Origin of the sequence: Serratia sp. 22278 (assembly GCF_052045405.1) — a bacterium.
GTDB classification, from domain to species: Bacteria; Pseudomonadota; Gammaproteobacteria; order Enterobacterales; family Enterobacteriaceae; genus Serratia; species Serratia marcescens.
In genome coordinates, this window is sequence record NZ_JBQEOW010000002.1 from 288,213 (window position 1) to 399,224 (window position 111,012).

The 111,012-nt window shown below is 60.8% G+C and carries 109 protein-coding genes, 7 tRNA genes, 1 other RNA gene and 1 riboswitch (2 of these 118 running past the window's edge); of the genes, 55 read left to right on the forward strand and 62 right to left on the reverse strand.

Going from position 1 to position 111,012, the window contains the following annotated elements; genetic code table 11:
* Positions 1–41, reverse strand: partial view of an endonuclease/exonuclease/phosphatase family protein gene (locus ACTJJ6_RS05975; protein WP_016926861.1) — the 5' portion only. Its footprint begins 856 nt before the window's first position; 41 of the gene's 897 nt are visible here — the first part of the coding sequence; the start codon lies at positions 39–41; the stop codon falls past the left edge of the window.
* 217 nt (positions 42–258) lie between these two features.
* Here ACTJJ6_RS05975 and pepT point away from each other — a divergent pair, with 217 nt between their 5' ends.
* A complete protein-coding gene (gene pepT / locus ACTJJ6_RS05980) occupies positions 259–1,506 on the forward strand; it encodes a peptidase T (protein ID WP_239043722.1) in 1,248 nt (415 codons plus the stop codon).
* Here pepT and ACTJJ6_RS05985 read toward each other — a convergent pair.
* The gene (locus ACTJJ6_RS05985; RefSeq protein WP_079450310.1) at positions 1,503–2,615 is read right to left on the reverse strand and encodes an SLC13 family permease; all 1,113 of its coding nucleotides are present in this window, start codon (positions 2,613–2,615) and stop codon (positions 1,503–1,505) included. The two genes, pepT and ACTJJ6_RS05985, sit on opposite strands and share 4 nt — an antisense overlap.
* 152 nt (positions 2,616–2,767) lie before the next feature.
* On the opposite strand from ACTJJ6_RS05985, the gene apbE reads away from it, so the two are divergent.
* Positions 2,768–3,802: an FAD:protein FMN transferase ApbE gene (gene apbE, locus ACTJJ6_RS05990; protein ID WP_440803080.1), complete on the forward strand. Its 1,035-nt coding sequence runs from the start codon at positions 2,768–2,770 to the stop codon at positions 3,800–3,802.
* Between the two features lie 51 nt (positions 3,803–3,853).
* Here apbE and ACTJJ6_RS05995 read toward each other — a convergent pair whose 3' ends face one another.
* Entirely contained in the window at positions 3,854–4,075 is a 222-nt protein-coding gene (locus ACTJJ6_RS05995) for a hypothetical protein (RefSeq protein ID WP_004936201.1), read from the reverse strand.
* A 212-nt stretch (positions 4,076–4,287) separates the two neighbouring features.
* Entirely contained in the window at positions 4,288–5,508 is a 1,221-nt protein-coding gene (gene fabB, locus ACTJJ6_RS06000) for a beta-ketoacyl-ACP synthase I (protein ID WP_004936203.1), read from the reverse strand.
* A 170-nt stretch (positions 5,509–5,678) separates the two neighbouring features.
* Between fabB and mnmC the strand changes: the two genes are divergently transcribed.
* Positions 5,679–7,700 carry a bifunctional tRNA (5-methylaminomethyl-2-thiouridine)(34)-methyltransferase MnmD/FAD-dependent 5-carboxymethylaminomethyl-2-thiouridine(34) oxidoreductase MnmC gene (gene mnmC, locus ACTJJ6_RS06005; protein WP_440803077.1) on the forward strand — a complete coding sequence of 674 codons (2,022 nt, stop codon included), beginning with the start codon at positions 5,679–5,681 and terminating at the stop codon, positions 7,698–7,700.
* A gap of 41 nt (positions 7,701–7,741) precedes the next feature.
* On the opposite strand, the gene ACTJJ6_RS06010 is transcribed toward mnmC, so the two are convergent.
* From ACTJJ6_RS06010 to prmB, 6 genes are all read right to left on the reverse strand, one after another.
* Positions 7,742–8,023 carry a YfcL family protein gene (locus ACTJJ6_RS06010; RefSeq protein WP_016926855.1) on the reverse strand — a complete coding sequence of 94 codons (282 nt, stop codon included), beginning with the start codon at positions 8,021–8,023 and terminating at the stop codon, positions 7,742–7,744.
* A gap of 32 nt (positions 8,024–8,055) precedes the next feature.
* Complete coding sequence (locus ACTJJ6_RS06015) at positions 8,056–8,613, reverse strand: elongation factor P hydroxylase (RefSeq protein ID WP_016926854.1); 558 nt, start codon at positions 8,611–8,613, stop codon at positions 8,056–8,058.
* An 80-nt stretch (positions 8,614–8,693) separates the two neighbouring features.
* Positions 8,694–9,500: a sulfite exporter TauE/SafE family protein gene (locus tag ACTJJ6_RS06020; RefSeq protein WP_016926853.1), complete on the reverse strand. Its 807-nt coding sequence runs from the start codon at positions 9,498–9,500 to the stop codon at positions 8,694–8,696.
* A 3-nt stretch (positions 9,501–9,503) separates the two neighbouring features.
* Positions 9,504–10,331, reverse strand: a complete 828-nt coding sequence (gene mepA / locus ACTJJ6_RS06025; RefSeq protein WP_089184865.1) for a penicillin-insensitive murein endopeptidase — start codon at positions 10,329–10,331, stop codon at positions 9,504–9,506.
* Between the two features lie 5 nt (positions 10,332–10,336).
* The gene (gene aroC / locus ACTJJ6_RS06030; RefSeq protein WP_004936219.1) at positions 10,337–11,422 is read right to left on the reverse strand and encodes a chorismate synthase; all 1,086 of its coding nucleotides are present in this window, start codon (positions 11,420–11,422) and stop codon (positions 10,337–10,339) included.
* A gap of 65 nt (positions 11,423–11,487) precedes the next feature.
* The gene (prmB, locus tag ACTJJ6_RS06035; RefSeq protein WP_028127753.1) at positions 11,488–12,420 is read right to left on the reverse strand and encodes a 50S ribosomal protein L3 N(5)-glutamine methyltransferase; all 933 of its coding nucleotides are present in this window, start codon (positions 12,418–12,420) and stop codon (positions 11,488–11,490) included.
* 170 nt (positions 12,421–12,590) lie between these two features.
* Between prmB and smrB the strand changes: the two genes are divergently transcribed.
* Positions 12,591–13,121, forward strand: coding sequence for an endonuclease SmrB (gene smrB / locus ACTJJ6_RS06040; RefSeq protein ID WP_004936226.1), 531 nt, complete (start codon positions 12,591–12,593; stop codon positions 13,119–13,121).
* A gap of 68 nt (positions 13,122–13,189) precedes the next feature.
* On the opposite strand, the gene sixA is transcribed toward smrB, so the two are convergent.
* From sixA to ACTJJ6_RS06060, 4 genes are all read right to left on the reverse strand, one after another.
* Positions 13,190–13,672 carry a phosphohistidine phosphatase SixA gene (gene sixA / locus ACTJJ6_RS06045; RefSeq protein WP_004936230.1) on the reverse strand — a complete coding sequence of 161 codons (483 nt, stop codon included), beginning with the start codon at positions 13,670–13,672 and terminating at the stop codon, positions 13,190–13,192.
* A gap of 388 nt (positions 13,673–14,060) precedes the next feature.
* Positions 14,061–16,226: a fatty acid oxidation complex subunit alpha FadJ gene (gene fadJ, locus ACTJJ6_RS06050; RefSeq protein WP_016926849.1), complete on the reverse strand. Its 2,166-nt coding sequence runs from the start codon at positions 16,224–16,226 to the stop codon at positions 14,061–14,063.
* On the reverse strand, positions 16,226–17,536 hold the full coding sequence (fadI, locus tag ACTJJ6_RS06055) for an acetyl-CoA C-acyltransferase FadI (RefSeq protein ID WP_016926848.1): 1,311 nt from the start codon (positions 17,534–17,536) through the stop codon (positions 16,226–16,228). The genes fadJ and fadI overlap by 1 nt, the downstream gene beginning before the upstream one ends.
* A gap of 196 nt (positions 17,537–17,732) precedes the next feature.
* Positions 17,733–18,029 carry a YfcZ/YiiS family protein gene (locus ACTJJ6_RS06060; protein WP_072270911.1) on the reverse strand — a complete coding sequence of 99 codons (297 nt, stop codon included), beginning with the start codon at positions 18,027–18,029 and terminating at the stop codon, positions 17,733–17,735.
* Positions 18,030–18,434: 405 nt separating this feature from the next.
* Between ACTJJ6_RS06060 and fadL the strand changes: the two genes are divergently transcribed.
* Positions 18,435–19,757: a long-chain fatty acid transporter FadL gene (gene fadL / locus ACTJJ6_RS06065; RefSeq protein WP_033634181.1), complete on the forward strand. Its 1,323-nt coding sequence runs from the start codon at positions 18,435–18,437 to the stop codon at positions 19,755–19,757.
* A 118-nt stretch (positions 19,758–19,875) separates the two neighbouring features.
* On the opposite strand, the gene mlaA is transcribed toward fadL, so the two are convergent.
* From mlaA to ccmA, 10 genes are all read right to left on the reverse strand, one after another.
* Positions 19,876–20,634 (reverse strand): phospholipid-binding lipoprotein MlaA, encoded by a 759-nt coding sequence (mlaA, locus tag ACTJJ6_RS06070; RefSeq protein WP_033639746.1) that lies wholly within the window; start codon positions 20,632–20,634, stop codon positions 19,876–19,878.
* 28 nt (positions 20,635–20,662) lie between these two features.
* Positions 20,663–21,877, reverse strand: a complete 1,215-nt coding sequence (gene ccmI, locus ACTJJ6_RS06075; protein WP_240430193.1) for a c-type cytochrome biogenesis protein CcmI — start codon at positions 21,875–21,877, stop codon at positions 20,663–20,665.
* Complete coding sequence (locus ACTJJ6_RS06080; protein ID WP_193842991.1) at positions 21,877–22,344, reverse strand: cytochrome c-type biogenesis protein; 468 nt, start codon at positions 22,342–22,344, stop codon at positions 21,877–21,879. The genes ccmI and ACTJJ6_RS06080 overlap by 1 nt, the downstream gene beginning before the upstream one ends.
* On the reverse strand, positions 22,341–22,892 hold the full coding sequence (locus ACTJJ6_RS06085) for a DsbE family thiol:disulfide interchange protein (RefSeq protein WP_016926842.1): 552 nt from the start codon (positions 22,890–22,892) through the stop codon (positions 22,341–22,343). The genes ACTJJ6_RS06080 and ACTJJ6_RS06085 overlap by 4 nt, the downstream gene beginning before the upstream one ends.
* The gene (locus tag ACTJJ6_RS06090) at positions 22,889–24,859 is read right to left on the reverse strand and encodes a heme lyase CcmF/NrfE family subunit (protein WP_016926841.1); all 1,971 of its coding nucleotides are present in this window, start codon (positions 24,857–24,859) and stop codon (positions 22,889–22,891) included. The genes ACTJJ6_RS06085 and ACTJJ6_RS06090 overlap by 4 nt, the downstream gene beginning before the upstream one ends.
* A complete protein-coding gene (ccmE, locus tag ACTJJ6_RS06095) occupies positions 24,856–25,350 on the reverse strand; it encodes a cytochrome c maturation protein CcmE (RefSeq protein WP_004936264.1) in 495 nt (164 codons plus the stop codon). The genes ACTJJ6_RS06090 and ccmE overlap by 4 nt, the downstream gene beginning before the upstream one ends.
* Positions 25,347–25,583 (reverse strand): heme exporter protein CcmD, encoded by a 237-nt coding sequence (gene ccmD / locus ACTJJ6_RS06100; RefSeq protein WP_016926840.1) that lies wholly within the window; start codon positions 25,581–25,583, stop codon positions 25,347–25,349. The genes ccmE and ccmD overlap by 4 nt, the downstream gene beginning before the upstream one ends.
* The gene (locus ACTJJ6_RS06105; protein ID WP_004936270.1) at positions 25,580–26,317 is read right to left on the reverse strand and encodes a heme ABC transporter permease; all 738 of its coding nucleotides are present in this window, start codon (positions 26,315–26,317) and stop codon (positions 25,580–25,582) included. Before ACTJJ6_RS06105 ends, ccmD begins: the two co-directional genes overlap by 4 nt.
* 120 nt (positions 26,318–26,437) lie before the next feature.
* A complete protein-coding gene (gene ccmB / locus ACTJJ6_RS06110) occupies positions 26,438–27,097 on the reverse strand; it encodes a heme exporter protein CcmB (protein ID WP_016926839.1) in 660 nt (219 codons plus the stop codon).
* Positions 27,097–27,729, reverse strand: coding sequence for a cytochrome c biogenesis heme-transporting ATPase CcmA (gene ccmA, locus ACTJJ6_RS06115; RefSeq protein ID WP_048795088.1), 633 nt, complete (start codon positions 27,727–27,729; stop codon positions 27,097–27,099). The genes ccmB and ccmA overlap by 1 nt, the downstream gene beginning before the upstream one ends.
* A gap of 229 nt (positions 27,730–27,958) precedes the next feature.
* On the opposite strand from ccmA, the gene ACTJJ6_RS06120 reads away from it, so the two are divergent.
* Together ACTJJ6_RS06120 and ACTJJ6_RS06125 are read left to right on the forward strand one after the other, a co-directional pair.
* On the forward strand, positions 27,959–28,885 hold the full coding sequence (locus tag ACTJJ6_RS06120; RefSeq protein ID WP_049300086.1) for a formate/nitrite transporter family protein: 927 nt from the start codon (positions 27,959–27,961) through the stop codon (positions 28,883–28,885).
* A 129-nt stretch (positions 28,886–29,014) separates the two neighbouring features.
* Positions 29,015–29,089 (forward strand) — tRNA-Arg (locus ACTJJ6_RS06125).
* Between the two features lie 93 nt (positions 29,090–29,182).
* Here the strand turns inward: ACTJJ6_RS06125 and ACTJJ6_RS06130 are convergent.
* The 4 genes from ACTJJ6_RS06130 to ACTJJ6_RS06145 form a co-directional block, all read right to left on the reverse strand.
* Complete coding sequence (locus tag ACTJJ6_RS06130; protein WP_228009737.1) at positions 29,183–30,457, reverse strand: lactonase family protein; 1,275 nt, start codon at positions 30,455–30,457, stop codon at positions 29,183–29,185.
* A 20-nt stretch (positions 30,458–30,477) separates the two neighbouring features.
* The gene (locus ACTJJ6_RS06135) at positions 30,478–31,278 is read right to left on the reverse strand and encodes a helix-turn-helix domain-containing protein (RefSeq protein ID WP_016926835.1); all 801 of its coding nucleotides are present in this window, start codon (positions 31,276–31,278) and stop codon (positions 30,478–30,480) included.
* Between the two features lie 703 nt (positions 31,279–31,981).
* Entirely contained in the window at positions 31,982–32,203 is a 222-nt protein-coding gene (locus ACTJJ6_RS06140) for a hypothetical protein (RefSeq protein ID WP_004936288.1), read from the reverse strand.
* Between the two features lie 6 nt (positions 32,204–32,209).
* Positions 32,210–33,178 carry a DUF4013 domain-containing protein gene (locus ACTJJ6_RS06145; RefSeq protein ID WP_049300090.1) on the reverse strand — a complete coding sequence of 323 codons (969 nt, stop codon included), beginning with the start codon at positions 33,176–33,178 and terminating at the stop codon, positions 32,210–32,212.
* A gap of 228 nt (positions 33,179–33,406) precedes the next feature.
* Here ACTJJ6_RS06145 and ACTJJ6_RS06150 point away from each other — a divergent pair, with 228 nt between their 5' ends.
* From ACTJJ6_RS06150 to dsdC, 3 genes are all read left to right on the forward strand, one after another.
* The gene (locus tag ACTJJ6_RS06150; protein ID WP_440803062.1) at positions 33,407–34,903 is read left to right on the forward strand and encodes a PAS domain S-box protein; all 1,497 of its coding nucleotides are present in this window, start codon (positions 33,407–33,409) and stop codon (positions 34,901–34,903) included.
* A 134-nt stretch (positions 34,904–35,037) separates the two neighbouring features.
* Positions 35,038–35,289 carry a CsbD family protein gene (locus ACTJJ6_RS06155; protein ID WP_016926832.1) on the forward strand — a complete coding sequence of 84 codons (252 nt, stop codon included), beginning with the start codon at positions 35,038–35,040 and terminating at the stop codon, positions 35,287–35,289.
* Positions 35,290–35,754: 465 nt separating this feature from the next.
* The gene (gene dsdC / locus ACTJJ6_RS06160) at positions 35,755–36,684 is read left to right on the forward strand and encodes a DNA-binding transcriptional regulator DsdC (RefSeq protein ID WP_049300091.1); all 930 of its coding nucleotides are present in this window, start codon (positions 35,755–35,757) and stop codon (positions 36,682–36,684) included.
* 11 nt (positions 36,685–36,695) lie between these two features.
* Here the strand turns inward: dsdC and ACTJJ6_RS06165 are convergent, their stop codons facing one another.
* The 3 genes from ACTJJ6_RS06165 to ACTJJ6_RS06175 are packed head-to-tail and all read right to left on the reverse strand — an operon-like array spanning position 36,696 to position 38,262.
* The gene (locus ACTJJ6_RS06165) at positions 36,696–36,998 is read right to left on the reverse strand and encodes a hypothetical protein (protein ID WP_143778416.1); all 303 of its coding nucleotides are present in this window, start codon (positions 36,996–36,998) and stop codon (positions 36,696–36,698) included.
* Positions 36,999–37,001: 3 nt separating this feature from the next.
* Positions 37,002–37,925 (reverse strand): DMT family transporter, encoded by a 924-nt coding sequence (locus tag ACTJJ6_RS06170; RefSeq protein ID WP_337055658.1) that lies wholly within the window; start codon positions 37,923–37,925, stop codon positions 37,002–37,004.
* Between the two features lie 46 nt (positions 37,926–37,971).
* Positions 37,972–38,262, reverse strand: a complete 291-nt coding sequence (locus tag ACTJJ6_RS06175) for a hypothetical protein (RefSeq protein WP_028127760.1) — start codon at positions 38,260–38,262, stop codon at positions 37,972–37,974.
* Positions 38,263–38,659: 397 nt separating this feature from the next.
* On the opposite strand from ACTJJ6_RS06175, the gene ACTJJ6_RS06180 reads away from it, so the two are divergent.
* Positions 38,660–39,811, forward strand: coding sequence for a porin (locus tag ACTJJ6_RS06180; protein ID WP_015378636.1), 1,152 nt, complete (start codon positions 38,660–38,662; stop codon positions 39,809–39,811).
* 57 nt (positions 39,812–39,868) lie between these two features.
* On the opposite strand, the gene mltB is transcribed toward ACTJJ6_RS06180, so the two are convergent.
* The gene (gene mltB, locus ACTJJ6_RS06185; protein WP_015378637.1) at positions 39,869–40,957 is read right to left on the reverse strand and encodes a lytic murein transglycosylase B; all 1,089 of its coding nucleotides are present in this window, start codon (positions 40,955–40,957) and stop codon (positions 39,869–39,871) included.
* Positions 40,958–41,242: 285 nt separating this feature from the next.
* Between mltB and ACTJJ6_RS06190 the strand changes: the two genes are divergently transcribed.
* The 3 genes from ACTJJ6_RS06190 to ypdK all read left to right on the forward strand — a co-directional run bounded on the left by ACTJJ6_RS06190 (position 41,243) and on the right by ypdK (position 42,849).
* Positions 41,243–41,695 (forward strand): DUF805 domain-containing protein, encoded by a 453-nt coding sequence (locus ACTJJ6_RS06190; RefSeq protein WP_164053304.1) that lies wholly within the window; start codon positions 41,243–41,245, stop codon positions 41,693–41,695.
* Between the two features lie 83 nt (positions 41,696–41,778).
* Positions 41,779–42,216 carry an antitoxin HicB gene (locus ACTJJ6_RS06195; protein WP_049300094.1) on the forward strand — a complete coding sequence of 146 codons (438 nt, stop codon included), beginning with the start codon at positions 41,779–41,781 and terminating at the stop codon, positions 42,214–42,216.
* Positions 42,217–42,774: 558 nt separating this feature from the next.
* On the forward strand, positions 42,775–42,849 hold the full coding sequence (gene ypdK, locus ACTJJ6_RS06200; protein WP_099782600.1) for a membrane protein YpdK: 75 nt from the start codon (positions 42,775–42,777) through the stop codon (positions 42,847–42,849).
* A 66-nt stretch (positions 42,850–42,915) separates the two neighbouring features.
* Here the strand turns inward: ypdK and ACTJJ6_RS06205 are convergent, their stop codons facing one another.
* The 3 genes from ACTJJ6_RS06205 to ACTJJ6_RS06215 form a co-directional block, all read right to left on the reverse strand.
* On the reverse strand, positions 42,916–43,440 hold the full coding sequence (locus ACTJJ6_RS06205; protein ID WP_049189254.1) for a cytochrome b: 525 nt from the start codon (positions 43,438–43,440) through the stop codon (positions 42,916–42,918).
* 110 nt (positions 43,441–43,550) lie between these two features.
* Entirely contained in the window at positions 43,551–44,780 is a 1,230-nt protein-coding gene (alaC, locus tag ACTJJ6_RS06210) for an alanine transaminase (protein WP_004936329.1), read from the reverse strand.
* A 119-nt stretch (positions 44,781–44,899) separates the two neighbouring features.
* Positions 44,900–45,439: a GNAT family N-acetyltransferase gene (locus ACTJJ6_RS06215; protein ID WP_049300098.1), complete on the reverse strand. Its 540-nt coding sequence runs from the start codon at positions 45,437–45,439 to the stop codon at positions 44,900–44,902.
* A gap of 168 nt (positions 45,440–45,607) precedes the next feature.
* Between ACTJJ6_RS06215 and ACTJJ6_RS06220 the strand changes: the two genes are divergently transcribed.
* From ACTJJ6_RS06220 to ACTJJ6_RS06230, 3 genes are all read left to right on the forward strand, one after another.
* Positions 45,608–46,852 carry a DUF1479 domain-containing protein gene (locus ACTJJ6_RS06220; RefSeq protein WP_440803055.1) on the forward strand — a complete coding sequence of 415 codons (1,245 nt, stop codon included), beginning with the start codon at positions 45,608–45,610 and terminating at the stop codon, positions 46,850–46,852.
* Between the two features lie 91 nt (positions 46,853–46,943).
* A complete protein-coding gene (locus ACTJJ6_RS06225) occupies positions 46,944–48,635 on the forward strand; it encodes a sensor histidine kinase (RefSeq protein ID WP_049300102.1) in 1,692 nt (563 codons plus the stop codon).
* Positions 48,632–49,366, forward strand: coding sequence for a LytR/AlgR family response regulator transcription factor (locus ACTJJ6_RS06230; RefSeq protein WP_004936341.1), 735 nt, complete (start codon positions 48,632–48,634; stop codon positions 49,364–49,366). Before ACTJJ6_RS06225 ends, ACTJJ6_RS06230 begins: the two co-directional genes overlap by 4 nt.
* A gap of 4 nt (positions 49,367–49,370) precedes the next feature.
* Here the strand turns inward: ACTJJ6_RS06230 and ACTJJ6_RS06235 are convergent, their stop codons facing one another.
* Complete coding sequence (locus tag ACTJJ6_RS06235; protein ID WP_016926814.1) at positions 49,371–49,703, reverse strand: DUF2502 domain-containing protein; 333 nt, start codon at positions 49,701–49,703, stop codon at positions 49,371–49,373.
* 397 nt (positions 49,704–50,100) lie between these two features.
* Between ACTJJ6_RS06235 and ACTJJ6_RS06240 the strand changes: the two genes are divergently transcribed.
* Positions 50,101–51,330, forward strand: coding sequence for an L-lactate MFS transporter (locus tag ACTJJ6_RS06240; RefSeq protein ID WP_049300103.1), 1,230 nt, complete (start codon positions 50,101–50,103; stop codon positions 51,328–51,330).
* Positions 51,331–51,399: 69 nt separating this feature from the next.
* Here ACTJJ6_RS06240 and glk read toward each other — a convergent pair whose 3' ends face one another.
* On the reverse strand, positions 51,400–52,362 hold the full coding sequence (gene glk, locus ACTJJ6_RS06245) for a glucokinase (RefSeq protein ID WP_016926812.1): 963 nt from the start codon (positions 52,360–52,362) through the stop codon (positions 51,400–51,402).
* Between the two features lie 310 nt (positions 52,363–52,672).
* On the opposite strand from glk, the gene ACTJJ6_RS06250 reads away from it, so the two are divergent.
* On the forward strand, positions 52,673–53,920 hold the full coding sequence (locus tag ACTJJ6_RS06250; RefSeq protein ID WP_164053313.1) for an ion channel protein: 1,248 nt from the start codon (positions 52,673–52,675) through the stop codon (positions 53,918–53,920).
* Here the strand turns inward: ACTJJ6_RS06250 and ACTJJ6_RS06255 are convergent.
* Positions 53,917–54,609: an aspartate/glutamate racemase family protein gene (locus tag ACTJJ6_RS06255; RefSeq protein ID WP_016926810.1), complete on the reverse strand. Its 693-nt coding sequence runs from the start codon at positions 54,607–54,609 to the stop codon at positions 53,917–53,919. The genes ACTJJ6_RS06250 and ACTJJ6_RS06255 overlap by 4 nt on opposite strands.
* A 66-nt stretch (positions 54,610–54,675) precedes the next feature.
* Positions 54,676–55,128: a multidrug/biocide efflux PACE transporter gene (locus ACTJJ6_RS06260; RefSeq protein WP_049300106.1), complete on the reverse strand. Its 453-nt coding sequence runs from the start codon at positions 55,126–55,128 to the stop codon at positions 54,676–54,678.
* A gap of 98 nt (positions 55,129–55,226) precedes the next feature.
* Here ACTJJ6_RS06260 and ACTJJ6_RS06265 point away from each other — a divergent pair, with 98 nt between their 5' ends.
* A complete protein-coding gene (locus ACTJJ6_RS06265; RefSeq protein ID WP_049300107.1) occupies positions 55,227–56,096 on the forward strand; it encodes a LysR family transcriptional regulator in 870 nt (289 codons plus the stop codon).
* On the opposite strand, the gene ACTJJ6_RS06270 is transcribed toward ACTJJ6_RS06265, so the two are convergent.
* Positions 56,093–57,754 (reverse strand): alpha-keto acid decarboxylase family protein, encoded by a 1,662-nt coding sequence (locus ACTJJ6_RS06270; protein WP_028127763.1) that lies wholly within the window; start codon positions 57,752–57,754, stop codon positions 56,093–56,095. The two genes, ACTJJ6_RS06265 and ACTJJ6_RS06270, sit on opposite strands and share 4 nt — an antisense overlap.
* Positions 57,755–57,942: 188 nt before the next feature.
* Between ACTJJ6_RS06270 and mgrA the strand changes: the two genes are divergently transcribed.
* Positions 57,943–58,932, forward strand: a complete 990-nt coding sequence (mgrA, locus tag ACTJJ6_RS06275) for an L-glyceraldehyde 3-phosphate reductase (protein WP_016926806.1) — start codon at positions 57,943–57,945, stop codon at positions 58,930–58,932.
* A gap of 222 nt (positions 58,933–59,154) precedes the next feature.
* Positions 59,155–59,565 carry a DUF2502 domain-containing protein gene (locus ACTJJ6_RS06280; protein ID WP_004936369.1) on the forward strand — a complete coding sequence of 137 codons (411 nt, stop codon included), beginning with the start codon at positions 59,155–59,157 and terminating at the stop codon, positions 59,563–59,565.
* Positions 59,566–59,606: 41 nt separating this feature from the next.
* On the opposite strand, the gene ACTJJ6_RS06285 is transcribed toward ACTJJ6_RS06280, so the two are convergent.
* Entirely contained in the window at positions 59,607–60,842 is a 1,236-nt protein-coding gene (locus ACTJJ6_RS06285) for an Nramp family divalent metal transporter (protein WP_004936371.1), read from the reverse strand.
* A gap of 377 nt (positions 60,843–61,219) precedes the next feature.
* Here ACTJJ6_RS06285 and ACTJJ6_RS06290 point away from each other — a divergent pair, with 377 nt between their 5' ends.
* Positions 61,220–62,407: a NupC/NupG family nucleoside CNT transporter gene (locus ACTJJ6_RS06290; protein WP_004936373.1), complete on the forward strand. Its 1,188-nt coding sequence runs from the start codon at positions 61,220–61,222 to the stop codon at positions 62,405–62,407.
* 118 nt (positions 62,408–62,525) lie between these two features.
* Here the strand turns inward: ACTJJ6_RS06290 and ACTJJ6_RS06295 are convergent.
* Positions 62,526–62,601 (reverse strand) — tRNA-Ala (locus ACTJJ6_RS06295).
* 59 nt (positions 62,602–62,660) lie between these two features.
* A tRNA-Ala gene (locus ACTJJ6_RS06300) sits at positions 62,661–62,736 on the reverse strand.
* A gap of 308 nt (positions 62,737–63,044) precedes the next feature.
* Here ACTJJ6_RS06300 and ACTJJ6_RS06305 point away from each other — a divergent pair.
* Complete coding sequence (locus ACTJJ6_RS06305) at positions 63,045–63,830, forward strand: formate/nitrite transporter family protein (RefSeq protein WP_016926804.1); 786 nt, start codon at positions 63,045–63,047, stop codon at positions 63,828–63,830.
* 68 nt (positions 63,831–63,898) lie between these two features.
* On the opposite strand, the gene gltX is transcribed toward ACTJJ6_RS06305, so the two are convergent.
* Positions 63,899–65,314 carry a glutamate--tRNA ligase gene (gltX, locus tag ACTJJ6_RS06310; RefSeq protein ID WP_440803047.1) on the reverse strand — a complete coding sequence of 472 codons (1,416 nt, stop codon included), beginning with the start codon at positions 65,312–65,314 and terminating at the stop codon, positions 63,899–63,901.
* A gap of 294 nt (positions 65,315–65,608) precedes the next feature.
* On the opposite strand from gltX, the gene ACTJJ6_RS06315 reads away from it, so the two are divergent.
* From ACTJJ6_RS06315 to pnuC, 7 genes are all read left to right on the forward strand, one after another.
* Positions 65,609–65,684, forward strand: a tRNA-Val gene (locus tag ACTJJ6_RS06315).
* Between the two features lie 29 nt (positions 65,685–65,713).
* Positions 65,714–65,789, forward strand: a tRNA-Val gene (locus ACTJJ6_RS06320).
* A 38-nt stretch (positions 65,790–65,827) separates the two neighbouring features.
* Positions 65,828–65,903 (forward strand) — tRNA-Val (locus ACTJJ6_RS06325).
* A gap of 7 nt (positions 65,904–65,910) precedes the next feature.
* Positions 65,911–65,986, forward strand: a tRNA-Lys gene (locus tag ACTJJ6_RS06330).
* A 74-nt stretch (positions 65,987–66,060) separates the two neighbouring features.
* Positions 66,061–66,174, forward strand: a non-coding RNA gene (locus ACTJJ6_RS06335) — RtT sRNA.
* Between the two features lie 313 nt (positions 66,175–66,487).
* Positions 66,488–67,549: a quinolinate synthase NadA gene (gene nadA, locus ACTJJ6_RS06340; RefSeq protein ID WP_015376982.1), complete on the forward strand. Its 1,062-nt coding sequence runs from the start codon at positions 66,488–66,490 to the stop codon at positions 67,547–67,549.
* 20 nt (positions 67,550–67,569) lie between these two features.
* Positions 67,570–68,295 carry a nicotinamide riboside transporter PnuC gene (gene pnuC, locus ACTJJ6_RS06345; RefSeq protein WP_016928721.1) on the forward strand — a complete coding sequence of 242 codons (726 nt, stop codon included), beginning with the start codon at positions 67,570–67,572 and terminating at the stop codon, positions 68,293–68,295.
* 35 nt (positions 68,296–68,330) lie between these two features.
* On the opposite strand, the gene zitB is transcribed toward pnuC, so the two are convergent.
* From zitB to ACTJJ6_RS06360, 3 genes are read right to left on the reverse strand one after another with little or no spacing between them, the layout of a single operon-like run.
* A complete protein-coding gene (gene zitB / locus ACTJJ6_RS06350) occupies positions 68,331–69,293 on the reverse strand; it encodes a CDF family zinc transporter ZitB (RefSeq protein ID WP_028127667.1) in 963 nt (320 codons plus the stop codon).
* Positions 69,293–72,493 carry an ATP-binding protein gene (locus tag ACTJJ6_RS06355; protein WP_337060352.1) on the reverse strand — a complete coding sequence of 1,067 codons (3,201 nt, stop codon included), beginning with the start codon at positions 72,491–72,493 and terminating at the stop codon, positions 69,293–69,295. The genes zitB and ACTJJ6_RS06355 overlap by 1 nt, the downstream gene beginning before the upstream one ends.
* The gene (locus tag ACTJJ6_RS06360; protein WP_028127666.1) at positions 72,490–73,095 is read right to left on the reverse strand and encodes a response regulator; all 606 of its coding nucleotides are present in this window, start codon (positions 73,093–73,095) and stop codon (positions 72,490–72,492) included. The genes ACTJJ6_RS06355 and ACTJJ6_RS06360 overlap by 4 nt, the downstream gene beginning before the upstream one ends.
* Positions 73,096–73,307: 212 nt before the next feature.
* On the opposite strand from ACTJJ6_RS06360, the gene aroG reads away from it, so the two are divergent.
* The 3 genes from aroG (at position 73,308) to ACTJJ6_RS06375 (ending at position 76,863) form a co-directional block, all read left to right on the forward strand.
* Positions 73,308–74,360, forward strand: coding sequence for a 3-deoxy-7-phosphoheptulonate synthase AroG (gene aroG / locus ACTJJ6_RS06365; protein ID WP_016928717.1), 1,053 nt, complete (start codon positions 73,308–73,310; stop codon positions 74,358–74,360).
* 267 nt (positions 74,361–74,627) lie between these two features.
* A complete protein-coding gene (locus ACTJJ6_RS06370) occupies positions 74,628–75,818 on the forward strand; it encodes a YjgN family protein (protein ID WP_049299438.1) in 1,191 nt (396 codons plus the stop codon).
* Positions 75,819–75,825: 7 nt separating this feature from the next.
* Positions 75,826–76,863 carry a M48 family metallopeptidase gene (locus ACTJJ6_RS06375; protein ID WP_116403656.1) on the forward strand — a complete coding sequence of 346 codons (1,038 nt, stop codon included), beginning with the start codon at positions 75,826–75,828 and terminating at the stop codon, positions 76,861–76,863.
* A 46-nt stretch (positions 76,864–76,909) separates the two neighbouring features.
* Here ACTJJ6_RS06375 and gpmA read toward each other — a convergent pair whose 3' ends face one another.
* The 9 genes from gpmA to modE all read right to left on the reverse strand — a co-directional run bounded on the left by gpmA (position 76,910) and on the right by modE (position 85,968).
* Positions 76,910–77,662 (reverse strand): 2,3-diphosphoglycerate-dependent phosphoglycerate mutase, encoded by a 753-nt coding sequence (gene gpmA, locus ACTJJ6_RS06380; RefSeq protein WP_004939834.1) that lies wholly within the window; start codon positions 77,660–77,662, stop codon positions 76,910–76,912.
* A gap of 216 nt (positions 77,663–77,878) precedes the next feature.
* A complete protein-coding gene (locus ACTJJ6_RS06385) occupies positions 77,879–78,226 on the reverse strand; it encodes a PsiF family protein (RefSeq protein WP_033633898.1) in 348 nt (115 codons plus the stop codon).
* Positions 78,227–78,423: 197 nt separating this feature from the next.
* A complete protein-coding gene (gene galM / locus ACTJJ6_RS06390) occupies positions 78,424–79,467 on the reverse strand; it encodes a galactose-1-epimerase (protein WP_440801484.1) in 1,044 nt (347 codons plus the stop codon).
* Entirely contained in the window at positions 79,461–80,612 is a 1,152-nt protein-coding gene (galK, locus tag ACTJJ6_RS06395; RefSeq protein ID WP_021504595.1) for a galactokinase, read from the reverse strand. The genes galM and galK overlap by 7 nt, the downstream gene beginning before the upstream one ends.
* A complete protein-coding gene (gene galT / locus ACTJJ6_RS06400; protein ID WP_143778698.1) occupies positions 80,609–81,661 on the reverse strand; it encodes a galactose-1-phosphate uridylyltransferase in 1,053 nt (350 codons plus the stop codon). The genes galK and galT overlap by 4 nt, the downstream gene beginning before the upstream one ends.
* A gap of 285 nt (positions 81,662–81,946) precedes the next feature.
* Positions 81,947–82,765: a CPBP family intramembrane glutamic endopeptidase gene (locus ACTJJ6_RS06405; protein ID WP_049299443.1), complete on the reverse strand. Its 819-nt coding sequence runs from the start codon at positions 82,763–82,765 to the stop codon at positions 81,947–81,949.
* Positions 82,766–82,931: 166 nt separating this feature from the next.
* A complete protein-coding gene (locus tag ACTJJ6_RS06410; protein WP_016928708.1) occupies positions 82,932–83,504 on the reverse strand; it encodes a cysteine hydrolase family protein in 573 nt (190 codons plus the stop codon).
* Between the two features lie 94 nt (positions 83,505–83,598).
* Positions 83,599–85,086, reverse strand: a complete 1,488-nt coding sequence (modF, locus tag ACTJJ6_RS06415) for a molybdate ABC transporter ATP-binding protein ModF (protein WP_033641473.1) — start codon at positions 85,084–85,086, stop codon at positions 83,599–83,601.
* Positions 85,087–85,176: 90 nt separating this feature from the next.
* Complete coding sequence (modE, locus tag ACTJJ6_RS06420; protein ID WP_033641058.1) at positions 85,177–85,968, reverse strand: molybdenum-dependent transcriptional regulator; 792 nt, start codon at positions 85,966–85,968, stop codon at positions 85,177–85,179.
* 188 nt (positions 85,969–86,156) lie between these two features.
* Here modE and ACTJJ6_RS06425 point away from each other — a divergent pair, with 188 nt between their 5' ends.
* From ACTJJ6_RS06425 to modC, 9 genes are all read left to right on the forward strand, one after another.
* The gene (locus ACTJJ6_RS06425) at positions 86,157–88,316 is read left to right on the forward strand and encodes a TonB-dependent receptor (protein ID WP_440801488.1); all 2,160 of its coding nucleotides are present in this window, start codon (positions 86,157–86,159) and stop codon (positions 88,314–88,316) included.
* A 4-nt stretch (positions 88,317–88,320) separates the two neighbouring features.
* On the forward strand, positions 88,321–89,316 hold the full coding sequence (locus tag ACTJJ6_RS06430) for an ABC transporter substrate-binding protein (protein WP_421085755.1): 996 nt from the start codon (positions 88,321–88,323) through the stop codon (positions 89,314–89,316).
* A 1-nt stretch (position 89,317) separates the two neighbouring features.
* Entirely contained in the window at positions 89,318–90,073 is a 756-nt protein-coding gene (locus ACTJJ6_RS06435; RefSeq protein WP_197758176.1) for a class I SAM-dependent methyltransferase, read from the forward strand.
* Position 90,074: 1 nt separating this feature from the next.
* Positions 90,075–91,100 (forward strand): FecCD family ABC transporter permease, encoded by a 1,026-nt coding sequence (locus ACTJJ6_RS06440; protein ID WP_115436360.1) that lies wholly within the window; start codon positions 90,075–90,077, stop codon positions 91,098–91,100.
* A complete protein-coding gene (locus tag ACTJJ6_RS06445) occupies positions 91,097–91,885 on the forward strand; it encodes an ABC transporter ATP-binding protein (RefSeq protein ID WP_016928700.1) in 789 nt (262 codons plus the stop codon). The genes ACTJJ6_RS06440 and ACTJJ6_RS06445 overlap by 4 nt, the downstream gene beginning before the upstream one ends.
* A gap of 146 nt (positions 91,886–92,031) precedes the next feature.
* Positions 92,032–92,181, forward strand: coding sequence for an AcrZ family multidrug efflux pump-associated protein (locus ACTJJ6_RS06450; RefSeq protein WP_004939813.1), 150 nt, complete (start codon positions 92,032–92,034; stop codon positions 92,179–92,181).
* Between the two features lie 158 nt (positions 92,182–92,339).
* A complete protein-coding gene (gene modA, locus ACTJJ6_RS06455; RefSeq protein ID WP_097102587.1) occupies positions 92,340–93,113 on the forward strand; it encodes a molybdate ABC transporter substrate-binding protein in 774 nt (257 codons plus the stop codon).
* The gene (gene modB, locus ACTJJ6_RS06460; protein WP_115436362.1) at positions 93,110–93,799 is read left to right on the forward strand and encodes a molybdate ABC transporter permease subunit; all 690 of its coding nucleotides are present in this window, start codon (positions 93,110–93,112) and stop codon (positions 93,797–93,799) included. The genes modA and modB overlap by 4 nt, the downstream gene beginning before the upstream one ends.
* Complete coding sequence (gene modC, locus ACTJJ6_RS06465) at positions 93,800–94,867, forward strand: molybdenum ABC transporter ATP-binding protein ModC (protein WP_016928697.1); 1,068 nt, start codon at positions 93,800–93,802, stop codon at positions 94,865–94,867.
* 31 nt (positions 94,868–94,898) lie between these two features.
* On the opposite strand, the gene ACTJJ6_RS06470 is transcribed toward modC, so the two are convergent.
* Positions 94,899–95,717, reverse strand: a complete 819-nt coding sequence (locus ACTJJ6_RS06470; protein WP_049299447.1) for a pyridoxal phosphatase — start codon at positions 95,715–95,717, stop codon at positions 94,899–94,901.
* A gap of 178 nt (positions 95,718–95,895) precedes the next feature.
* Between ACTJJ6_RS06470 and pgl the strand changes: the two genes are divergently transcribed.
* The gene (gene pgl / locus ACTJJ6_RS06475) at positions 95,896–96,891 is read left to right on the forward strand and encodes a 6-phosphogluconolactonase (protein ID WP_016928695.1); all 996 of its coding nucleotides are present in this window, start codon (positions 95,896–95,898) and stop codon (positions 96,889–96,891) included.
* 67 nt (positions 96,892–96,958) lie between these two features.
* On the opposite strand, the gene ACTJJ6_RS06480 is transcribed toward pgl, so the two are convergent.
* The gene (locus ACTJJ6_RS06480) at positions 96,959–97,441 is read right to left on the reverse strand and encodes a kinase inhibitor (RefSeq protein ID WP_016928694.1); all 483 of its coding nucleotides are present in this window, start codon (positions 97,439–97,441) and stop codon (positions 96,959–96,961) included.
* Positions 97,442–97,473: 32 nt separating this feature from the next.
* On the reverse strand, positions 97,474–98,442 hold the full coding sequence (gene dmeF / locus ACTJJ6_RS06485; protein ID WP_440801495.1) for a CDF family Co(II)/Ni(II) efflux transporter DmeF: 969 nt from the start codon (positions 98,440–98,442) through the stop codon (positions 97,474–97,476).
* Positions 98,443–98,520: 78 nt separating this feature from the next.
* Between dmeF and ACTJJ6_RS06490 the strand changes: the two genes are divergently transcribed.
* Positions 98,521–98,796: a metal/formaldehyde-sensitive transcriptional repressor gene (locus ACTJJ6_RS06490; protein ID WP_143778703.1), complete on the forward strand. Its 276-nt coding sequence runs from the start codon at positions 98,521–98,523 to the stop codon at positions 98,794–98,796.
* Between the two features lie 2 nt (positions 98,797–98,798).
* On the forward strand, positions 98,799–99,200 hold the full coding sequence (locus ACTJJ6_RS06495; RefSeq protein ID WP_025301916.1) for a YkvA family protein: 402 nt from the start codon (positions 98,799–98,801) through the stop codon (positions 99,198–99,200).
* 4 nt (positions 99,201–99,204) lie between these two features.
* On the opposite strand, the gene bioA is transcribed toward ACTJJ6_RS06495, so the two are convergent.
* Positions 99,205–100,479 carry an adenosylmethionine--8-amino-7-oxononanoate transaminase gene (gene bioA, locus ACTJJ6_RS06500; RefSeq protein ID WP_049299448.1) on the reverse strand — a complete coding sequence of 425 codons (1,275 nt, stop codon included), beginning with the start codon at positions 100,477–100,479 and terminating at the stop codon, positions 99,205–99,207.
* 88 nt (positions 100,480–100,567) lie between these two features.
* On the opposite strand from bioA, the gene bioB reads away from it, so the two are divergent.
* The 4 genes from bioB to bioD are packed head-to-tail and all read left to right on the forward strand — an operon-like array spanning position 100,568 to position 104,174.
* Positions 100,568–101,605, forward strand: a complete 1,038-nt coding sequence (gene bioB, locus ACTJJ6_RS06505) for a biotin synthase BioB (RefSeq protein WP_028127661.1) — start codon at positions 100,568–100,570, stop codon at positions 101,603–101,605.
* A complete protein-coding gene (gene bioF / locus ACTJJ6_RS06510; RefSeq protein WP_176063555.1) occupies positions 101,605–102,756 on the forward strand; it encodes an 8-amino-7-oxononanoate synthase in 1,152 nt (383 codons plus the stop codon). Before bioB ends, bioF begins: the two co-directional genes overlap by 1 nt.
* Positions 102,740–103,507, forward strand: coding sequence for a malonyl-ACP O-methyltransferase BioC (bioC, locus tag ACTJJ6_RS06515; protein ID WP_440801496.1), 768 nt, complete (start codon positions 102,740–102,742; stop codon positions 103,505–103,507). Before bioF ends, bioC begins: the two co-directional genes overlap by 17 nt.
* Positions 103,500–104,174 (forward strand): dethiobiotin synthase, encoded by a 675-nt coding sequence (bioD, locus tag ACTJJ6_RS06520; protein ID WP_164053451.1) that lies wholly within the window; start codon positions 103,500–103,502, stop codon positions 104,172–104,174. The genes bioC and bioD overlap by 8 nt, the downstream gene beginning before the upstream one ends.
* Before the next feature lie 28 nt (positions 104,175–104,202).
* Here bioD and ACTJJ6_RS06525 read toward each other — a convergent pair whose 3' ends face one another.
* Positions 104,203–104,925: an ATP-binding cassette domain-containing protein gene (locus ACTJJ6_RS06525; RefSeq protein WP_016928685.1), complete on the reverse strand. Its 723-nt coding sequence runs from the start codon at positions 104,923–104,925 to the stop codon at positions 104,203–104,205.
* A 453-nt stretch (positions 104,926–105,378) separates the two neighbouring features.
* Between ACTJJ6_RS06525 and ACTJJ6_RS06530 the strand changes: the two genes are divergently transcribed.
* The 3 genes from ACTJJ6_RS06530 to ACTJJ6_RS06540 all read left to right on the forward strand — a co-directional run bounded on the left by ACTJJ6_RS06530 (position 105,379) and on the right by ACTJJ6_RS06540 (position 108,412).
* A complete protein-coding gene (locus tag ACTJJ6_RS06530; protein ID WP_254925154.1) occupies positions 105,379–105,501 on the forward strand; it encodes a hypothetical protein in 123 nt (40 codons plus the stop codon).
* Between the two features lie 531 nt (positions 105,502–106,032).
* The gene (gene uvrB, locus ACTJJ6_RS06535; protein ID WP_016928683.1) at positions 106,033–108,045 is read left to right on the forward strand and encodes an excinuclease ABC subunit UvrB; all 2,013 of its coding nucleotides are present in this window, start codon (positions 106,033–106,035) and stop codon (positions 108,043–108,045) included.
* Positions 108,046–108,145: 100 nt separating this feature from the next.
* Positions 108,146–108,412: a VF530 family DNA-binding protein gene (locus ACTJJ6_RS06540; RefSeq protein ID WP_004939783.1), complete on the forward strand. Its 267-nt coding sequence runs from the start codon at positions 108,146–108,148 to the stop codon at positions 108,410–108,412.
* A 6-nt stretch (positions 108,413–108,418) separates the two neighbouring features.
* Here ACTJJ6_RS06540 and ACTJJ6_RS06545 read toward each other — a convergent pair whose 3' ends face one another.
* Positions 108,419–109,336 (reverse strand): gluconeogenesis factor YvcK family protein, encoded by a 918-nt coding sequence (locus ACTJJ6_RS06545; RefSeq protein ID WP_049203797.1) that lies wholly within the window; start codon positions 109,334–109,336, stop codon positions 108,419–108,421.
* Between the two features lie 260 nt (positions 109,337–109,596).
* Positions 109,597–109,741: riboswitch (molybdenum cofactor riboswitch) on the forward strand.
* On the opposite strand from ACTJJ6_RS06545, the gene moaA reads away from it, so the two are divergent.
* Together moaA and moaB are read left to right on the forward strand one after the other, a co-directional pair.
* Positions 109,728–110,714: a GTP 3',8-cyclase MoaA gene (gene moaA, locus ACTJJ6_RS06550; RefSeq protein WP_033641045.1), complete on the forward strand. Its 987-nt coding sequence runs from the start codon at positions 109,728–109,730 to the stop codon at positions 110,712–110,714. (Overlaps the previous riboswitch by 14 nt.)
* Positions 110,715–110,738: 24 nt before the next feature.
* Positions 110,739–111,012, forward strand: partial view of a molybdenum cofactor biosynthesis protein B gene (gene moaB / locus ACTJJ6_RS06555; protein WP_021503999.1) — the 5' portion only. The gene runs 242 nt beyond the window's last position; only the first 274 of its 516 coding nucleotides appear in the window; its start codon is at positions 110,739–110,741; its stop codon lies off the right edge, out of view.

Genomic DNA, 111,012 nt, shown 5'->3' on the forward strand with positions numbered 1-111,012 from the left:
AGGGACAGTAAGGTGATAAGCAGAGCGTGACCGGTGTGCATGAATTCTCCTTGAGGGACAGATAAGTGTTATGTGGGCGCATCCCGGCCCACAGCTAACACCGATTTTGCCGCAGAAACCTGCGACTATTTCCTAGTTGCACCGCTATTTTTCGTTTCTGCGCGATACTTCGCATTCTGGCGGTTTACGCATTGCGCCGTTGGACAAACGGCTGATTTCGTTTTAAAACCGGTAGATTGCCAACCGCGAGGAGTTCCGATGACCAGCCCGATTGCCGAACAGCTTACCGAACGTTTCTTCCGCTATCTGGCGGTGACCAGCCAGAGTAACGCCGCCGCAGCCACCCTGCCCAGCACGCCGGGGCAGTATGAGATGGCGCAACTGTTGGCGGACGAGCTGCGCCGGCTCGGCCTGGCCGACGTGCAAATCGACGAGCACGCCACCGTGACCGCGCGCAAGCCCGGCACCCAACCCGGCGCGCCGCGCATCGGCTTCATCACGCATATCGACACCGTGGACGTTGGCCTCTCGCCCGAGATTCGCCCGCAGCGCCTGCGCTTCACCGGCGAAGATTTATGTCTGAACGCCGAGCAAGACATCTGGCTGCGGGTCGCCGAGCATCCGGAGATCCTGCCCTACCGGAACGAAGAAATTCTGTTCAGCGACGGCACCAGCGTGCTGGGCGCCGACAATAAGGCGGCGGTCACCGTGGTGATGACGCTGCTGGCCAACCTGACCGCGGCCGATCGCCACGGCGATATCGTGGTGGCGTTCGTGCCGGACGAAGAAATCGGCCTGCGCGGCGCCAAGGCGCTGGATCTGCAGCGCTTCCCCGTCGATTTCGCCTACACCATCGACTGCTGCGAACTGGGTGAAGTGGTATACGAGAATTTCAACGCGGCGGCGGCAGAGATCCGCATCGAGGGAGTGACCGCCCACCCGATGTCGGCGAAAAACGTGTTAATCAACCCAATACGCATCGCCAACGACATCATAAACCGATTCGACGTGCAGGATACCCCGGAGCACACCGAGGGGCGCGAGGGTTATTTCTGGTTCACCGATCTGGCCGCCAACGCCAATCAGGCGACGCTGAAGGTGTCGATTCGCGACTTCGATCGCGCGGCGTTCGAGACGCGCAAGGCCCGCCTTGAGGAGACGGTGTGCCAGGTGGCGGCCAACTATCCGCGCGCCAACGTCAGCTGCAGCGTCAGCGACATCTACAGCAACATCAGCAACGCCATCGGCGAGGACCGGCGCGCTATCGATCTGATCTTCGGCGCCCTCGCCGCCCACGGTATCCCGCCGAAGGTGATCCCGATGCGCGGCGGCACCGACGGCGCGGCGCTCTCCAGCCGCGGCATCCTGACGCCCAATTACTTCACCGGCGCGCATAACTTCCACTCGCGCTTCGAGTTTTTACCCGTCAGCGCCTTCGTGAAATCCTATCAGGTGACCCGCAGCATTTGCCTGCTGGCCGCGCGGCAAAGCGGTAATCAGAGTTAGCTCAACAGCCAGCCGAGCAACGCGGCCCATACCAACAGCGGCAGCGAATAATAGTGGAAGCGCAACCAGATCATGCGCTCCCCCGCCATGCGCAGCGCAATCAGGTTGGCGAGCGATCCGATCGCCAACCCGAAGCCGCCGGCGTTGACCGCATAGGCCAGCTGAGCGCTGGAAGGCACATAGTTGAGCAACAGTATGGTGGCCGGCACGTTGCTGACGATCTGCGACAGCCCAACGCCCAACGCATACACGCCGCCCTCGCTCAGCCCGGCGATGGCGGCGAACGCCGGCTGAAGCGGCGGCAAACGGGTAAACAGGCCGACATCGATGAACATGGCGGCGAACACGAAAATCAGGCTCCAGTCGATCTGCAACAGCACCCGGCGCGCCAGCAGCAAGAAACCGGCGAACACCGCCAACAGCCCATACAACGGCAGATCGAAATCGAGACTCAGCAGGAAAACCGCATACAGCCCTACGCAGCTCAGCAACAGCGGCCGCTGGTAGGGATACCCCTCGGTATTCGGCGCTTTCACAATGTCGCGCGCCGGGAAGCTTAACCAGGTCAGCGCCAGCAAGCTCAACATCATTGCGGCGCCAAACGGCGCCATCTGGCCGATGAAACCGAGGAAAGAGAGGCCGGAGCGGCTCCACAGCAGGATATTTTGCGGGTTACCGATCGGCGTCAGCAACGAACCGGCGTTCACCGCCAGCGCCTGGAAGATGATCAAGCGGCCAACCGGCAGCGCCGACAGCTTTTTCAGCGTGATGGTGAGCGGAATGACGATAAACAGCGCCACATCGTTGGTAAGAAACGACGACAGCAGCGCGGCGGAAAACACCAGGAACAGCGCCAGCCGCCGTTCGCTGAGCAAGCGGTTGATAATCTTGCGGCCGACAAAATCGAAGTAACCGCTGACCTCCACGCCTTTGGTCAGCAGCATCAGCCCCAACAGGGTGATGAGGGTACGGCCGTCGATAAAACCACCCAGCGCTGTCAGCGGTTGCGGATGAAAAGCGAACATCGCCACGCCGGCCAGCAGCAATGCATGCAAGAAGCGATCTTTGATAAAGGGGTGGATAAGCCGAGAAATGGCGGTTGAACTCATGGTGGCTGTGTGAACCTCACCGAAAAGAATGGGCAGACGTTAGCTCAGACGCGGCTTCAGCGCCAGCAAAATGCTATTTTACCTTTATCCGCTTTTCATTTGCCGCGCTTTACTTTATTTGTAGCGGCTTTCTCGTTTTCAAAGGACATGTTATGGCTTCCCTGTTCGCCAAAGGGGCGTTGCTGAGCGCCTTATGCGCCCTGCTCGCCGCCTGCGACAATGCCTCCTCCTCCCGCCCGCAAATCGATATCGACGGCAAGACCATGGGCACCTTCTACAGCGTTAAGGTCAGCGGTGACATCGCGATCGGCAAACAAGAGCTGCAGCGGCAGATCGACACGGTGCTCGAACGGGCCAACGACGATATCTCTACCTACCGCGCCGATTCGGTGCTGTCGCGGTTTAACCGCAGCGCCAGCCTCGGGGCGCAGCCGATCCCACGCGGCATGGCGGACATCGTGTTAATGGCTCAACGCATCGGCCGCGATACCGGCGGCGCCATGGATATCACCGTCGGCCCGCTGGTGAACCTGTGGGGATTCGGCCCAGACAAACATCCGGTCAAGGTGCCGGAACAGGCGCAGATCGACGCGGCGAAGCAGCGCACCGGCCTGCAGCACCTGAAGCTGATCAGCGACAACCGCGGGGAGTGGCTGCAAAAAGATCTGCCGGACATGTATGTCGATCTCTCGACGCTGGGCGAAGGCTATGGCGCGGATGAGTTGGTGCGCCTGATGAACCGCAACGGCATTACCAACTACCTGGTATCGGTCGGTGGCGCGGTCTCTTCGCGCGGCGTCAACGGCCAGGGCAAACCCTGGCGGGTGGCGATCCAAAAGCCGACCGATCGTGAAAATGCGGTGCAGGCGCTGGTTGATCTGCACGGTTACGGCATCAGCACCGCCGGCAGCTACCGCAACTACTTTGAACAAAACGGCCAGCGCTACTCCCATGTCATCGATCCGACCACCGGCAGGCCGATCAACCACCGGCTGGTTTCCGCCACGGTGATCGCCCCGACCGCGCTCGAGGCCGACGGCTGGGATACCGGTCTGATGGTGCTGGGCACGGAGAAAGCGTTGCAGCTCGCGGAAGAGAAAGGGCTGGCGGTCTACCTGATCAGTAAAACCGACGACGGTTTCAGCGCCGTGATGACGCCGCAGTTCAAAGCGTTTTTGGTGCAGTGAGATAAAAAAGCCCGGCACGCCATGGCCGGGCTTAGTCCTGTTCCGCGCCGATCACTTGGTCAGCGCGATGATGCCGAGGGTCAGACCGGCAACCGCCGCCGCGCCGCCGGCGATCGCGCCCGCGGTTTCCCAGTTATCCTGAGTGGTGCCCTTCATACAGGTGTTGGTATGCACCAGACGCCCCTGGTCATCGTAGACCGGCACGCAGGGAGAATCGGTGGCGCATCCGGCCAACACGGCCGACAGTAACCCAACCGCAATTAACTTTTTCATACTTCTTGCCTCAATGTTCGATCACTTTATAAAGCTACGCCGAGCGATAATCACGCTACCAGGCTATTGTATGCCCAACGCGTGTAATGGCGAGGTAATGATGTGTCAGGGGATGTGATTTGGGAAAACTCCGAGCGCCCGGCAAGTGGGCTTTGAGCAATAAAAAGCCCGCGAAAACGCGGGCTTGATGGCGAGGTGAGGCTCAGGCGGGATTATTTCGCCAGTTTGCGCATCACCAGGGTGGCGTTGGTGCCGCCGAAGCCGAAGCTGTTGGACATCACGGTGGTCAGCTCGCGCTGAGTCGGCTGAGTCACGATGTTCATGCCGACCGCCTGCTCATCCAGCGTTTCGATGTTGATGCTCGGTGCGATAAAGCCGTGCTCCAGCATCAACAGGCTGTAGATCGCTTCCTGCACGCCCGCGGCGCCCAGCGAGTGACCGGTCATCGCCTTGGTGGAGGAGATAGCCGGGGTATTGTCGCCGAACACTTCGCGAATGGCGCCCAGTTCTTTCACGTCGCCCACCGGTGTGGAGGTGCCGTGCACGTTGATGTAGTCGATCGGCGCGTCCAGATCCTGCATCGCCATCTTCATGCAGCGCACTGCGCCTTCGCCCGAAGGTGCAACCATGTCGGCGCCGTCGGAAGTCGCGCCGTAGCCGACGATTTCTGCGTAGATGTGCGCGCCGCGCGCCAGCGCGTGCTCCAGTTCTTCAACCACCACCATGCCGCCGCCGCCGGCGATGACGAAACCGTCACGATCGGCGTCGTAGGTGCGGGAGGCTTTTTCCGGCGTGTCGTTGTACTTGGTGGACAGCGCGCCCATCGCATCGAACTCGCAGGCCATTTCCCAGCACAGCTCTTCGCCGCCGCCGGCGAACACGATGTCCTGTTTGCCCAGCTGGATTTGCTCAACCGCGTTGCCGATGCAGTGTGCGGAGGTCGCGCAAGCGGAGCTGATGGAGTAGTTCACGCCGTGGATTTTGAATGGCGTCGCCAGGCAGGCGGAAACGCCGGAAGCCATGGCTTTGGTGACCACGTACGGGCCAACCGCTTTCAAGCCGCGCGGGCTGCGCATCGCATCGGCGCCGAACACCTGGAAACGCGGAGAACCGCCGCCGGAACCGGCGATCAGGCCTACGCGCGGGTTGTTTTGATACTCTTCTTCCTTCAAACCGGAAGACGCGATCGCTTCTTGCATCGCCAGGAAGGCATAAATGGAAGCATCGCTCATGAAACGCACCGCCTTGCGGTCGATCAGGCCGGTCGTGTCGAGCTTAACTTGCCCCCATACGTGACTACGCATGCCGGAATCTTTCAGTTCCTGGGAGAAAGTGATCCCAGAACGTCCTTCCTGCAGGCTCGCCAGGACCTCCTGCTGGTTATTACCAATGCTGGAGACAACTCCCAGGCCAGTAATCACTGCACGTTTCATTCAATACCTCTTCCACTATTTACCTACGGGATTTTGCATCGCACTTTAGCGTACAGATGTAAGCCGAACAAGTCCGATCAGCGTTTTTCAGCTTTATTGTTGTCCAGTTTGCGCCAAGGCGCCAGCGCCGTTAGAATTCGCGGCATCCCTTGAATTTCGAGCCATTGACCGTGAACCATGCCCCCATCCAAACCGCAACGCTAACCTGGAACGAACAGGGTACACCTGTTTCGAAACAGTTTGATGACGTCTATTTTTCCAATCAGGATGGGCTGGAAGAAACCCGTTATGTCTTCCTGCACGGCAATCGGCTGCCGCAGCGTTTCGCCGTCCACCCGCGCTCGCTGTTTGTCGTGGCGGAAACCGGGTTTGGCACCGGGCTCAATTTCCTCACGCTATGGCAGGCCTTCGCCGGCTTTCGCCAGGCCGAGCCGGACGCAACGCTGCAGCGCCTGCACTTTATCAGCTTCGAAAAATTTCCCCTGCAGCAGGCTGACCTAGCGGCGGCGCATGCGCGCTGGCCGGAGCTGGCGCCTTACGCCGACGAACTACGCGCCCAATGGCCGCTGCCGTTGCCGGGTTGCCATCGCCTGCTGTTAGCCGAAGGCCGCATTACGCTCGATCTGTGGTTCGGCGACGTCAACGATTTGCTGCCGCAGTTTGACGCCAGCATGAATAACCAGGTGGATGCCTGGTTCCTCGACGGCTTCGCGCCGGCAAAAAATCCCGACATGTGGACCGATCAACTGTTCGCCGCCATGGCGCGTTTCGCCCGGCCGGGAGGCAGCTTCGCCACCTTTACCGCCGCCGGCTTCGTGCGCCGCGGCTTGCAGCAGGCCGGTTTTCAGGTCAACCGCTGCAAAGGCTTCGGCCAAAAACGTGAAATGCTCGCCGGCGAGCTCCCGGCCGATGCGCAGCCCGCCGCACACCCAGCGCCCTGGTATCGACGCCCGGCGGCGGACAACACCGCCGACATCGCCCTGATCGGCGGCGGCGTCGCCAGCGCGCTCACTGCGCTGGCCTTGCTGCGGCGCGGCGCCACCGTCACGCTGTACTGCGCCGATGAACAGGCGGCCGAAGGCGCATCCGGCAACCGCCAGGGCGCGATTTATCCTTTGCTGAACGGCAGCGGCGACGCGCTGGAGAGTTTCTTCAGCGCCGCGTTTCCCTTCGCCCGCCGCCAATACGACGCCCTGTTGCAACAAGGCGTCGCCTTCGATCACCAGTGGTGCGGCGTCAGCCAGTTGGCCTATGACGAAAAGAGCAGCGCCAAGATCGCCAATATGCTGAAAACCGACTGGCCGCAGCCCTTGGCGATGGCGGCCGACCGCGAGACGCTCAGCGAACGCTGCGGCGTCGATACCGGCTTTGGCGGCATCACCTACCCGCTAGGCGGCTGGCTGTGCCCGGCCGAGCTGACGCGCGGCGCTATCGCGCTGGCGCAGCGCCAGGGCTTGGTCTGCCGCTACCGGCACGATGCAAAGATGCTGACGCAGGAAGAAAACGGCTGGCGCATCGATTTCGCCAACGGCGACAGCCGGCGCCATGCGACGGTGATCCTGGCCAACGGCCATCGGTTGGCCGAGCTGGCGCCGACGGAAGCCCTGCCGCTGTATTCGGTACGCGGGCAGGTGTCGCATATCCCGACCTCGCCGGCCCTCGGTCAACTGAAGCAAGTCTTGTGCTACGACGGCTACCTGACGCCGATTAATGCCAACAACGGCCAGCACTGCATTGGCGCCAGCTATCAGCGCGGCGACATTGCCACCGACTACCGCGAGCAGGAGCAACAGGAAAACCGCGAGCGCCTGCTGCGCTGCCTGCCGGAGCAGGCCTGGCCGCAGCAGGTGGACGTCAGCGCACGCCAGGCGCGCTGCGGCGTGCGCAGCGCCACCCGCGATCATCTGCCGATGGTCGGCGCGCTGCCGGACTATCAGGCCACGCTGACGCAGTATCAGGATTTGCAGCGGCAAAATCAGCGCGGCGAAACCGTCGCCGATGCGCCGGTCTATCCCGGCCTGTTCGCTATCGGCGGATTAGGCTCGCGCGGGCTGAGCTCGGCGCCGCTGGCGGCGGAAATTTTGGCGGCGCAGCTGTTCGGCGAGCCGTTGCCGGGCGATGCGCGCCTGCTGGCGGCGTTGAATCCGAATCGGATGTGGGTGCGGAAATTACTGAAGGGATGTGCGGTTTAATCAACCCGGAGGGGCGCGGCGATCGCGCCCCGGCATAGCGGTCAGGCGGCAGGGGTGGCAGCCTGATAGAGGTTTTCCCACATGCCGCGCACCAGGATCTGATCCGGCGGCGAAAGTTCACCGGCGGCGATCGCCTTGTGCAGGCTCTCCTCCACCCGCGCTTTCAGCGCTTCAGCGGTGTGTTCGCCCTGCTCTTCCGCTTCGGCCACCGCCAGCGTCAGATGACCGCGCAGGTAGCCACCGGCAAACAGTTCATCATCGCTGGCGTGCTCTACCATGTCATCAATCAGCGCCAAAATGCGCGCTTCAAATTCTGCGATCATCAAATTTCCTCATTAAATAACGGACTGTGGCGTCAGTTGAGATCTTCCGGGTACGGAAAATGCTCGGCCGCCAACGGTGGCGTATTGTAGAACGATTGCAGCGCCTGAATAAAGCGCGCAGGCCTTGTGGGTATTCCCTGCTCCAGCAGCGTCAATACCCGGTCGCGCACCTTGCGTTGGAACGCAATGCGATCCGGCTCGCAGTCGCCATTCAGGTTGTCGCAGCTGACGTTAAACGGGAAACCGGCCGCCACACAGAACATCCATTCCAGCGCCTGTGGTTTTATCTCCACGGCTTCGAATTCGCTCTGGGTCTGCGCGTCGCGCCCGTCCGGGCAATACCAATAACCGAAGTCCACCAATTGACGGCGCGCTTCACCGGCGATGCACCAGTGCGAGATTTCGTGCAGGCCGCTGGCGTAAAAACCGTGGGCGAACACGATGCGGTGATACGGCAGTTCATCGTCGGCCGGCAGGTAAATGGGTTCGTCGTCGCCCTTCACCAGGCGAGTGTTGTAGTCATCGCTGAAGCAGCGATTGAAGATCTCGATCAGCTGTTCATAGCGATGACGGGTCTGCGTGTCTGACATAAAAACTCTATAACCACAAAAACAAAGAGGCCATTATACCCGATAAGACAGGGCGCGTAAGCAACGCCCCCTTTTCATCTTTAACCGTGCATCAAGGCGGTCAACCACTGCTGAATTTCCGCGCCGTGATTGTCGTACAGCAGCTTGAGGCTCATCACCAGCGAAACGATCACGATCATCGGCCGAATCAATTTCTGGCCGCGGGTCAGCACCATGTGCGCGCCCAGACGCGCCCCCAGCACCTGCCCCACCAACATCACCAGACCGATGCTCCACACCACCTTGCCGCCGATGATGAACAGCGCCAACCCGCCGACGTTGGAGGTAAAGTTCAGCACTTTGGCGTGCGCCGTGGACTTGGCGAGGTTGAAACCGCACAGCGTCACGTAGGCCAACGCGTAGAATGAACCGGCGCCGGGGCCGAAAAAGCCGTCGTAAAACCCGACGCAACCACCGGCCACCAGCCCGAACGGCAAGGCGCCAAGGCGGCGTTGACGATCTTCCTCCCCCAGTCGCGGCATCAACAAGAAATAGAGACCGATGCCGATCACCAGCAGCGGCAACATCTGCCGCAGCAAATCGGCGCGCATATGCTGCACCAAAATGGCGCCGGCGATCGAGCCGATCAGCGTCAGAAAAATCGTCAGCTTCTGGTCGTTGAGATTCACCGCTCGCCGACGAATGAAGTACAGACTGGCGGAGAAGGAGCCGCCGACCGACTGCAACTTATTGGTCGCCAGCGCCTGCGCCGGAGGAACCCCCACCGCCAGCAGGGCCGGCACCGTCAGCAACCCGCCGCCGCCGGCAATGGAGTCGATAAACCCCGCCAGCAGCGCTACCGCAAACAACACCCCGAGCATCTCGGGGCCAATGACGAACCAGTCCATGTGTTATTCCGCTGAGAAATGGTGATCCAGCAATGCCTGACAGGTCGGCGGTAACGGCGGCGGCACGGGTTTGCCCGGCTTCGCGTTCGGCTGATGCGGTACGAACCAGCTCGCCAGTTCGGCGCCGCAGCCGTCGCCCGGCGGCGGCGTATCCTGCTCCTGGCACTCCAGGCTGCCGGCCGGACAACGCAGACGCACGTGCATGTGCGCACGGTGGCCGAACCACGGCCGCACCTTGTGCAACCAGGCCCGATCGGCGCCGGCATCCAGGCACAGGCGCTGCTTGATCGCCGGATTGACGAAGATGCGCGTCACCTCCGCATCCTGTGCCGCCAGCTTAATCAGCGACTCAATTTGCGGTTGCCATTGGCGCGCCACCACCTGCTTGCCGTCGCCCGACACCAGGTCGATCGGCTGCGGCTTCAGCAATTGCTGCGCGCTCCAGCGTTGGCGCGGCAACTGCAGCCAGATGTCGACATCGAGCCCCGACTGGTGGCTGGCGTGGCCGCTGCTGAAGCGCCCGCCGGCCGGCATCGCCATGTCGCCGATCAGCACCGTGCCCAGCGCTTTCTGATTCGCCTGGCTGCTGAGACGCTGAATGAACGCCAGCAGATCCGGGTGGCCAAAATAGCGGCGCTGGTCGGTACGCATCACCTGGTAGTTCGGTGAGTTCAGCGGCAGCGGCTGCGCGCCGATGACGCAACCGTTGGCGAAACCGCCCACCGCCTGCGGCGCGCCGGCCACCGGATGGTCGATTTTCTGCCACGGCGTCAGCGCCATGGCGGAAGCGGAGGCCGTCAGGGCCACCAGGCCCAACATCCAGTTTTTCATGGCGATTACCAGCGCGGTACGTCGGAAACCACATCACCGTTTTGCGCGCGCTGGCGCAGCAGGTGATCCATCAACACGATCGCCATCATCGCTTCGGCGATCGGCACGGCGCGGATGCCCACGCACGGATCGTGGCGACCGCGGGTGACCATTTCCACCGCTTCGCCCTGGCGATTGATGGTGCGGCCCGGCACCATGATGCTGGAGGTCGGCTTCAGCGCCAGATGCGCAATCACCGGTTGGCCGCTGCTGATGCCGCCGAGAATGCCGCCGGCATGGTTGCTTTGGAAGCCTTCCGGGGTGATTTCATCGCGGTTTTCGCTGCCGCGTTTGGTCACCACGGCGAACCCGTCGCCGATCTCCACGCCTTTCACCGCGTTGATGCTCATCAGCGCGTGCGCCAGATCGGCATCGAGGCGGTCAAACACCGGCTCACCCAGGCCAACCGGCACGTTTTCAGCGATCACGCTGACCTTGGCGCCGATGGAGTCACCCTCTTTTTTCAGCGCGCGCATCAGTTCGTCCAGCGCTTCCAGCTTGTCCGGATCCGGGCAGAAGAACGGGTTCTGTTCGACCTGATCCCAGTCTTTCAGCTCGCAGGTCACGTCGCCGATCTGCGCCAGATAGCCGCGCACCTGCACGCCGAACTTCTGCTGCAGGTATTTCTTGGCGATAGCGCCCGCCGCGACGCGCATGGCGGTTTCACGCGCCGAAGAGCGGCCGCCGCCACGATAGTCGCGCAGACCGTATTTCTGTTCGTAGGTGTAGTCGGCATGCCCCGGACGGAACACGTCTTTGATGGCGCTGTAGTCTTGCGAGCGCTGATCGGTGTTTTCAATGATCAGACCGATGCTGGTACCGGTGGTCACGCCTTCGAATACGCCGGAGAGAATACGCACCTGATCCGGTTCGCGACGCTGGGTGGTGTAACGCGAGGTGCCCGGACGACGGCGGTCCAGATCGTGTTGCAAATCGGCTTCGGTAAGCGGGATGCCTGGCGGCACGCCGTCGACGATACAACCCAGCGCCACCCCGTGAGATTCACCGAAGGTGGTGACGCGGAAAATCTGCCCAATACTGTTTCCTGCCATCACGGCTCCTTACCGTTAGTCTTTTATCGTTATGAGGCCCGCCATACGGGCCTTGGAAATGCGGCTTAGCTGCGATAGAGGCTGAAGTGTTCCTTGCAATCCACCAACTGCTGTTTGGTCAGCATGAACACGCCGTCGCCGCCGTTTTCGAACTCCAGCCAGGTGAACGGAATGTCCGGATATTGTTCCATCAGATGTACCATGCTGTTGCCCACTTCACAAATCAGCACGCCGTCGTCGGTCAGGTAGTCCGGCGCGCAGGCCAGGATGCGGCGCACCAGCTTCAGGCCATCGCTGCCCGCCGCCAGGCCCAGTTCCGGCTCAAAGCGGAACTCCTGCGGCAGATCCGACATGTCTTCCGCATCGACGTACGGCGGGTTGGTGACGATCAGATCGTACTGGATCGCGGGAACATCGCGGAACAGATCGGAACGGATCGGGATCACCTGATGTTCGACGCCGTGCGCCTGAATATTGCGCTCGGTTACCGCCAGCACTTCGCTGGAGATGTCCACCGCGTCCACTTCCGCTTCCGGGAAAGCGTAGCCGCAGGCGATGGCGATGCAGCCGCTGCCGGTGCACATGTCGAGGATATGGCGCGGCGGGTGCGGGATCAGCGCGCTGAAACGATCGTTGATCAGCTCGCCGATCGGCGAACGCGGCACCAGCACGCGCTCGTCGACGTAGAATTCCATGCCGCAGAACCAGGCCTTGTTGGTCAGGTAAGCGACCGGGATGCGTTCGTTGACGCGGCGGATCACGCGCTCAACGATGCGATGGCGCTCGCTGGAAGTCAGACGGGCGGTGTGCATATCCTCCGGAATGTCCAACGGCAGGAACAGGCTTGGCAGCACCAATTGCACCGCTTCGTCCCACGGATTATCGGTTCCGTGACCATAATAGATATTGGCGGCGTTGAAGCGGCTTACCGTCCAGCGCAGCATATCTTGAATGGTGTGCAGTTCGTTCACTGCTTCGTCGACGAAAATTTTGTCCAATTTGCCCTCCGGCAGGCGCTGTGTTTCATGATTTAGCCGCATAGTTTGCCATGAAGCCCGCGACAAATCACGCTTGCCCCTCGCGCTTTTCACTCTGGCCCGAGTTTTGCGTCGACAGCGCTCATTCACAAGGTAAACTAGCGAAATAAACGATTTCCGGTGAATGAAGCATGAAGAACAAGCCCCCTCTGAGCAAAGACGAACAACAGCTCTTCAGAGAGTCGGTGGCGGGCGCGAAAAAGCTGCGCCAGGACACCATCGTCCACCGCCCGCCGAAGCCCAAGGTCAAACAGATTGCGCCGCAGCGATTGCTGCAGGAGCAGGTCGATGCCAGCTATTATTTTTCAGATGAATACCAGCCGCAGTTGGAAGAGGAAGGCCCGACGCGCTACGTGCGCCCCGGCAGCAGCCCGTATGAGCTGAAGAAGCTGCGACGCGGCGATTATTCGCCGGAACTGTTTCTTGATTTGCACGGCCTGACCCAGCTGCAGGCCAAGCAGGAGCTGGGGGCGCTGATCGCCGCCTGCAAACGCGAGCACGTGCACTGCGCCTGCGTGATGCACGGGCACGGCAAGCACATCCTCAAACAGCAAACGCCGCTGTGGCTGGCGCAACATCCCGACGTGCTGGCGTTCCACCAGGCGCCGAAGGAATGGGGCGGCAACGCCGCCATCCTGCTGTTGGTGGAACTGGCCGAGTAGTTCCTGCAAAAACGACTCAGGGCGATGTCAGACATCGCCCTGAGTTTATTCCGCACCGCATCCGCGGTTCACACTTTGGCCATCACCTGCGACGGGCTGACCTGCCATTCAAACTTGCCGTAGCTGCCGTCGGCCGGCAGATCGACGTTGGCAATCGCCGAGGTCGCGAACATCGGCGGGCACTCGCCCGGGCACAGTTCAGCCACCAGATACCCCACCAGCGGCAGGTGCGACACGATCAGCACCGAGCTCACCCCTTGCATCGCAAGCGCCTGAAGATAGCTGCCAACCTGTTCGGCGTTGCCGCCCGGCGTCAGCTCGGGCAGCACTTCTTCGCCCTCCGGCAGCGTCAAGGCTTCACGCACCGTCGCCAGCGTCTGTTCGGCCCGCAGATAGGGGCTGACCAGCACGCGTTCAATATCCACAGACTTGGTGTTCAACCAGGCCGCCATCTGACGGGACTCGTCGCGGCCACACAGGGTAAGGGGCCTTACCGCATCGCTGGCTGCCTCGAGCGCCGCCTCTCCGTGACGCATAATCAAAACTTGCATATTGCACCGCTGTTGTTGACAAAGTAACGCTATACAGAAACGCCGTGCGTGCTGTACCGCCGAGTTTTCCAACCCAAAGCCAAAGCTTTAAAACGATAACGCGCCGTCTCTTTATGGCGGCCGGGCATTTTGCCTGAAAGTTTGCCTAAAGAAAATGCTGTTTTTTACAGCAACCCTCCCCTGGCAAACCTCGATTGCTCACAGAACAATCAATTCAACGGGTTAAATTTTAACCTTGCCGCCATGAAATTTATTGATGACGGTCAAGCTAACTTACCGCTGCCTGCGCCTTGCTGTACAGCCTCACCGGCTGACGCTGTTGCAAGGAGTGATGGCGATCACAACGCGACCCTGTTGCAACTATAGTGCAAATCGGGCCGTCCTGCGTTCAGCTCCCCTGCGGGTAAAAACGCTCGCCCTGCTGCGCCATGCGCTGCAAGCGTTCGCACGGCGCAAAGTGCTCGCCGTGCTGCTGGCGCAGGTATTCCAACGTTTTCACCACTTTTTCGGCGCCGAGCTCGTCCATATAGCGGAACGGGCCGCCGAGGAACGGCGGGAAGCCGATGCCGAACACCGCACCGATATCGCCGTCGCGCGCGCTGCGGATCACGCCTTCATCCAGGCAGCGCGCCGCTTCGTTCAGCATCATCATCACGCAGCGCTGGGCGACGGTCGCCGGCAGCATGTGCGACTTCGGCGTGACGCCGAGCAACGTATACAATGAGGTATCCGCACGTTTACGCCGCTGCCGCTGCTGCCCTTCGCTCGGGTAGAGATAGAAGCCGCGGCCGTTCTTGCGCCCTTTACGCCCGTCCTTCAGCACCGCATCGAACGCAGCCGGCGCGGCGAAACGCGGCCCCAGCGCCTCGACCAGCACGGGAATGATTTTGGTGCCAACGTCGATGCCCACTTCATCCAGCAGGGTAATCGGGCCGACCGGGAAACCGAAGTCCACCAGCGCCTTGTCCAGCGACTCCATCGGCTCGCCTTCCAGCAGGCAGCGCGCCGCTTCGTTGATGTACGGCGCCAGGATGCGGTTGACGTAAAAACCGGCGCTGTCGCCCACCACGATGGCGGTCTTGCCCTGCTTGTGCGCCAGCGCCACGGTGGTGGCGATGGTCTCTTCGCTGGTGCCGGCGTGCGGGATCACTTCCACCAGCGGCATTTTATCCACCGGGCTGAAGTAGTGCAGACCAATCACCTGCTGCGGCCGCTGCGCCTTTTCGGCGATGTGGCCGATAGGCAGCGAAGAGGTGTTGGAGGCGAACACGGTATGCGGCGCGCAGTTTGCTTCGACCTCGGCCACCATCTGCTGTTTCAGCGCCAGATCCTCAAACACCGCCTCGACCACGATATCCGCCTGCTCAAAGCCGGTGTAATCGGTAGAGCCGGAGATCAGCATCATCTGTTTTTGCCGCTCCGCCGGGCGCATGCGCTTGCTGCGTACCCGTTTGCCGAGCACATCCCAGCTGTATTTCAGCGCGTGATTGATGCCGGTTTCATTGATGTCTTTGATGCGAACCGGCAAACCGCCGCGCGTGGCGGTGACACAGGCGATGCCGCCGCCCATCAGGCCGCCGCCGAGAATGCCGACGCGATGCAGGGCATGCGGCTTGGCATTGCCGCCCCGCTCTTTTTTCAGCGCGGTGGAGGCGAAGAACAGGCTGCGCAACGCCGCCGACTGAGGCGTCATCGCCAGCTCGCCAAAGGCGCGCGCTTCGGCCTCATAACCGCTGGCGCTGCCGTGATCCAGCCCGGTGCGCACCACCTGAATAATGCGCTCCGCCGCCGGGTAGTTGCCGTGGGTTTTCGCCAGCGTTTTTTTGCGCACGATGCTGAACAACAGATTTCTGCCCAGCGGGCCATTGAGCAGGCGATCCTGCCACGGCAGCTCGCGCTGATGCTTCCAGCCCTGTTTCACCCGCTCGATGGCGGTCTGCAACAGGATCGACTGCGGCACGGCGTCGTCCACCAGCCCCATGCGCAGCGCCTGGCGGGCGCGAATGTGCTTGCCGGTCAGGATCATGTCCAGCGCCTTGGCGGCGCCGATCAGGCGCGGCAGGCGCTGAGTGCCGCCAGAGCCCGGCAGCAGGCCCAGCTGCACTTCCGGCAGACCGAGCGCGGTTTTGTCATCCAGCGAACAGACGCGGCCGTGGCAGGCCAGCGCCAACTCCAGGCCGCCGCCAAGGCAGGCGCCGTGGATAGCGGCCACCACCGGCACCGGGAACGCGGCGATCTGCGCCAGCGTGCTCTGCCCTTTCTTGGCCAGCGTTTCCGCCTCTTTGGCGCTGGTGCAGGCGGCGATCATGGTGATGTCGGCGCCGGCGATAAACGAGTCCGGCTTGCCGGAAACGATCACCAGCCCTTCCAGCGCGGTATGCTGCTGCGCCCGGATCAGCACGTCATTCACCTGTTCGACGAACTCGGCCTTGAGTGTATTGACCTTGTCGCCCGGCACGTCGATGGTGATCACGCCGATATTGTCGGGGCGAATCGTCAGCTGAAAGGCCGACGGTTTGGCCCGCTGTTCGTGCAATGCGTTTTCGGCACTCATTATTCCACCTCCACGATCATCGCGGCGCCTAACCCGCCGGCGGCGCAGGCGGTGGTCAGGCCCAACCCGCCGCCGCGGCGTTTCAGCTCGCGCAGCGTCTGGGTGATCATGCGCGCGCCGGTGGCGGCGAACGGGTGGCCATAGGCGATGGAACCGCCCAAGACGTTGAATTTGTCCATGTCCACCTCGCCGATCGCCTGGCTGCGGCCAAGCTTCTCGCGGGCGAACGCTTCGCTGGCGAACATCTTCAGGTTAGCCAGCGTTTGCGCGGCGAAAGCTTCATGCATGTCGATGAGCGTCAGATCGGCCAGACCGATGCCGGCGCGATCCAGCGCCAGCGGCGTGGCGTAAGAAGGCCCCAGCAGCATGTCTTCCCACACGTCGATGGCGGCGAAGGCGAAACTGCGCAGATAGCCGAGCGGCTGCAGCCCCAGCGCTTTGGCGCGCGATTCGCTCATCATCAATACCGCCGCCGCGCCGTCGGTCAACGGCGTGCTGTTGGCCGCGGTGACGCTGCCATGCTTGCGATCGAACGCCGGTTTCAGCTTGGCGTAGGAAGCCAGGCTGGAGTCTTTGCGGATATTGTTGTCTTCGGAAAGCTGCGCGCGGTAAGGCGGCACGTAGGCCGTCATCACCTCATCGCGCAGCCACCCCTCACGCCAGGCTCTGGCCGCCAGTTCGTGGGAACGGTGCGCCAGCGCATCCTGCGCTTCGCGGGTGATGCCGTGGCTTTTCGCCATCTGCTCAGCGGTATCGCCCATGCGTAGACCGGTGGAATACTCCGCTACCGCCGGCGGCACCGGCATCAGATCGCGGAATTTCAGCCGGCTGAACAGTTTGAGACGCTGCGACAGCGTGCGCGCCTTGTTGACGTCCACCAGCGTGCGCGCCAACGCCTTGCTGACCCCGATCGGCAAGACGGAAGAAGAGTCTGCCCCACCGGCGATGCCGACGCTGATGCTGCCGGCCATGATGCTCTCCGCCACGTTGGCGATCGCCTGGAAGCTGGTGGCGCAGGCGCGCGACACGCTGTAAGCGTCGGTATGAACGCTCATACCGGTGCCAAGCACGATTTCACGCGCGATGTTCGGCGCCTCGGGCATTTGCACCACCTGGCCGAACACCAGCTGTTCGATCAGTTTTGGATCGATGCCGCTGCGCGCCAATAGCTCGCTCACCGCCGTTTTCCCTAAATCCACCGCCGGAATGCCGTGATAGGCAGTCGCCTGTTTGGCAAAGGGGGTACGCAGTCCATTCACAATCGCAATGCGGTCACCATGACGGGTCACCAACGGCAGTGCCTTACTCATAAATGCTCCTGAAGAAAATAACGTCAGCGCAATGGGCAGAAAGAGGTCTGACCTGATGAGGTCATTGTTAACCAAACGGTTACATTTGGCAAACCGGCAGAGATCAAAACTGCGAGCAGGCGCACTTTCTATGGGGAACGAGGCGGAGAAGGAAATCCCCGGCGCGCAGCAGGCGGCGCCGGGGGTAAAGCGGGGATTAACGCAGGCCGAGCTGGAAGATCAGGGTTTCCGCCTGGCAGGCGAAGGTGAAATCGGCCTCCAACTGCACGCCGCCGTCAACCGGTTTAATGCTACTGCTGATGTCACAAGGATCGGACTCGACCGCGCGCGCCTTTTCGCTCAGGGCCGCCAGCATCGCCTCCGCATCTTGTTGATTACCGAACACCTGGCTGTAGGACGCGGTGCAATCGGTGTTATCCATCACGGTGCCGACATCCACGCAGCAACACGCGGCGGTTTCCTGGGCGCTGCATTTATTAATTGCATCTGACATGATTGGTTCTCCTCAAGGGCCTCTGTTATCAGCCCAAATTGCCGTTTCACTCACCGGCACAAAGCCACAAAATTCTGCGGGTATTTTACGCTTCCACGCCGGCAATCACTAGCACTTACTTTTACTGGGTGTTTTAAGTGATGGAAATCACAAATAAAAATGAGCGTCTGCTAAGGAACGGTAAGAATTTTGTTATTTACCGCTGTCTTTTTGTTAAGCAGATCTCTTTTTTGATATCAGGTTGGAAATATTTCAAAAACAAACTTGCAACAATTTCACAGGTCAGACCTATACTTCAGCCACTGGTCTGATTTGTCTGAACGATAACGGACCCTACAATCCCGCGCTCCTTGTTACTTCGTGTAACAATAGTTTAAATAATAAACACATAATGAGGTTTTGGTCATGAGCCAGAAAAACCTATTGACTAAATCAGCTCTCGCAGCTGCAGTGGCAATTATTTCTTCAAACGTGTCTGCCGCAGGATTCCAGCTGAATGAGTTCTCATCAGCTGGTTTAGGACGTTCGTATTCTGGCGAAGGCGCCATGGCGGATACGGCGGCTTCCGCAAGCCGCAACCCGGCGTTGTTGATGATGTATACCCGTCCCGAGCTGTCCATCGGTGCAGTCTTCATCGACCCGGACGTTGACATCACCGGCAAATCGCCTTCCGGCGCCAGCCTGGACTCCAAAAATATCGCCCCTGTCGCCTGGGTGCCGAACCTGCATTATGTTCACCCGATTAACGATCAGTTCGCCGTAGGCGGCTCGGTCACCAGCAACTTCGGTTTGGCGACCGAATTCAACGACGGTTATACCGCCGGCGCTTACGGCGGTAAGACCGATCTGACTACCGTTAACCTCAACCTGAGCGGCGCCTACCGTCTGAATCAACACTTCAGCTTCGGTCTGGGCTTCGATGCGGTGTACGCCAAAGCCAAACTGGAACGCTACGCCGGTGAATTGCCGAAACTGATCGCAGGTTCCGGCCAATTACCGCCGCAGCTGGCCGGTCCGGTATCACAGATCCCGGCTGATACCCAGATTTCGCATCTGAAAGGCGATAAATGGGGTTACGGCTGGAACGCCGGCATTCTGTACGAAGTGGACGAAAACAACCGTTACGGCTTCACCTATCGCTCCGAAGTGAAAATCAAGTTTGACGGCGATTACAAGAGCAGCCTGCCATCGGCCTATAACCCAATTCTGGGTTCCCTCGGCCTGCCTTTGGGCACCAACGGCAGCACCATTCCGGGCTCTCTGGATCTGAACCTGCCGGAAATGTGGGAGCTGTCCGGTTACAACAAAGTGGCGCCGCAGTGGGCTATCCACTACAGCCTGGCTTACACCAGCTGGAGCCAGTTCCAGGAGCTGAGAGCCACCGGCAACAACGGCCAGACCCTGTTCGAGAAGCATGAAGGCTTCCGCGATGCCTACCGTATCGCGCTGGGCACCACCTACTTCTACGACGACAACTGGACCTTCCGGACCGGTATCGCCTTCGATGACAGCCCGGTGCCCGCCCAAAACCGTTCGATCTCCATTCCCGATCAGGACCGTTTCTGGCTGAGTGCCGGTACTACCTATGCGTTCAACAAAGACGCCTCGGTTGATGTCGGCGTGTCCTACATGCACGGCCAGAAAGTCACCATCAACGAAGGCCCTTACACCTTCAACTCGGTGGGTAAAGCCTGGCTGTACGGCGCCAACTTCAACTACCGCTTCTAATCTCGCCTGAGATGGATGCCAAAGCGCCCCCTGGGGCGCTTTTTCTTTGCCTGCCGCTTGCCGCCGGCATAAAAAAAACCCGCCTGACGGCGGGTTTTCATTGGCATAATGCCCGGGATTACTGCGAGTCGATCTCGTCCAGTTCGCCCTGAATCGCCTTGGCGTTCGGGTTCTCTTCCGGCTTGAGCGAGCCGCCGTTGGCGATGAAATCGTGGCGCTGGAAGTAAGCCTCGCGCACCATGACATAAGGATCGGAAGAGTTGCGCAGCAGGCCGTCGGAATCCAGCAGTTGAGCGCGGGTTTCGATACCCTCGACCACCCATTTGCCCGCCGACATCCAGAAGGTCAGGTAGCTCAGCATCGGATACAGCGTATCCGCAAAGTCGCCGCCTTCGTCACGCAGCGTGAAGCTGCCGTAGCCCGGCAACATCACGTACGGGCCGTAACCCACATCGTAATGGCCCAGCGTACTGCCGAAGCGGTTCGGTTCTTCGCGCGCCAGTTTCGGGTTGGCCATGCCGGCCACGTCGATCAGACCGCCCATCCCAAGCAGGGTGTTCAGGAAGAAACGGTTGAAGTGGATCATCCCGCGGTAGGGATCGCCCTTGAGGAAGGCGTTGACCATGCTGGCCGGCTCTTCCAGGTTGGAGGTGAAGTTGCTGATGCCGTTACGCGCCGGCATCGGCACGTAGTCGCGCCAGGCCACCGCTACCGGACGCAGAATATAAGGATCCAGGACGTTGTAGTTGAAGTCGAACATCGTCCGGTTAAATCCTTCCAGAGGATCGGAACGCCCTTGCGGCTCATTGTCTGGCGCGCTGGCACAGCCCACCAGTAATGCCGCTGCGAATGCCACCCCAGTCAGGCGAAAGTTCATATTTTTCTCCATAAAAACACGTTCGGTCTTATTTTTCAGGGACCTGCTTGTTTATCTGAACGCTAACCTGCTCTTTACCGCTGAATGTCTGCAGCGAGCTTTCGCCGAACCAGTCCCCCGGCTGCGGCGTGGCCAATCCGTCCTGTGAGAGGCGCACACGCACCTGCACCTGATGCTGTGCCGAGAGTAGACGCTCGGGCATCATGGCGTTGCTGTCGTCCAGAGAGAAAGACAGCGGAAAACGGCTCAACGGCAATTGTTTTACCGCGACCGGCACCGGGCTGACGCCGTCGGTCACCGAGATAACCAGCGTCCCCTGCGGCGGCATGGCTTTCGCCGCCTGCGGTGACAGTGAAACAGTCACATTCAGTTTAACAGTTTCTCCGCCGGCCTGGGCTTTTGCTTGTGCAATACTGCGCTTTATCACTTCCGCGCGCGGATCGTTAGCCGGCAGCAGCTGCAGCATCACTTGCCAGGCGCCGATCGCCTGTTTGAAATCGCCCTGTTCGAAGGCATTGAACGCCAGCAGGCTCAGCACCCGCGGATCGCTGTGGTTTTCCGCGATCATGCGCCGCAACAGCTGCGTCGCCTGCTTGTTATCCTCCGGATCGTTGGATCGCGTCAAGACCTCGGCATAGCCGAGCCGCACTTCCAGACTATTCGGATCCAATTGATAAGCATGAGCAAAGGCCTGCGTGGCGGTAGTGGCATTGTTCAACGCCATGCCGACGCGCCCCAGCATCATCCAGTCGTTGATATTGCGATCGTCCTGCTGCAGCGCGGTGCGCAGCCCCAGCCCGAGACGGGCAATCTCTTCCATGCTCAGCGGTTTGGCGCGCTCATTGGCGACGCGCTCGCGCAATTCCGGCATTTGCGCCTGCACCATGCGCCAGTCCAGCACCTGCGCCAGCCCGCCGGTTTTCAGATAAAAGCCAACGGTCACCGCCAGCAATAACAGCACGCCCGGCACCAGCGCCCAGCGGTTGATCGGTTTCGCCTGCGCCATCTGCTCGGCCGGGATGTCGTTCAACAGGTTCTGTTGCAACTCTTTGACCAGTTCCGGACGCTCGGCTACCACGCCCTGCAGCTCATCCTGCTCCAACTCGCTGAGGCGATCCTGATAAAACGCCTTGTTCAACGCATCGCGCGTGGCGGCGCTCTGCTTGCCGTGGCGCATCGCCGGCACCACCAGCAACGCGGCGGCGCCGGCCAGCAACACGCAAATAATCAGCCAAAAAGCCATTAGGGTTTCTTCCTGTCAGTCTCTTGCAACAGCGCCGCCAGGCGCTGCCGTTCCCGTTCGGAGAATGTATCGTCCACCGCCGCCTCGGGCTTGCGACGGGTGCGCAGGATCACCACCGCCCCGCCGATCAATACGAACAGCAGCGGGCCGATCCACAAGATCAGCGTCGCCGGCGTTACCGGCGGCTCGTAGGTGACGAAGTTGCCATAACGCGCCACCATGTAATCGATGATCTGCTGCTTGCTTTGCCCCTGCATCATCAGCTCGTACACTTTGGTGCGCATGTCGGCGGCGATAATGGCGTTGGAATCGGCAATGCTGTTGTTCTGGCATTTCGGGCAGCGCAGCTGTTCGGTCAACTCGCGATACTGCTGCTCCTGCTCGACGGAGTTGAAGCGATAGGTATCGATCGCCGCGGCGGCGCTCCAGCTCAGCAGCGCGGCGCACAGCAGAACAATCAACCTCATGCCTCACCCCCGTACTTTTTATACAGCGGCAGCACTTCCTGCTGCCAGACGCGCTCATTCATGTCGCCGGCGTGGCGATAGCGAATGATCCCCTGGCCGTCGATAAGAAAGGTCTCAGGCGCGCCGTACACCCCGAGATCCAACCCCAGCATGCCGTCGCCGTCGTACAGGCTGAGCGCATAGGGATTGCCCAGGGAATTCAGCCAGGCCACCGCCTTGGCGCGATCGTCTTTATAGTTCAGGCCGACCACCCGTACGCCGCGCGCCGCCAGCGTATTGAGATACTGATGTTCCGCGCGGCAGGTCGGGCACCAGGTGGCCCAGACGTTGAGCAAGATCGGCTTACCGTCGCGCAGCACCGCCTGATCGTAGGTTTTGCCGGGCTGGTCCAGCGATTCCAGCTTGAAGGTCGGCACCGGTTTGCCGATCAGCGCCGACTCCAGCATGGTCGGATCTTCGCCGCCCGCGTTGCGCGTCAGCTGCACCATCAGGGCCGCCACCAACAGCAGGAAAAGTATCAATGGGATAAACAGCAGCTTACGCTTCATGATTGCGCCTCCAGCTTGCCTTCGCGCTTGAGCTTTTTGCTCATGCGATAACGCGGGTCGAGAATGCACAGCAGGCCGCCGATCGCCATAAAGACGCCGCCGAACCAGATCCAGCGCACGAAGGGTTTGTAATACAGACGCACCGCCCAAGATCCGTCTTCCAGCTCCTCGCCCAGCGCCGCGTACAGATCGCGGCTGAACCCGCCGTCGATCGCCGCCTCGGTCATCATACTACGCGCCACGCTGTAGTAGCGTTTCTCCGCATGCAGCGTCGCCTCCGGCTTGCCGTTGCGCGTCACGTCGATAATGCCGACGCCGCCGCTGTAGTTCGGGCCGCGAATGTCGTGCACGTCGCGGAACACGAAGTGATAATTGTGGATATCCACGCTGTCGCCGGCCTTCATCCGCACGTCGCGCTCCACGCTGTAGTTCTGGCTGAAGGCGATGCCGATCACCGTCACCGCCACGCCGAGGTGGCCGAGCACCATGCCCCAATGGCTGCGAGACAGCTGCCGCAGACCGCGCCAGAAACCGTGGCGGTGGGTGGCGCGCTCATGCAGCTCCATCAGCGTCAGGATGATCACCCACAGCGCCATGATCAGGCCCACCACCGTCATGCCGGCGATGCTGTCCTGCAGCAGCCACGGCAGCAGAATCGACAGCACCAGCGTCACCAGCAGCGCCACGCCGAGGCGGCGCCACAGCTTGCGCGGCTCATCGCGGCGCCAGCGCACCAGCGGCCCGATGCCCAACAGCAGCGCCAACGGCGCCATCAGCCAGGTGAACATGGTGTTGAAGAACGGCTCGCCGATCGAAATGCTGCCCAGCCCCAACTGTTTGTGCACCAGCGGCAGCAGCGTGCCCAATAGCACCACCAGCATGGCGGCGATCAGCAACACGTTATTGCCCAGCAGGAAGGTCTCGCGCGAGAAAGTCTCGTGCTGCACCCGGCTGCGCACCTGGCCGCCCTTGACCGCGTACAGCAGCAGCGAACCGCCGATGACGATCACCAGATAGGCGAGAATAAACATGCCGCGCGCCGGATCGGAGGCGAAGGAGTGCACCGAGACCAGCACGCCGGAGCGCACCAGGAAGGTGCCCAGCAGGCACAGCGAGAAAGCGGTTATCGCCAGCAATACCGTCCAGGCTTTGAACGTGCCGCGTTTCTCGGTCACCGCCAGCGAATGCATCAGCGCGGTGCCGGCCAGCCACGGCATAAAGGAAGCGTTCTCCACCGGATCCCAGAACCACCAGCCGCCCCAGCCCAGCTCATAGTAGGCCCAGGCCGATCCGAGCACGATGCCCAGCGTGAGGAACACCCAGGCGGCGGTGGTCCACGGGCGCGACCAGCGCGCCCAGGCGGTGTCGAGCCGGCCGGCCATCAGCGAGGCGATGGCGAACGCGAAGGCGACCGAGAAGCCGACATAGCCCATGTACAGCAGCGGCGGGTGGAAGATCAGGCCGATATCCTGCAGCAGCGGGTTGAGATCGCTGCCGTCGATCGGGAAGTTAGGCAACGTGCGGGTGAACGGGTTGGAGGTCATGATGATGAACAGCAGGAAGCCGGCGGTGATCATGCCCATCACCGACAGCACCCGCGCCACCGCGTCCTGCGGCATCGCCCGGCTGCACAACGCCACCGCCAGCGACCAGCAGCTCAGCAGCAGCACCCACAGCAGCAGCGAACCTTCGTGCGCCCCCCAGGTGGCGGCGATGCGGTAATACACCGGCAGTTGGGTATTGGAGTTGGTGGCCACGTAGGCGACGGTAAAGTCATTGACCACGAAGGCATGCACCAGGCACAGGAACGCCAGCGCAATCGCCGCGAACATGCCGTAGGTCAGCGGGCGGGCCACCGCCATCATGCGGCTGTCCTGCCGCGCCGCGCCCCACTGCGGGTAAATGCTCAGCAGCAGCGCGATCGCCAGCGCCAGGCACAGCAGAAAACTGCCCAGTTCCGGCATCATGACTTGGCGCCCTCCGCCTGCGGCGCGTTATACGCTTCCGCCGGCCCTTTGTGATTCTCTTTCATCGCGTCGGCCACTTCCGGCGGCGTATATTTCTCGTCGTGCTTGGCCAGCACTTCGCGCGCGTTGACCACGTTGCCCTCGCCCAGCACGCCCTGCGCCACCACGCCCTGCCCTTCGCGGAACAGATCCGGCAGAATGCCGGTGTAGGTCACGCCGATCGCGCCGCGCGCGTCGTAAATCTTGAAGCTGACCTGCAGCGTATTGGGATCGCGTTTCACCGAGCCCGGCATCACCATGCCGCCGATGCGCAGCCGTTGGCCGACCTCGGGCTTCTCATGATTTTCGCCCTTGCCCTGCAGGATCTCACCCGGGGTATAGAACAGATCGATGTTGGAGCGCAACGCGTACAGCATCAGGGTCGCGGTCAGCGCAATACCGATCAGCACAACGATCGCCAGATAAAGGCGGCTTTTACGACGTGGATTCACAATGATTTCTCCCGCGGTGCGGCGGATTTTTGTTTTGATTGTTGCGCATGGCGAATGCGCCGCTCGCGCGCCTGACGGCGGCCGATCTCGGCGAGCAACTGCCGCCGCTGCCAGACGGTGTGCGCCACCAGCCCCAACAGCGAAATCAGCGTGGCGGCGACCGCCAGCCAGACGTAGAAGGCATAACCGCCCATGGCGAAAAACGCCGGCCAGGAATCGAATGCGGCATTCATGACTGACGCTCCTTGTTCACCAGCCCGGCGACCCACGGGCGCTGGCGCTCCTGGAACAGAATCAGATTGCGCAGGCGCATCAGCGTCAGCGTGACGAACAACAGCAGGTAGCCGAGGATCGCCCAGCGCAGCGGGGTGCGCATGCTGGGCGCGATGGATTGCTGCATGTTGGTCGAGCCCTGATGCAGCGTGTTCCACCATTCGACGGAGAAATGGATGATCGGAATGTTCACCACGCCCACCAGCACCAGAATGCCGGCGGCCCGGCCCGCCAGGCGGCGGTCTTCGAAAGCGTTATACAGCGCGATGACGCCCATATAAAGGAACAGCAGCACCAGCTCGGAGGTCAGCCGCGCATCCCATACCCACCAGGTGCCCCACATCGGCTTGCCCCAGGCGGAGCCGGTCACCAGCGCGATAAAGGTGAACACCGCGCCGATCGGCGCCATCGCCGCCACCACGGTATCGGACATTTTCATCTGCCACACCAGGCCGATAAACGCCGCCACCGCCATCGAGGCATAGATGCCCATCGACCACATGGCCGCCGGCACGTGAATATAAATGATGCGGAAGCTGTCGCCCTGCTGATAATCCTTCGGCGCGAAGCCAAAGCCCCATGCCCAGCCAAGCAGCAGGCAGGCCGCCGCCGCCAGCCCCAGCCAGGGGATAAAGCGGCCGCAGACATGATACAGCCGTTCAGGCCGCGCCAGTTGATGTAACCATTTCCACATTGTCGTCAGTGCTCACGGTAATTTTTATGCGTCGGCCGCCTCGAGCGTTCGAAACGGCGAAAATCTTCTGCGGGGTACGCTCTTGCCGGCCTTGCCCCGTCTGTTCATTCAATTTGTTAGCTAGTGCACGCTCACTCGCAGCGCCGCTGCGGCAGCAAACGGCGCCAATGTCACGCTGCCCGCCAGCATCGCGCCGAGTATCGCCAGGTAACCGTCGATCGGCATGCCCATCGCGGCGGCGTCGATCGCGCCGGTGGCGAAGATCAGCACCGGGATATACAGCGGCAGCACCAGCAGGCTGAGCAGCACGCCCCCTTTGCGCAGGCCGACGGTCAGCCCCACGCCGATAGCGCCGATCAGGCTCAGCGTCGGCGTGCCGAGCAGCAGCGTACCCGCCACCGCCAGCCAGGTTTGCATATCAAGCGACAACAGCAGCGCCACCAGCGGCGACAGGATCAGCAGCGGCAATCCCGTCACGACCCAGTGAGCACACACTTTGCCCAGCACCGTCATCGGCAGCGGCGTCGGCAGCAGCAACAGTTGCTCCAGCGAGCCATCGAGAAAATCGTCGCGAAACAGCCGCTCCAGCGACAGCAGCGAGGCCAACAGCGCCGCCACCCATACGATGCCCGGCGCAATGCGCGCCAGCAACTGCGGCTCCGGGCCAATCCCCAACGGGAACAGCGTGATCACAATCAGGAAAAACCACAGCGGGTTGACGATCTCCGAACCTTTACGGCAGGCGATTTTCAGTTCGCGACGCACCAGGGTCAAAAACATCACAAACTCCCCGCGTCGTGTTCCGCCAAACGAATTTTGCCCACCGTTTGGCTGACGCCGGCCAAATCCTGATGGGTGGTCAACAATACCATGCCGCCCCGCTGCGCATGTTGCTCAAAAAGGCTAATCAACTCGGCCACGCCCTGTTTATCGATCGCCGTTAGCGGCTCATCGAGGATCCACAGCGGCGCCGCGCTGAGCCACAGGCGCGCCAACGCCACGCGCCGCTGCTGCCCGGCGGAAAGCTGCGCCACCGGCAGATCTTCGTAGCCCACCAACCCCACCTGCTCCAGCGCGCGCCAGATAGCCTGATGCTCGACCGCGCCGCGCACCGCCTGATAAAACTGCAGGTTTTCGAAGGGTGTCAATACGGCTTTTATGCCCGGTTGATGGCCGATAAACAGCAAATCTTGCTGGTAATCCGCGCGAGCGCGCAGCGTGTCACGCCCGCGCCAGCACACCTCACCGCCGTCCGGCCGCGCCAGACCGGCGAGGATGCGCAGCAAACTGGTCTTGCCCGCGCCGTTCGGCCCCTCTACCTGAATGATATCGCCCGGCTGAACTGAAAAGCTTAGCTCGCTAAACAGGATGCGTTCATCACGCACGCAACTCAGACTTTTGGCTTCCAGCATCGGGGAACTCATATTTTTCTTTGGGATAGCGAATCATAGCATAAGCCTTTCCCCACACGCAGCCCGCGGGGGGCGCGCCGAGGGGCCAATATGGCGAGCAGGATCAAGAATGCGCGGAAAAAAGCGGCGGATTTTAACTCTTGTTACCTTTTTCTGTATTTCGCCGCATTTAGGCCGGGCAACTACGCTTAATGACGTGACCTCACCCTTATTGAGCAGGAGCGACAGCATGAACGAACAGCAACGCCAGGAGCACGAGCAGGATGAGACGATGCGGGTAGAGAGCGAAGAACAGGAACAGGGCAAGCGCGAAATCGAAGTCAGGGAAGAGAATCTGCCGTCGCGCGCGGCGGCGGTGCATGAACAGATCCGGATGGAAGGCGAAAAGGAGCTGGAGCGCGACGGGCTGGCATTGCTGTGGTCGGCGATCGCCGCCGGGCTGTCGATGGGCGCCTCGCTGGCGGCGAAAGGCATTTTCCACGCCCGCTTGCCGGACGATCCCAGCCGCTTTTTCATCGAGAACCTCGGCTACACCTTCGGTTTTATCATTGTCATTATGGCGCGCCAGCAGCTGTTTACCGAAAACACCGTCACGGCGGTATTGCCCATCATGCACAAACCCACGCCGCGCAACCTGCTGATCCTGCTGCGCCTGTGGGGCGTGGTGCTGCTCGGCAACCTGATCGGCACCGGGCTGGCGGCGCTGGCGTTTACCCATATGCCGCTGTTCGACGCCGAAACGCGCGGCGCCTTCATCAGCCTGGGCGAAGAGGTGATGCGCCATACGCCGGGAGAAATGTTCGCCAACGGCATCCTGGCCGGCTGGATCATCGCCACCATGGTATGGATGATCCCGGCCGCCGGCGGAGCGAAAATCTGGGTGATCGTGCTGATGACCTACCTGGTGGCGATTTGCGATCTGACCCATATCGTGGTCGGTTCGGTAGAGATCCTCTATCTGGTGTTCAACGGCGCGATTGGGTGGCAGGAATTCGTCTATCCGTTCGCCCTGCCGACGCTGGCGGGCAACATCATCGGCGGCACCTTTATCTTTGCGTTGATAAGCCATGCGCAGATCCGCAACGATTTGAGCGCCCAAAAACGGGCGGCGCGTCAGCAACAGGAAAAACGGCGCCACGGCGGGGAAAAACCGTGATCGCCGTCGGTTAGGCGAGGAAATTTCGGCGCTAACTGGCGAGGTATTGAGCAAACGCGCCGCTAAGCGCTTATTCTGCGGGTAAAAAAAGGTATAATGCCTCGGCAGCTTCGGTTGCCAGCCCGCAGCGTCCCCGTAGTTAAACGGATATAACAAGCCCCTCCTAAGGGCTAGTTACTGGTTCGATTCCAGTCGGGGACACCATTATTTATTATCAAGCCATTCCCCATCATCAGCACCCGCAATCCCCCTTCTCCACGCCTCAGACCCGATTTCCTCCGCGCGTTATAATTGGCATCAATTAAAAAACTTGATATCCGTCGGCGTAGAAATCGTCGCCGCCTCACCTTTGGCCTTCAACTCGCCCGTCTCATCATCGAAATCGAACAGCGTAACGGTATTGGTGAACACGTTCGTGACATAAAGATGGTTGCCGGTGGCATCGAAAGCGAGCGCACGCGGCTCAATGCCGCCGGCCTCATAGCGCGTCGTCTCCCCTGGCAGCCCATCCCCACCAATTTTTAATACCAGCAAATGGTTATCGGCACCGCGATTGGTGGCAATAAGATATCTCCCGCTCGGGCTGAGGATAATGGCTCCGCCGCTTTTCGCCTCCGCGGAATCCTGCCCGCCGTTCAGTTTCACTTTTCCTTGTAGCGTCAATCGATGGTCACTGACGGTAAACGCCTCGATTTCACCCGCCATTTCGGTGATGACATAGGCATACTCGCCTTTCGGCGAGAACACCATGTGCCTTGGGCCGGCGCCTGGCGCAAAGCTGACATCGCGCGATGCATCCGCCTGTAACGGCTGTGCGCTATCCGAGCGATAGCGATAGGCGTGCAGCTTGTCCCCGCCGAGATCCGCCACATACAGATATTTACCATCGCGGCTGAAGGTGGTTGAGTGCGCATGGCCCCCTTCCTGGCGCCCCTGCACGACGCCAGAACCTGATATAAACGGATAATGCTGCACCCGTTCACCCAGTTTGCCGTCACTGCCAATTGGCAATACCGTCATCCCCGCGCCGCCTTTGGCGACGGAGTAGTTGGCGACAAACAGAAACTTGCCATCCGGACTGAGGGTGGCGTGCGTCGGCTGCTGGCCCGCACTGTTCACCGTATTCAGCACCCGCACGCTGCCAGCGTCGTCTATTGCCAAGGCGGTCACCGTTCCCGCGTTCTCCTCATTGGTGGCATAGGCGAAACGGCCATCGCGAGATTTTACGATCCACGATGGGCTGTTCATTTTAACCACGTCGAGCAGCGTTAACGTGCCGTCGCCATTAACCGTCAGGCGATAGAGCCCTTCGCTGGGTCTTGCCGGTTTCTGCACCGCAGGCGCATCCGGAATATGGGTCCAGGTACCGACTAACGCTATTTGCTGATGTTCCCGATTATTGGCCATCGCATTTCCTGAAAACATGAGAAAAATTAACACCGCAGTTAATTGAATGCCCGGCCGGCCTAAGCCGGCAACGATTGTTCGGCCAGGTGCAGACAATATAGAAGATAGCATAAAGCGAGCTTGAGGCCGCTTATTAATCGAGTCGAGAGGTTTTTCTCTATTCATGATGTTTTCTTGCCTCATCACTATGTCACAGGAATAAGTATATCGACATTGACAACCTTCCCATTTAGATCCTCTTGCCTGTATAACTCTATAAAAAAGCTCTCCCGCATTTTGACATTGATAGCTGGCAGATAAGCGTCATACATTACATCGAAAAAGTCAATATATTCTGACAACTCCCCCGTAAAGGGAATGACAATATATTTACCCATAGGGATATAGAAGTTAAAAATGGAATGGAAAACCTCTTGCCCCTTGCTGTTGGAATGCCATTTATTACTCCTTTTCTTTTCCACATTACATGCCCCCCGCTGCTTGCTTAACCATTTTTCATTGGTCTGGGCAATGTCGCCGGCATCTCTGAATTTTCTTATAGAATGAAAAATCAGCGATTTGTAATGCTTTAACATCTCAATGTCATCCGGCATGACCGTGTGGTAGAAATAGGGTTTCTTATCGTTGCCATACGGGGGGATCTGCGTGGAAAAATCCCACCCCCGGCTGTTTCTAAAGCTGTTGGGCGTTTCGCCAAAGAAACGTTTGAATGCCCGCGTGTAACATTGTTGTGAGGCAAACCCGGATGCCAGGGCGACATCCAATATGTTCCCTTGGTGCTGTTTGAGCAGAATAGCAGAGCGACTCAGTTTTCTATTTCTTATATAAGTCCCTAGCGTTATACCAAAATAATGCTTAAACAGCCGTTGCAAATGCCATTTAGAGTAACCTGAGATAATGGAAACCTTTTCAACTGACAGCCCCTCGACAATATTCTTTTCCATATATTCCAATACCTGCAAAAGAATATCTTTTCTGTAATCCATATGTGCTCCTTGCTTTTATAAGATTCGCGTCCTTTTTATTAAAATCGTTAACCAACCAAACCAAGTCATTAAGATTAATCCTAAAAAAAACCAGCCTGTCAATTCATTTTTTTCGGCATAGGAAAAACTATCGCATAAATAACTGAAAATGATCATGTTATATAAATCTCTCCGCAAGAAACCCATAAAACAAAATCAACTCGCGTAAAGTGCACTCATCAAAGATGCACTTGCCACACCAGGTAGAATCACACTTTTTGCTAATTGTTTTACCTTAAAGTGTTTTTTACAGCCAGATTTCATGGCCGAATAGGAATTTCATCATCACAAATGAAAACGCATTTTATATGCTTGGCCCGCCGATAAAACGTACTGCGGAAGAGATATAAAAGTATGGCCGGCAGTCAAAGAAGACGGGAGGGATAAGCTCAAGGCTGAACATCGGTCTCTATAATCTCGCGTCGCAATAGCGCGTTTCTTTTTTATCGTTCCTGCGCAGAGAAAACGGATATCTTAACAAACCTTGCTCGATGCCCTATTTTACAAACCGCGCCCATTGGGAACCCTGTCTACGCCCATGAATCGCCCATATCTCCCCCGGCAAAATACCGAGCCGACTCGCCCGCGCCTTGTTGTCAGAACGGCCGGCGGCCGCAAACAAAAAGCCCGGCTCGCGAGGCAGGGCTTTTCATTAACGGCCTGATTAATCAGCCAGGTTGTCGATCTCTGCGGACCTGTGCTTGCGCAACAGGTACAGCAGCAAAGACACCCGCCGCTCGGTGCGCTCCGGAGTATCCGGCGGCAGGTTGTAGCGCAGGGTATAACGCTCGTTGTTCTCGTTGCAGAAATCGATGACGAGCACGGGAGCTGAGGCCCCCGCTACTTTTCGATAATTCAGCGAGATGCACGACAGATTTTTTTTCATCTCAACTTACCGCGCGACAGTGCGGCGGGTTGATTCGGCAATCCGCCCCACGCCGGCGCTCAACGCAGCGCCCAACAGCAGCACCAACAACGACCCCCACGCGGCGCGAGACAGCTGTTTGGCTGCTTCATCGGCCGCTTCACGCGCTTTCTGTTCGGCCTCGGCCTTGAGTTTTTCCACTTTCTGCACCGCCTGCTGGTAAGCCTGAGCGTAGTTATCGACGATTTGGCTCGCTTCATCGCGGCTCTTGCCGGTGCGCGCCGCAACGATATTCACCAACGCATCCTTGTCGGCCGCGCTCAACGTCGGCTCACCGGACTGCTTGACGCGGTCGAACCACTGCTTAAGCTCAGAGGCGGCCTGCGCCGGATCGGCAGCCGCGTCCATGGCCGATTGTTTGCCATCAGCGGTCGCTCTATCGGCCTTCTGTTCTAACCGAGACGGATCCAGTTCCGGTTTGCCGGTCTGCTTGAGCGTGGTGTTCAACTGATTTTCCAGGCTTCCCCAGTCAAGGCTGATGCCCTTTTTATCCAGCTGCTGCTTGAGGCCTTCGCCCACGTTTGGCGCCGCCGCCGCCAGGCCGCTGCCCGCCAGCGAAAGCCCTTTGCCCACCGCGCTGCCCGCCAGCCCCACCACGCCGCTCGCCAATGAAACCATCAGCCAGGTGGTCAGCAAGGTGGTGATCGCCCAGCTCAGCAAACCATGCAAGCCGCCGCGATTCGGTGCGGCGCGGCCGGCGACGAACGCGCCTGCGGCCAGCGATGCCAACGTTGAAACCAGCAGCCAGATCCCGGTGCCGGTGCCAAAGCCGCTCAGCGGATTGCCCTGTTGCATCATATCCACGGCCTGAGCGCCAATAGCCGTGCCCAGCACGCTGAAGGTCAGATAAGTCACCAGCGCCACGGCACTCCCGGCCAATATCGAGCCCCATGACACCTGAAACGCTAAGCGATTTGATTCATAGACAGTGGTCATCGTTGTTCCTTATATTTTCTGGACAAGTGATTGCACGCACGGCGGATAACCGCGCAGACAAATTCAGTCTGCCGCGCGGCGTTGTCGGCCGTCCCGGTTCATTTGCATCAGAATGCCTAGTGCATTCACACCCTGCGAATACGCACGTTATGCACTAAGCTGCTCAGCGAGTAGCGTAACCCGCGGCCCCCTTAAGCGGCCGTCCCCCTTCTGTCTAGCGGAGAACACATGAGCCAATCCGTTTTGGCCAGCGAAACCCACCGCGGCCACCTGCAGCAAATCATCTCCGGCTTGTCCGACGGCGTGATCCTGACGGATACCGATCAAACCTTGCTATGGGCCAACGAGGCCGCGTTGGCCATGCATGGCGTGAGTCATCAGAAAGCTCTGGGGGCCGATGCCGGCGAGTACGCGGCGCGTTTTGCCCTGCGCTATCGCAACAATCATCCGCTGGTTTTGGAACAGTACCCGCTGAACCGGGTTGCCGAAGGCGAAACCTTCACCGATGTGGTGGTGGAGGTTCGGCAGGTCGACGATCCGGACAGCTTCTGGGTGCACCGCCTGCGGAGCCTGATTATCACCGATGCGCAGGGGCAGCCGGAGCTGCTGGCGCTGATCCTGAGCGACGCGACGGAGTGGGCCAGCGCCGAACAGCGTTTTGAAAAAACCTTCAACGCCAATCCGGCGCCGGCGGTCATTTGTCGGCTCAGCGACCTGCGCTACGTCAAGGTCAACCAGGGGTTCCTTGATATGACGGGTTATCAGCGTGAACAGGTCATGGGGCGTTCGGTTTATGAACTCGACGTTTTGGAACAGGCGGAGCACAAAGAGCTGGCGGTGCAGCGCCTGGGGGAAGGCGCCACCATCCCGCAGATGGAGGCCGAGCTGAAACTGCCCGGCGGAGGAAGCAAGCTGGTGGTGGTTGCCGGCCAACCGCTGGATATCAATGAAGACGACTGCATGCTGTTCACGTTCACCGATCTCGAACCCCGACGCCAGGCGGAATCGGCGCTGCGAGAAAGTGAAGAGCGGTTCGCCAAGGCATTTCGCCTGAGCCCGGTGCCGACGTTGTTATGTACCGCGCACGAACGGCGCGTGCTGGATGTCAACGAAGCCTTCACCCGCGCCACCGAGTACGCCGCCGAAGACTTGATCGGCAAGACGGTCGGAGAGATCCCGTTTATTGACGATCCGGAGGCGAACCGCCGTTTGTTTGCCGCCCTGGAAAAAAGCGGCAACGTCGAAGGGCTGGACATCCGGGTGCGCAAGAAGGGGAGCGAGTCGATTGACTGTGTGGCCTCGGCGGATGCCGTCAGCATCCACAATGCGCCCTGTTATCTGCTGGTGCTCATGGACATTACCGAACGCAAACGCTCGGAGCTGGAGCTGGTAAGCGCCATCGAAGAAGTGATGCAGGACGCCTCCTGGTTCAGCCAAACCCTGCTCGAAAAACTGGCCAACGTGAAAAGCATCAACCGGCCCGACCAGGCTGGATTCACCGCCAGCGATCTCACGCCACGCGAGCGCGATGTGCTGGAATTGATTTGCGAGGGGCTGCCGGACAAGAAAATCGCGGCGCGCCTCAATCTGGCGCTCAACACCATCCGCAATCATGTCGCGACGGTCTATTCCAAACTCGGCGTGCACAGCCGCAGCGAAGCCATCGTCTGGGCCAGAGAGCGCGGGCTGTTTACCGGCGGAGCGGCCTCCAGGAACGGCAAGTAGCCTGCAAATGCACTACCCAAACAGATGCAAACGCCCCTTATAGGCCAAAAGTGAAGTGCATAACATGGCGGTGCAAATGCAGGCTTTCGCTCTGTGCGAACGCCAAACGGATCGAACCTTAGGAGCACATCATAATGAACAGCGAAAAAGCCAATGGCATGATGGACAAAGTGGCGGGCAAAGCGCAGGAAATCGCAGGTGACGTCAGCGGTAACGAACGTTGGCAGGCCGAAGGCGTCACGCGCCAGGCAGTGGGCGCGCTGCAAGAAAAATACGGCGACGCCCTGAGCTGCGCCGGCGGTATGATGAAGAAAAACCCCCTCGCCGCGTTGGCACTCGTTGCCGGCGCAGGTTTGTTGGCCGGCCTGCTGCTGCGCCGCCGTTGATACGCGCCGGCGAGCAAACCGCTTTTCCCTGAATGTCGCGCCCGGAGGGTAACCACCGGGCGCAGTTCTATCGACCTGAGGGGGCGTAGTATTATCGATTGATGCCTCCGCTCGTTTGCCGCTGGGATTAACGCGTATTCTGTGTCGCCATGCGACAAATTATTGCGGCGAAAACGTTATATCCCGCAGGGAACATGAGCCTTTATCGTTCAGGCTGCGCACACCGTCTTTACTCGCTGCTTAACGGCACGTCTTTTTATTATATTCGTCCTATTGCTGATTATCATAACCCTCTCACTCAGTGCGCCCACTGCCTGTTATTTCCGGTTGTTATGCAAGCAAGTGAATTTCCCTGCAACATAACGATATCTCTCAGCGTAAAAACTGAATATATCAATCAGTCTGGGTTTATCCTCCGCGCCATTAAATGTTAATATTGCCGTATTATGCGCATGGAGAAATAGCATGTTCCCCAGTAAAAAACATTCGCAGCGGGCAACCCCGCTGACCAGCTATCAATTTTCCCGGCTGCATACTTTCGAATGCGTCGCCCGTCATTTATCTTTTGCGCTGGCGGCGCAAGAATTGTCGATTACCCCCAGCGCCGTGAGCCACCGCATTAATTTGCTCGAAAAGGAATTGGGTTTTCTGCTATTCCAACGCTTTCATCGCCGAATTACGCTGACGCCGGAGGGCGAGCGCATGCAATGGGCGCTGGACAGTTCCTTCAACACCTTGAATCAGGAAATCCTGGACATTAAAAATCGCGAGTTGACGGGGACCTTGACCCTCTACTCGCACCCGTCCCTGGTGCAATGTCTGCTGCTGCCGCGCATCGGCGACTTTATCGCCCAACACCCCACCATTCACCTCAACATTCTGACCGGGCAGGAAATCATCAACCTGGCCAACCGCGGCGTGGATCTGGCGATGTACTTCGGCAAACTGCGCTCGGGGCGGCATCTGGAAGAGGCCTTTATGCAGGAATCGATGGTGCCGATCTGCACGCCGCAGTACGCCGCCGCACACAATCTGTATGGTGCGCCGGAAAACCTGGCTCACTGTACGCTGCTGCACGATCGCTACAACTCCGGCGAAGATGAGTGGCAAACCTGGTCACAACACTTTGCGCTGGGACTGGATACCGACAGTAAAAGCATGGAGTTCGACCGTTCCGATCTCGCGGTGCTGGCCGCTACGCGGCACCTTGGCGTCGCCATGGGGCGGCTTAATCTGGTGCAGGACTGGATCAAAAGCGGCGAGCTGATCATTCCATTCGCCGATATGACCGTGCCCTGCGAACACTGCTATTTTACCTCGACCATCTCCGAGCGGCAGTGGCCGAAGATCCTCGCGTTTAAGCAGTGGATCATGAAAATCTCCCCTCTGGTCTGATGGCCGGAGGGTTAGCGCTCTATTTTGGGAGAATAAGAAAAATGCAGCGCGCAGGCGTAGAGCCGGCCGGCCTTTGAATAAGAGATATATTTGCGGTTTTTATCCCAGGCCAGCAGGGTATTATTGGCAAAATAATAAATCTCCAATTGCATCCCATTAGCCAACCTCGCCCAACTCCGGCTTCTTATTACGGTAAAATCACCGTTATCGCTGAGCGTAATCAGCGGCACGCCCCAGGCATAGCGGGATATTTGCAGCTGAATAATGAATTGGCTTTCGCAGCTTATTTGGTAGTTCTGTACATCAACATCCATAATTTATATTTTTGGTGCCACCCTTCGGTCAACATAAATAAGATATGAACAACTCACTACGATTAACCCCAGTACGATCAGCACGGCACCCAATACAAATTCAATTTGCAATGGTTCGCCGAGAATGACGGCCCCCGCCAGGATGCCGAATACCGGCGTCATAAAGGTGAGAATGCCCAGCGAGGAAGCCTGATAACGGCGCAACAATGAAAACCAGATCAGGTAGCTGAAAAACGACACGATCACCGTTTGGAACAACAGGCTGCTCCACGCCACGGGGCTCAGGACAACGTGCAAATTGTCCGTAGCCAGCGCCAGCAGCGACAGCAGCACACAGGCGCCCGTCAACTGGAACAGCAGCGTCTGTTTGGCCGGGCACTCCGCCAGGCGCGTGGTACGGATCACCAGGGTAGAACCGCCCCAGGCGATCCCCGCCAGCAGGCCATAGAAATCGCCTTTCAGCCGATCGGCCCCGCCGCTGCCCTCGGCCATGCCCGATATGGCCAGCACCACACCGCCAAAGGCGATGAGCATGCCCAGCCACTGCACCGGCGACAGACGCTCCTGACGATTCAGGAAATGCAGGCCAAGGGCAGAAAACAGCGGCGCGGTGTACAAAAACACCGCCATATGCGAGGCGCTGGTATAGCGCAGCCCTTCGGAGACAAAAAAGAACTCCAGCGCGAACAATGCCCCTACGCTCAGACCGGCGCTCAGCGTGGCGCGATCCCAGGTGAAACACTCGCCGCGGCAACGCGCCAACAGGTATACCCCCAGCGCGGCGAGACCCGAACGAATGGCAATTTGCAGCACCGCCGACACATCCGCTTCGGCAGCCTTGATCGCCACCTGCTGCATTCCCCAGATGGCGCAAAGCACCACCATGGCGGCCGCAGCCCTGCCGTCAATACCGATTCTTGCATTCATAATAGGATTCTCGCCGCCGTTGAAATAATCACAGGCTGCCGTCGCGTTATTCTTTATACACCACGATTTCCTGATAAATTTTAATAACCTCACCATCGCTGTCGACGGAGTCGGTATATTCGGTTTGCTGCGCCAAATGAATCACCTTCCATCCTTTGCGCGCCAGTTCCGGGATCGTCAGGCGCCCTATGCCGCGGCAGGAAAACTGGGTATCGTCAGACAGCCTGACCTTACTAACCTCTGCATAATCATAAGCTTGAGAATGACAAACGTGCGATTCCGCCGCCATCGCCGGTAATGAAAACACCCCCACCAACAACATGAACAGATTTCTCATGGCGACCTCCCAATCGCTTATTCCTGCCGACCGATTACGCAGAAAAAGGCTAACGTTAATACGGCGGTGACAGGCTAAAATTAATTATCTCTTGCACGGATAAAATTACAGGCTGACGCCGATGACTGACAAATGAAAAATATAAACCTTGGCGTTAGATGAATTCATCCGAATCGAAAGGCATGAAAAACGGCCCTTTTCACCGCACGAAATGGTCAAAAACCGGCCAACAATTAGCAAGAAAAGTAATTATTTATGTCACCGTTTATGTTACAAATGCCGCCCGCCGCTAAAACACCAAAAAAACCGTCAAAATGCGTGAAAACGCAGCGTTCTGCGCAAAACATCGGCATGGCGGCGCTGATGGGGGCGGTCATACATAAAACAGGGATAACACATGGCAATGAAATTGCGCGTATTGACTCAAGCGGTGGCGCTGGGTCTGGCGATCGGCAGCGCGTCGTTCGCCGCTCAGGCAGAAATCACCCTGCTGAAGCAGGATCCGCAGGCTGGCGATCCGCTCAGCCGCCTGAACTTCACCGTTGGCGGCAGTATCCGTCCGCAGTTCAACAACATGACGGGTGACGGTGACAAGGGCTCCTACAAGCGTAACGGCTTCGACGGCGGCACCCGCTTCCGTTTCGCGGCGGACTATTACCTGTTCGACGATATCAGCTGGATCAGCTACTACGAGCTGGGCGTGAACATTCCGGCGCTGTTCGACTGGGATCACCACTATGCCGACGGCGCGAGAAACACCAGCCGCCGCATGCTGTACACCGGCCTGAAAAGCAACACCTGGGGCCAGATGACCTTCGGTCAGCAGAACAGCGTTTACTACGATGTGGTTGGCGCCAAAACCGATATCTGGGACTACGACATGCTGGCCCAGGCACCGGGCAACGGCATCAACGGCGACTACGACGGCTCTTATCGCTCACGCAAAATGCTGAAGTACAAGAACCGCTTCGGCGATGCGGACGTTTACGCTTCGTACCTATTCAGCGACAGCGACTATCTGCCGGGCAACGGCCTGCGCTACAAGCGCAAAGGCGGCGGCTCACTGGGCGTGGATTACCACATTACGCCGGATCTGACCTGGGGCACCGCCTGGAACTACACCCGCGCCGAAATGCGCAATCCGTCCACCAGCGGCAGCAAGAGCTATGACCAGAACATTTTCGGTACCGCCATCAGTTGGAAACCGGACAACTGGACCCTCACCTTCGGCGGCGGTTACTACAACGACTTCCTGACCACCAAGAAAGCCGACATCAATAATTACTTCGCCGGCGACGCATGGGGTATCGAATACCTGGCCGGTTATACCGTGCCGGTTGGCCAGTACGCGGTGAAATCGGTGATGCCGTACTTCATGGGCGACCGCCTGGAATACATCACCGGCCGCAACTACCAGCGCATCGACAACGGCCTCGGGGTTACCGTGCAGTTTGACTACGGTTTCCGCGTTGACGTGGAGCACGTGCTGACATCGAGCACCGACAACCTCGGCGATATGACCGTGGTGCGCCTGCGCTACGATTTCTGATTGCTCAGAACGCAAAAAAGGCCGCTCAAGCGGCCTTTTTCGTTTATTGACGCAGCGTCAGAAGCCGCCGCGCGCCGAGCGCCCGACCGCTTCGCCCAGTTGCCATACCGCCATGGCGTAATGGGTGCTGTGGTTATAGCGGGTGATGACGTAGAAGTTCGGCAGGCCGTACCAATACTGGTAGCCGGTGCCGATGTCCAGCCGCAGCAGGCTGGCTTCCTGATTATCGCCGAGCGAGCCCTGCGGGCTTAGGCCGGCTTCCGCCAGCGCGGCGACCGAGTAGCGCGTCTTGAAGCCGTTTTCCAGCCCCGGCGCCTGGCCGTTGGCCTGAATGGCGACCGGCTCGCCTTTGGACCAGCCGTGCGCCTTGAAGTAATTGGCCACGCTGCCGATGGCATCGACCGGATCCCACAGGTTGATATGCCCATCGCCGTTGAAGTCGACCGCGTAGCTTTTGAAGGAAGAAGGCATGAACTGCCCATAGCCCATCGCGCCGGCAAAGGAGCCGCGCAGTTCGAGCGGATCGTCGCCTTCAGTGCGCGACATCAGCAGGAAGGTTTCCAGCTCACCGGCGAAGTAATCGGCGCGGCGCGGGTAGTTGAAGGCCAGCGTCGCCAGCGCGTCGATAATGCGGGTTTTACCCATTACGCGGCCCCAGCGGGTCTCCACGCCGATAATTCCCACGATGATCTCCGGCGGCACGCCGTATACCTGCCAGGCGCGCTGCAGCGCATCCTGATATTGATTCCAGAACACTACGCCGTTTTGCACGTTATCCGGAGTGATGAACTTGTTGCGGTAGCGCAGCCAGGAACCGTTCGGCCCGGTTGGGCCCTGGGTAGACGGCGTCGGCGCCTGCCTGTCCATCAGCCGCAGCACCGAGTCCAATCGCCGAGCCTGCGCCAGCACGTCGTGCAGCTGCTGCCGGTCAAACCCGTGTTCCTGCACCATCTTATCGATGAAGCGCGCGGTATTCGGGTTATTGGCGAAATCCCCTCCCAGCGGCGCGCCGCTGTGCGCCGGGCTCAGCAAAAAGCCGCCCTTTACCGGGGTGCTCTGCGGCGTAGCGGTGGTACTGGGTTTCGGCGTGCTGCTACAGGCAGCAAGCAAGGTAATCAGCGGTAAAAGCGCAACCAGGTGACGCATCGGATATCCATATAGCCATGCAAGAGATAAGTGGGAGTTATGTTAATGCATTGTTCAACGCGAACAAACAGGATTATGCCGCCAATTACCGCGCCAGGTAGCCAAACGTGCCAAATTGTGACGTTTTGCACGGTGAAAGGACGCCCGGTGCGACCGCGTGGAATCTCAACCGCGACTAAATGAGAAAAGTTATCACCTTGACGCCCCCGTTTGCCCCGTTAAAATGCCCGGCTGCTTGCCATCCGGCCTCCGCCGGGCGGTCAATGATTACGACAACGGACTGTGATGGAATCTCTCGGACAACTCGCCAAAGACCTTTACCGCGGGCGCATCTCGCGCAAACCCTTTGTTTTCTCGCTGGCGATCTTCGCCGTTGGCATCGTGCTACTGTCGTTTCTGTCGACCTATCTGGATAAAAACCATTTTCGCGCCCATGCGCACGGCGATACCGAGGAATTCGTCTCGGTGCTGCTGTATCTGCTGTGCATCATGGTGTGGGCGCTGTTCTGTTTTGGCCTGGTGGCGTGGTTTATGGCCAAAACCGCGTTTCGGCTCAACGATATCGGCCTGCCCGGTTGGGCGCTGGCCGTGGCGTGCTATGTGTGTTCGGTGCTGAACAATTACTCTCCCGGCCCGGTGGCGCGCTGGCTGCCGCTGTTCAGTCTGGCCGTCATGATCTGCGCCCTGCTGTTGCCGCCCGATGTGCGGCGTCGCAAGCCGCGTGAACATGCCGATTGAGCGCCATTCTGCTCAAGGCTATGGCTATCCGCCGGCCGCGCCGTCACAATAGCGCCTCATTCTGGTTTCAATCAGGGATTGCCATGTACAGCCACTACCCCGCCCATTACACCTTCGATAGCGACAGCGACGCCTGGCAGATCGGTTTCCACGACTTCCCCGAGTGGCAATCTGCCTGCTATAAACGCGAAGACATCGAGCTGGAAGCGCAGGAAAGCCTGCTGGCCGCCATCGCCGCCGCGATGGATGAAGGGCTGCCCCTGCCCGCCCCTTCTCCTCTGCAAACCGATGACTTGAGGGTACATCTGCCGGCGCTGGTGACGCTGAAGATCGAACTGCACAACGCGATGCTGCGCAAAAACACCGGCAAAGCGGCGCTGGCGCGCAAGCTGGGATTCAACGGCGGGCAAATGGAGCGGTTGCTGGATATCGGCTACGCCTCAAAAGTGGAAGCGCTGGAGCAGGCGTTGTATCTGCTGGGCTACGAAGTGCGCGTGACGATAAGTGAAGTTTGCCAATAAGTTAGCGGCAGGTAAGCGAAATATTATCCAAGGGGGCTAAATTTCCCCCGTTTTGCGCCGATATGATGGCTACCTAATCACTTGTCGCAACAACGAAGGCTAAAAATGGAGTGGAGTCGCCGTCATATTTGGGCCGTTATTCTGCTGTCTTGTCTCGTTTTTTGGGTCATTTTGGCGACCGGCATCAACGCCGTCGCCTGAGCGCCTGCCACCGTATTGCAATACCCGATTTTAAAGCCCGCCACACGGCGGGCTACTTCCTGTCGCTTGCTTATAAAAAGCGTTATAAAACAGCGCACCCTGTTCAAAAAACAGCCTAAAATTGTGATCAAAAACACAGTATTGAAATCAGACCAGTATTGAGAGTACATTAGCGCCGATCCTGTCGCGGTTCGGATTTTACCTCACGGAGCATGAGGCGCGACAACCGGACAACCCGCGCTCGAGGACGTTGTTCTTTCGCTTGGAAGAATCCGCCCGACAAGCAGGTTGCCCATAAAACACTCAGCACAACAATCGGGATCATTGCTGGCGAGGACTCCAGACAGGAGTTGTTCAGTGAAATATTTTTTGATGGGCGTGTCATTCATGCTGGTTGCCTGGGTTGGCACCTTCATGTTGATGGTTGCCTGACAGCAGCCACACCAGGAACACAGACAAAGGGACGCGCAAGCGTCCCTTTGTCGTTTCGGCGAGCGCTCATTTGCCCGGCATCATGCGGCGCAGGGTGTCGTCCTTGCGCAGGTAGTGGTGATACAGCGCCGCCAGCGCATGCGCGCCAATGATAAAGTAGCCAACGTTTGCCAGCGTCTCATGCACCGTTTTGACCAGCTTGCGCATCACCGGATCCGGCGTCACCCACTGCGGCATCGGCCAGCCCAGCAAAGACCACGATTTCCCACCGTAGGCCAGGGTTAACATGCCCAGCAGCGGCAACATCAGGAAGACCATGTACAGCAGCCAATGGAAAATCTTCGCGCCTACCTCCTGCCACTCCTCCAGCGGAGGCGTGGTTGGCGGCGCAGCGTGGAAAGAGCGCACCGCCAACCGAATCAGCATCAGGGCAAAGACCGATACCCCAAAGTTGAAATGCAGATTTTTGACCATCGGCGCCCACGCCTCCGGCACCGAATCTTTCAGCAACATCGCCGCATAGGTGAGGATCACCATCAGCAACGTCAGCCAATGTAAAACGATTTGCGATCGCGCGTAGCGGTTGCTCATATACTCTGTCCAAAAAATAAAATTCAGCGTAGTTGAGCATAATGGGGAAATAATGAAGAAAACCTTGGGACGGAAAAAATAAGGCCGGGCGAACGCCCGGCCTGACAGGGTTATTTGGCGCTGCCGGCTTTGCCCGGCTTCAGCAGCCCGTCCGCGCGGAACATCGCCTTGATGCCGCGCACCGCCTGGCGGATACGATCCTGATTCTCGATCAGCGCGAAGCGCACGTGGGTATCGCCATAGTCGCCGAAGCCGATGCCCGGCGAGACGCAGACCTTGGCTTCCGCCAGCAGGCGCTTGGCGAACTCCAGCGAACCGAGGTGGGCATAAGGCTCGGGAATTTTCGCCCACACGTACATCGACGCCTTCGGGTTTTCCACCATCCAACCGGCCTCGTGCAGCCCCTTCACCAGCACGTTGCGGCGCTGCCGATACTGTTCGGCGATATCGCGCACGCACTGCTGATCGCCTTCCAGCGCGGCGATGGCCGCCACCTGCAGTGGCGTGAAGGTGCCGTAGTCGTGATAACTTTTGATGCGCGCCAGCGCGCTGACCAGCTCAGGGTTGCCGACCATGAAACCGATGCGCCAGCCGGCCATGTTGTAGCTTTTCGACAGGGTGAAGAACTCCACCGCAATGTCTTTCGCCCCCGGCACCTGCATGATCGACGGCGCTTTCCAGCCGTCATAGACGATATCGGCATAGGCCAGATCGTGGATCACCAGCACGTTGTACTGTTTGGCCAGCGCCACCACCCGCTCGAAGAAATCCAGCTCCACGCACTGCGCGGTCGGGTTGGACGGGAAGCCGAGGATCATCATTTTCGGGCGCGGAATGGTTTCCCGAATGGCGCGCTCCAGTTCACTGAAGAAATCCACGCCGTCCACCAGCGGCACCGAACGCACCTGGGCGCCGGCGATCACCGCGCCGTATATGTGGATCGGGTAACTGGGGTTCGGCACCAGCACGGTATCGCCGTGATCGAGGGTCGCCAGCATCAGATGCGCCAGCCCCTCTTTCGAACCGATGGTGACGATGGCTTCGCTTTCCGGATCGATATCCACCTGATAACGATCGGCATACCAGCGCGAAATGGCGCGGCGCAGGCGCGGAATGCCGCGCGAGGTGGAATAACCGTGGGTGTCGTCGCGCTGGGCGACGGCGCACAGTTTTTCCACGATGTGCGGCGGCGTCGGGCCGTCGGGGTTCCCCATGCTGAAATCGATAATATCCTCACCGCGACGGCGTGCGGCCATTTTCAGTTCGGCGGTGATGTTGAATACGTAAGGGGGAAGACGTTCAATGCGCGTAAAACGGCGCTGTGGACTGTTATCAGCCATAGGGGATTCCTCGATAAACGTTAGCGCCCGGACCGTCCGAGCGACGCTGGCCAGCGAACTGACCGAATATCGAACATAGCGCAGCGCCGGCGAGCTTGTCGATACCCGGCGCGATATTTTTATTTGCCGCCCTGAAACTCCGCCGCCAACAGCCCGAACAGCCAGTCGTCGCGCCACTCTCCCGCCAGGCGGAAATTATCGCGCAGCGTGCCTTCCAGCTGAAAACCGCACGACTCCAGCAGGCCGCGCGAGGCGAGGTTGCCGGCGGTCACGGTAGCGGTCAGCTTGTGAAAACCGCAGGCGTTCACCGCAAAATCCAGCACCGCCCGCAGCGACTCCTTGCCATAGCCCTTGCCCTGGCCGGAGGGCAAACTGCCATATCCCACCTCCGCCTGCCGATACGGCAGCCACTGCGGGCGAAAGCCGGTAATGCCCACCGCCTCCCCGCTGTGCTTCTCACGCATCACCAGGCACAGCCACTGATCGCCGTGTTTGTCCCAGGCCGGCAGCCGCGCGTCGAAACGCTCGCGGATCGCCGCTTCGCTGAGCGGATCGGCGATATAGCGGATCACCTCAGGGTCCTGGTAAAGGCGCAGAAACAGCGGCCAGTCCTCGGCGGTTATCGACTGTAAGTACAAGCGTTCAGTGACCAGCTTCATAAAATCTCCGAAAAACGAAAAAGAGGAACTTACGAATGAAAGATATCTCTTTATTTTCCCCGATTGGTTGCCGATAATCATTCACGTTAAAACCACAAAACCATAACGTCTTGCCCGATTCCCTACAACCGTCCGCCGCAGTGACTCACGCGGCACCAGGAGAACACCATGGCCTCTTTAGTCATCGATGATATTCCGCAGACGATCGTTAACGTCAAGCGCCAGCTGCGCCAGGCCTTGCCGAACTACCGCGAAGTTTTTCTGGCGCTGGAGGAGAACATCCGCGGCCAGGTCGACCAGATCCGCCGCGAGCTGGCCGCCGGCCATAATCCGGTGCCGCAGATCGACGCGGAAGATATCCTGCAGCAGCGCGTCAGCGATCAACAGATAGCGCTGATCAAACAGCGCGGCGCCTGCGCCATTCGCGGCGTGTTTCCCCGCGCCAAGGCCGAAGGCTGGAACCGGGAAATCGGCGACTATCTCGAGCGCAACAACTTCGTCGAGCGGTTGAAAAACGCTGCCGAAGACAACTATTTCGGCAAGCTGGCCGCCAGCAAACCACAGATTTATGGCATCTATTGGTCAAAGCCGCAGGTCGAAGCGCGGCAGGATGCGCGCATGCATGCGGTGCAGGTGTTCCTCAACAGCCTGTGGGCCACCGAAAGCAACGGCAAGCAGCATTTCGATCCGACCCGCGTCGCCACCTACGCCGATCGCACCCGCCGCCGCCCGCCGAACTCCTCGTCGCTGGGCCTGTCGCCGCACGTCGACAGCGGCACCATCGAGCGCTGGCTGGACGAGAATTTCCGCTATGTGTATCGCCACGTGTTCTCCGGCGACTGGCAGCAATACGATCCCTTTGCCGCCGACGGCCGCACCGAAGTGCGCGAAATTGCCTCCCCGGCAGTCTGCTCGATGTTCCGCACCTTCCAGGGCTGGACGGCGCTGACACCGCAGCGCACTAACGCCGGCACGCTGAACCTGGTGCCGATCGCCAACGCCATGGCCTATGTGTTGCTGCGCGCGCTGCAGGACGACGTCGCCGACGACGATCTGTGCGATGCGGCGCCGGGCCGCGCGCTGTCGATCTCGGAAAAATGGCATCCCCTTTTATTAAGTGGGATTTCCCCTATTCCCGATCTGGAGCCGGGCGACACGGTATTTTGGCATTGCGACGTGATCCACGCGGTGGAGAACGAACATAACGGCGAGTTCGACAGCAACGTGATGTACATCGCCGCCGCGCCGGGCTGCGAGAAAAACGACGCCTATCTGCAGCGCCAACTGCCGAGCTTTATCGACGGCAGAACGCCGCCGGACTTCGCCCCCGACGATTTCGAGGTCGATTTCGAGGGCCGCGCCACCGTCGAGCTGCTGACGCCGCTGGGCAAAGCGCAGCTCGGCATGCGCTGACCGCCGCCCCAGCCACGGGCCTCTCTCGCTGTGGTATACTGCCGTCATCCGTAGGCCGCAGCGAGAACCCGTCGTGCACCCTTTTTTTGAAATGCTGTTGGCGGTGTTTGATCGCGCCGCGCTGATGTTGATCTGTCTGTTTTTCCTGACCCGCACCCGGCTGTTCCGCCAACTGCTGCAAAAAGAAGACCATACGCCGCTTGAGCTCGGCATCGTCACGGCGATCTTCTCGCTGTTCGCGCTGTTCAGCACCTACTCCGGCATCAACGTTGAGGGATCGCTGGTCAACGTGCGCGTCATCGCCATCATGGCCGGCGGCATCCTGTTCGGCCCCTGGGTGGGGATCGTCACCGGCATCATCGCCGGGGTGCACCGTTATCTGATCGACATCGGCGGCATCACCTCAGTGCCCTGCCTTATCACCAGCATCATCGCCGGCATCAGCGCCGGTTACATCAACCTCAAGGTCAAAAAAGAGCAGCGCTGGCGCGCCGGCATCGTCGGCGGCATGCTGTGCGAATCCCTCACCATGCTGCTGATCGTGCTGTGGGCCAAGCCGACCGAACTCGGGCTGGACATCGTGTCGCAGATCGCCCTGCCGATGATCCTCGGCACGGTATGCATCGGCCTGATCGTGCTGTTGGTGCAGAGCGTCGAGGATGAGAAAGAAGTGATCGCCGCGCGCCAGGCCAAGCTGGCGCTGGATATCGCCCACAAGACGCTGCCCTATTTCCGCAACATCAACAGCGAATCGCTGGCCACCATCTGCGATATCATCCGCCAGGATATCCGCGCCGACGCGGTGGCGATCACCGATACCCATCAGGTGCTGGCTTACGTCGGCGTAGGGCGCGAAGCCTACCCGATCGGCCGCGAAGGGCTGAGCCGCGTCACCCGCGAAAGCATTCGCCACGGCAAAATCATCATCAAAAACAACCTGGAAAACCCGGCCGCGCCGCAGATCCATTCGCAGCTGGTGGTGCCGCTGTGGGAAAAAGGAGAAGTGACCGGTGCGTTGAAAATTTACTACTGCCACGCGCACCAGATCACCAACACGCTGAAGGTGATGGCGGTCGGGCTGTCGCAGATCATCTCCACGCAGATGGAGGTTTCGCGCATCGAGCACCTGCGCCAGATGGCGGATAAAGCTGAAATGCGCGCGCTGCAGAGCAAGATTAACCCGCACTTCCTGTTCAACGCGCTGAACGCCATCTCTTCCTCCATCCGCCTGAATCCGGACACCGCTCGCCAGCTGATCATCAATCTGTCGCGCTACCTGCGCTACAACCTGGAGCTGAACGACGAACTGATCGATATCCGTAAGGAACTGCATCAGATCCAGGATTACATCGCCATCGAACAGGCGCGCTTCGGCGCCAAGCTGACGGTGATTTACGACATCGACGACGACGTCTCGGTGCGCATTCCGAGCCTGCTGATCCAGCCGCTGGTGGAGAACGCCATCGTGCACGGCATCCAGCCCTGCAAGGGCAAAGGGGTAGTCGTGATCGCGGTGAAAGATCAGGGCGACCGGGTGAAAATATCGGTGAAGGATACCGGCCACGGCATCAATCAGGAAACCATCGATCGGGTGGCGCGCAACGAGATGCCGGGCCACAATATCGGCCTGCTCAACGTACACCACCGCGTGTCGCTGCTGTACGGTGAAGGGCTGCATATCCGCCGCCTGGAGCCGGGCACCGAAATCGCGTTCTACATCAGCAAAAACGGCGGCAAGCTGCATCAGGAATCGAGCGCGCCGCCGATCGGGGAGGCCTCATGAAAGCCATCATCGTGGAAGACGAATTCCTCGCGCAGGAAGAACTCAGCTACCTGATCAAGAAACACAGCAATATCGATATCGTCGCCACCTTCGAGGATGGCCTCGACGTCCTCAAATACCTGCAGACCCACCAGGTCGACGCCATTTTCCTCGACATCAACATCCCGTCGCTGGACGGCGTGTTGCTGGCGCAAAACATCAGCAAATTCGCGCATCGCCCGTCTATCGTGTTCATCACCGCCTATAAAGAGCACGCGGTGGAAGCGTTCGAGATCGAAGCGTTCGACTATATCCTCAAGCCCTATCACGAGGCGCGCATCGTCACCATGCTGCAAAAGCTGGAGGCGCTGCATCATCGCCCCGCCGGCGCGGCGGAACCGACCAGCGCGCCGAGCCGCGGCAGCCACAGCATCAACCTGATCAAAGACGAGCGGATCATCGTTACCGACATCAACGACATCTATTACGCCGCCGCCGATGAAAAGGTGACGCGGGTCTACACTCGCCGGGAAGAGTTCGTGATGCCGATGAACCTCACCGAGTTTTACGGCCGGCTGCCGGAAGAACATTTCTTCCGCTGCCACCGCTCTTACTGCGTTAACCTGGCCAAGATCCGCGAGATCGTGCCCTGGTTCAACAATACCTACATTCTGCGGCTGAGCGATCTTGAGTTTGAAGTGCCGGTCAGCCGCAGCAAGGTGAAAGAGTTTCGCAAGCTGATGCGCCTGTAAGCGCTTACCAGCGCGGGCCCGGACGGTAGTAATAGCCGGGCGGCGGCGGTGGCGGCATGCGGTAATGCGGCCGATCTCGCCAGTCGCGCCGCGGCGGCCCGTAGTAAATCACCCGTGGCGGCGGGCCGTAATAGTACCCGCGCGGGCGTTCATACCGGTGATGATCGGCCCACCAACGCGGATCGCGCCAGCGATAGCCGTCCCAGTAGTGGCCGCGATGATCGCGATCGCCGATATGCAACGACAGGCCCGGCACGTTCACGCCGATGGACACGTCGGCCTGGCTCGCCAGCGGCAGCGCCAGCAGCGCGGCCAGTAACAACAGCGTTTTTTTCATTTCATGGACTCCTGCAGAGCGGACCTCGTCCGATCGCAGATAACATAGTCCCGCGCTCGCCGCCGCTCTATAGGCGCAATGCCGATTTACGCCTTGCAGACGCATCCTTCACAATTTCACCACAATCGTTCACCGGTGATTAACAATAAATCGTTGATATCTTTGATGTAGATCACGTGTCACCCCCGGCATTTCACGCGCTTTTCGGCGCAAAAACGGCAACTCACGCCGTATAAAATGCATTTCATTCCTTCCATCGTGCAACTCATTCCCTATCCGCCGCCCGCCGGGGGCGCCGGCCATATAATAAGCCCATACCGCGGGAACACAGATTCACCCCGCAAATTTCAGCCAACGGCTCACGCCCGGCAACGCACACACAGGAAGGAGACCGGCCATGAACACCAAACCGGCAAATCGCAGCTTAATCGTTCTCGGCACCATCATCTGTCAGATGGGTCTGGGCACCATCTACACCTGGAGCCTGTTCAACCAGCCGCTGGTCGACAAGTTCCACTGGGGGCTGGCGGACGTCGCCACCACCTTCTCCATCACCAGCTTCTTCCTGGCCTTCGCCACGCTGTTCGCCGGCAAGCTGCAAGAACGCTTCGGCATCCGCAATCTGACGCTGTGTTCCGGCATTCTGGTCGGCCTGGGTCTCATCGCCAGCGCCCACGTCAGCTCGCTCGACATGATTTACCTGCTGGCTGGCGTGGTGGTGGGCTTTGCGGTCGGTATCGCCTACATCTCCACCCTGTCCAACCTGATTAAGTGGTTCCCCGCCAACAAAGGCCTGATTTCCGGCATCTCCGTCGGCGCCTTCGGCAGCGGCAGCCTGCTGTTCAAATACGTCAACGCCGCCCTGATCGCTGACGTCGGCGTTTCCGGCGCCTTCTTCTACTGGGGTGCCATCGTGATGGGCCTGATCGTCGTCGGTTCCCTGTTGCTGAAAGAGCCGGTGCTGGCGACCAACGCCGCACAGCAAGGCGCCAATGGTCTGGGCAACGACTTCAGCGTGCGCCAGATGCTGGCCACCAAAGAAGCCTACCTGCTGTTCACCATCTTCTTTGCCGCCTGCATGAGCGGTCTGTATCTGATTGGCATCGTGAAAGACATGGGCGTTCAACTGGCCGGGATGGACTTGGCCACCGCCGCCAACACCGTGTCCGCCGTCGCCATCTTCAACACCGCCGGCCGCATCATCCTGGGGACGCTGTCCGATAAAGTGGGCCGTATGCGCGTCATCAGCTTCACCATGCTGGTTACCGTGCTGGCGATTGTCGCCCTGAGTTTCATGACCCTGAACCACACGCTGTTCTTCATCTGCGTCGGCGCGGTGGCCTTCTGCTTCGGCGGCAACATCACCGTGTTCCCGGCGATTGTCGGCGACTTCTTCGGCCTGAAAAACCACAGCAAAAACTACGGCATCATCTACCAGGGCTTCGGCCTGGGCGCGCTGGCCGGTTCGTTCGTCGCCAAATACTTCGGCGGCTTCCACGCCACCTTCATGGTGATTGGCATCCTGTCCGCCGCTTCTTTGCTGATTACGCTGTTCATCAAAGCGCCGAAGGCGGTGGAAATGGAAAGCGAAGAAACCGCACAGGCGGCGGAGCTGGCCAAAGCCTGATACCCCGCGAAAACGACAAGGGGCGCAACCTGCGGGTTGCGCCCCTTTTTTATTGCCCTGCCGCGCGGCTTACAGCCGCATGCCCAGCGTCTGGCGCAGATGCGCGCCGGCCCCCAACAGGCCCGGTTGACCATGGGTTATCATGAACACCGGAATGTCGCGCACATAGTCGCGGAAACGCCCTTTGTCTTCGAAGGCGGCGCGGAAGCCCGAGGCCTTGAAGAATTCCATAAAGCGCGGCACGATGCCGCCGGCGATGTACACGCCGCCAAAGGTGCCCAGATTCAGCGCCAGGTTGCCGCCGAAGCGCCCCATGATCACGCAAAACAGCGACAGCGCACGGCGGCAGTCGATGCAGCTGTCGGCCAGCGCCCGCTCGGTAATGTCCTTCGGCGCCAGTTTCTCCGGCAGGCGGTTGTCCGCCTTGACGATGGCGCGATACAGGTTGACCAGGCCCGGCCCGGACAGCACGCGCTCGGCGGAAACGTGCCCCACTTCACCGCGCAGCACCTCCAGAATAATGTCTTCTTCTTCGCTGTTCGGCGCGAAATCGACATGGCCGCCCTCGCCCGGCAGGCTGACCCAGCGGCGATCGACCTGCACCAGGTGGGCAACACCCAGCCCGGTGCCGGCGCCGTACACCGCGATCGGTTTGCCCGGCTGCGCATCGCCGCCGCCAAACTGCAGCACGTCGTCCGGCGAGAGCATCGGGATCGCCATCGAGACGGCGGTGAAATCGTTGATCACTTCCAGATGACTCAACCCCAGGTTGGCCTTCATTTCTTTGATCGAGAACGCCCAGCTATGGTTGGTCATCGCGACCCAGTCTTCCGTCACCGGGCAGGCGATCGCGATGCAGGCATCCTGCACCTCGATATCGCACGCTTTCAGATAGTGGCGGATCACCGCCTCCAGGCTGTCGAACTCCAGGCCGGAATAGGTTTTCGCCTGGGTAATCTCACCCGTCGCAACAGTGCACAACGCCAGGCGGGCATTGGTGCCGCCAACATCACCCACGAGGGCATAGGTCATTGATTTCGTCTCCGCAAAATGAAAAATAACACGCTGCTCACACTGTAAAATCCTGCTGCGAAAACAACAATCACCCGCCTCGGATCTGCACCTCAATAGCGATCCGGATCACAAAAAACGTTTCAGCTTGCCCGCTATGCCGCGATTTGAAACAAATTGCGGCAAAAAATGCCCCCCGGCGACTGTTAACCGCCATCGCCGCCGGGCAATATCAATGCGTGCCTGCGCGCCGATAGTCTGGCAAGCTGTGGCCACTGCCCAACCACCCGCTCTCCCTGCCCCGCAGGGAGGCATCGACAAGGGATTATTCATGCTGCATCCGCGCGCCAATGCCATGTTGGCCTTTGCTTTGCCTGCGCTGATTATCGGTTCCGCTTCCAGTCTGGTGCTGCTGTTGGTGATGAAAATTGCCGCCGCATTGCAGCAATTACTGTGGGTGACGCTGCCCGATGCGCTGAGCCTGGACGCCCAGTCGCCCTGGTGGCCGGTTGCGATGCTGACGCTGACCGGCGTGGCGGTCGGCCTGATCGTGCGTTATATGCCGGGTCACGCCGGGCCGGATCCGGCGACGGAATCGCTGATCGGCATGCCGCTGCCGCTCTCCGCCCTGCCGGGGTTGGGGTTGGCGCTGATCGTCGGCCTGGCCGGCGGCGTCAGTCTGGGGCCGGAGAACCCGATCACCGCCATCAACATCGCACTGGCGGCGGCGGCCGGCGCGCGCCTGCTGCCGAAAGTGCCGCGCATGGACTGGATCATCCTGGCCGCGGCAGGCACCATCGGCGCAATGTTCGGCACACCGGTCGCCGCCGCGCTGATCTTTTCGCAAACCCTGGCCGGCAATAACGAAACGCCGCTGTGGGATCGGCTGTTCGCCCCGCTGGTGGCCGCCGCCGCCGGCGCGGTCACCACCCAGATGTTCTTCGTGCCCAATTTCGCCCTGCAGCTCGACGCCTACGACGTGACGCGGCTGCCAGACATCTTCAGCGGCGCCATCGTGGCGCTGATCGCCATCGCGCTCGGCATGGTGGCGCTGTGGTGTTTCCCGCACATTCACCGCCTGTTCCATTCAATGAAGAATCCGGTGTTGATGTTAGGGCTGGGCGGCTTTGTGCTGGGGCTGCTGGCGCTGTTGGGCGGAGAGATTACCCTGTTCAAGGGGCTGGATGAGATGAAACGCCTGGCGGTGGACGACAGCTATTCGGTGCCGGCGCTGTTGACCATTACCCTGACCAAGCTGGCGGCGCTGGTGATCGCCGCCGCCTGCGGTTTTCGCGGCGGGCGCATCTTCCCGGCGGTGTTCGTCGGCGCGGCGCTGGGCCTGATGCTGCATCAGCACGTTCCGGCGGTGCCGGCGGCGATCACCGTCTCCTGCGCCATCATGGGGCTGGTGCTGGTGGTAACGCGCGACGGCTGGCTCAGCCTGTTTATGGCGGTGGCGGTAGTGCCGGATCTGCACCTGCTGCCGGTCTTGTGCATCGTGATGCTGCCCGCCTGGCTGGCGCTGGCGGGCAAACCGCTGATGCTGGTAAACCGCCGGCAACCGCCGCACGACGATTAGGCCAGCGCGAACGCCGCGGCGGCGCGGGCGTGGATCGCGGTGGTGTCGAACACCGGCACCGACGCATCCCGCTCGCTCACCAGCAAGCCTATTTCGGTGCAGCCGAAAATAATCCCCTGCGCCCCCTGCTGTTCCAGATCGCTGATGATCCGGCGATACTCGTCGCGCGAGGCGTCGCGAATTTTGCCGAGGCAGAGTTCGTCATAGATGATGCGGTGCACGATGTCACGATCGGCGCTGACCGGCGTCACCACGTCGATGCCGTGCAATTCCTGCAGGCGGCCGCGGTAGAAGGTCTGCTCCATGGTAAAACGCGTGCCCAGCAGCCCGACGCGGCGAATGTTTTTCTCCCGCACCTGCAGCGCCGTGGCGTCGGCGATGTGAATCAGCGGCAGGCCGCTGGCCTGCTCGACCGCCTCCGCCACCTTGTGCATGGTGTTGGTGCAGATCACGATGGCTTCGGCGCCGGCGGCGCGCAACGCCACCGCGGCCTCGGCCAACAGCCGGCCGGCGCCGTCCCAATCGCCCTGGTGCTGCAAGCGCTCAATCTCCTGGAAATCGACGCTGTAGAGCACGATTTTGGCCGAATGCAGCCCGCCGAGGCGCGCCTTTACCTGCTCGTTGATGGTGCGGTAATACGGAATGGTGGATTCCCAGCTCATGCCGCCCAGCAGACCCAACACTTTCATCCTTCGTTCCTCAGCATTTCCGACGATCCTCTGACCTTACCTGAGAATCGTCAGTCTGACGACGCCTTATTTGGCGCCGGAATTGATCGGCTGGCGCGCCTCGAACCAGCGCTGGCGCAGCGTGTCGTACAGCCAGTTATAGGCCATGGTGTACGGCAGGAAGAACAGGAAGAAACCGATTTCCAGCATAAACGCCTGCGCCCAGGAGATACTCAGCATCCAGGCGGCGATCGGCACGCCGATCAGGATAAAACCGGCTTCAAAGCCGACGGCGTGCAGCGCACGCACCTTCAGGTTACGCACCACCCGGCTGGCCGGCCACAGGCGGTCGAACACCGTGTTGTAAACCATGTTCCACAGCATAGCGACGGTGGACAGCATCACCGCCAACGCACCGACCTGCACCATTGAGCGGTTCAGCAGCCACGCGCCCAGCGGGGCGCAAACCATCACGGCGATGGCCTCGAAACCGACGGCGTGGACGATACGTTCAATGAGAGACTTGTTTTGCAGTTGCATACATCACCTTTTTTCAACAGTTGTTGCGAAAGCCAGGTGATTATCATCGCTTTTTTGGGTAGATTAAAAATAGGTTCCATCGATAAAGTAGATATATCATGCACTATTCCCCGGAAGCGTTGCAGGCGTTCGTGGAAGCCGCCGCCCTCGGCTCATTTTCCGCCGCCGCGCGCAAGCTGCGCAAAAGCCAATCCACCGTCAGCACCGCCATCGCCAATCTGGAAGCCGACCTGGCATTGACGCTGTTCGATCGCAGCGCGCGCCAACCGGTGCTCACCGCCGCCGGCCGCAAGGTACTGGGGCACGTGCAGGAGATCCTCGCCGCCAGCGAACGGCTCGACGCCCTGAGCATTCAGCTGGCGGGCGAGGTTGAACCGCGCCTGAGCATGGTGTTTTCCGATACCTACCAGCCCAAGCATCACGATCGGTTGATGCAGCTGTTCGAACAGCGCTACCCGGAAATTGAGCTGGAATGGATGATCGCCGAGGAAGGCGACGTCATCGATCTGCTGCAAAGCGGCCGCGCGCACTTGGGCATGGTGGAAGTGCAAAAAAGTTATCCGCCGGATATCGCCTTCTCCCGGCTGCCTGAGCAGACCGAAATGGGGCTGTTCGTCGCCCATCAGCATCCGCTGGCCCAGGTCGCCGCGCCGACGCCGGAGCAGTTGTCCAGCACCCGCCAGCTGATCCTGAATACCTACACCGGCGCCGAGGCGGCCAGACAGGGTGGCCTGGTCTGGTCGGCGCCCAGCTATCTGCTGTTGCTGGAGATGGCGGAACAAGGATTCGGTTGGGCGGTGTTGCCGCACTGGCTGGTGCAGCAATACGGCCACGGCAGACTCACCCAGCTGCGGCCGCGCGGCTGGCCAAAGCTGATTTCGGTGGATGCGGTATGGTCCAAACTGACCCCGCCGGGCCCGGCGGGGTTCTGGATGCTGGAGCGCCTGCTGGGCGACACCCTGCCCTAAGCGGCGGCGTTGCGCGCCTGAATAGCGCGAGAGACGGTATCGAGGAGTTCCGGAATGTCCATCTTCGGCAGCATCACTTCGATGAAGGCCAGCCGCTCGTCGTCCGCTACCTCGCGCAACGCCTGACGCAATCCGTCCGGATCGCTGACCCGCAACGCCTTCACCGGCCGCTCACCGGCCAGCGCCGTCGGCAACTGCGTCCAGTTCCAGCGCGCGATGTCGTTATAACTTTGCTCCGGCCCGTGGATCGCGCGCTCAACGGTATACCCCTGATTGTTCAACACGAAGATCACCGGTTTAAGCCCGTCGCGCAGCATCGATCCCAGTTCCTGCACGGTTAACTGCGCGGCGCCGTCACCGATCAGCAATACTGCCCGGCGCTGCGGTTCGGCGGTCTGCACGCCGAACGTCGCCGGCAGGGTATAGCCGATCGATCCCCAGAGCGACTGCACGATCAGGCGGCAGCCACGCGGCAACCTCAGCGCCGCCGCGCCGAAACAGGCGGTGCCCTGATCGGCCAGCACGATATCCCCCGGCCGCAGGAAATCCTGTATCTGCCGCCAGAAGGCGTGCTGATCCAGCCGTTCCCCATCGCCTTCCGGCAGCGCCGGGCGGACGATCGGCGGCAACGGCCAACGCGACGCCAGCGACAGGCTCAGGCGGTGCAATGCCTGCACCGCCTCGCGCATCGGAATGCGGCTAAAGCGCCGCCGCCCGACCCAGGCTTCGAACGGTTGAATATCGATGCATTTTTCCACCGGCAGATGATGCGTGAAACCGGCGGTAATGGTGTCGGTCAAGCGTACGCCGACGTTGATCACCACATCGGCGTTTTCGATCAATTGTTTCACCGCCGGATCGCTGGCGCCGCCGCAGTAGGTACCAACGAAACCGGCGCGGTTCTCGTCCAGCACACCCTTGCCGAGCAGCAGCGTCGCGTGCGGCATATCGACCTCCTGCAGCCACTCGTCCAACGCCGCTTCAGCGCCGAAGCGATCGGCGAGGAAGTCCGCCAGCAGCGACACCCGCCGCGCCGACAGCAGCTTTTCGCGCGCTGCGGCGATAAACGCCTGCAATGCGCTCTGCGACAGTTTGGCCTGACGCAGCATCAGCGGCGCCGGTTTATTCGGCAGCGGCGCCTGCGCGACGTCGCTGGGCAACATCAGGTAAACCGGGCGATGCTCCAGCAAGGCGGCGCCGATCAGGCGGTCTATCTCCAGCGCGGCGTTGTCGGCGGTCAGGTCGGCCTGCGCGACGGTCACCTCTTTGGCTATCCGGGCGAAGTGGGTGAAGTCGCCATCCCCCAGCGAATGGTGCAGCAAATCACCGGCGCGCTGGGCGCGCTGCGCCGGTGTGCCGACCACGTGGATCACCGGCAGGTATTCGGCGTAGCTGCCGGCCACGCCGTTCAGCGCGCTCAGCTCGCCGACGCCAAAGGTGGTGAGCAGCGCGGCCGCCGGTTTGCAGCGCGCATAGCCATCGGCTGCGTAGGCGGCGTTCAGTTCGTTGGCGCAGCCTACCCAGGTGATTTGCGGATGAGCGAGGACGTGATCGAGAAATTGCAGGTTGTAATCCCCCGGCACGCCGAAGAAATGACGGATGCCGATTTGGGCCAGACGATCGAGCAGATAATCGGCCACCGTATAGGTCTGAGTCATGATCATCACCTGTCTGCAACTGGAGCGATTATCTTAAGTATCGAAGATGCCGTTCGAATTTCGAACAATCCCCCCTGCGTCGAACGGCAACCTGGCGTTACATGCCGGCGCCGTGATCCCTCCCGCGGCAGCGCGAGGTGAAAACGTATACACTCAAAGCACTTCACCTCTCGCCGACAAGGATAACTATGTCTTACCCAGCCTCCCCCTCGCGTTATCAAGATATGGAATACCGGCGCTGCGGCCGCAGCGGGCTGAAGCTGCCCGCCGTCTCACTCGGGCTGTGGCACAACTTCGGCGACGCCACGCTGTACGACAACGCCCGCGGCCTGATCCGCTGCGCCTTCGATCGCGGCATTACCCATTTCGATCTGGCCAATAACTACGGCCCGCCGCCCGGCGCCGCCGAGGAGAACTTTGGCCGCATTCTCAACGCCGATCTACGGGCCTGGCGCGATGAGCTGATCGTCTCATCCAAAGCCGGTTACACCATGTGGCCCGGCCCCTACGGCGATTGGGGCTCGAAAAAGTACCTGGTCGCCAGCCTCGATCAGAGCCTGAAGCGCATGGGGTTGGAGTATGTGGATATCTTTTATCATCATCGGCCGGATCCGGACACGCCGCTGGAAGAAACCATGGCGGCGCTGGATCTGCTGGTGCGCCAGGGCAAAGCGCTGTATGTCGGTTTGTCCAACTACCCAGCCGAGCGCGCGCGACAGGCGTTCGACATTCTGCAGCGGCTCGGCACGCCGTGCGTGATCCACCAGCCAAAGTATTCGATGTTGGAACGCGGGCCGGAGACGGCGTTGCTGGATACGCTGGAGGAACATGGCGTCGGATCTATCGCCTTCTCGCCGCTGGCGGGCGGACTGCTGACCGATCGCTACCTGCACGGCATACCGCAAGATTCTCGCGCCGCCAGCGGCAGCCGCTTCCTGCAGCCGGAGCAGCTGACCGCCGAGCGACTGGACAAGGTGCGCCGCCTCGATGCGCTGGCGCGGCAACGCGGGCAGAAGCTGTCGCAGATGGCGCTGGCCTGGGTGCTGCGCGGCGATCGCGTTACCTCAGTGCTGATCGGCGCCAGCAAGAATGCGCAGATAGAAGACGCGGTGGGCATGCTGGCCAATCGTCACTTTAGTGAAGAAGAGCTCGCGCAGATCGAGACAATCTTATTGTAATCGTTTACAAATTCCGCCGTTCAATCGAGCGGCGCTACCCCAGAAAAATCTCAAATCTTAACCTCCTGTATCATTTTCAGAGTGGCTCTCAGATTCAACCCTATGCGCCGGCGCTATGATGGCGATATTGCAGCAAAAATAACGATAAGGCCGCTTTTAAACTGATGAACGCGCTTCATAAAGTGACAAACGGCCAGGCCGCGCAAGCGGGAAGGAGAAGCCATGTTTAAACCTCTGCTCTTGGCCGCCATTTTGGCGGCGACGGTACTGCCCGCCGCACAGCAGGCGCATGCCGAAGGGATCAGCATCGATCTGATGCCGGGCGTTTCATTGCGCATCGGCGATCAGGATAACCGCGGCCGCTATTGGGATGGTTACGATTGGCGGGATCGCGACTGGTGGCAAGGCCATCAGGGGCGTTATCTCGGCGACCGCAGCCGTCGCGGTTACTACTGGGACGGCTATCGCTGGCGCGATGGCGACTACTGGCGTAAACACTATTACTACCATGAAGGACGCTATCGTAAATACGACAAACACTACGATAAGCACCACTGGAAGAAAGAGAAAAAGCACCACCACGATCATGACCGCGATCGCTGGCGCCGCCACGGCGATGACGACCGCGATTAACGACGACGGGCCGGCGCAACGCCGGCCCGCACTGTTTTTGCTTACAGCACGCTGCCGATCAGCAGGTAGCCGTTCAATCCCACCACCACCAGCACGATCAGCTTGCCCAGGTTTTGCACCAGCGGGCCGTTGACCATTTCCCCCATCAGCGCCCGATTGCCGGTGAAAGCCAGCAGCGGCACCAACGCCAGCGCAATGCCGAAGCTGAGCAGCACCTGACTCAGCACCAGAATGCGCGTCGCATCCATCCCCAACATGATGACGATAAACGACGGCAGCATGGTCACCGCGCGCCGCAGCCACAGCGGAATATGGAAACGCACGAACCCCTGCATCACCACCTGCCCCGCCAACGTGCCGACCACGGTAGAAGAGAGGCCGGCCGCCACCAGGCTCAGGCCGAACACGGTGGCGGCGGCGTGCCCGAGCAGCGGTTGCAGCGTCAGGTAAGCCACGTCGAGATCGGCGATGCCGCTGTGGCCGCTGAAATGAAACGCGGCGGCGGCGGTGGCCATCATCGCCAGATTGACGAAACCGGCGATGGTCATGGCCACGGCGACGTCGACTTTGGTAGCGGCATAGCGTTCCGCCTTGTCGTGCTCGCCGCCGATTTGGGTGAGCGACGAATGCAGATAGATCACGTGCGGCATGATGGTGGCGCCCAATACCCCGGCAGCCAGGAATACCGCATCGCCGTTAGGCAAATCGGGCAGCGCCATGCCCTTCAGCAACGGCGCCAACTGCGGCTGGGAGAACGCCAGCTCGACGATGTAGGCGGCGGCGACGAACAACAACAGGCCGCCGATCACCAGCTCCAGCGGCTTTTGCCCGCGTTTTTGCAGCATCAGAATTAAAAAGGTGGCGATGCCGGTCAGCACTGCGCCCTGCAACAGAGAGACGCCGAGCAGCAGCTTGAAGCCGATCGCCGCGCCGATAAACTCGGCCAGATCGGTCGCCATGGCGATGATCTCCGCCTGTACCCAATAGGCCCACACCGCCGGCCGCGGAAAGCGATCGCGAATATGCTCGGCCAGATTTTTCCCGGTGGCGATGCCCAGCTTGGCAGACAACAGCTGGATCAGCATCGCCATCACGTTGGCCCAAACCACCACCCACAGCAGGCTGTAGCCGAATGAGGCGCCGGCCTGGATGTTGGTGGCGAAGTTGCCGGGATCGATATAGCCGATAGCGGCGATGAAGGCGGGCCCCATGAGCGAGAGTTTGATTTTTCTGGCGGAGCGACCGGAGGTGGTTTCAACCACGCGACTGTTCAGCATATGTTGAACCCTTACTGAAATTACGTTTATCTCCACTCTATATAAATGATAATAATTATCAAGCGCATTTAGAGCGGTAAAACTTATCTCTGTAATAGCCAACATTAACGGTTTTATCGAAGGGTTCAGCGGGGAGCTTGCCGATTTCCGTGCTTTTCTGATGGGATTTTGGCTGCAATACCCCTGAAAGACAGGTTAGCACAAGAATACGAATTTCCTATTGCTGCTTTAACATCTTGATTTTTTATGCTTTTGCGCAACACTTTAGGAGAACTCCCACTATGATTTTCCATATTTGCAATAGAAGTCTCGTTTTTAAACGTAGCGTTACATAAAATGACAGCCGAAATTCAGCCTGCCTCAAATTTGGAGCAAACATGTCCCATATTGCGCACTTTGCGTTGGCGATAGTGGTGGTAGCGATCCTGGCCCTGTTGGTGTGCCGCGATCGTAAAAGCATCCGCATTCGCTATGTTATTCAACTACTGGTTATCGAAGTACTGCTGGCCTACTTTTTCCTGCATTCGGAAGCGGGTTTGGGCTTCGTAAAAGGATTCGCCGCGCTGTTTGACAAACTGCTCGGGTTTGCGGGACAAGGGACTGATTTCGTGTTCGGCGGCATGGGCGACAAAGGCCTGGCGTTCTTCTTCCTGAAGGTGCTGTGCCCGATCGTCTTCATTTCGGCGCTGATCGGTATTCTGCAGTACATCAAGGTGCTGCCGTTCATCATCCGCATTATCGGCACCGTGCTGTCGAAAGTGAACGGCATGGGCAAGCTGGAGTCGTTTAACGCCGTCAGCTCGCTGATCCTGGGGCAATCCGAAAACTTCATCGCCTACAAGGATATCCTGGGCAAGATGTCGGAAAAGCGCATGTACACCATGGCGGCGACCGCGATGTCTACGGTTTCCATGTCCATCGTCGGCGCCTATATGACCATGCTGGACGCCAAATTCGTGGTGGCGGCGCTGGTATTGAACATGTTCAGCACCTTTATCGTGCTGTCGCTGGTCAACCCGTACGACACCAATAAAGAAGAAGAGCTGCACCTCGGCAACCTGCACGAAGGCCAGAGCTTCTTTGAAATGCTGGGTGAATACATCCTGGCGGGCTTCAAAGTAGCGATTATCGTCGCCGCGATGCTGATTGGCTTCATCGCCCTGATCGCCGCGCTCAACGGTGTGTTCAGCGCCATTTTCGGCCTGAGCTTCCAGGAAATCCTCGGTTACTTCTTCTATCCGTTCGCCTGGATCATGGGCATTCCTAAGCACGAAGCCCTGCAGGTTGGCAGCATCATGGCCACCAAGCTGGTTTCCAACGAATTCGTGGCCATGATGGAACTGCAGAAAGTCTCTGCCGAGCTGTCGCCGCGCAGCCTGGGGATCCTGTCGGTGTTCCTGGTGTCCTTCGCCAACTTCTCTTCCATCGGCATCGTGGCCGGTGCGATTAAGGGCCTGAACGAACACCAGGGCAACGTGGTGTCACGCTTTGGCCTGAAGCTGGTGTACGGCTCTACGCTGGTCAGCATCCTGTCCGCTTCCATCGCGGGTCTGGTGCTGGGCTAAGCCTCGAACCGGCCAGGATAACAAGGCGCCTGCGGGCGCCTTTTTTATTGGCCGGCATTCGGCGAAGGTTAAATGACACAAAGCAAAAAGCCGACCCTAAGGTCGGCTTTTTAAATGGTGGTGGAGCTAGACGGGATCGAACCGTCGACCTCTTGCATGCCATGCAAGCGCTCTCCCAGCTGAGCTATAGCCCCACAAAAGTGGTACGCTTTGACCGGCGTTACGGTATCCTCAACCTTTCTGAGAAGAAGGTTGGTGGAGCTAGACGGGATCGAACCGTCGACCTCTTGCATGCCATGCAAGCGCTCTCCCAGCTGAGCTATAGCCCCGTTCCACAATCACTTTGTGCTGTGAACGGGGCGCATAATATGAAACCCGCTCAAAGCTGTCAACGGCTAAATTGAATTACTGAATCAAGCGTTGAAAAAGCCGCCAAATCAGCATCTTTGGCGCCAAAAAATCATCACTTTGCGCAGAGTTCATCCATTTTGCGCGCTACATCTCAAAATGGCGAAAGACCCTGCATATCACGTTGATTTTTAATTAACGGAATGTTAGCGAAATGCGCTTGAGTCGGACTCCCGAGCGGCATAGACTGCCCGCGCCATAAACTTCATTACTATAAACCGAGTCCGTCATGTCTTTGCATTCACCAAAAGAAATCGCCGCCCTCGCCGTTCAGGCCGGGGTAAACAAAAGCCGCGCCCCGCTCGCTAATCTGCTGATTCTGGGCTTTCTCGCCGGCGCCTTTATCGCCACCGGCTTCCTGCTGGATATTCACGTCATCGGCACCCTGCCGGCCGAATGGGGCTCTTTCGGCGCGCTGTTGGGCGCAGCGGTGTTCCCGATCGGCCTGATCCTGACCATTCTGGCCGGCGGCGAACTGTTGACCGGCAACATGATGACCTTGCCGATGGCCTGGTTCGCTCGTGAGATCCCCGCTATCGCCGTGCTGCGCAACTGGTTTTGGGTCACCCTGGCCAACCTGGCCGGCAGCGTGGCCGTCGCCTACTTTTTCGGCCATCTGCTGGGCCTGACCGAAGGCGCGTTTTTGCATAAGACGCTGGCGATCGCGCAGGCCAAAGTGGATGCGGACTTCCTGCACGCCTTCATCTCCGGCGTCGGCTGCAACTGGCTGGTGTGCCTGGCGGTGTGGTTAGCCTTCGCCAGCAAGGATGTGCCGGGCAAAGTGATCGGCATGTGGTTCCCGGTCATGGCTTTTGTCGCCATCGGCTTCCAGCACGTGGTGGCGAACATGTTCATCATCCCGGCGGCCATCTTTGCCGGCGGCATGGGCTGGGAGCAGTACCTGCCTAATTTCGTCGCGGTATTTCTCGGCAATGCGCTGGGCGGCGCCGGCTTTGTCGGGCTGATGTATTTCCTCGCCTACCGCCCGGGTTTACCGGCCGGCGAGCAAGCCTGACAGCAAGCAATAAAAAAAGCCCCGGGATTGCTCCACGGGGCTTTTTCATTTATGGCGTATCAACCTAATCAGGCTTGCGCTTCGCGCTCGGCGATGTAAGCCAGCGCCATGTCGATGCGCTGCAGCGAACGCTTCTGGCCGATCGCATGCACGGTCACGTCCATGCCCGGCGACTGGCCGGCGCCGGTCACCGCGACGCGCAGCGGCATGCCGACTTTGCCCATGCCGACACCCAGCTCATCCGCCGTGCCCTGAATGGCGTCATGCACGTTTTCCGGCGTCCAGACGGTGATGGCGGCCAGCTTGGCGCGCACCGTTTCCAGCGGCTGACGCGCAACCGGACGCAGGTGTTTCTTGGCGGCGTCGGCGTCAAACTCGCTGAAATCTGCGTAGAAGTAACGGCAAGACTCCGCCATCTCTTTCAGCGTTTTGCAACGCTCGCCCAGCAGCTTGACGATGTCTTTCAGTTCCGGGCCGTTGCGGGTTTCAATGCCCAGTTGCTCAACGTGCCATGCCAGATGCACCGCCACTTCTTCCGCCGGCATATGGTTGATGTAATGGTGGTTCAGCCACTGCAGCTTCTCCGTGTTGAACGCGCTGGCGGATTTGTTGATCGCTTCCAGCGTGAAGAACTCTTTCATCTCATCGATGGAGAAGATCTCCTGATCGCCGTGGGACCAGCCCAGACGCACCAGGTAGTTCAGCAGCGCCTGCGGCAGATAGCCGTCGTCGCGATACTGCATGACGCCCACCGCGCCGTGGCGCTTGGACAGTTTTTTACCGTCGTCGCCGAGGATCATCGACACGTGCGCGTATTCCGGCACCGGCGCGCCCAGCGCTTTGAGAATGTTGATCTGGCGCGGGGTGTTGTTGATGTGGTCTTCACCGCGGATCACATGGGTGATTTCCATGTCCCAGTCATCGACGACGACGCAGAAGTTATAGGTTGGCGAACCGTCGGTGCGGCGGATGATCAGATCGTCCAGCTCCTGGTTGCTGAATTCGATCGGGCCGCGAATTTTGTCGTCGAAGATCACCGAGCCTTCCTGCGGGTTACGGAAGCGCACCACGTGCGGCTCGTCGTCGGTGTGGCTGCACTGGCTGTCGCGGCAGTGGCCGTCGTAACGCGGCTTCTCGCCGTTTTCCATCTGCTTCTCGCGCAGCGCTTCCAGACGTTCCTTGGAGCAATAGCATTTATACGCCGTGCCCTGCTCCAGCATCTCGTCGATGACCGCGTTGTAGCGATCGAAACGCTTGGTCTGGAAATACGGGCCTTCATCCCAATCCAGGTTCAACCAGTTCATGCCATCCATAATTGCGTCGATCGCGTCCTGGGTAGAACGTTCCAGATCGGTATCTTCGATACGCAGAACGAACTCACCGCCCGCATGGCGGCTGAACAACCAGGAATAAAGTGCGGTACGCGCGCCGCCGACGTGAAGATAGCCGGTCGGGCTCGGTGCAAAACGGGTTTTGATTTTCATTGGGTTCACTGCCTTATTACGCAACGCGTGTCGGCGGTTGCCGACGATTGCTCGGAATTGAAAAAAGAGTGGACGACATTGTATCACCACGCGCTAATTCCTCAACGCCGACACGATATTGCGCCAGTCGATTTAGCGCGTTTTGCGGCGAGTTTCGCATAGCATCGCGCAAAGAATCGGCGCTGCTGGCGATAATTATCGCGCCCTGCCTAAATTTGCGGCGAACGATTGAAATCATTTTAAAAAGCGTTGACTCACTTTGAACTATCCCTATAATGCGACTCCAACAAGACGGGGCGATTAGCTCAGTTGGTAGAGCATCTCCTTTACACGGAGGGGGTCGGCGGTTCGAGCCCGTCATCGCCCACCATCTTGTTGAGAAAAAATGAGAACGAATGAGGGTGATTAGCTCAGTTGGTAGAGCATCTCCTTTACACGGAGGGGGTCGGCGGTTCGAGCCCGTCATCACCCACCATCATTCTCTCGTTTAGCAGTGCCTGGAAGTCCTGAAGTGGGTGATTAGCTCAGTTGGTAGAGCATCTCCTTTACACGGAGGGGGTCGGCGGTTCGAGCCCGTCATCACCCACCACTTCTGCGGGTCGTTAGCTCAGTTGGTAGAGCAGTTGACTTTTAATCAATTGGTCGCAGGTTCGAATCCTGCACGACCCACCAATTCAGAAAAAAGCGCCTTTGGGCGCTTTTTTCGTTTCTGTAACATCCAAACTTGACCTCATCTTCTCGCCAACATGGTCACCGAGTCGTGCGGGTGAGATCCTGCGCTCAGGTTCAGCGATACGACAACGCGCAGCGTTGCCCGCAGGGTGAGGCCACAGGCCGAATCAATCCTGCACGACCCACCCATTCAGAAAAAGCGCCTTTTATCGCATCCGCATCACCGCAATCTGAATCCGCTGCTTTCTCGTTTCAACAACACACCGATCGTCATCCCGCGCTTTTCTGAACGGCTATACGTTCTCGCCAAGCGGTTATCCGCTGTGAACTGCGCGGGCAATGCCTGTGTTTTTAATCTATTAAACAATAGGTGCGCAAAATTGAAAATATCAGCGGACTTTTCGCGCTGATTTAGGTATTTTGTTTAGTATATAAAACGAAGGGCGTTGCGGCAGGCAATATTCAAGCGGCAGGCGCCCAGCCTAGCATGAGATTGCAGCGATGAGTGAAATGTTTGATGTCAATGCGGCGGTGTATCCCTTCCCGCCTAAACCGGTACCGCTGGACGTAGCCGAAAAAGCCTTTTATCGCGAAAAGATCAAAACCCTGCTCAAGCAGCGCAACGCGGTGATGGTCGCCCACTATTATACCGATCCGGAAATCCAGGCGCTGGCGGAAGAAACCGGCGGCTGCGTGGCGGATTCGCTGGAAATGGCACGCTTCGGCAGCGCGCATCCGGCTTCCACGCTGTTGGTGGCCGGCGTGCGTTTCATGGGGGAAACCGCCAAGATCCTCAGCCCGGAAAAGCAGGTGCTGATGCCGACGCTGTTTGCCGAATGTTCGCTGGATCTGGGCTGCCCGGAAGAGGAGTTTCATGCGTTTTGCGACAGCCATCCCGATCGCACTGTGGTGGTCTATGCGAATACCTCGGCGGCGGTCAAAGCGCGCGCTGACTGGGTGGTGACCTCCAGCATCGCCGTCGAACTGATCGAGCATCTGGATAGCCTGGGCGAGAAAATTATCTGGGCGCCGGATCGTCATCTCGGCAGCTACGTGCAGAAGCAGACCGGCGCTGACGTGTTGTGTTGGCAAGGCGCCTGCATTGTCCATGACGAGTTTAAGACCCAGGCGCTGCGGCGCATGAAGGCGCTCTATCCGCAGGCGGCCATCCTGGTGCATCCCGAATCGCCTCAGGCGGTGGTCGAGCTGGCGGATGCGGTGGGATCGACCAGCCAGCTGATTCAGGCGGCGAAAACATTGCCGCATCAACAGCTGATCGTCGCCACCGATCGCGGTATCTTTTACAAGATGCAGCAGGCTTGTCCGGACAAGGAGCTGTTCGAAGCGCCGACCGCCGGTGAAGGCGCGACCTGCCGCAGCTGCGCGCATTGCCCGTGGATGGCGATGAATGGCCTGAAGGCGATTGCCGAAGGGCTGGAGCAGGGGGGCGCGCAGCATGAGATCCACGTGGACGCCGCGCTGCGTGAAAAGGCGCTGGTGCCGCTGAACCGCATGCTGGATTTCGCCGCTCAGCTTAAGATGCAGGTTAAAGGCAACGCTTAACCGTTTAAAAGGATGACCTCATGAGCTTCTTCAGTACCAGCAATATTCTGGTGCATATTCCGCTTGGCGCGGGCGGTTACGATCTGTCGTGGATCGAAGCCATCGGCACACTGTTCGGGTTGCTGTGCATCTGGTACGCCAGCAAGGAAAAAATCATCAACTACCTGTTCGGCCTGATCAACGTCACGCTGTTCGCGGTGATTTTCTTCCAGATCCAGCTGTACGCCAGCCTGCTGCTGCAGCTGTTTTTCTTCGGCGCCAATATTTACGGTTGGTATGCCTGGAGCCGCCAAACCCAGGATAATCAGGCCGAGCTGCAGATCCGCTGGCTGCCGCTGCCGAAAGCGTTGGCCTGGGCGGCGGTTTGCGTCATCGGCATCGGCCTGATGACCTTCAACATCGACCGCGTGTTCGCCTGGCTGACGCAGATTGCGGTGGCGGTGATGCAAGGGCTGGGGCTGAACGTGCAGATGCCGACGCTGCAGCCGGACGCGTTCCCGTTCTGGGATTCGGCGATGATGGTGCTCTCCATCGTGGCGATGATCCTGATGACGCGCAAGTACGTGGAAAACTGGCTGCTGTGGGTGGTTATCGATGTCATCAGCGTGGCGATCTTCGCCTACCAGGGCGTGTACGCGATGGCGCTGGAGTATGTCATTCTGACGCTGATCGCCCTGAACGGCTCCTGGCTGTGGATCAAGAGCGCCGGGCGCAACCGTTCCAATCCGCTCTCTTCCGCACCGTAACAACGCAGAGGGCGCCGTGATGGCGCCCTCGTGGCTTAGTGGTGATGCCCCAGATGGGAATGCGCTTCGGCATGTGAGTGTTCACTCGGCTCCGGTGCCCGGTTGATACCGCAGTCCGGCGTCTCGCAGTGCCGGTACTCCATCTGGATGGTCACGTGGCCGATCTTGTAGTGTTCCAACAGATAAGCCTGGATACGTTGCAACAGCCCATCGTGGTCATGCGGCGGGATCACCTGCGCATGCAGCGTCATCAGCTTCTGTTCGCCGATCTGCCAGACGTGTACGTGGTGGATATTGCGCACTTCCGGGATGTTCAGGCACAGGTCTTTTTGCAGCTTGGCGATGTCGACCTCCTGCGGCGTGCCTTCCAGCAGCTCGTGGAAGCTCTCCTTCAGCAGCCGCCAGGCGCTGCGCAGCACCAGACAGGAGACCAGCACCGACAGGATCGGGTCAATCGGCGTCCAGCCGGTGGCGAGAATGACGATGGCGGCGACGATGGCGCCCACCGAGCCGAGCAGGTCGCCCAACACATGCAGCGCGGCCGCCCTCACGTTGATATTTTTCTCTTCGCTGCCGCGATGCAGCAGCCAGAAGGCGAACAGGTTCGCCAGCAGCCCCGCTATGGCGATGATCAGCATCGGAGTACCCATCACCGGCTGTGGTTCGAAGAAACGCCGTATCGCCTCCCACAGGATGAATACCACGATCACCAGTAGCGCCGCGGCGTTGAGGAAGGCCGCCAGGGTGGTCAGGCGCAGATAGCCGAAGGTGTGGCGCGCGTTGGGCTTGCGCTGGGAAAAGTGCACCGCCATCAGCGCCACCAACAGCGCGGCGGCATCGGTCAGCATGTGCCCGGCGTCGGCCAACAGCGCCAGCGAGCCGGACAATAGGCCACCGGCCACTTCGGCCACCATAAAGACGGCGGTGACTAAAAAAGCGGTCAGTAGGCGTTTACTATTACTGTCTTTCGGCAGGTGTACGTGTGGAGTGTCCGACATTATTCATCCTTATGCATAGCGAAAGTGGGGGCGGCGGCGAGCAGAGCGTCCAGCTCCGGTTCTATCTGCGCCACTGACGCCTTTAATTTAGTATAAGCGGCGGCGGCAAGTTCGCCCCGACGTGCGGTTTCCACCAGTTGCTGGCACAGCCGCGCGGCTTCCGGCAACTGCAGCATCAGTAGGCTGCCCTTGATGCGGTGCGCCGCCTGTTCCAGGCGTGGCCAGTCGCTCGCGGCGACGGCATCCGCGAGCCGCTGCCGGTCTTGCCGCAGCGTGTCGTTGAGCGTCTGCGCCAGCCGCTGCATCATGGCGCGATCGCCGCCCGCCATCTCAGCCAGCGTTTGCCGTAGGTCAGTAAGGACTGACTTTTCTTCCTGAGCCTGCGGTTGCTGAGCCAATACCTGGCCGATTGCCGCCAGTGAAATCGGCTTGGTCAGGAAGTGGTCGATCGCCACCAGGCCCGGCGGGATGCGGGTAAACTCCTGCACGTCTGCCGAGCAGAGCACGATGCGGCAAGGCGGGCGCTGCAGCCGCTGTTCGTCGCGCCGGATCAGCCTGGCCAGCGTCAGTCCGTCCGGGCGCGGCATGTTATAGTCGATAAACAGCAGATCGAACGGCTGCCGGCGCTGGGCCTGCAGCAGCGCATAGCCTTGTTCAAAGCGGGCCGGCTGCAGCCCGAAGTGGCGCAGCTGGCGTTCCAGCAGCAACAGATTGGTGGGATGATCGTCGATCAGCGCGGTACGCATGGCGGAAGACGGCAGATCAAAGCTACGCTCTGCCGGGGCGACAGCCGGCGGCGCGCCGCTCAGCTCGACCGGTATCGCGACCTCGACGCGTGTACCGACGCCCGGCTGCGAGTGCAACGCGATGCGGCCGCCCATCTGTTCGACGATTTCTTTGCAGATCGACAGGCCCAAACCGGTTCCTTGCACCGAGATGCGTTGCGCGCCGCGCGCGCGGTAAAACGGTTGAAACAGCTTGCCTACCTCATCGGCGGCGATGCCGCAGCCGCTGTCGTTCACCGTCAGATGCAATTCCCCCTGCCGCTCATCCTGCGCGCGCCAGCCGACTTCGACCTGAATGGCGCCGCGCGGCGTGAACTTTATCGCGTTGTTTATCAGATTGTTAGCCACCTGAAGTAAACGCTCACCATCAATGACCACCGCCTCCGGCAGCGCCAGATCCGCCACCACGCTCAGCGTCAACGGCCGATCGCCGATCAGCGGTCGGTAAAGGGCGTCGATGCGCGCGACCCAGGGGCGCAGCGCCATCGGTTTTGGCGCCAACGTCAACGACCCGGTTTCCAACCGCGCGTGATCCTGCAGGTCGTTGAGCAGGTTGAGCAGCGATGAGGCCGAACTGTAAATCACCGGCAGGCCTTCCGGCGCAGGTTGGCGTTTGAGCTCCAGTTCCAGCAGGCCGAGGATGGCGTGCATCGGCGTGCGCAGTTCATGGCTGACGGTGGCGAGGAATTTGCTCTTCATGCGATTTTCCGCTTCGGCGCGGCGGCGCGCCTGTTCGAGCTCTTCGCGTTCGCGTTTTTCACGGCGCTGCAGCATGAAACGGCGCAGAGTCAGCGCCAACAGCAGCACGGTAGCGGCGGCCAACAGCGCCAGCAGCCAGGTGGTCTGCGGCGGCATGCGGTTGTCGTTCACCGCGTCGATCAGGTTGCTGCGATCGACGATCCACTCGTCGCGCAGCGATTGCAGGGTGTCCGCTGGGATCTGCATCAGGTTCTTATCGAGGATCGCCAGCAGCAGCGGCTGATCGCGGCGCACGCCGAAAGCCACCGGATAGGGGATATTGTTGGCGGCGAAGGCCAGCTTGATGGCGCCGGAATAGCGCGACAGCGCCAAAAAGTTGGCGGAGATGACGTTATCCACCAGCGCATCCAGCTGGCCGTTGGCCAGCGCGTCGTACATCGACTTGCTGTCGGCGAAGCTGACGGTCTGTTCCTGCTCCGGCACCAGCCCCTGCGCCAAATCGCCCTGCAGCACGCCGATGCGCTTGCCGGCCAGATCACCCCAGGTCGAGACGCCGTTGGCATACTGGCCGACGTAAACGCCCCACAGCGAACGGTGGATCGGCATGCTGGCGCTGTAGCGCGCCTTGACGCCGCGCGCCAGCGGCAGGGCGGCGCGGAAGCTGGCCTGGCCGGATTGCACCAGCTGATCGGCCTGCTCGGCGTTGCGCGCCCACAGCGGCGCGAAACGCAGCCCGGTGTTTTGCGCGATGATGTTGAGAATATCGATGGCGTAGCCGCGCGGCTGGCCGTCGGAGCCGCGGTAGGCGAACGGGAAATTGTTCTCGATGGCGGCGTAGTAAACCACGCGGTGGCTCGCCACCCAATTCTTCTCCATCGTCGTCAGATCGGCATTGCCGGTATCGAGGTAGCTGGGGATCTTTTTGCTCCAGCGGCTCTGCAGGGCATTCATCAGCTCCATCGGCGCGTCGGCGATGGCGGTGTCCAGCGTATCTATCAGCCGCGGGTCGGCGGCGGCGAACACGAAGGACAGGTTGCCCAGGTTCTCGTTGCTTTCAATCTGATAGAGCTGGCCGAGCTGCAACTGGTCGATGATAAAGCTGGCGCTGGCCTCGTCGGCGATAAAGTAGTCGCTGCTGCCGTTGAGCAGCGAATAGACCGCCTGCAGGTTGTTGTCGTAGCGCTGGATCTGCGACGCCACCGCCTGCAGGGCGCCGCCAGACTGCATGTCGGTCAGCGCGCCGATCGCGACGCGGGCATTGGCGGAGTTGAGCATCACCGGCCGATCGTTGCTGCGGTCGCGCAATACGCGCAGGTTGCTGACGTAATAGGGCTGAGAGATCGCCAATCCGTGCAGCGCTTCACTTTGCGGGATGCCATACAGCAGATCGATTTTGCCGTCGTGCAGCGCCTGCTCCAGCTGCGTCAGATCGGCGAAGCCGTAAATGGCGAAGCGAATGCCGGTTACCTGCTGGATATAGCCGAGGTAGTCGGCGTTCAGCCCATACAGATCGTCATCCACAATGATGTTGTACGGGCTGGTGTTCTCACTGATGATGCCGACGCGCAGCGTGCGGTCGCGCCAGGGGTTTTTCTCGCCGACGATCAGCATGTTCTCGGGGGTATTCAGATTGCTGACCAGCTGATAGCGCACCGGCTCCCCCGCCTGCGCCAGGCCGCACCACAGGATCAGCAGCAGCAGGGCGCGGCGCATCATGGCGCCAGCTCTTTAAATACCGCCACCAGCTCCAGCAGATTACCGGCGCCGGTTTTGCGCTGGATGTTTTTCTTGTGCGTGCTGACGGTCTTGTTGCTGATGTGCAGCCGGTCGGCGATCTGCAGGTTGGACAGCCCCTGGCTCAGCAAACCCAGCACCTCGAGCTCCTTGGGCGTGAGCAGCCCGCCGTCCGCCGTCGGCGCTTCTTCGGCCAGCGCGGCGGCGGGGAAACTGGCTTCACCGTCCAGCACCTGCTCGATCGCCAGCACCAACTCCGCCAGCGAGCTGCCTTTATTGACGAAACCGTCGGCGCCGGCGGCATGCGCCATGCGCGCATACACATCGGCCTCTTGCGCGGTATAGATCAGGATCTTTTGTTGCGGGTAGCGGCGGCGGATTTTTTTCAACAGCTGCAGCCCATCGACCTGCGGCAGGCCGATATCCAGGATCACCAGGCCGAAAGCGGCCTCGGCCAGCAGAGCCAACGCCTGGACGTCGTCCTGCGCCGCCTGCAGGCGGTAGGGGCGGGATGATTTCATTAGCGCCGCTTCCAGTGCGACATGAACCACCGGGTGGTCATCAACTAATAACAGAGAAGGCATGTTCAACTCGGGTCGCTTTATATTCCGATCGCTAGCATAGCGAAAAAGGAGGCTCTGCGCTCCCCTGATGAAACAGCACAATCTGCTGTTAATTTGGCGGTTCCAGCGGAGGGGGGCAAAGGTGATTTACAGCGCCATTCCCACAGGCTAGATTGTTGGGATCTACACCGTTACGCACTGCGAAATACCCCTCGATACCGAATGGAAAAGCTATGAATTACCAAAACGACGATTTACGCATTAATGATATTAAGGAACTCCTGCCGCCGGTGGCTCTGCTGGAGAAATTCCCGGCTACCGAACGCGCGGCAAAGACGGTGTCCCAGGCCCGCAGCGCGATTCACAATATCCTCCGCGGCAGCGACGATCGTCTGCTGGTGGTGATTGGCCCTTGCTCCATCCACGATACCCAAGCCGCCAAAGAGTACGCGGGGCGCCTGCTGGCGCTGCGTGAAGAACTGAGCGGCGAGCTGGAAGTGGTGATGCGCGTATACTTCGAAAAACCGCGCACCACCGTGGGCTGGAAAGGCCTGATCAACGATCCGCAGATGGACAACAGCTTCAACATCAACGACGGCCTGCGCCTGGCGCGCAAACTGCTGGTGGAGATCAACGACAGCGGTCTGCCGGCCGCCGGCGAATTCCTCGACATGATCACGCCGCAGTACCTGGCGGATCTGATGAGCTGGGGCGCCATCGGCGCGCGCACCACGGAATCGCAGGTGCACCGCGAGCTGGCCTCCGGCCTCTCGTGCCCGGTCGGTTTCAAGAATGGCACCGACGGCACCATCAAGGTGGCGATCGACGCCATCAACGCCGCCGGCGCGCCGCACTGCTTCCTGTCGGTGACCAAGTGGGGTCACTCGGCGATCGTTAATACCAGCGGCAACGGCGACTGCCACATTATTCTGCGCGGCGGCAAAGAGCCGAACTACAGCGCGGCGCACGTGAAGGACGTCAAAGCCGGCCTGAGCAAAGCCGGGCTGCCTGCGCAGGTGATGATCGACTTCAGCCATGCCAACAGCAGCAAACAGTTCAAAAAGCAGATGGACGTGAGCGCTGACGTTTGCGGGCAGATTAGCGGCGGTGAAAAAGCGATCATCGGCGTGATGATCGAAAGTCACCTGGTGGAAGGCAACCAGAACCTCGAAAGCGGCGAACCGCTGGTTTACGGCAAGAGCGTGACCGACGGCTGCATCGGCTGGCAGGACACCGAAACCGTGCTGCGCGATCTGGCGGCGGCGGTGAAAGCGCGCCGCGGATAACCGCAAACAATGACAAGGGCCCGATAACGGGCCCTTGTTTTATCCTTGCCATTGCACTTCTCTATATTCCACGACTTTAAGGCTTACAGTTAATAGGCCAATTAAGTCCTTAAGCGGCCCTCTTCGCATTATTCCTATTTAAGAAAAGAATAATTGTCACTACTCGCGGCATTGTGCTTATATAAGACGCTTTTTTTATTCCATAAACCCCGCAGGCCTAATAAGTGGGGAGTGGTATGACCTTATTCCTTTCAGGATGAAAGAATTATGACAAACAATACCTCGCAGTCGCTGGGGCTGCACCGGATTAAATTCCATGGGAAAGGTGGTGAGTACTTCGCTATTTGGTTAGTCAATGCATTATTGACCGCCCTGACCCTGGGCATCTATTCCGCCTGGGCGACGGTGCGCCGTCGCCGCTATTTTTACGGCAACACGGAATTGGACGGCGATCGTTTCGACTACCATGCACAACCGCTGCAAATTCTGAAAGGGCGGCTGTTGGTGATCGGCGGCATCATCGTGTTTTATATCTTGCTGATGATAACACCCCTGCTGGGGCTGCTGGCTTTGCTGGTGTTGCTTGCCCTGCTGCCGTGGATCGTTATCCGCAGCTGGCGCTACAATGCGATTATGTCGAGCTATCGCGGCGTGCGTTTTAATTATGTCTGCCGCACCGGGCGCGCCTATTGGGCTTTACTGTTCTGCCCGTTATTGCTGATTATCGGGCTGTATGTCGGTCTGATCATCTTGCTCGGCATTGGCAGCGGTCTTGGCAGCATCAACGCCATCGCTTTTATGCTGGTGCTGACGCTGATTTTGGCCGTGCCGGCATTTGCGGCGGTAAACGGCATTATTAGCGCACTGCAGCATGATTTGTACGTTAATAACCTGTTTTTCGGAAAGACACCGTTTATTGCCGAACTGAAGAAATCGGCCTTTATCAAATTTGCCTTGATTGGCCTGCTCATATTCCTGCCGTTCATGTTGGTCGCGCTGGTGTGCATCGGTTCGTTCTTCCTTACCCTCTATCAGATGGTGTTGATGGGCATGTTAACCAATGAAGCCATTGATGTGCTGGTGCTGGATAATATCAGCAGCCTTCTGCTGATGATGGTGGTGCTGCTAATTGGCGCGCTGGTGGCCAGCAGCTACCAGGTCGTTGCCCAGCGCAACTATCTGTTTAACCAGGCAAGGCTGAACGGCGACATCAAGCTGCATTCCTCAATGAAAACGCTGCCGTATATGGGATTGTTGATCACCAATACCCTGATTACCCTGTTCTCGCTCGGTTTGGCGGCGCCGGTGGCGGAAGTGCGTCATGCCCGTTATCTGGCGGCCTGCACGGCGGTTGAAGGCGATCTGGCGCTGCTGGACATTACGGCGCATCAGGAAACCGCCAACAGCGCGGTGGCCGAAGAAGCGCTGCAGGCGCTGGATCTGGGCGGCAACTTCTGAGGCGCCGATGATCCTTGAAGGCGCTTATCAGTTGCCGGGACGGGCCGCACGTGAGGCGGCTCGTCTGCTGGTGAACGAAAGCGGCGAAGGCGTGACGTTGCAGCGGCAGGATGAACAGCGTTACATCCCGCTGACGGACATCACCGTTTCTGCCGCGCTGGGCAATATTCCGCTGACGCTCACCTTCAAGGGCGGCGGGCGCTTTGTGCCTGACGACGACGCGGCCTTTCGCCGCTGGTTCTATCAACGCCGTTCGCCGGGGTGGGTGCATCGCCTGGAACGCCATAAACGCGGCGTCGCCCTGGCGCTGCTGATGACGCTGCTGGCGGTAGTGGCTTACGTTTACGTGGTGCTGCCGTGGGCGAGCAGCGAGATCGCCATGCGCGTCCCCACCTCGGTGGAACAGACGCTGGGCGAACATACGCAGACGTTTTTGGACCAGAGCGGCTTCGCGCCCTCCGCACTGCCGGCCGAACGGCAACGGGCGCTGCAGCAGTTGTTCCGGCAGGTGATGCCGGCCGAGATGCGCCAGGAGCGCACGCCGCTCTCGCTGAAGCTGATGGCGGCGCCCGGTGCGCCGAACGCCTTTATGTTGCCGGACGGCACGCTGGTGCTCAGCGACAGCCTGGTCACCTTGTCAAAAAACGACGATGGCTTGGCGGCGGTGATGCTGCATGAGATGGGGCATCACGCCCATCGTCACCCGATGCGCATGTTGGTGCGTTCGTCACTGGTGGCGTTGACGCTGATGTGGATGACGGGTGACGTCAGCGGCATCGGCGACACGCTGCTGCAGTCCGCATCCTTCGTGAATGAGATGCAGTTTTCTCGCGGGATGGAGCGTGAGGCGGATGCGTTTGCGATAGCGGAAATGCAGCGCCAGGGGCGTTCGTTGGCGGAAATGGCGGCGATCTACCGCGCGTTGGCGCAGGCGCCTGAACGAGAAAAGGCCGATGACTGGGCGCTGCCTGCCTGGCTCAGCACCCATCCGGCGATGCAGGAACGGCTGGACGCGGTGAACGAGGCGATGGCGCAGCAGCAATAAAAAAGCCCCCGGTGAAAACCGGGGGCTTTTTCGTGAACGGGCGAAATTACTTCGCTTTACCCTGGTTCGCTACGGCCGCCGCTTTTGCTGCGATCTCGTCGGCGTTACCCAGGTAGTAACGTTTGGTTGGTTTGAAGTTCTCGTCGAACTCATACACCAACGGCACGCCGGTTGGGATGTTCAGCTCGAGGATTTCATCTTCGCTCAGGTTATCCAGGTATTTCACCAGCGCGCGCAGGGAGTTGCCGTGCGCCGCAACGATCACGCGCTCGCCGCTCTTGATGCGTGGCAGGATCTCTTCGTCCCAGTAAGGGATAACGCGATCGATGGTCAGCGCCAGGCTTTCGGTCAGCGGCAGCTCTTGCTCGGTCAGCGAAGCGTAGCGCGGATCGTGGCCAGGGTAACGTTCGTCTTCTTTGGTCAGCTCAGGTGGGGTCACCGCAAAGCCGCGACGCCATTGTTTCACCTGCTCGTCGCCGTATTTTTCCGCGGTTTCCGCTTTGTTCAGACCCTGCAGCGCGCCGTAGTGACGTTCGTTCAGCTTCCAGGATTTTTCGGTTGGCAACCAGGCCTGATCCAGCTCGTCGAGGATGTTCCACAGGGTGTGGATCGCGCGCTTCAGTACGGAGGTGTAAGCGAAGTCGAAAGTGAAACCTTCTTCTTTCAACAGCTTGCCTGCTGCTTTCGCTTCGGTGCGGCCCTTGTCGGACAGATCAACATCATACCAACCGGTGAAGCGGTTTTCTTGGTTCCACTGGCTTTCGCCGTGACGCACCAGAACCAGCTTAGTTACAGCCATAGCTTAACTCCTTAATAATCTGACATTTCAATGATAACGAAAATCATTATATTGCCGCGGGCCGGGGCTCGGCAATCGATAGTGTCTAACCATAGCCAATTTCTTGCCGCAAAGTAAGGGCTGGCGAAAGGAAAAAGCTGAATCGTTCAGGCTGAGGCGGAAGGGGGAGAAACGGCGCGTCGGAATCGCTCCGGACGCGCCGTGGCAGAGGGGAAATCAGGCCGATTTTTTCAGGCAGTTGCTCATGAAGGTTTTACGCGCGTCGCCCTTCAGATCCTTGGTCTTGGCGTCGGCATTGCAGCTTTTCATTTTCTGCTGCTGCGGCGTCAGGGTTTTGCCGGACGCAGCGGTGCCTTCGGACTTCAGGCAGGTGCTCATAAAGGTGGAGCGATCGGCGCCTTTCAGCGACTTGGTGGATGCCTGCTGGTTGCAATCGGTCATGCGTTTCTGTTGGGCCGCCTGCGCCGGCGAAGGCGTTTTCGTCGCCGTCGTCGCGTCGGCCGCCATCAGATTGGTGCTCAGCATTAAGCCCGCCAGCAATGGAAGTGCAGTAATCAGACGCATAGGTGTTCCTTCAGCTATTGATTGGCCGCCATCGGCCGAAAATTGTGACGTTGCACAAGGCGTTGTGCTTATCACGGTAGCCTGAGTGTAGTGCGCGCTTTGGAATAAGGGAAGGTGGGCGCCGGTGGGGGGATGGCGCTAAAAGGTAAGCATTTATAACAAATTGCCCCCGGCCGCACGGCGAGGGGCGTAGCGGGTCAGATAGGATAAAACTGATAATGCGTGGCGCTGCGGTAGCGGCTCCCCGGTTGCAGCCAACAGTCCGGCTGCGGCCACTCGGGATGGTGCGGGCTGTCCGGCAAAAACTCGCTCTCCAGCGCCACGCCGGCATGGTTGGCGTAGCTGCCGCCATCGCGCGCCGGCGTGCCGGCCAGATAATTGCCGCTGTAGAGCTGCAGCGCAGGCGCGTCGGTGAACACGCTCATTTGCACTTGCCCGTCGGCGGACCACAAATGCGCCGCCGGGCTCTCCAGCGCCCCGCAGGTACGATGCAGCAGAAAGGCGTGATCGTAGCCTTGCACCCGCTGCTGGTCGCGATCGCGCAGGAAATCCTGCAGCAGCGTTTTCGGCTGACGAAAATCCATGCCGCTGCCGTCCACCGGCGTCAGATCGGCGCAGGGAATGCCCTCGGCGTCGACAGGCAGGTAGCGATCGGCGAACAGCTGCAACCGTTGGGCGCGGGCGTCGGTGCCGGCGCCGTCCAGATTGAAATAGGCGTGGTTGGTCAGATTGACCGGGCAGGGGCGATCGACCTGCGCCAGATAGTTGATTTCCAGGCGATTATCCGAGGTCAGGCGGTAACAAACCTGCACGTCGAGATTGCCGGGGAAACCCTGATCGCCCTCCGCCGAATGCAGCGCATAGCAGACCTGCTGCGCATCATGCTGCACCCGGCGCCAGCGGCGGGCATGAAAACCGTCGGGGCCACCGTGCAGCTGATGGGCGCCCTGATTGGCGGCCAGCGCATGGGTTTTCCCGCCGATGGGCAGACTGGCGTTGGCGATGCGGTTGGCGTAACGGCCGACGGTGGCGCCCAGATAGGCGCCCTGACGTGGGTAGTCCGCCGGGCTGCGGCAGCCGAGCAGCAGTTCGCGCTTTTCACCGGATTTGAGCGGCAAGACGGCGGACAGCCAGGTGGCGCCCCAGTCCATCAGCGTCACCGTCATGCCGTCGGCGTTTTGCAGCAGTGTCAGCTGGTAAGGTTGCCCATCGGGCGCCGCTTCCGTGCTCACCGTCAGCATGGGCCGGCCCCCTGCGAAGCCTGGCAGACATAGAAGGTTTCCTGCAATCCGCCGGTTTGCCGCGGATACTCGTGCGCCACGGCGGCACGCACTGTCTCCACGAGATCCTGCGGCATCAGCGCGACGATGCAGCCGCCAAAGCCGCCGCCGGTCATGCGCACGCCACCGCGCGGGCCGATCGTCGCTTTGACGATCTCGACCAACCGATCGATCGGCGGCACGGTGATTTCAAAGTCATCGCGCATCGAGGCGTGGGATTCCGCCATCAGCCGGCCCATGCGCTGCAGGTCGCCGGCCGCCAGCGCGTCGGCCGCCGCCAGCGTGCGGGCGTTCTCGCTGATGACGTGCCGCGCGCGTTTGGCCACCAACGGATCCAACTGATGTTGACGCGCTGCAAATTGTTCGGGGCTGACGTCGCGCAGCGCCTTGACGCCGAAGAATCGCGCCGCTTCTTCGCACTGTGTGCGGCGGGTGTTGTACTCGCTGTCCACCAGCCCGCGCTGCACATTGGAGTTGACGATCACCACCGCGACGTTGTCCGGCATCGGCACCGCACGGGTTTCCAGCGAGCGGCAGTCGATCAGCAGAGCGCTGTCGCGCCGGCCGAGCGCGGAGATCAACTGGTCCATGATGCCGCAGTTGCAGCCGACGAACTGGTTCTCCGCCTCCTGGCCGTTCAGCGCCAGCGCCACGCCGTCCAGCGGCAGCTGATAGAGCGCCTGCAGCGCCTGGCCCACCGCCACCTCCAGCGCGGCGGAGGAGCTGAGCCCCGCCCCTTGCGGCACATTGCCGGCGATCACCAGATCCGCGCCGCCGAAGTCGGCGTTGCGGCGCTGAAGATGTTTCACCACGCCGCGCACATAGTCGGACCAGCGCTGATCGGGGTGGCTGACGATCGGCTCGTCGAGCGAGAATTGATCCTGCTGATTCTGATAATCGGCGGCCAGCACGCGGATCTGGCGGTCGTCGCGCTTGGCGCAGGCGATGACGGTTTGGTAATCGATGGCGCAGGGCAGCACGAAGCCGTCGTTGTAATCGGTATGCTCGCCGATCAGGTTCACCCGCCCCGGCGCCTGGATGGTCAACGCCGGCGCGTAGCCGAAGTGCTCGGTAAACAGGGAATGGGTAAGCGGTTTCAGGCTCATGCTTGGGCTCCGGCTTCACGGTAATGAATATCGCTGACGGCGCGCAGACGCTCTGCGGCCTGTTCGGCTGTCAGGTCGCGCTGGGTTTCCGCCAGCATCTCGTAACCGACCATAAATTTGCGCACGCTGGCTGAACGCAGCAGCGGCGGATAGAAATGGGCGTGCAGCTGCCAGTGCCGGTTGTCGGCGCCGTTGAACGGCGCGCCGTGCCATCCCATCGAATAGGGGAAGGAACACTGGAACAGGTTGTCGTAGCGGCTGGTCAGCTTCTTCAGCGCCAGCGCCAGATCGCTGCTCTGCGCCGCGCCGAGTTCGGTGATGCGCTGCACCGCCGTTTTCGGCAGCAGCAGCGTTTCAAACGGCCAGGCGGCCCAGTAGGGCACCACCGCCAGCCAGTGTTCGGTGTTCACCACGATGCGTTCGCCTGCGGCCAGCTCGCGCTGTGCATAATCCAGCAGCAGCGGGGAGGCATATTCCCGGAAATAGTCGTGCTGCAGGCGATCTTCGCGTTCGGCCTCGTTCGGCAGAAAACTGTTGGCCCAGACCTGCCCGTGCGGGTGCGGGTTGGAGCAGCCCATCGCCGCGCCTTTGTTTTCGAACAGCTGTACCCAGGGGTAGTGCTTGCCCAGCTCATCGGTTTGCGCCTGCCAGGCGGCGACCACCTGCTCCAGCGCCGGCAGCGTCAGTTCGGGCAGGGTCTTGCTGTGATCGGGAGAGAAGCAGATCACCCGGCTGACGCCGCGCGCGCTCTGGCTGCGCATCAGCGGATCCTGGCTGTTGGGCGCCGGCGGCGTATCGCTCATCAGCGCGGCGAAATCGTTGGTGAAAACATAGGTACCGCGATAATCCGGATTGCGATCGCCGGTGACGCGCGCGTTGCCCGGGCACAGGAAACAGTCGGGATCGTGCGCCGGCAGCGTTTCTGTGGGGACGGCCTCCTGCTGGCCCTGCCAGGGGCGCTTGGCGCGGTGCGGTGAGACCAGCACCCACTGGCCGCTCAGCGGATTGTAGCGGCGGTGCGGATGATCGATAGGGTTAAATTCCGTCATACGGTTCCTTTCTTGGCGCCGACGAAAGTGTAATCGCTTCCAATTACCGTCTTGAGACGCCCGTTGCTGAACAGGGAGAGGCTGTTGCGCAGAAAGATAGCACGCCCGCGGCGGTAAAAAGGTGATCTAACGCGAAAAATGGAATCGTTTACACTTCATTGCAAAGCGCAGGAGGGGCGAAGAAAAGCAGGCGGCAACGTGATTGAGGGCATTGCGGTGAAGTGCCGGTGATAGCGTTTTCACCCGACCAGCCGGCAGAGAGGGGCTCTCTGCCGGCTTCAGCCGTTAAGAATGCTGGTACAGCGGATAGGTGAAGAACAGCAGATGGGTCAGATTAAGCCCGAAATGGAACAGAATCGGCACCCACAGACGGCCGCTCCACATCCACGCCATGCCGTAGATCACCCCGGCGAGGGTCGCGAAGATCACCATCAGCGTACCGCCCGCCAGATGCGCGGCGCCGAACACCAGGGAGGCGACGATCAGCGCCGGCCAGGCGCCCAGCCACTGGCTGAGGCGCTGTTGCAGGTAGCCGCGAAACAGCGCTTCCTCGGCCATGCAGACAAAGAACAGGTTCGCCATCACGAAAGGCAGGATCCAGGCGGGCGCATGCCACTCAATTTTTAAGCCGCCCAGCGCGACGGCCAGCAGCAACAGCGCCGGCACGGCCAGCAGCAGCGCAATCCAGCCCGCTCTGCTGGCGTTGCCGCCGCGTTCGGCGGAAAACAGCGTGGGCAAGCAGGCGAACAGCAGGAAGGGCACCATCGCCTTATCGAAGTTGTAATACATGGTGAACGGCGCGCTGAGCGGACCGGCTTTTTCGCCGTCGATCATCAGTTGATTGTGGATGCCGGGCACCAGGTGCAAGAACAGCGCCACGCAGCCGGCGACCACCAGCCCTTCGAGCGCAATCGCCAGATTACGCTGCGCGCGAAAATGGTGGCGCAACCCCGCCAGCGCTACGATCGCCAGCAGATAACTCAGGCTGAGCGGCGTCAGTACCCCATGATAAAGCCCCATGCCCGCCGAGGCGGCCAGGATCACCCAGGCTATCAGCCGATTAAACGGCAAGAAAAATAACGAAGCAGCCAGTACGCCCCACATGATATGTCCCTTTAAATATGTACACGGCGCTCAGCGCCTTTGCGGCGTGCGATGATGGCAAAATTGAGCGCTAGAGCGGATAGTAGCACACCAGGATGACGCTAAAGGTCGGGGCAGTGATGCATTTATGCATGATGCCGGCCCACACGACCGGCGGCGAGGAGGGTTAGCCTTTCATCCATGCCTGCGAACGGGTGATTTCGGCCAGGTTTTGCAGGGTATCCAGGCTCTGCTGGTGGATCTCCTGCGTGGGGGCCGCGCACAGATCGTGCAGCACGGTCACCTGAAAGCCGGCGTCGTGCGCCTGCCGCGCGGTGCTCTCGATGGCGAGCGGCGTGCTGATGCCCGCCAGCAGCAGATGGTGGCACCGATGTTGCCGCAGCCAGGCTAACAAATTGTTACCGGAGAAAGCGCTGACTGCCGTTTTTTCAAACTGCAGATCGGTCTCTTCCTGATGCAGTTCGGGCATCCAGCGGCAGCCCGGGCCATTTAGCCGCAGCGCGCCGATCTGCTTGAGATGGTTGAACAGCGGCGAATGGGGCGGGATGTCATGATAATCGTCGGCGAATCCCACCCGCACCCAAATCACCGGGATTTTTCGCACCCGGGCATAGGCCGCGGCGGCATTGACGTTGGCAAGCAGGTGGGTCGTCATCACCTGTTCGCGGCAGTGGTTGGCGCGCCCTTTGGGCCCGATCAGATCTTCGATCAGGTCGATGATAATCAACGCAGCGGACATGGCGTCTCCAAAAATGGCCTTCTTCCTTTCTATGATAAAAGGCCAAATGTGATGTGCTGCGGTGAAGTGTTGCCGGATATGTTTACGCCGCGTTTCAGGCGGAGGCCGCCTCCAGCCGTTGCTGTTGGTAACCATAGCCGCCTTCGCCGTCGGGCACGAAGCTGAGGCGGTGAGTGATGCACTGCGGCGCATCTTCGGCATGGTGCGAGACGAACAGCAACTGGGTGGCGCCCTGGCCGATCAGCACGTCGATAAAGCGGCGCACCAGCTGGCGATTGAGCGGATCCAGCCCCTGCAGCGGCTCGTCGAGGATCAGCAGCGCCGGGTGTTTCACCAGCGCGCGGGCGATCAGCGCCAGCCGCTGTTGGCCCCAGGAAAGGCTGTGGAACGGGGCGTCACCGCGCGCGCCGTTGAGCCCGAGCAGCGCCAGCCATTGCTCTGTCAGCTGCCGCTGACGATCCGAGACCGCCTGATAAATGCCGATCGAATCGAAGAACCCTGACAGCACCACGTTGCGCACGCTGGTGTTGACGCGATAATCCAGATGCAGGCTGCTGCTGACGTAGCCGATATGGCGTTTGATTTCCCAGATGGTTTCCCCGCTGCCGCGGCGGCGGCCGAACAGCGTCAGATCGTTGCTGTAGCCCTGTGGATGATCGCCGGTGATCAAGCTGAGCAGCGTGGATTTGCCGGCGCCGTTCGGGCCGACGATCTGCCAGTGCTCGCCGGGGTTAACCTGCCAGTCGAGATGATTGAGGATCGGCCGATCGTTATAGCTGACCACGCCGTCGCGCAGGACGATCAGCGGCCGATCCGCCGGCAGGGCCACTTTTTGCGTCGGATCCTCGGTTTCCGGCAGCGCCAGCCCGCTGAGGTTTTCGCTGTGCGCCAACTGCGCCACCAGCGCGTCCGCCATTACCTGGCTGCGCGGCCCGCGGCTGGTCAGGGTGCAGTCCGCCAGCACGCCCACCTGGCGGACAAAATCCGGTATTTCGTCGAACCGGTTGAGCACCAGCACCACGGTTTGGCCCTGGGCGGAAAGCTCGCTCAGCAACGCGGCGAGCTGCGCGCGCGAGTGCACGTCCAGCCCGTCGAAGGGTTCGTCGAGGATCAGCAGGTCGGGCTCGGGCATCAGCGCCCGGCACAGCAGGGTCTTGCGCGTTTCGCCGGTGGAGAGGTATTTGAAGCGGCGCGTCAGCAGGGCGGTGATGCCGAACTGCGCGGCCAGCCGCTCACAGCGCGCGGCGTCTTTCACCTCTTCCTGAATGATCTCCGCCGCGGTGCGGCCGGTGTCGTCTTCGTCCGCGCTGAGCAGATCGGTGTTGTTGCGTTGCCACTCGTCGCTGACCATTTTTTGCAGCTGTTCGAAGGAGATGCGCACCGCGTGCTGAAAGTCGCTGCGGCGCTCGCCGCTCAACAGAACCAGTTCGTCGGCCAGCGCGCGCGCCAGGGCGGATTTGCCGCTGCCGTTGGCGCCGACGAAGGCCCAGCTGTCGCCGGCCTGGATCGCCAGTGCATCCAACGTCAGGGTGCGGGTATCGCTTAAGCGGAATGAACCTTGCGAAATATGCAACGACGACATCACCTGTTCCTTTTTTTGCAATTATTTGCCTTAGAAATAGGCGTATTGCAGGGGGATGTCAATCAACAAAAATGCAACGTTACGTTGCGCTTAACACAACGTGGCGACAATCACGTGGTCGGCGTTGAACAGGGCGTGTACGGCGGCGCCGACGCTCAGCTGCAGGCGCTGCAACTCCGCCGTCGTCAGCGTGGCGCACAGGGTTTCGCCCCCCGCCAGCGTCACCAGCACCTCGCTGTGTTCGGCGCCCGGCTGAATGCCGGCCACCACGCCCGCCAGCGCGTTATCCGCGTCGGCATGTTCCGCCGTCTCGACGCTTAACCGCACCCAGGGCGCCTTGATCAGCGCCAGCACCTCTTTGCCCGGCGTCAGTTGCAGCCGGTCGGCGCTTTGCTGGGTGATGGCCGCCGTCAGGCGAGTGCTGCCGTCGTTCAACAAGATCGCCAGATGCTGCTGCACCTGCTGATGATCGCGCTCGATGACGGTGCCGAAAAATTGATTGCGCGCGCTGGTTTGCAGCGAGAAGCGCGAGATGGCCGCCAGCAGACTGTCGAGCGGCAGATCGTCCTGCTGCAACACGTCGAAGGCCTTTTGCTGCACCTGGCCCAGCAGGTCATACAGCTGGATCAGCCGTTGGCCGTAGTGCGTCAGCTGCGCGCCGCCGCCGCCTTTTCCGCCGGTGGCGCGGTCCACCACCGTGTGTTCCGCCAGTTGGTTCATCTCATTGATGGCGTCCCAGGCGCTTTTGTAGCTGATGCCCGCCAGTTTGGCGCCCTGGCTGATGGAGCCGGTGTGCTGTACCTGTTTCAGCAGCGCGATGCGGCGCGGATCGGCGAACAGCTTTTGCTGGAGTTTGAGAGTCAGAAGAATTTCGGCCTGCATAGCGCATCCTGTCGGCGGCAAAAATCTTATTGTCGCCGATTTGGCGACAAAGCGCCAAACGCAGTGCGCTGGAGAGCGGGGTAATAAAGACTGGCATTGCTTTATTGTTATAATATAACATAACAGAAAAACAATAAGGCTTTACGCCGGCTGCGGCCGGTTTTTATTTCACCACAGGGATGCACCACATGAGTACGACACGCCGGCGTCTTGGCACGCCCAGAAAATCTTTATGCCTTGCCGCCTGGGTCGGCGGCGCACTGACGGCGCCGCTGGCTTTCGCCGCCGACTGCGATAAAGCCCGCAATGCCACGGGATGTGAAGAACATCTCACCGTGGAGGCGGCGGCCTCCGCCGGGCGTTACGATGCGTTGAACGCCCTGAGCCGCAGCGCGTCACAGCTCGGGCTGAGCGCTCGGGAGACGCCGCGCAGCGTCGATATCATCCGCGCGCGGGCGATCCAACAGCGGGGCGATCGCTCGCTGGCCGCCGCCGTCGAACGCGCCACCGGTCTGTCCGGCGTCGCTTCGCCAACGTTGTCCAACAACTTTTCCGCGCGCGGTTTTCGGCCGATCGCCTGGCTGTATAACGGCGTAGAGATGCCCGGCAGCACGCTGCAGCTGGGCGATCCGGCGCATTACGACAGCATCGAGGTGCTGCGCGGGCCGGGGTCGGCATTGAACGGACTGAGCGCCGCAGGCGGCAGCGTCAACCTGATCTCGCGGCGGCCGACCTTCAGCCGCCAGCCGGTTGAACTCGACTATGGCTTCGGCAGCTACCGCAGCCAGCGTCTGCATCTGGGGGCCGGCGGCGCGCTGGTGGACGATGCGGTGGCGTACCGGTTAGACGTCAGTGGCAACGACAGCGGCAGCAACGTGCAGTATGAACGCGATCGGCAGAAGCGGGTTTCCGGCTCGCTGCTGTTTAAATTGACGGACGATGCGTTGCTGACGCTGAGCCTGGACCGCATGCTCAACCGCACCAACAACCCTTACTACGGCACGCCGCTGCTGCATGGGCGCATTGCCGGCGAGCTGCGCGACATCAATTACAACAACCTGACCGACAGCCGCATCCAGAGCAACGCCACCGCGTTTCAGACCAGTCTGGACTGGTTTATGACGCCCGAAGTGGAGTGGCATAACCAATTCTATTACTACAGCGGCTTTCGCGAATGGCGCAACGTCGAACGTTTCCGCGTCGCGGCGGCGGCTCGGCCCGGCGACGTCAACCGCGACTCTTTCGGCGCTCTGGCGCACGACGACGATCTGATCGGCAACCGCAGTTCGCTGGTGTTCGATCGCGTTATCGCCGGTTTCGATAACCGGTTGCTGGTCGGCTTCGATCTGAGCAAGCGGCATTTTCAGTACTACTCCAACGGTTTCCCCGGCTCCGAGGACGTGCCGCTCGGCGCGCCGCCCAGAGAACCGTTCGCTCAGGGCACCGCCAGTCAACGCGCGCCGGTGCGCCACGTTACTCAGAATCAGTACGCCGCTTTTCTTGAAGATCGCTTCAGCCTGACCGAGCGTTTAGCGTTGCTGGGCCAACTGCGCTACAACCATATGGACATGGACTGGCGCTTCCAGGGGCCGCAGGAAGACAGCCGCGCGCGCACCTATGTTTTCAGCACCTGGAGCCTGGGCCCCAGCTATGCGCTGACCGATAACCTCACGCTTTACGCCAACTACACCACCGGCCAGGAGCCGGGCAACGATCTGTTCTTCCTCAGCCCGACGCAGACCGATCTGCCGCTGACGCGAGCGCGCCAGTGGGAGGCCGGCGCCAAAGGGCAATTTTGGGATCACAAGGGCGAGGCGACGCTGGCGCTGTATGAACTGCGCAAGGACAACCTGTTTGTGCCCGATGCGCAGCGGCCGGATGCATTGAACGCGGTAGGCAGGCAGACGTCGCGCGGCATCGAGCTTGGCGTGGTGCTGCGTCCCGACGATCGTTGGGAGCTGGCCGGCAACGCCGCCTATACGCACGCCCGCTACGACGACTATCGCGGCGGCAGCCCGCTGCGCAGCTACAACGGCAATCGCCCGGCCTATATCCCGGACTGGACCGCCAACCTCAGCGTGCATTATCAGGCGACGGAACGTTTGGGGCTGGCTTCTTCGCTGCGCTATGTCGGCAGCAGTTACAACGACGACGCCAACCAGCGCAAGATGCGCGCGTACACCACGCTTGATCTGGCGGCGGATTATCAGCTGACGCCGATCGTCGATGTCGGTTTCCGCATTCGCAACGCCACCAACCAGCTGTACGCCTATCAGCGCACCTACCCGGATCAGGCGCTGATCGCGCCGCCGCGCAGTTATGAAACCTTCGTGTCGGTCAGGTTCTGACGTCGTGAAACGTTCGCTTTACCTGTTGTTGTGCGCCCTGGGATTGGGCTGGGGCGTGCCGCTGCACGCCTATGCCGTCAGCCTGCACAATTGCGGGGCAATGCGCGATTACCCGCAGCCGCCGCAGCGGGTGCTGGTCTACGCCAATCCGGCGCTGGAAAACCTGCTGGCGCTGGGGCTGGCTGGCCGTGCGATCGGCGTGGTCGGGTATGACCGCACGCGGGATCCCGCGCCGACGGCGTCGGCCGATACGCTGCGGGCGCCCGCCGGCCCGGCGCCGCCCACGGCGGAAGCGTTGCTGCTGATGCGGCCGGATTTTGTCTATTCGGCCAGCTATTACTGGCTGCACAGCCCGGAAACGCCCGATCGGGCGCGGTTGGCGGAATGGGGCATCGACACTTATCTCTCCCCCGGCGCCTGCAGCGGCCAGCAAAGCGCGATCGCCGCCGCGCTGACGTTCGAAGACATTTTCACCGAGCTGCGGGAGCTGGCGCGCATTTTTAACGCTGGCCGCGCCGGTGAAGCGCTGATCGCGCGGCTGCGCGAGCAGCTGAAGGCGCTCGAACCGCAGCGCGCGCCATTGCCGCATCGGCGTCTGCTGTGGTGGTATGCCGGCACGCAGACGCCCTACGTGGCGGGTTGCTGCGGCGCGCCAGGTTTGCTGAGCCGCAGCGTCGGCAGCGAGAACCTGTTCGGCGATCTGCCCGAGCTGTGGCCGACGGTATCCTGGGAGATTATCGCCGCCCGCGATCCGGATGCGATCGTGCTTGGCGATCTGCCGCGCGGCGGCTTCGGGGACAGCGCGGCCGACAAGATCGCCTTTCTGGAGCATCACCCGCTGACCGCTACGCTGCGCGCCGTACGTCAGCGGCACTACGTGATCCTCCCCGGTTACGACATGGACCCTTCCGCCCGCACCGTGGCGGCGCTGGGCCGTTTGATTCGGGGCCTGGCGGCCTTGCCGCCGCAGACTCCGACGCTTTCCAACAAGGAACCTTGATATGACTGCCGTTTCATTCTCTTCGCTGCTGGACTCCTGGGATCGCCAGCAGGCGGCTTACATCGCCGAACGCGAAGCGCGTTTTAACGCCCAGCTGGACGTGCTGGCGCTGGCCGTCGGCCAGGATTTTCACGTGCTGGATCTGGCCTGTGGCCCGGGATCGCTGAGCCTGCGTATTTTGCAGCGCTTTCCGCAGGCCAGGGTGACCGCCATCGATCTCGATCCGCTGCTGCTGGCGGTGGCGCGCGGCGCGCTGGCGGCGTACGGCGATCGGATCCGCATTCTGCAGGCCGATCTGGCGGATCCTGCCTGTTTTTCCGTGCTGTCCGGCCCCACGCCGCAGGCGGCGGTGTCCAGCACGGCGCTGCACTGGCTGATGCCGGAGCAGCAGCTGGCGTTGTACCGTAACGTCGCCGGGCTGCTGGCCGCCGGCGGCGTATTCCTCAATGCCGATCATCAGCGCTATGACCACCGTCAGCCACGGCTGAAAGCGTTGGCCGAACGGCACGACGAGCAGACCCAACAGCGCGCCTGGGACAGCGGCGTTGAGGATTGGGATCGTTGGTTCGCCGGCGCTCTGCAATCGCCGGCCTTGGCCGCTTATCAGGCCGAGCGCGAAGCGCTGTTCGCCGGCCGGCCGGTACCGCCGCCGACGCCGGTGGATTTCCAGCTCGCGGCCCTCAGACAAGCCGGTTTCAGCGAGGCGGGGACGGTATGGCAACTGTTGGACGACTATGTGATCGCAGGCTGGAAATAGCATGAGCCGGCGGTTACTGCCCGGCCGTGAGGCCGGCGGGTTGTTGCTGCTGGCGGCGGCGCTGCCGCTGGCCCTGCTGGGCGCCACCTTGTCGGGGCCCGCGCCGATCGCGTGGCACGACGCCTGGCGCATCGTGCTCGGCGTCAGCGGCGGTGCGCAGACCGATACCGAGGTGTATCAGCGCATCATCTGGTCGCTGCGGATGCCGCGCGCGCTGCTGGCGGCGCTGGCCGGTGCCGGGCTGGCGCTGGCGGGCACCGTGCTGCAGTCGCTGACCCGCAACCCGCTGGCCGATCCCTGGGTGCTGGGGATCTCCTCCGGCGCCGGCGTGGGGGCGGTGACGGTGTTGGTGTTGGGGCTGGGGGGCGGCCTGTTGTCGGTGTCCGGCGGGGCGTTTATCGGCGCGCTGGCGGCGTTTGCATTGGTGATGCTGCTGGCCGGACGTTCGCTGGAGGGGGAGTCCACGCTGTTTATTCTGGCCGGGGTGGCGGTGACGCAACTGCTCTCCGCGCTGACTTCGCTGATCACCCTTTGGCAGGCGGACGCCAACGCCACGCGCGGCGTGATGTTCTGGCTGCTGGGATCGTTCAGCGACGCGCGCTGGCCGCAGGTCGGGCTGTGCGGGCTGGCGCTGGTGGCGACGCTGCTGCTTTGCTGGCTGCGGGCGGGCGAACTGGACGCGCTGGCGTTTGGCGGCGTGACCGCCGCTTCGCTGGGGGTGGCGGTGGCCCCGCTGAAGCTGCTGCTGTATGTGGTGACCACCGCGCTGACGGCGGCGATCGTCGCGTTCAGCGGCGCGGTGGGGTTTATCGGGCTGACGGTGCCGCATGTCGCCCGGCGGCTGGTGGGCTCGCGGCATCGGCTGCTGTTGCCGGCCAGCGCGTTGTGCGGCGCCCTGTTCGCCGTGGCGGCGGACACGCTGGCCAGAACGCTGTTTGCGCCGCGCGAGCTGCCGGTCGGCGTGCTGACGGCGCTGCTGGGGGTGCCGATATTCCTGCTGTTGCTGTATCGAAAGGTCAATGCATGACGATTGAAAAAGCGCGATCCGGCCTGTGCGCCGAAGCGGTGAGCTGGCGAGCGGGGGCGCGCACGGTGCTGGAAAATCTCAGTTTCTGCGCCTTGCCCGGTGAGATCACCGGCGTGCTCGGCGTCAACGGCAGCGGTAAATCGACGCTGCTTAAGCTGCTGGCCGGGCTGCAGCCCGCCGCCGGCGGCCGCGTTTGGCTGGAAGGGCGCGAAATCGCCGCATTTTCCGGACGGGAACGCGCCAGACGCATCGCTTTTCTCGAGCAATCCGCCCCCGGCGCCTTCGCGCTGCCGGTGAAGGAGGCGGTATTGTTGGGGCGTCTGGCCCATGTCGGCCGCTGGCGTGGTTTTGGTTCCGAGGATCGCCGCCTCGCCGGGCAGGCGATGGAGCAAGTGGGCATCAGCCACCTGGCCGATCGCGATTGGCAGCGGCTGTCCGGCGGTGAACGGCAGCGGGTGCATCTGGCGCGCGCGCTGGCGCAGCAAACGCCGTGGCTGCTGCTGGACGAACCCGCCAATCATCTGGATATCGCCCATCAGCAGCAGTTTATGGCCTTGCTGCGGCGGCTGAAACTCAGCGTGGTGGTGACGCTGCACGATCTGAATCTGGCGGCCTGTTATTGCGATCGGATCGCGCTGCTGCAGCGGGGCGGGATCGGTGCGGCAGGCGCGCCGCGGCAGGCGCTGACGCCGGAGAACATTCACGCGGTATATGGTGTGGAGGCCAAGCTGGCGGCGCCCGCCGGCTATGCGCCGCCGTTGATCTATTACCCCGCGCCGGGATGAGGGAGGCTGAAAGGGCACGTTTGGCCGATCACAATTTCGCCTCGCTGGCTAAAATAACTCCGGTTTTAGCGATTTTTTTGGGTTAGAATAACCCGATATGCGGTGAAAGGCATTTGCCGCTCAATGGGCAGTTAAGCGAGGCTATCATGTTGGAATTATTGAAAAGTCTGTTGTTCGCCGTGGTGATGGTGCCGGTGGTCATGGCGCTCATTCTCGGCCTGATCTACGGTTTTGGCGAAGTGTTCAACGTCTTCTCCAAAGTGGGCCGTTCGAAAGAAAACCGCACCCAGCACTGACCGTTCCCCATCCCGATACCCGCCGGCATCCCCCGGCGGGCATTCCTCAAGTTATCTCACGCTTTGCCGATAAACCGCATGACAAGCTTTCGCGCAACGTTATATTATTTTTTATATAACGAAGAGTGATAATGCACGTTAACTTGCGGAGAAAAACAATGAAACAGCAATGGACCAAATGGGTTGGCGGGATCGTTCTGGCATCGGGCCTGGTGGCTCAGGCTTCGGCGGCGGAAAAGATCACCGTGTTCGCCGCCGCGTCGCTGACCAACGCGCTGCAGGACATCGCCACCCAATATCAAAAAGGCAAGGACGTGCAGGTGGTTTCCTCCTTTGCGTCGTCCTCGACGCTGGCGCGCCAAATTGAGCAGGGCGCTCCGGCCGATCTGTTTATTTCCGCCGATCAGCAGTGGATGGATTACGCCATCGACAAGCAGCAGATGGTGAAAGACACCCGTTACACGCTGCTGGGCAACGAACTGGTGCTGATCGCCGCCAAGAGCGATAAACACGACAAGATTGCCATCGACAAGCAGACCGACTGGGCCAAGCTGCTCAGCGGCGGCCGCCTGGCGGTGGGCGATCCGGATCACGTGCCGGCCGGCATCTACGCCAAAGAGGCGCTGGAGCATCTGGGCGCCTGGAGCCTGCTGGAGCCGAAGCTGGCGCGCGCCAACAACGTGCGCAGTGCGATGGCGTTGGTGGAACGCGGTGAAGCGCCGCTCGGCATCGTCTACGGCTCTGATGCGGTCGCCAGCGACAAGGTGAAAGTGGTGGGCGTGTTCCCGGAAGACAGCCACAAACCGGTTGAATATCCGATGGCGATAGTGAAAGATCGTCAAACTCCGACGGTCAGCGCTTTCTATACCTATCTGAAAAGTCCGGAAGCGGCCGCTATTTTCGAACATTATGGATTCACCCCGCGTAAATGATTCTGAGCGAGTATGAGTGGCAGGCGGTTGAGCTGAGCCTGAAAGTCTCCGGTTTGGCGGTAGTCTGCAGCCTGCCGTTCGGCATTCTGATGGCCTGGGTGCTGGTGCGTTGCCGTTTTCCCGGCAAGGCGCTGCTGGATGGCGTCATTCACCTGCCGCTGGTGCTGCCGCCGGTGGTGGTCGGCTATTTGCTGCTGATCGCCATGGGGCGGCGCGGCGTCATCGGCGAGCGGCTGTACGACTGGTTTGGCTTCAGCTTCAGCTTTAGCTGGCGCGGCGCCGCGCTGGCGTCGGCGGTGGTGGCGTTTCCGCTGATGGTGCGCGCTATCCGGCTGGCGCTGGAGGCGGTGGACACTCGGCTGGAGCTGGCGGCGCGCACGCTGGGCGCCAACCCGTGGCGGGTGTTTTTCACCATCACGCTGCCGCTGTCGCTGCCCGGCGTCATTGTCGGCGTGGTGCTGGCCTTCGCCCGCTCGCTGGGGGAGTTCGGCGCCACCATCACCTTCGTCTCCAACATTCCCGGTGAAACCCGCACCATTCCGCTGGCGATGTATACGCTGATTGAAACGCCGGGGGCGGAGGCCGCCGCCGCGCGTCTGTGCGTGATCGCCATCGTGCTGTCGCTAGCTTCGCTGATGGTGTCCGAATGGCTGGCCCGCTGGGGCCGCAAACGGATGGGGGCGTAAATGCTGGAGCTGGACTTCTCGCAGCAGCTGGGCGACCTTAATCTCAATGTCCGCGCCGATTTGCCGGCGCAGGGCATCACCGCGATTTTCGGCCTGTCCGGCGCGGGAAAAACCTCCCTGATCAACGCCATCGGCGGCCTGACCCGTTTACAGCAGGGGCGCATCGCGCTCAATGGCCGCACGCTGGTGGATACCGCCGCGGGCCTTTGCCTGCCGCCGGAAAAGCGCCGCATCGGCTACGTGTTTCAGGATGCGCGGCTGTTCCCGCATTATCGGGTGCGCGGCAACCTGCAGTACGGTATGGCGGCTGGCATGCGCGCGCAGTTCAATACCATTGTCGAGCTGCTGGGCATCGGGCCGCTGCTTAATCGGCTGCCGCTGACGCTCTCCGGCGGTGAAAAACAGCGGGTGGCGATCGGCCGTGCGCTGCTGACCGCGCCGGAACTGCTGCTGATGGACGAACCGCTGGCCTCGCTCGATCTGCCGCGCAAACGCGAGCTGCTGCCGTATCTGGAGCGGTTGGCGCAGGACGTGAACATCCCTATCCTCTACGTCAGCCATAGCCTGGACGAGATCCTGCGCCTGGCCGAGCAGGTGATGGTGCTGGATCGCGGCGAGGTGCGCGCGTTCGGCGGGCTGGAAGCCGTCTGGGCCAGCAGCGCGCTGCGGCCGTGGCTGCAGCGTGAAGATCAGAGCAGCGTGCTGCGCGTCAGCGTGATTGAGCATCATCAACGCTATGCCATGACCGCGCTGGCGCTCGGCGATCAGCGGCTGTGGGTCAGCGGCATCGACGCCGAATTGGGCACCCAACTGCGCATTCGCATCAACGCCGCCGACGTCTCGCTGGTGCTGCAACCGCCGGTCAACAGCAGCATTCGCAACGTCTTGCCGGCCAAGGTCAGCGAGTGTCTGGACGTGGACGGGCAGGTGGAAGTGAAGCTGGCGGTCGGGGAACACGTGCTGTGGGCGCGGATCACGCCGTGGGCGCGCGATGAACTGGCGATCCGCCCCGGGCAGTGGCTGTACGCGCAGGTGAAGAGCGTGTCGATCAGCCGCGAGAGCCGCTAAGGCAGGCCCTCCCGGCGGGAGGGCGAAAAAACTAGAGTATGCGGGTGCGGATCACCTCGGCGATGCCCGGCTGCAGGTTATCGGCGATCACCAGATCGGCGCGTTCCTTGATCGCGTCATCGGCGTTGCCCATCGCCACGCCCAACCCGACCGCTTCCAGCATGCTGATGTCATTGTAGTTGTCGCCGAACGCCACCACCTGATCCATGCTCAGCCCCTGCGACTCCACCCATTGGCGCAGGCGTTTGCCTTTGCTGTTGCCGCCTTTGGCGATATCCACCTGATCGTGCCAGGACCATTCGCACGCCAGCCCCAGCTCTTTTTCCACCGTGTCGGCAAACTCGCGCAGCGCCGGAATATCGGCGTGCGAGGTGGCGAATTTCCAGATCGCCTGCGCGTCGTCGGCCGCCTGCGTCAGGCTGCCGACCTGCAGCAGCGTCGGGCGCTGCGACGCCGGCAGGGTTTCGGCCCAGGCCAGCGAGCGAATTACATGGCCGCTCGGCTCCTGATACAGCATGGCATCGTCAACGTACATCAGCCCGTGAATGTCGGTCTGTTTGAGCATCTGCAGCACCTGCTTGGCTTGCTCCTTCGCCAAGGGATCGGCGGCCAGCACCTTTTTCTGCTGAAAATCATACAGGTAGGTGCCGTTGCAGCAGATGGCCGGGGTATCTATCTGCAGCGCCTGGTAAAACGGATGGATGGCGACGTGATGGCGGCCGGTGACCACCACCACCTGGACGCCGGCGGCGCGCGCCTGCGCCAGCGCTTCCAGCGACTGCGGTAAGATGCGTTTTTGATTGTCCAGCAGGGTGCCGTCAAGATCGAGGGCGATGACGCGGTAGCTCATAGGGTTCTCGTTATCGTTAGCCATAAAATTAATCCGATGGTACACCGGATAGCCTATGGAGAAAACCGCGTGAGCTTCCGGTGCTAAGCAGGGTTGCCATGCGACGGATGTGCGGTAAGCTAGGAGCAATCGAACGGCCTGAAACCGGTTCCTCTTTTACCCTTTGCAAGGAGAACACATGAAGCAAATCGTTTATGTCGCCAGCCCGGAGAGCCAGCAGATCCACGTCTGGCAGTTGGACGACGCCGGCGCGCTGGCGCTGCTGCAAACCGTTGACGTGCCGGGCCAGGTGCAGCCGATGACCCTTCATCCGGACAAGACCCACCTGTACGTCGGCGTGCGTCCGGCGTTCGGCATCGTTAGCTACCGCATCGAGGCGGACGGCACGCTGCAGCAGGCCGGCATGGCGCCGCTGCCGGGCAGCCCGACCCATATCTCCACCGATTTGCAGGGGCGTTACCTGTTCTCCGCCTCCTACAGCGGCAACTGCGCCAGCATCAGCCCGATCGGCCACGACGGCGTGGTGACGGCGCCGATCCAACAGATCGACGGCCTGAGCGCGCCGCACTCGGCGAACATCGATCCGACCAACCAGCTGGTGCTGGTGCCGTGTCTGAAAGAAGACCGCATCCGTCTGTTCAACCTGAGCCTGGCGGGCCAGCTGACGCCGCACGCGCAGGAGGCGGTGGATATCGCCGCCGGCGCCGGCCCGCGCCATATGGCGTTCCACCATAACGACAAGTTCGCCTACTGCGTCAATGAGTTGAACGGCACGGTGGACGTGCTGGCGATTTCGGAAAACGGCGGCAAATACACCGTGACGCAAACGCTGGATATCATGCCGGACGACTTCGACGGCACCCGCTGGGCGGCGGACATTCATATCACGCCGAACGGCCGTTTCCTCTACACCAGCGATCGCACCGCCAGCATTCTGACCCTCTTCAGCGTCTCCGAAGACGGCGGCACGTTGAGCGTGGTCGGCTATTATCCGACCGAAACGCAGCCGCGCGGTTTCAATATCGATCACAGCGGCCGCTTCGTGATTTCGTCCGGCCAGAAGTCCGATCACATCGCGGTGCATGAAATTGACCAGGCCAGCGGCGAGCTGACCACGCTGGCGCGTTATCCGGTGGGCAAAGGCCCGATGTGGGTCAGCGTGCTGGCGAAGTAATTCGTCGGTCAGAGGAGTATGGAAGAAGCGCGGTTCGGTTGAGCCGCGCTTTTTTATGGGCGGGGGATCAGTTGAACATCACCGTCAGCGTGGCGCTGCCGAGGCTGTGGAAATGCACGTTAAAGCCCACCAGTGCGCCGCTGGACCCTTCATCCACCTCAATGCTTTCCACGTCCAGCGCGTGCACGGTGAACTGATAGCGGTGGCTTTCGCCATTCGGCGGCGCGGCGCCGCCGTAACCGGCCGAACCGAAGTCGGTACGGGTTTGCAGCGCGGCGCTCGGCAGCGGCGCTTTGCCGGAGCCTGCGCCCTGCGGCAGCTCACGCACGTCGGCCGGAATATTGGCCACCACCCAGTGCCACCAGCCGGAGCCGGTTGGGGCGTCGGGATCGTACAGGGTGACGACGAAGCTCTTGGTGCCCTCGGGCACGCCGTCCCAGGCCAGGTGCGGCGACAGGTTATCGCCGTGGTAGCCCATGCCGTTGAAGACCTGCGTCTGCGGCATTGTGCCGCCGTCCTGCAGATCGTTGCTGTACAAACGAAAAGCCATAATGACTCCCAGTTATCGATAAACGCGGACCCCTAAGCTAGATCTTTTCGGTGGAACAATACAACCCCTTGCGCCAACGGCGGATGGTTGATCTCGACGGTGACATGCACCAGTTCGGGATGCGCGGCCAACAGTTGGCGCACCCGATCGGCGGTGAGGGCGCGATCGGCGCTGCTCAGGGCGATGACGCAATGATATTTTCCTTTACCGATGCGGCCTACGTGCAAATCGGTCAGCGTGAGTGGGTGGCCGGAAGTGGCCAGGGTCTGACGAATCTCTTGCGCCACGGGGGCGTCCATTTCGGCATCCAGCAAAATCTTCCCGCTATCGCGCATCAGGCTATAGGCCCAGGCGGCCACCATCATCGCGCCGACGATGCCCATCAACGGATCGAGCCAAGCGGCGCCCCAAAGCTTGCCGCCAAACAGCGCGACGAGGGCCAACACCGAGGTGGCGGCGTCGGCGATGACGTGGATATAGGCGGAGCGCAGGTTGAGGTCATGATGAGGGTCATCGTGGTTATCCCCGTGGTGGTGATGGTGGCCGCCGCCGCGCAACAGCCAGGCGCAAAGCAGATTGACGGCCAGCCCGATCGTACCGATGGCGATGGCTTCGTTGTAATGAATCGGGCTGGGATTCAGCAGCCGCTGCGCTGACTGGAACAGCATCAGCGCCGCCACCAGCACCAACAACACCGCGCTGGTGTAACCGGCCAGCACTTCTATTTTCCAGGTGCCGAGGCTGAAACGGCGATCCTTGGCCAACCGGCGTGCGGCGCCGTAAGCCAGTAGCGACAAGCCCAGAGCCAGCGCATGCGAGCTCATGTGCCAGCCGTCGGCCAGCAATGCCATCGAGTTAAACAGCCAACCGCCGGCGATCTCGATGACCATCATACTGGCGGTGAGTATCACCGCCCATCTGGTGTTTCTTTCGGCCAATGGGTTACCATCGTCAAAAACGTGGCTGTGCTCGCGGTGCAAAGCGGGCGCGTGAGACGTCATGGTGAAGTTCCTCAGCAAAAGGCAGTGTGCTGGAATATACTATACCCCAGTATAGTAAATAACAATCGAGCGGAAATAATGAGCCATACCCTCAGAGATCAAAAGAAGCTGTTGGCGCGGGTGCGCCGCATTAAAGGGCAGGCCGAAGCGCTGGAGCGCGCGCTGGAGAGCGGTGGCGAATGTTCTGCTGTTCTGCAGCAGATCGCGGCGGTGCGCGGCGCGGTCAACGGTTTAATGGCGCAGGTGCTGGAAGGGCATGTGCGCGAACATCTGGCTGCCGCGGACGCTACGCCGCGGCAGCGTGAGCAGGACATCGAGCAATTGATGACCGTTTTACGTTCTTATATGAAGTAATCATGATTTCACTGAAAAAACGCACGCCGTGGTTCGGCTGGTTGCGCCGTTGGGCCAAAGGCATCAAACGCGATATCTACGCGCTGTGGCTGGCCGCCCGTGATAAGCGCACCCCGTGGTACGCCAAGCTGATCGCGCTGCTGGTGGCCGGCTATGCGATCTCGCCAATCGATTTGATCCCGGATTTCATTCCGGTGCTGGGCTATCTGGACGATGTGATCATCGTGCCGTTGGGCATCATGCTGGCGGTGCGCCTGATCCCCAAACCGCTGATGGCCGAGCTGCGCGAGAAGGCGCAAAAGCGCGTCGATAACCCCACCGGCCGCATGGCGGCGGCGATGATCATTTTACTCTGGCTGCTGTGTCTGGGATTGCTGGCCCGCTATCTGGACCAGCATTGGTAAGGCATTAACGCGCGGCGGCGGCCACGGCGGCGGTCAGGCGGCTGAGCTGTTCCGCTTCGATGATGTAAGGCGGCATCAGGTAAATCAGTTTGCCGAATGGCCGGATCCATACCCCGCGCTCGACGAACCCGCGCTGCAGCTCGGCGACATCCACCGGTTCGCGCATCTCCACCACCCCAATCGCCCCCAGCACCCGCACGTCCGCCACCTTCGGCAGCGCCGCCAACGGCAGCAGTTCCCGCTTCAACTGGGCTTCGATGGCGCTCACCTGCGCCTGCCAGCGATTTTCCGCCAGCAGCGCCAGGCTGGCGTCCGCCACCGCACAGGCCAGCGGGTTGCCCATAAAGGTCGGCCCGTGCATAAAGCAGCCGGCCGCGCCGTTGCTGATGGTCTCCGCTACGTGGCGGGTGGTCAGGGTAGCGGACAGCGTCATGTAGCCGCCGGTCAGCGCCTTGCCCAGGCAGAGAATGTCCGGCACCACCTGCGCGTGTTCGCAGGCGAACAGCTTGCCGGTGCGGCCGAAGCCGGTGGCGATCTCGTCGGCGATCAGCAGCACCTGATGGCGATCGCACAGCTCGCGCACCCGCTTGAGGTAGGTTGGGTGGTAGATGCGCATGCCGCCGGCGCCTTGCACCACCGGTTCCAGGATCACCGCCGCCACTTCACCGGCGTGCTGCTCCAGCAGCGCGGCGAACGGCGCAATGTCCTCTTCGCGCCATTCCTCATCGAAGCGGCACTGCGGCGCGGTGGCGAACAGGTGCGGCGCCAGATAGCCCTGATAGAGGCTGTGCATCGAGTTGTCCGGATCGCAGACCGACATCGCGCCGAAGGTATCGCCGTGATAGCCGTGGCGCAGCGTCAGAATGCGCTGCCGGCGCTCGCCGCGCGCCTGCCAATACTGCAGCGCCATCTTCAGCGACACTTCCACCGCCACCGAACCGGAATCCGCCAGGAACACGCACTGCAGTGCTTCCGGCGTCATCGCCACCAGCCGACGGCACAGCGAGATGGCGGCCGGATGGGTGATGCCGCCGAACATCACGTGCGACATCTTCTCCAGTTGCTGACTGGCGGCCTGATTCAGACTCGGATGGTTGTACCCGTGGATCGCCGCCCACCAGGAGGACATGCCGTCCACCAGACGCCGGCCATCCGCCAGCTGCAGCTCGACGCCGCTGGCCGACTCGATCGGGTAACAGGGCAACGGGCGGCTCATGGAGGTGTAGGGGTGCCAGATATGGCGTTGGTCAAACGCCAGGTCGGAAGCGGTGACAGACATACTTGTAAACCGAATTGAATTAAGATTGGTTGACAGTATATCCACAATATTTAAACTGGCGACACTTTTTCGTTTTGGAGACGCCATGATGGCCGATCGCATTCACTGGACAGTAGGGCAAGCCCAGGCCCTGTTTGATAAACCGCTGCTTGAACTGCTGTTCGAAGCGCAAACCGTACACCGCCGGCACTTCGACCCGCGTCAGGTGCAGGTCAGCACGCTGCTGTCGATCAAAACCGGCGCTTGCCCGGAAGACTGTAAATACTGCCCGCAGAGCTCACGCTACAAGACCGGCCTGGAGTCGGAGCGACTGATGCAGGTCGAGCAGGTGCTGGAATCGGCGCGCAAAGCCAAAGCGAACGGCTCGACCCGTTTTTGCATGGGCGCGGCCTGGAAGAACCCGCACGAGCGCGATATGCCTTATTTGCAGCAGATGGTGCAGGGCGTGAAAGCGATGGGCATGGAAACCTGCATGACGCTGGGCACGCTGGACGGCACTCAGGCCGAGCGGCTGGCGGAAGCCGGATTGGATTACTACAACCATAACCTCGACACCTCGCCAGAGTTCTACGGCAACATCATCACCACCCGCAGCTACCAGGAGCGTCTGGATACGCTCGACAAGGTGCGCGACGCCGGCATCAAAGTGTGCTCCGGCGGCATCGTCGGGCTGGGTGAAACGGTGCGCGACCGCGCTGGGCTGCTGGTGCAGCTGGCCAACCTGCCGAAACCGCCGGAGAGCGTGCCGATCAACATGCTGGTGAAGGTGAAAGGCACGCCGCTGGCGGATAATGACGACGTCGATCCGTTTGACTTCATCCGCACCATCGCGGTAGCGCGCATCATGATGCCATCCTCTTATGTCCGCCTTTCCGCCGGCCGTGAACAGATGAACGAACAGACGCAGGCGATGTGCTTCATGGCCGGCGCCAACTCCATCTTCTACGGTTGCAAGCTGCTGACCACGCCGAATCCGGAAGAAGATAAGGATCTGCAGCTGTTCCGCAAGCTGGGATTGAACCCGCAGCAGACCGCCACCGAACACGGCGACAACCAGCAACAGCAGGTGCTGGCCAAGCAACTGCTGAACGCCGATACCGCCGAGTTTTACAACGCGGCGCCGTGATGAGCTGGCCACAACGCATCGAGCAGGCGCTGGCGGAACGGCGCCTCAACGCCGCCTACCGTCGCCGACAGGCCACCGAGGGCGGCAACGGCCGCCAGATCCGGCTCGGCGATCGTCTCTATCTGAACTTCTCGGGCAACGACTACCTGGGGCTGAGCCAGGATGCGCGGGTGATCGCCGCCTGGCAGCAGGGCGCGCAGCGTTACGGCGTCGGCAGCGGCGGTTCGGGCCACGTCACCGGCTTTAGCGTGGCGCATCAGGCGCTGGAAGAGCAACTGGCGGCGTGGCTCGGCTATCCGCGCGCGCTGCTGTTCATCTCCGGTTACGCCGCCAACCAGGCGGTGCTGGCGGCGTTGATGCAGAAGGGCGATCGCATTTTGGCCGATCGCCTCAGCCACGCTTCGCTGCTGGAGGCGGCGGCGCAGTCGCCGGCCGAGCTGCGCCGGTTCCAGCACAATCAGCCGCAGGCTTTGGCGGATTTGCTGGCCAAACCCTGCGACGGGCAGCGGCTGGCGGTGACCGAAGGGGTGTTCAGCATGGACGGCGACGGCGCGCCATTGGCGGAACTGTACCGCTTAACCCGCGCGGCGGGCGCCTGGCTGATGGTGGACGATGCCCACGGCGTCGGCGTGCGCGGTGAGCAAGGCCGCGGCAGCTGCTGGCAGCAGGGCGTGCGCCCTGAACTGCTGGTGGCGACCTTCGGCAAGGCGTTCGGCGTCAGCGGCGCGGCGGTGCTGTGCGATGAGGCGACCGCCGAATATCTGCTGCAGTTCGCCCGCCATCTGATTTACAGCACCGCGATGCCGCCGGCGCAGGCCTGCGCGCTGCAGGCGGCGCTGGCCTGCATTCAAGAGGGCGATGAACTGCGCGCCCGGCTGCAGGACAATATTCGCCGTTTCCGCCAGGGCGCGGCGCCGTTGGCGCTGACCCTGACGGACTCCGACACCGCCATCCAGCCGCTGCTGGTGGGTGACAATCAACGCGCGCTCGATCTGGCGACCCGCCTGCGCGAGCGGGGGCTGTGGGTGAGCGCCATCCGTCCGCCGACGGTGCCGCCGGGCGGCGCGCGACTGCGCATTACCCTGACGGCGACGCACCAGCCGCAGGACATCGATCGCCTGCTGGAGGTATTGCATGACGTCAGCCAATGACAGGGTGAACAAACAGGCGGTCGCCTCGGCCTTCAGCCGCGCGGCCGGCAGCTACGACGCCGCCGCCGCGCTGCAGCGTGACGTTGGCGAGCGCTTACTGGGGATGGGGAGTTCCCACCCGGGCGAACGGCTGCTGGACGCCGGCTGCGGCACCGGCTATTTCAGCCGTATGTGGCGTGAGCGCGGCAAGCAGGTGACCGCGCTCGATCTGGCGCCGGGGATGTTGGCGTTCGCCCGTCAGCAACAGGCGGCGCACCATTATCTGCTGGGCGATATCGAACAGGTGCCACTGCCCGACGCGGCGATGGACATCTGTTTCAGCAGCCTGGTAGTGCAGTGGTGCAGCGATCTGCCCGCCGCGCTGGCGGAGCTGTATCGCGTCACCCGGCCCGGCGGTGTGATCCTGTTCTCCACGCTGGCGGCGGGCTCGCTGCAGGAATTGGGGGACGCCTGGCAACAGGTGGACGGCGAACGTCACGTGAACGCCTTCCTGCCGCTGGCGCAGATCCGCGCCGCCTGTGCCGACTATCGACACGAGCTGGTGACGGAGCTGCGCACCCTGAATTACCCGGACGTGATGACGCTGATGCGTTCGCTCAAGGGCATCGGGGCGACGCATTTGCATCAGGGGCGCGAGGGCGGCCTGATGTCGCGCGGCCGTCTCGCCGCGTTGCAGGCGGCTTACCCGTGCCGGCAGGGGCAGTTCCCGCTCAGCTATCATCTGGCTTATGGAGTGATTTATCGTGATTAAACGTTGGTTCGTGACCGGCACCGACACCGAAGTGGGGAAAACCGTCGCCAGCAGCGCCTTGCTGCAGGCCGCCAACCGGGCGGGCTACCGCAGCGCCGGCTATAAGCCGGTGGCCTCCGGCAGCGAGATGACCGCCGAGGGGCTGCGCAACGGCGACGCGCTGGCGCTGCAGGCCAACAGCGGCGTGGCGCTGGATTACGACGAAGTGAACCCTTACGTTTTTGCCGAACCGACCTCGCCGCATATCGTCAGCGCCGATGAAGGCCGGCCGATCGACGCGGCGCGGCTGTCCGACGGCCTGCGCCGGCTGGAGCAGCGCGCCGACTGGGTGCTGGTCGAGGGCGCCGGCGGGTGGTTTACTCCGCTGTCGGCGGAGTACACCTTCGCCGACTGGGTACGGCAGGAGCAACTGCCGGTGATCCTGGTGGTGGGCATCAAACTGGGGTGCATCAACCACGCGGTGCTGACGGCGCAGGCGGTGCAACAGGCGGGGCTGACGCTGGCCGGTTGGATCGCCAACGACGTGACGCCGCCGGGGCGGCGGCATCAGGAATACCTGGCCACGCTGCGCCGCATGATGCCGGCGCCGCTGCTGGGCGAAATCCCGCACCTGCCGCAGGCCGAACGGGCGCGGTTGGGGCAGTATCTGGATATCAGCCTGCTATAAACAAACGCCCCATGAGGGGGATTCCCCCTCATCTTCCTTCCTGTCCCGCCAGCCCGGCGCCGATCAGCGCCTCATCCAGCTGCGCCAGCGCGCCGTGCGCCACGGTGCGCCCGCTATCCAACAGGCAAAAGCGGTCCGCCACCCGGCGCACGAACGGCAACTGATGCTCTACCAGCAAAATGGTCATGCCCAACTCATAGTTGAGCCTGCGGATCACGTTGCCGATGTCGGCGGCGATCGAGGGAGGCACGCCCGCCGTGGGTTCGTCGAGGATCAGCAGCGCCGGCTCCTGCGCCAGCGCACGACCGATCGCCAACTGGCGCTGGGCGCCTTCGCACAGATCGCCGGCGCGGCGGGTACGCATCTGGCGCAAATTGGGAAACAGGCTGTAGATCAGCGGCGGAATGCGGCGAGGGGCGCCGCGCACGGCCATCTGCGCCACCTGCAGATTCTCTTCCACGCTCAGTTGCGAGAAGAGTTGCCGCCCTTGCGGGACGTGGCTGATGCCCAGTGCCGCGCGGCGCTCCATCGGTTGCAGCAGCAGGTTTTGCGGCGGTTGATCCGCCGGCTGCCAGGTCATGCTGCCGCTCACCACCGGCAAATGCCCCATGATGCAGTTGACCAGCGTGGTCTTGCCCACGCCGTTGCGCCCGAGCAGCACGGTGCACTGGCCGCGCGGCAGCTCCAGGTTGATGTCCCACAGGGTGTGGTTTTGACCGTAGAATTGATTGACCGATCTCAGGCTCAGCATTTGGCATTCTCCTCATAGACGCTCGTTTCACTCGTTGGTGGGGGACAGCAAAGGCCGCATGCGCGGCGAATTTCCCGAGTGTGGCAATGTCTGGAACAAGATGCCGTCCGTCCAATGAGCCAGAGCAAGGTCTGCGGTGGACGGAATGACAGTCAATATGTCGTTAAAAACGACGCTTGTGACGACTTGGTGTCGTTCTTGCGCTTTTACAGGCGATAGCACCGCGAGGGGTACACGCTGCGGCTGGCAGCGCATCACGCTGTCGAACCGCATTTATACGCAGGAAGATAAAGCAACTCTCAGGCCAGTTTTACCGCCGGGTGAAAACGGGGATTGTTATCGCCTTGTTAACCGCTGGTCAGGCCTGACGCGCGCTGCCGTGACAGCCTGAAAATACGCGGGGAAGTTAACCCGGACGTTTTTTGCACTCTTGTGGTGCTCTTCGGTGAGGGCATGGTGCAAGGCATTGCGCCGCCGTCAAGCGCGATCCGCGAGAAAGGGGCCGATGCGATTTTGGCAATGGGGATTTTTAGTATTAATCGGCATAAACAAAGCGATATTTTTATGAAAAAATAACTAAAAAAGCCATTTTGGCGAGTGTAAAGGGCGAAAAGCTTTCTTTCTGTAACTCCCGCCCCGGGCGGGGCGGTGAGAGTTATCCACTATTCCTGTGGATAACCTTGTGCATTAGATTTAGAAAAACGCTGTAAAGCGAGAGCGGACGCGGGTTCTGTTCGCTTTGCCCGCATTCTCGTCTTTTTATTAAATATCTTATATATCAATAGATTAATTAAAATCAAGACGCAGGGGTATTGATCAGGCCTCTATGTATGATTTTTCGACGCGGTGCTATCAATAAGTTAATTCGCGGCAAGTTCTGGGGATAAATCTGTTATTGACAATAAAAATGTCACCCCGCTGTAACGTCACGGTGCAACGGCATTGCCGCAGTGCCGGGCGCGGCGACGAATCCGCTTGAAGCTGGTTTTATATCCAGTATCATGGGCACTGGCGCAAATCGCCGACACTTTCCATAATTAGGGGCCATGTCCGGCGCAGAGCCGGCTGGCCGCCTGAGCGCGCGCATCTCCACAGGGTAGCCGAGCAATGAGTAAACTTTTCAAACTGCATTCAGAGTTCAAACCGGCCGGCGATCAGCCGGAAGCCATCCGCAAGCTGGAAGAGGGGCTGGAAGACGGCCTGGCGCACCAGACGCTGCTGGGGGTCACCGGTTCGGGCAAGACGTTCACCATCGCCAACGTGATAGCCGATCTGAATCGGCCGACCATGGTGCTGGCGCCGAACAAGACGCTGGCGGCGCAGCTGTACGGCGAGATGAAAGCGTTTTTCCCGGAGAATGCGGTGGAGTACTTCGTCTCCTACTACGACTACTACCAGCCGGAAGCCTACGTGCCCAGCTCCGACACCTTCATTGAAAAAGACGCTTCGGTGAACGAGCACATCGAGCAGATGCGTCTTTCCGCCACCAAGGCGCTGCTGGAGCGGCGCGACGTGGTGGTGGTGGCGTCGGTATCGGCGATCTACGGCCTGGGCGATCCGGATCTTTACCTGAAGATGATGCTGCATCTGACCCAGGGGATGATCATCGATCAGCGCTCCATTTTGCGCCGCCTGGCGGAGCTGCAGTATTCCCGCAACGATCAGGCTTTCCAGCGCGCCACCTTCCGCGTGCGCGGCGAGGTGATCGATATCTTCCCGGCGGAATCGGACGAGCTGGCGTTGCGCGTCGAGCTGTTCGACGAAGAAGTGGAGCGGTTGTCGCTGTTCGATCCGCTGACCGGCCAGATTGAACAGGTGGTGCCGCGTTTTACCATTTACCCGAAATCGCACTACGTGACGCCGCGCGAGCGGATCATGCAGGCGATGGAAGAGATCAAGGTCGATCTGGCGGACCGCCGCAAGGTGCTGCTGGCCAACAACAAGCTGCTGGAAGAGCAGCGCCTGACGCAGCGCACCCAGTTCGATCTGGAGATGATGAACGAGCTGGGCTACTGCTCGGGCATCGAAAACTACTCGCGCTACCTTTCCGGGCGCGCCGAGGGCGAGCCGCCGCCGACGCTGTTCGACTACCTGCCGGCGGACGGCCTGCTGGTGGTCGACGAATCCCACGTGACCATTCCGCAGATTGGCGCGATGTTCAAGGGCGACCGCGCGCGCAAGGAAACGCTGGTGGAGTACGGCTTTCGTCTGCCGTCGGCGCTGGACAACCGCCCCTTGCGCTTCGAGGAGTTCGAGGCGTTGGCGCCGCAGACCATCTATGTTTCCGCCACGCCGGGCAAATATGAGCTGGAGAAATCCGGCGGCGATCTGATCGATCAGGTGGTGCGGCCGACCGGGTTGCTGGATCCGATCGTGGAAGTGCGGCCGGTCGCCACCCAGGTGGACGATCTGCTCTCCGAGATCCGCAAGCGCGCGGCGATCAACGAGCGCGTGCTGGTGACCACCCTGACCAAACGCATGGCGGAAGACCTGACCGAATACCTGGAAGAGCATGGCGAGCGCGTGCGCTACCTGCACTCGGATATCGATACCGTGGAACGGGTCGAAATCATTCGTGACCTGCGTCTGGGCGAGTTCGACGTGCTGGTGGGCATCAACCTGTTGCGTGAGGGGCTCGACATGCCTGAGGTGTCGCTGGTGGCGATTCTGGACGCCGACAAGGAAGGCTTCCTGCGTTCCGAACGTTCGCTGATCCAGACCATCGGCCGCGCGGCGCGTAACCTGAACGGCAAGGCGATCCTGTATGGCGATCGCATCACCGATTCGATGGCCAAGGCGATCGGTGAAACCGAGCGGCGCCGCGCCAAGCAGCAGGCCTATAACGAAGCCAACGGCATCGTGCCGCAGGGGCTGAACAAGAAGATCGGCGATATTCTGCAGATCGGTCAGCCGGTCAACCGCGCCAAGGGTAAAGGCAGGAGCAAGGCCGTGGACGGCGGCGCTCAGCTGCAGAACCTTACGCCGAAAGCGCTGGATCAGAAAATCCGCGATCTGGAAGCGCAGATGTACACCCACGCGCAAAACCTGGAGTTCGAGCAGGCGGCTGCGCTGCGTGACGAGATCCACCAGCTGCGCGAGCAGTTCATCGCGATTTCCTGACCGTTGGACGGCGCCCGCGCCGTGGGCGTCAAAATTCCTTGTCGGCCGCGCCAAAGCTGTTATGGTGTGCGGCCCGATTTGACCACGAAGAGTACCGAACATGAGCCAACACCAGTCTAAAGACCCGCTGCACGGCGTGACGCTGGAGCAACTGCTGAATAAACTGGTGGATCACTACGGTTGGTCCGAACTGGGCGCGCGCATTCGCATCAACTGCTTCCGCAGCGATCCGAGCATCAAGTCCAGCCTGAAGTTTTTGCGTCGCACGCCCTGGGCGCGCAAAGAGGTGGAAGATCTGTATATCGATATGGTCAGCCATCCCGCCCCGGCCAGCGATAATCCCTGGCTGCGCGGGCGAGACGGTTAAATTCGGTCAGCGGCGGGCGGCCAGCCCCACCAGCGCGTGATCCAGCGCCTGGCGCAGCAGTTGGCGATCGTGGCGGTAGGGGATGTCGCTCGCTTCCAGCGGCTGTTGAATCACCACCCGATCCTGCACTTCACTGGCGTCCACCGCAGGGCCGACGATCAGCGCATCGATCATCCGGCGGCCGATCTTCTCTTCCATCAGCGTCAGCTTATCCTTTAACGACAGCGCCGCGGCGGCCACGCTCAGCTCGCGGCCGAGGTTGCCGATATAGATCATGCTGGCGCTGCTGCGGCGCAGCGCCTGGGTGAGATCGTCCAGCAGCAGCAGCGGCATCAGGCTGGTGAGAAAGCTGCCCGGCCCGATCAGGATCACGTCGGCTTGCGCGATGGCGTCCAGCGCTTCGCGCGTGGCGTTGACCGGGGGCGACAGCATCAGCTCCTGCGGCATGTGGGCCAGTTGATCGACATTCACTTCACCGTAAACGTGATTGCCTTCGTGATCGTGCGCCATCAAATCCACCGGCTGCTCCGACATCGGGATCAGCGCCGCATCCACCTTCAGCAAGCTGCGCACCAGATTGATCGCTTCCAGCGGGCGCACGCTCAGGTGATCCAGCGCTTTCAGCATCAGGTTGCCCAGGTTATGGCCGGCCAGCTCACCGTTGCCGCTGAAACGGTATTCGAACATCGCCGAGGCGACGCTCGGTTCGGTGATCAGCTGGTTGAGACAGTTGCGGGTATCGCCCCAGGCAATGCCGCCTTCCGAACGGCGGATGCGGCCGGTGGAACCGCCGTTGTCGGTGGTGGTGACGATGCCGGTCAGGCGGGAGCCTAAGGACGACAGAGCCGACATCACACGGCCCAGGCCGTGTCCGCCGCCCAACGCCACCACGCGGTCGAGATCGGCCAGGGTACGATTACGCATAAATTTCCTTACAAAGGGGCTGAACTGCCCGCATAAGGTAGCGGATCCGGCATAAAAACGCGATAAAGAGTGTCATTTGCGTGATTCTGGTCAATTCGTCCACGCAAGCGATGTTTATCATGGTTTACCCGAATAGACGGCGTCTAAAAACGCTGTATAGACAATTATATAGCGAATTAACGCGTTGGCTATCGTTGCCGATTAGCGCTAGAATTCTGCTGAAAACCACGGTTTCATTCCGGCTACTCAAGGTAGCGGGAAGAGAAATCAAACTCCTAGCCCCTGCGCCTACGTTGTTCATCCGGAACGATATGGCGCCTGGGCCGTGGCGAAGTCAGCCACCAGGGTGCAGAGGGGAAACGCTCGCATCTCCCGACTTTGGAAAGGTGTTATGGTACCGCAACTCATTGATGCTTATGAGCGCAAGTTCTATTACCTGCGCTTGTCGATCACCGACGTGTGTAACTTTCGTTGCACCTATTGTCTGCCCGACGGCTACAAGCCGAGCGGCAGCCCGAAAAGCTTCCTGTCGCTGGATGAAATCCGCCGCGTCAGCCGCGCGTTTGCCGAGCTGGGCACCGAAAAGGTGCGCCTGACCGGCGGCGAGCCTTCGCTGCGCCGTGATTTTACCGAGATCATCGCCGCCGTGCGGGAAAACCCGGCCATCCGCACGCTGGCGGTCACCACCAACGGCTACCGTCTGGCGCGCGACGTCGCCGCCTGGCGTGACGCCGGTCTGACGGCGATCAACGTCAGCATCGATAGCCTGGATCCCCGCCAGTTTCACGCCATCACCGGTCAGGACAAGTTCCGCCAGGTGATGGACGGCATCGACGCCGCCTTTAGCGCCGGTTTCAGCAAGGTCAAGGTCAACGCCGTGCTGATGCGCGACGTCAATCACCAGCAGCTCGGCGCCTTTCTCGCCTGGATCAAGGATCGGCCGATCCAGCTGCGTTTTATCGAACTGATGGAAACCGGCGAGGGCGGCGAGCTGTTTCGCAAACACCATGTTTCCGGCGAAGTGATTCGCCGGCAGCTGGAACAGCAGGGCTGGCAGCGCCAGGCGCGCGGCCGCAGCGACGGCCCGGCGCAGGTGTTCAGCCACCCGGACTACCAGGGTGAGGTGGGTCTTATCATGCCGTATGAAAAAGACTTCTGCGCCAGCTGCAACCGGCTGCGCGTTTCTTCCATCGGCAATCTGCACCTGTGCCTGTTCGGCGAGCAGGGGGTGCCCCTGCGCGATCTGCTGGCGGACGACGGCCAGCTCGATGCGCTGAAGGCGCGCATCCAGAGCGGGCTGCTGAGCAAGAAGCAGACCCATTTCCTGCATCAGGGCAACAGCGGGATCACCCAGAACCTGTCGTTTATCGGCGGCTGACAGCCAATAGGAGCCTATTGAACCATGAGCCATGCGAGCAGCGAGTTTATTGCGGCACATATCGCCATCCTGACCGTGTCCGACAGCCGCGGCGCGGCGGAAGACACCTCCGGCCAATATCTGCAGGACGCGGCGCGGGAAGCCGGCCATCAGGTGGTGGATCGCGCCATCGTCAAAGATGACATTTACCAGATCCGCGCGCGGGTTTCCGCGTGGATTGCCGATGACAACGTGCAGGCGGTGCTGATCACCGGCGGCACCGGTTTTACCGCGCGCGACAACACGCCGGAAGCGCTGT

Coding starts and splice junctions, on each gene's coding strand:
- pepT (WP_239043722.1), top strand. CDS start 259: ATGACCAGCCCGATTGCCGAACAGCTTACCGAACGTTTCTTCCGCTAT.
- ACTJJ6_RS05985 (WP_079450310.1), bottom strand. CDS start 2,615: ATGAGTTCAACCGCCATTTCTCGGCTTATCCACCCCTTTATCAAAGAT.
- apbE (WP_440803080.1), top strand. CDS start 2,768: ATGGCTTCCCTGTTCGCCAAAGGGGCGTTGCTGAGCGCCTTATGCGCC.
- ACTJJ6_RS05995 (WP_004936201.1), bottom strand. CDS start 4,075: ATGAAAAAGTTAATTGCGGTTGGGTTACTGTCGGCCGTGTTGGCCGGA.
- fabB (WP_004936203.1), bottom strand. CDS start 5,508: ATGAAACGTGCAGTGATTACTGGCCTGGGAGTTGTCTCCAGCATTGGT.
- ACTJJ6_RS06010 (WP_016926855.1), bottom strand. CDS start 8,023: ATGATCGCAGAATTTGAAGCGCGCATTTTGGCGCTGATTGATGACATG.
- ACTJJ6_RS06015 (WP_016926854.1), bottom strand. CDS start 8,613: ATGTCAGACACGCAGACCCGTCATCGCTATGAACAGCTGATCGAGATC.
- ACTJJ6_RS06020 (WP_016926853.1), bottom strand. CDS start 9,500: ATGGACTGGTTCGTCATTGGCCCCGAGATGCTCGGGGTGTTGTTTGCG.
- mepA (WP_089184865.1), bottom strand. CDS start 10,331: ATGAAAAACTGGATGTTGGGCCTGGTGGCCCTGACGGCCTCCGCTTCC.
- aroC (WP_004936219.1), bottom strand. CDS start 11,422: ATGGCAGGAAACAGTATTGGGCAGATTTTCCGCGTCACCACCTTCGGT.
- smrB (WP_004936226.1), top strand. CDS start 12,591: ATGAAGAACAAGCCCCCTCTGAGCAAAGACGAACAACAGCTCTTCAGA.
- sixA (WP_004936230.1), bottom strand. CDS start 13,672: ATGCAAGTTTTGATTATGCGTCACGGAGAGGCGGCGCTCGAGGCAGCC.
- fadJ (WP_016926849.1), bottom strand. CDS start 16,226: ATGAGTGCCGAAAACGCATTGCACGAACAGCGGGCCAAACCGTCGGCC.
- fadI (WP_016926848.1), bottom strand. CDS start 17,536: ATGAGTAAGGCACTGCCGTTGGTGACCCGTCATGGTGACCGCATTGCG.
- ACTJJ6_RS06060 (WP_072270911.1), bottom strand. CDS start 18,029: ATGTCAGATGCAATTAATAAATGCAGCGCCCAGGAAACCGCCGCGTGT.
- fadL (WP_033634181.1), top strand. CDS start 18,435: ATGAGCCAGAAAAACCTATTGACTAAATCAGCTCTCGCAGCTGCAGTG.
- mlaA (WP_033639746.1), bottom strand. CDS start 20,634: ATGAACTTTCGCCTGACTGGGGTGGCATTCGCAGCGGCATTACTGGTG.
- ccmI (WP_240430193.1), bottom strand. CDS start 21,877: ATGGCTTTTTGGCTGATTATTTGCGTGTTGCTGGCCGGCGCCGCCGCG.
- ACTJJ6_RS06080 (WP_193842991.1), bottom strand. CDS start 22,344: ATGAGGTTGATTGTTCTGCTGTGCGCCGCGCTGCTGAGCTGGAGCGCC.
- ACTJJ6_RS06085 (WP_016926842.1), bottom strand. CDS start 22,892: ATGAAGCGTAAGCTGCTGTTTATCCCATTGATACTTTTCCTGCTGTTG.
- ACTJJ6_RS06090 (WP_016926841.1), bottom strand. CDS start 24,859: ATGATGCCGGAACTGGGCAGTTTTCTGCTGTGCCTGGCGCTGGCGATC.
- ccmD (WP_016926840.1), bottom strand. CDS start 25,583: ATGAATGCCGCATTCGATTCCTGGCCGGCGTTTTTCGCCATGGGCGGT.
- ACTJJ6_RS06105 (WP_004936270.1), bottom strand. CDS start 26,317: ATGTGGAAATGGTTACATCAACTGGCGCGGCCTGAACGGCTGTATCAT.
- ccmB (WP_016926839.1), bottom strand. CDS start 27,097: ATGTTTTTGACCCTGGTGCGTCGCGAACTGAAAATCGCCTGCCGTAAA.
- ccmA (WP_048795088.1), bottom strand. CDS start 27,729: ATGCTGGAAGCCAAAAGTCTGAGTTGCGTGCGTGATGAACGCATCCTG.
- ACTJJ6_RS06120 (WP_049300086.1), top strand. CDS start 27,959: ATGAACGAACAGCAACGCCAGGAGCACGAGCAGGATGAGACGATGCGG.
- ACTJJ6_RS06130 (WP_228009737.1), bottom strand. CDS start 30,457: ATGAATAGAGAAAAACCTCTCGACTCGATTAATAAGCGGCCTCAAGCT.
- ACTJJ6_RS06135 (WP_016926835.1), bottom strand. CDS start 31,278: ATGGATTACAGAAAAGATATTCTTTTGCAGGTATTGGAATATATGGAA.
- ACTJJ6_RS06140 (WP_004936288.1), bottom strand. CDS start 32,203: ATGAAAAAAAATCTGTCGTGCATCTCGCTGAATTATCGAAAAGTAGCG.
- ACTJJ6_RS06145 (WP_049300090.1), bottom strand. CDS start 33,178: ATGACCACTGTCTATGAATCAAATCGCTTAGCGTTTCAGGTGTCATGG.
- ACTJJ6_RS06150 (WP_440803062.1), top strand. CDS start 33,407: ATGAGCCAATCCGTTTTGGCCAGCGAAACCCACCGCGGCCACCTGCAG.
- ACTJJ6_RS06155 (WP_016926832.1), top strand. CDS start 35,038: ATGAACAGCGAAAAAGCCAATGGCATGATGGACAAAGTGGCGGGCAAA.
- dsdC (WP_049300091.1), top strand. CDS start 35,755: ATGTTCCCCAGTAAAAAACATTCGCAGCGGGCAACCCCGCTGACCAGC.
- ACTJJ6_RS06165 (WP_143778416.1), bottom strand. CDS start 36,998: ATGGATGTTGATGTACAGAACTACCAAATAAGCTGCGAAAGCCAATTC.
- ACTJJ6_RS06170 (WP_337055658.1), bottom strand. CDS start 37,925: ATGAATGCAAGAATCGGTATTGACGGCAGGGCTGCGGCCGCCATGGTG.
- ACTJJ6_RS06175 (WP_028127760.1), bottom strand. CDS start 38,262: ATGAGAAATCTGTTCATGTTGTTGGTGGGGGTGTTTTCATTACCGGCG.
- ACTJJ6_RS06180 (WP_015378636.1), top strand. CDS start 38,660: ATGGCAATGAAATTGCGCGTATTGACTCAAGCGGTGGCGCTGGGTCTG.
- mltB (WP_015378637.1), bottom strand. CDS start 40,957: ATGCGTCACCTGGTTGCGCTTTTACCGCTGATTACCTTGCTTGCTGCC.
- ACTJJ6_RS06190 (WP_164053304.1), top strand. CDS start 41,243: ATGGAATCTCTCGGACAACTCGCCAAAGACCTTTACCGCGGGCGCATC.
- ACTJJ6_RS06195 (WP_049300094.1), top strand. CDS start 41,779: ATGTACAGCCACTACCCCGCCCATTACACCTTCGATAGCGACAGCGAC.
- ACTJJ6_RS06205 (WP_049189254.1), bottom strand. CDS start 43,440: ATGAGCAACCGCTACGCGCGATCGCAAATCGTTTTACATTGGCTGACG.
- alaC (WP_004936329.1), bottom strand. CDS start 44,780: ATGGCTGATAACAGTCCACAGCGCCGTTTTACGCGCATTGAACGTCTT.
- ACTJJ6_RS06215 (WP_049300098.1), bottom strand. CDS start 45,439: ATGAAGCTGGTCACTGAACGCTTGTACTTACAGTCGATAACCGCCGAG.
- ACTJJ6_RS06220 (WP_440803055.1), top strand. CDS start 45,608: ATGGCCTCTTTAGTCATCGATGATATTCCGCAGACGATCGTTAACGTC.
- ACTJJ6_RS06225 (WP_049300102.1), top strand. CDS start 46,944: ATGCTGTTGGCGGTGTTTGATCGCGCCGCGCTGATGTTGATCTGTCTG.
- ACTJJ6_RS06230 (WP_004936341.1), top strand. CDS start 48,632: ATGAAAGCCATCATCGTGGAAGACGAATTCCTCGCGCAGGAAGAACTC.
- ACTJJ6_RS06235 (WP_016926814.1), bottom strand. CDS start 49,703: ATGAAAAAAACGCTGTTGTTACTGGCCGCGCTGCTGGCGCTGCCGCTG.
- ACTJJ6_RS06240 (WP_049300103.1), top strand. CDS start 50,101: ATGAACACCAAACCGGCAAATCGCAGCTTAATCGTTCTCGGCACCATC.
- glk (WP_016926812.1), bottom strand. CDS start 52,362: ATGACCTATGCCCTCGTGGGTGATGTTGGCGGCACCAATGCCCGCCTG.
- ACTJJ6_RS06250 (WP_164053313.1), top strand. CDS start 52,673: ATGCTGCATCCGCGCGCCAATGCCATGTTGGCCTTTGCTTTGCCTGCG.
- ACTJJ6_RS06255 (WP_016926810.1), bottom strand. CDS start 54,609: ATGAAAGTGTTGGGTCTGCTGGGCGGCATGAGCTGGGAATCCACCATT.
- ACTJJ6_RS06260 (WP_049300106.1), bottom strand. CDS start 55,128: ATGCAACTGCAAAACAAGTCTCTCATTGAACGTATCGTCCACGCCGTC.
- ACTJJ6_RS06265 (WP_049300107.1), top strand. CDS start 55,227: ATGCACTATTCCCCGGAAGCGTTGCAGGCGTTCGTGGAAGCCGCCGCC.
- ACTJJ6_RS06270 (WP_028127763.1), bottom strand. CDS start 57,754: ATGACTCAGACCTATACGGTGGCCGATTATCTGCTCGATCGTCTGGCC.
- mgrA (WP_016926806.1), top strand. CDS start 57,943: ATGTCTTACCCAGCCTCCCCCTCGCGTTATCAAGATATGGAATACCGG.
- ACTJJ6_RS06280 (WP_004936369.1), top strand. CDS start 59,155: ATGTTTAAACCTCTGCTCTTGGCCGCCATTTTGGCGGCGACGGTACTG.
- ACTJJ6_RS06285 (WP_004936371.1), bottom strand. CDS start 60,842: ATGCTGAACAGTCGCGTGGTTGAAACCACCTCCGGTCGCTCCGCCAGA.
- ACTJJ6_RS06290 (WP_004936373.1), top strand. CDS start 61,220: ATGTCCCATATTGCGCACTTTGCGTTGGCGATAGTGGTGGTAGCGATC.
- ACTJJ6_RS06305 (WP_016926804.1), top strand. CDS start 63,045: ATGTCTTTGCATTCACCAAAAGAAATCGCCGCCCTCGCCGTTCAGGCC.
- gltX (WP_440803047.1), bottom strand. CDS start 65,314: ATGAAAATCAAAACCCGTTTTGCACCGAGCCCGACCGGCTATCTTCAC.
- nadA (WP_015376982.1), top strand. CDS start 66,488: ATGAGTGAAATGTTTGATGTCAATGCGGCGGTGTATCCCTTCCCGCCT.
- pnuC (WP_016928721.1), top strand. CDS start 67,570: ATGAGCTTCTTCAGTACCAGCAATATTCTGGTGCATATTCCGCTTGGC.
- zitB (WP_028127667.1), bottom strand. CDS start 69,293: ATGTCGGACACTCCACACGTACACCTGCCGAAAGACAGTAATAGTAAA.
- ACTJJ6_RS06355 (WP_337060352.1), bottom strand. CDS start 72,493: ATGATGCGCCGCGCCCTGCTGCTGCTGATCCTGTGGTGCGGCCTGGCG.
- ACTJJ6_RS06360 (WP_028127666.1), bottom strand. CDS start 73,095: ATGCCTTCTCTGTTATTAGTTGATGACCACCCGGTGGTTCATGTCGCA.
- aroG (WP_016928717.1), top strand. CDS start 73,308: ATGAATTACCAAAACGACGATTTACGCATTAATGATATTAAGGAACTC.
- ACTJJ6_RS06370 (WP_049299438.1), top strand. CDS start 74,628: ATGACAAACAATACCTCGCAGTCGCTGGGGCTGCACCGGATTAAATTC.
- ACTJJ6_RS06375 (WP_116403656.1), top strand. CDS start 75,826: ATGATCCTTGAAGGCGCTTATCAGTTGCCGGGACGGGCCGCACGTGAG.
- gpmA (WP_004939834.1), bottom strand. CDS start 77,662: ATGGCTGTAACTAAGCTGGTTCTGGTGCGTCACGGCGAAAGCCAGTGG.
- ACTJJ6_RS06385 (WP_033633898.1), bottom strand. CDS start 78,226: ATGCGTCTGATTACTGCACTTCCATTGCTGGCGGGCTTAATGCTGAGC.
- galM (WP_440801484.1), bottom strand. CDS start 79,467: ATGCTGACGGTGAGCACGGAAGCGGCGCCCGATGGGCAACCTTACCAG.
- galK (WP_021504595.1), bottom strand. CDS start 80,612: ATGAGCCTGAAACCGCTTACCCATTCCCTGTTTACCGAGCACTTCGGC.
- galT (WP_143778698.1), bottom strand. CDS start 81,661: ATGACGGAATTTAACCCTATCGATCATCCGCACCGCCGCTACAATCCG.
- ACTJJ6_RS06405 (WP_049299443.1), bottom strand. CDS start 82,765: ATGTGGGGCGTACTGGCTGCTTCGTTATTTTTCTTGCCGTTTAATCGG.
- ACTJJ6_RS06410 (WP_016928708.1), bottom strand. CDS start 83,504: ATGTCCGCTGCGTTGATTATCATCGACCTGATCGAAGATCTGATCGGG.
- modF (WP_033641473.1), bottom strand. CDS start 85,086: ATGTCGTCGTTGCATATTTCGCAAGGTTCATTCCGCTTAAGCGATACC.
- modE (WP_033641058.1), bottom strand. CDS start 85,968: ATGCAGGCCGAAATTCTTCTGACTCTCAAACTCCAGCAAAAGCTGTTC.
- ACTJJ6_RS06425 (WP_440801488.1), top strand. CDS start 86,157: ATGAGTACGACACGCCGGCGTCTTGGCACGCCCAGAAAATCTTTATGC.
- ACTJJ6_RS06435 (WP_197758176.1), top strand. CDS start 89,318: ATGACTGCCGTTTCATTCTCTTCGCTGCTGGACTCCTGGGATCGCCAG.
- ACTJJ6_RS06440 (WP_115436360.1), top strand. CDS start 90,075: ATGAGCCGGCGGTTACTGCCCGGCCGTGAGGCCGGCGGGTTGTTGCTG.
- ACTJJ6_RS06445 (WP_016928700.1), top strand. CDS start 91,097: ATGACGATTGAAAAAGCGCGATCCGGCCTGTGCGCCGAAGCGGTGAGC.
- ACTJJ6_RS06450 (WP_004939813.1), top strand. CDS start 92,032: ATGTTGGAATTATTGAAAAGTCTGTTGTTCGCCGTGGTGATGGTGCCG.
- modA (WP_097102587.1), top strand. CDS start 92,340: ATGAAACAGCAATGGACCAAATGGGTTGGCGGGATCGTTCTGGCATCG.
- modB (WP_115436362.1), top strand. CDS start 93,110: ATGATTCTGAGCGAGTATGAGTGGCAGGCGGTTGAGCTGAGCCTGAAA.
- modC (WP_016928697.1), top strand. CDS start 93,800: ATGCTGGAGCTGGACTTCTCGCAGCAGCTGGGCGACCTTAATCTCAAT.
- ACTJJ6_RS06470 (WP_049299447.1), bottom strand. CDS start 95,717: ATGAGCTACCGCGTCATCGCCCTCGATCTTGACGGCACCCTGCTGGAC.
- pgl (WP_016928695.1), top strand. CDS start 95,896: ATGAAGCAAATCGTTTATGTCGCCAGCCCGGAGAGCCAGCAGATCCAC.
- ACTJJ6_RS06480 (WP_016928694.1), bottom strand. CDS start 97,441: ATGGCTTTTCGTTTGTACAGCAACGATCTGCAGGACGGCGGCACAATG.
- dmeF (WP_440801495.1), bottom strand. CDS start 98,442: ATGACGTCTCACGCGCCCGCTTTGCACCGCGAGCACAGCCACGTTTTT.
- ACTJJ6_RS06490 (WP_143778703.1), top strand. CDS start 98,521: ATGAGCCATACCCTCAGAGATCAAAAGAAGCTGTTGGCGCGGGTGCGC.
- ACTJJ6_RS06495 (WP_025301916.1), top strand. CDS start 98,799: ATGATTTCACTGAAAAAACGCACGCCGTGGTTCGGCTGGTTGCGCCGT.
- bioA (WP_049299448.1), bottom strand. CDS start 100,479: ATGTCTGTCACCGCTTCCGACCTGGCGTTTGACCAACGCCATATCTGG.
- bioB (WP_028127661.1), top strand. CDS start 100,568: ATGGCCGATCGCATTCACTGGACAGTAGGGCAAGCCCAGGCCCTGTTT.
- bioF (WP_176063555.1), top strand. CDS start 101,605: ATGAGCTGGCCACAACGCATCGAGCAGGCGCTGGCGGAACGGCGCCTC.
- bioC (WP_440801496.1), top strand. CDS start 102,740: ATGACGTCAGCCAATGACAGGGTGAACAAACAGGCGGTCGCCTCGGCC.
- ACTJJ6_RS06525 (WP_016928685.1), bottom strand. CDS start 104,925: ATGCTGAGCCTGAGATCGGTCAATCAATTCTACGGTCAAAACCACACC.
- ACTJJ6_RS06530 (WP_254925154.1), top strand. CDS start 105,379: ATGGTGCAAGGCATTGCGCCGCCGTCAAGCGCGATCCGCGAGAAAGGG.
- uvrB (WP_016928683.1), top strand. CDS start 106,033: ATGAGTAAACTTTTCAAACTGCATTCAGAGTTCAAACCGGCCGGCGAT.
- ACTJJ6_RS06540 (WP_004939783.1), top strand. CDS start 108,146: ATGAGCCAACACCAGTCTAAAGACCCGCTGCACGGCGTGACGCTGGAG.
- ACTJJ6_RS06545 (WP_049203797.1), bottom strand. CDS start 109,336: ATGCGTAATCGTACCCTGGCCGATCTCGACCGCGTGGTGGCGTTGGGC.
- moaA (WP_033641045.1), top strand. CDS start 109,728: ATGGTACCGCAACTCATTGATGCTTATGAGCGCAAGTTCTATTACCTG.